Annotated in this window: 93 protein-coding genes (1 of these 93 only partly in view); 44 read left to right on the plus strand and 49 right to left on the minus strand. The window is 43.0% G+C overall.

Translation table 11 applies throughout. The features are described 5' to 3' along the window. The 4 genes from BCU75_RS08580 to BCU75_RS08595 all read right to left on the minus strand — a co-directional run. Positions 1-577 carry the 5' portion of a transporter substrate-binding domain-containing protein gene (locus tag BCU75_RS08580; RefSeq protein WP_076677046.1) on the minus strand. Its footprint begins 233 nt before the window's first position, so only the first 577 of its 810 coding nucleotides appear in the window; its start codon is at positions 575-577; its stop codon lies beyond the left edge, outside the window. Positions 578-589: 12 nt separating this feature from the next. Continuing rightward, positions 590-1,387, minus strand: coding sequence for an amino acid ABC transporter permease (locus BCU75_RS08585; RefSeq protein ID WP_102473546.1), 798 nt, complete (start codon positions 1,385-1,387; stop codon positions 590-592). Then, the gene (locus tag BCU75_RS08590) at positions 1,387-2,133 is read right to left on the minus strand and encodes an amino acid ABC transporter ATP-binding protein (protein WP_017078274.1); all 747 of its coding nucleotides are present in this window, start codon (positions 2,131-2,133) and stop codon (positions 1,387-1,389) included. The genes BCU75_RS08585 and BCU75_RS08590 overlap by 1 nt, the downstream gene beginning before the upstream one ends. A gap of 225 nt (positions 2,134-2,358) precedes the next feature. Then, the gene (locus tag BCU75_RS08595; protein ID WP_102473547.1) at positions 2,359-3,507 is read right to left on the minus strand and encodes an iron-containing alcohol dehydrogenase; all 1,149 of its coding nucleotides are present in this window, start codon (positions 3,505-3,507) and stop codon (positions 2,359-2,361) included. 193 nt (positions 3,508-3,700) lie between these two features. Between BCU75_RS08595 and BCU75_RS08600 the strand changes: the two genes are divergently transcribed. From BCU75_RS08600 to BCU75_RS08635, 9 genes are all read left to right on the plus strand, one after another. Continuing rightward, the gene (locus tag BCU75_RS08600; RefSeq protein ID WP_102473548.1) at positions 3,701-4,585 is read left to right on the plus strand and encodes an AraC family transcriptional regulator; all 885 of its coding nucleotides are present in this window, start codon (positions 3,701-3,703) and stop codon (positions 4,583-4,585) included. A 165-nt stretch (positions 4,586-4,750) separates the two neighbouring features. Then, the gene (locus BCU75_RS08605) at positions 4,751-5,101 is read left to right on the plus strand and encodes a hypothetical protein (protein ID WP_102473549.1); all 351 of its coding nucleotides are present in this window, start codon (positions 4,751-4,753) and stop codon (positions 5,099-5,101) included. Positions 5,102-5,179: 78 nt separating this feature from the next. Further along, on the plus strand, positions 5,180-5,641 hold the full coding sequence (locus tag BCU75_RS08610) for a GNAT family N-acetyltransferase (RefSeq protein WP_241905364.1): 462 nt from the start codon (positions 5,180-5,182) through the stop codon (positions 5,639-5,641). Between the two features lie 577 nt (positions 5,642-6,218). Beyond that, positions 6,219-7,466 carry a RidA family protein gene (locus tag BCU75_RS08615; RefSeq protein WP_102473550.1) on the plus strand — a complete coding sequence of 416 codons (1,248 nt, stop codon included), beginning with the start codon at positions 6,219-6,221 and terminating at the stop codon, positions 7,464-7,466. Between the two features lie 214 nt (positions 7,467-7,680). Continuing rightward, positions 7,681-8,037, plus strand: coding sequence for a hypothetical protein (locus BCU75_RS08620; RefSeq protein ID WP_102473551.1), 357 nt, complete (start codon positions 7,681-7,683; stop codon positions 8,035-8,037). A gap of 94 nt (positions 8,038-8,131) precedes the next feature. Continuing rightward, the gene (locus tag BCU75_RS24375) at positions 8,132-8,281 is read left to right on the plus strand and encodes a hypothetical protein (RefSeq protein WP_198593406.1); all 150 of its coding nucleotides are present in this window, start codon (positions 8,132-8,134) and stop codon (positions 8,279-8,281) included. Positions 8,282-8,400: 119 nt separating this feature from the next. Then, entirely contained in the window at positions 8,401-8,865 is a 465-nt protein-coding gene (locus tag BCU75_RS08625) for an acyltransferase (protein WP_102473552.1), read from the plus strand. A 70-nt stretch (positions 8,866-8,935) separates the two neighbouring features. Further along, complete coding sequence (locus tag BCU75_RS08630; protein WP_102473553.1) at positions 8,936-9,454, plus strand: GNAT family N-acetyltransferase; 519 nt, start codon at positions 8,936-8,938, stop codon at positions 9,452-9,454. A gap of 105 nt (positions 9,455-9,559) precedes the next feature. Beyond that, positions 9,560-10,036 (plus strand): GNAT family N-acetyltransferase, encoded by a 477-nt coding sequence (locus BCU75_RS08635; protein ID WP_102473554.1) that lies wholly within the window; start codon positions 9,560-9,562, stop codon positions 10,034-10,036. Positions 10,037-10,145: 109 nt separating this feature from the next. Here the strand turns inward: BCU75_RS08635 and BCU75_RS08640 are convergent, their stop codons facing one another. Further along, positions 10,146-10,592, minus strand: a complete 447-nt coding sequence (locus tag BCU75_RS08640) for a DUF417 family protein (RefSeq protein ID WP_017108085.1) — start codon at positions 10,590-10,592, stop codon at positions 10,146-10,148. A 281-nt stretch (positions 10,593-10,873) separates the two neighbouring features. On the opposite strand from BCU75_RS08640, the gene BCU75_RS08645 reads away from it, so the two are divergent. After that, positions 10,874-11,236, plus strand: coding sequence for a RidA family protein (locus tag BCU75_RS08645; RefSeq protein WP_017632780.1), 363 nt, complete (start codon positions 10,874-10,876; stop codon positions 11,234-11,236). Positions 11,237-11,388: 152 nt separating this feature from the next. On the opposite strand, the gene BCU75_RS08650 is transcribed toward BCU75_RS08645, so the two are convergent. Beyond that, positions 11,389-12,975: a BCCT family transporter gene (locus BCU75_RS08650; RefSeq protein ID WP_102467253.1), complete on the minus strand. Its 1,587-nt coding sequence runs from the start codon at positions 12,973-12,975 to the stop codon at positions 11,389-11,391. A gap of 451 nt (positions 12,976-13,426) precedes the next feature. On the opposite strand from BCU75_RS08650, the gene BCU75_RS08660 reads away from it, so the two are divergent. Further along, the gene (locus BCU75_RS08660; protein ID WP_102473555.1) at positions 13,427-16,594 is read left to right on the plus strand and encodes a chitinase C-terminal domain-containing protein; all 3,168 of its coding nucleotides are present in this window, start codon (positions 13,427-13,429) and stop codon (positions 16,592-16,594) included. Positions 16,595-16,889: 295 nt separating this feature from the next. Next, a complete protein-coding gene (locus BCU75_RS08665) occupies positions 16,890-18,353 on the plus strand; it encodes a sensor domain-containing diguanylate cyclase (protein ID WP_102473556.1) in 1,464 nt (487 codons plus the stop codon). A gap of 125 nt (positions 18,354-18,478) precedes the next feature. On the opposite strand, the gene BCU75_RS08670 is transcribed toward BCU75_RS08665, so the two are convergent. Beyond that, positions 18,479-18,733 carry a YgjV family protein gene (locus BCU75_RS08670; RefSeq protein ID WP_010430226.1) on the minus strand — a complete coding sequence of 85 codons (255 nt, stop codon included), beginning with the start codon at positions 18,731-18,733 and terminating at the stop codon, positions 18,479-18,481. 268 nt (positions 18,734-19,001) lie between these two features. On the opposite strand from BCU75_RS08670, the gene BCU75_RS08675 reads away from it, so the two are divergent. The 3 genes from BCU75_RS08675 (at position 19,002) to BCU75_RS08685 (ending at position 21,413) form a co-directional block, all read left to right on the plus strand. After that, positions 19,002-19,592, plus strand: coding sequence for a DUF4136 domain-containing protein (locus BCU75_RS08675; RefSeq protein ID WP_102473557.1), 591 nt, complete (start codon positions 19,002-19,004; stop codon positions 19,590-19,592). 178 nt (positions 19,593-19,770) lie between these two features. Next, positions 19,771-20,955 (plus strand): D-alanyl-D-alanine carboxypeptidase family protein, encoded by a 1,185-nt coding sequence (locus BCU75_RS08680; RefSeq protein ID WP_076677016.1) that lies wholly within the window; start codon positions 19,771-19,773, stop codon positions 20,953-20,955. 164 nt (positions 20,956-21,119) lie between these two features. After that, positions 21,120-21,413: a YkgJ family cysteine cluster protein gene (locus BCU75_RS08685; RefSeq protein ID WP_017085602.1), complete on the plus strand. Its 294-nt coding sequence runs from the start codon at positions 21,120-21,122 to the stop codon at positions 21,411-21,413. A gap of 82 nt (positions 21,414-21,495) precedes the next feature. Here BCU75_RS08685 and BCU75_RS08690 read toward each other — a convergent pair whose 3' ends face one another. Then, a complete protein-coding gene (locus tag BCU75_RS08690; protein WP_076677014.1) occupies positions 21,496-22,392 on the minus strand; it encodes a LysR family transcriptional regulator in 897 nt (298 codons plus the stop codon). Positions 22,393-22,496: 104 nt separating this feature from the next. Between BCU75_RS08690 and BCU75_RS08695 the strand changes: the two genes are divergently transcribed. Further along, positions 22,497-22,880, plus strand: a complete 384-nt coding sequence (locus BCU75_RS08695) for a DoxX family protein (RefSeq protein ID WP_102473558.1) — start codon at positions 22,497-22,499, stop codon at positions 22,878-22,880. Positions 22,881-22,975: 95 nt separating this feature from the next. Here BCU75_RS08695 and BCU75_RS08700 read toward each other — a convergent pair whose 3' ends face one another. From BCU75_RS08700 to BCU75_RS08725, 6 genes are all read right to left on the minus strand, one after another. Further along, positions 22,976-24,652: an RluA family pseudouridine synthase gene (locus BCU75_RS08700; RefSeq protein WP_102473559.1), complete on the minus strand. Its 1,677-nt coding sequence runs from the start codon at positions 24,650-24,652 to the stop codon at positions 22,976-22,978. A gap of 150 nt (positions 24,653-24,802) precedes the next feature. Further along, positions 24,803-25,423 (minus strand): glutathione S-transferase family protein, encoded by a 621-nt coding sequence (locus BCU75_RS08705; RefSeq protein ID WP_076677008.1) that lies wholly within the window; start codon positions 25,421-25,423, stop codon positions 24,803-24,805. 34 nt (positions 25,424-25,457) lie between these two features. Beyond that, positions 25,458-26,489, minus strand: a complete 1,032-nt coding sequence (locus tag BCU75_RS08710; protein ID WP_102464989.1) for an NADP-dependent oxidoreductase — start codon at positions 26,487-26,489, stop codon at positions 25,458-25,460. A gap of 138 nt (positions 26,490-26,627) precedes the next feature. Further along, positions 26,628-27,218: a TetR/AcrR family transcriptional regulator gene (locus tag BCU75_RS08715; RefSeq protein ID WP_102473560.1), complete on the minus strand. Its 591-nt coding sequence runs from the start codon at positions 27,216-27,218 to the stop codon at positions 26,628-26,630. A 147-nt stretch (positions 27,219-27,365) separates the two neighbouring features. Next, a complete protein-coding gene (locus tag BCU75_RS08720) occupies positions 27,366-27,839 on the minus strand; it encodes an FKBP-type peptidyl-prolyl cis-trans isomerase (RefSeq protein ID WP_102473561.1) in 474 nt (157 codons plus the stop codon). 42 nt (positions 27,840-27,881) lie between these two features. Next, positions 27,882-28,508 (minus strand): thioredoxin domain-containing protein, encoded by a 627-nt coding sequence (locus BCU75_RS08725; protein ID WP_099165583.1) that lies wholly within the window; start codon positions 28,506-28,508, stop codon positions 27,882-27,884. A 271-nt stretch (positions 28,509-28,779) separates the two neighbouring features. On the opposite strand from BCU75_RS08725, the gene BCU75_RS08735 reads away from it, so the two are divergent. Beyond that, positions 28,780-29,415, plus strand: a complete 636-nt coding sequence (locus tag BCU75_RS08735; RefSeq protein WP_102473562.1) for an OmpA family protein — start codon at positions 28,780-28,782, stop codon at positions 29,413-29,415. 112 nt (positions 29,416-29,527) lie between these two features. Here the strand turns inward: BCU75_RS08735 and BCU75_RS08740 are convergent, their stop codons facing one another. After that, on the minus strand, positions 29,528-29,887 hold the full coding sequence (locus tag BCU75_RS08740; RefSeq protein WP_004731371.1) for a glutaredoxin family protein: 360 nt from the start codon (positions 29,885-29,887) through the stop codon (positions 29,528-29,530). 89 nt (positions 29,888-29,976) lie between these two features. Next, on the minus strand, positions 29,977-31,569 hold the full coding sequence (norR, locus tag BCU75_RS08745) for a nitric oxide reductase transcriptional regulator NorR (protein WP_102473563.1): 1,593 nt from the start codon (positions 31,567-31,569) through the stop codon (positions 29,977-29,979). A gap of 349 nt (positions 31,570-31,918) precedes the next feature. Between norR and hmpA the strand changes: the two genes are divergently transcribed. Continuing rightward, positions 31,919-33,115, plus strand: coding sequence for an NO-inducible flavohemoprotein (gene hmpA, locus BCU75_RS08750; RefSeq protein WP_102464985.1), 1,197 nt, complete (start codon positions 31,919-31,921; stop codon positions 33,113-33,115). 157 nt (positions 33,116-33,272) lie between these two features. Here the strand turns inward: hmpA and BCU75_RS08755 are convergent, their stop codons facing one another. Then, complete coding sequence (locus BCU75_RS08755; RefSeq protein ID WP_198592538.1) at positions 33,273-34,253, minus strand: TDT family transporter; 981 nt, start codon at positions 34,251-34,253, stop codon at positions 33,273-33,275. Between the two features lie 358 nt (positions 34,254-34,611). Beyond that, the gene (clcA, locus tag BCU75_RS08760; RefSeq protein ID WP_102466227.1) at positions 34,612-36,018 is read right to left on the minus strand and encodes a H(+)/Cl(-) exchange transporter ClcA; all 1,407 of its coding nucleotides are present in this window, start codon (positions 36,016-36,018) and stop codon (positions 34,612-34,614) included. A gap of 562 nt (positions 36,019-36,580) precedes the next feature. On the opposite strand from clcA, the gene BCU75_RS08765 reads away from it, so the two are divergent. The 3 genes from BCU75_RS08765 (at position 36,581) to BCU75_RS08775 (ending at position 39,775) form a co-directional block, all read left to right on the plus strand. Continuing rightward, positions 36,581-37,564: a CobW family GTP-binding protein gene (locus BCU75_RS08765; RefSeq protein WP_102473564.1), complete on the plus strand. Its 984-nt coding sequence runs from the start codon at positions 36,581-36,583 to the stop codon at positions 37,562-37,564. Between the two features lie 182 nt (positions 37,565-37,746). After that, positions 37,747-39,033, plus strand: a complete 1,287-nt coding sequence (locus BCU75_RS08770; protein WP_076676988.1) for a DEAD/DEAH box helicase — start codon at positions 37,747-37,749, stop codon at positions 39,031-39,033. Positions 39,034-39,154: 121 nt separating this feature from the next. Further along, on the plus strand, positions 39,155-39,775 hold the full coding sequence (locus BCU75_RS08775; protein ID WP_004731394.1) for a LysE family translocator: 621 nt from the start codon (positions 39,155-39,157) through the stop codon (positions 39,773-39,775). Between the two features lie 203 nt (positions 39,776-39,978). Here BCU75_RS08775 and BCU75_RS08780 read toward each other — a convergent pair whose 3' ends face one another. Beyond that, a complete protein-coding gene (locus BCU75_RS08780) occupies positions 39,979-42,006 on the minus strand; it encodes a PhoX family protein (protein WP_102473565.1) in 2,028 nt (675 codons plus the stop codon). Positions 42,007-42,261: 255 nt separating this feature from the next. Here BCU75_RS08780 and BCU75_RS08785 point away from each other — a divergent pair, with 255 nt between their 5' ends. From BCU75_RS08785 to BCU75_RS08810, 5 genes are all read left to right on the plus strand, one after another. Then, positions 42,262-42,603, plus strand: a complete 342-nt coding sequence (locus BCU75_RS08785) for a YggL family protein (protein WP_102473566.1) — start codon at positions 42,262-42,264, stop codon at positions 42,601-42,603. Between the two features lie 403 nt (positions 42,604-43,006). After that, positions 43,007-43,690: a spondin domain-containing protein gene (locus tag BCU75_RS08795; RefSeq protein WP_102473568.1), complete on the plus strand. Its 684-nt coding sequence runs from the start codon at positions 43,007-43,009 to the stop codon at positions 43,688-43,690. A gap of 9 nt (positions 43,691-43,699) precedes the next feature. Continuing rightward, a complete protein-coding gene (locus BCU75_RS08800) occupies positions 43,700-44,380 on the plus strand; it encodes a spondin domain-containing protein (protein ID WP_102473569.1) in 681 nt (226 codons plus the stop codon). An 81-nt stretch (positions 44,381-44,461) separates the two neighbouring features. Next, on the plus strand, positions 44,462-45,193 hold the full coding sequence (locus BCU75_RS08805; RefSeq protein WP_102473611.1) for a response regulator transcription factor: 732 nt from the start codon (positions 44,462-44,464) through the stop codon (positions 45,191-45,193). Positions 45,194-45,259: 66 nt separating this feature from the next. After that, positions 45,260-46,633 (plus strand): sensor histidine kinase, encoded by a 1,374-nt coding sequence (locus tag BCU75_RS08810; RefSeq protein ID WP_102473570.1) that lies wholly within the window; start codon positions 45,260-45,262, stop codon positions 46,631-46,633. 166 nt (positions 46,634-46,799) lie between these two features. Here BCU75_RS08810 and BCU75_RS08815 read toward each other — a convergent pair whose 3' ends face one another. Further along, positions 46,800-47,264, minus strand: a complete 465-nt coding sequence (locus BCU75_RS08815; protein ID WP_102473571.1) for an exoribonuclease R — start codon at positions 47,262-47,264, stop codon at positions 46,800-46,802. Positions 47,265-47,422: 158 nt separating this feature from the next. Then, a complete protein-coding gene (locus tag BCU75_RS08820) occupies positions 47,423-48,352 on the minus strand; it encodes a DMT family transporter (protein ID WP_076676970.1) in 930 nt (309 codons plus the stop codon). 149 nt (positions 48,353-48,501) lie between these two features. Between BCU75_RS08820 and BCU75_RS08825 the strand changes: the two genes are divergently transcribed. Next, on the plus strand, positions 48,502-48,960 hold the full coding sequence (locus BCU75_RS08825) for an Lrp/AsnC family transcriptional regulator (protein ID WP_054545571.1): 459 nt from the start codon (positions 48,502-48,504) through the stop codon (positions 48,958-48,960). A 202-nt stretch (positions 48,961-49,162) separates the two neighbouring features. Here BCU75_RS08825 and BCU75_RS08830 read toward each other — a convergent pair whose 3' ends face one another. Both BCU75_RS08830 and BCU75_RS08835 read right to left on the minus strand, forming a co-directional pair. Continuing rightward, on the minus strand, positions 49,163-49,405 hold the full coding sequence (locus BCU75_RS08830) for a hypothetical protein (protein ID WP_076676968.1): 243 nt from the start codon (positions 49,403-49,405) through the stop codon (positions 49,163-49,165). 317 nt (positions 49,406-49,722) lie between these two features. Further along, positions 49,723-50,298: a hypothetical protein gene (locus tag BCU75_RS08835; protein WP_102473572.1), complete on the minus strand. Its 576-nt coding sequence runs from the start codon at positions 50,296-50,298 to the stop codon at positions 49,723-49,725. A 96-nt stretch (positions 50,299-50,394) separates the two neighbouring features. On the opposite strand from BCU75_RS08835, the gene BCU75_RS08840 reads away from it, so the two are divergent. Then, on the plus strand, positions 50,395-51,075 hold the full coding sequence (locus BCU75_RS08840) for an SH3 domain-containing protein (protein WP_102473573.1): 681 nt from the start codon (positions 50,395-50,397) through the stop codon (positions 51,073-51,075). Between the two features lie 244 nt (positions 51,076-51,319). Here the strand turns inward: BCU75_RS08840 and BCU75_RS08845 are convergent, their stop codons facing one another. The 6 genes from BCU75_RS08845 to napF all read right to left on the minus strand — a co-directional run bounded on the left by BCU75_RS08845 (position 51,320) and on the right by napF (position 55,962). Then, on the minus strand, positions 51,320-51,457 hold the full coding sequence (locus tag BCU75_RS08845; RefSeq protein ID WP_004731329.1) for a TIGR02808 family protein: 138 nt from the start codon (positions 51,455-51,457) through the stop codon (positions 51,320-51,322). 11 nt (positions 51,458-51,468) lie between these two features. After that, positions 51,469-52,050, minus strand: a complete 582-nt coding sequence (locus BCU75_RS08850; protein WP_004731326.1) for a NapC/NirT family cytochrome c — start codon at positions 52,048-52,050, stop codon at positions 51,469-51,471. A gap of 29 nt (positions 52,051-52,079) precedes the next feature. Further along, positions 52,080-52,541: a nitrate reductase cytochrome c-type subunit gene (locus BCU75_RS08855; RefSeq protein WP_076676962.1), complete on the minus strand. Its 462-nt coding sequence runs from the start codon at positions 52,539-52,541 to the stop codon at positions 52,080-52,082. A 126-nt stretch (positions 52,542-52,667) separates the two neighbouring features. After that, complete coding sequence (gene napA, locus BCU75_RS08860; RefSeq protein WP_102473574.1) at positions 52,668-55,157, minus strand: periplasmic nitrate reductase subunit alpha; 2,490 nt, start codon at positions 55,155-55,157, stop codon at positions 52,668-52,670. After that, the gene (locus tag BCU75_RS08865) at positions 55,154-55,459 is read right to left on the minus strand and encodes a chaperone NapD (RefSeq protein ID WP_019824440.1); all 306 of its coding nucleotides are present in this window, start codon (positions 55,457-55,459) and stop codon (positions 55,154-55,156) included. Before BCU75_RS08865 ends, napA begins: the two co-directional genes overlap by 4 nt. Positions 55,460-55,482: 23 nt before the next feature. After that, a complete protein-coding gene (gene napF / locus BCU75_RS08870; protein WP_102473575.1) occupies positions 55,483-55,962 on the minus strand; it encodes a ferredoxin-type protein NapF in 480 nt (159 codons plus the stop codon). Positions 55,963-56,215: 253 nt separating this feature from the next. Between napF and narQ the strand changes: the two genes are divergently transcribed. Both narQ and BCU75_RS08880 read left to right on the plus strand, forming a co-directional pair. Continuing rightward, a complete protein-coding gene (gene narQ / locus BCU75_RS08875; RefSeq protein ID WP_102473576.1) occupies positions 56,216-57,946 on the plus strand; it encodes a nitrate/nitrite two-component system sensor histidine kinase NarQ in 1,731 nt (576 codons plus the stop codon). Then, positions 57,933-58,565 carry a response regulator gene (locus tag BCU75_RS08880; RefSeq protein WP_102473577.1) on the plus strand — a complete coding sequence of 211 codons (633 nt, stop codon included), beginning with the start codon at positions 57,933-57,935 and terminating at the stop codon, positions 58,563-58,565. Before narQ ends, BCU75_RS08880 begins: the two co-directional genes overlap by 14 nt. A gap of 262 nt (positions 58,566-58,827) precedes the next feature. Here BCU75_RS08880 and dcuC read toward each other — a convergent pair whose 3' ends face one another. The 3 genes from dcuC to BCU75_RS08895 form a co-directional block, all read right to left on the minus strand. After that, the gene (dcuC, locus tag BCU75_RS08885; RefSeq protein WP_016785306.1) at positions 58,828-60,195 is read right to left on the minus strand and encodes an anaerobic C4-dicarboxylate transporter DcuC; all 1,368 of its coding nucleotides are present in this window, start codon (positions 60,193-60,195) and stop codon (positions 58,828-58,830) included. 461 nt (positions 60,196-60,656) lie between these two features. Beyond that, on the minus strand, positions 60,657-61,163 hold the full coding sequence (locus BCU75_RS08890) for a hypothetical protein (protein WP_102473578.1): 507 nt from the start codon (positions 61,161-61,163) through the stop codon (positions 60,657-60,659). Then, on the minus strand, positions 61,156-61,875 hold the full coding sequence (locus BCU75_RS08895; RefSeq protein WP_102473579.1) for a winged helix-turn-helix domain-containing protein: 720 nt from the start codon (positions 61,873-61,875) through the stop codon (positions 61,156-61,158). The genes BCU75_RS08890 and BCU75_RS08895 overlap by 8 nt, the downstream gene beginning before the upstream one ends. 357 nt (positions 61,876-62,232) lie before the next feature. Between BCU75_RS08895 and BCU75_RS08900 the strand changes: the two genes are divergently transcribed. The 4 genes from BCU75_RS08900 (at position 62,233) to BCU75_RS08915 (ending at position 70,280) form a co-directional block, all read left to right on the plus strand. Continuing rightward, positions 62,233-64,470 (plus strand): lipase, encoded by a 2,238-nt coding sequence (locus BCU75_RS08900; RefSeq protein ID WP_102473580.1) that lies wholly within the window; start codon positions 62,233-62,235, stop codon positions 64,468-64,470. Next, positions 64,460-65,653, plus strand: a complete 1,194-nt coding sequence (locus BCU75_RS08905; protein ID WP_102473581.1) for an outer membrane protein transport protein — start codon at positions 64,460-64,462, stop codon at positions 65,651-65,653. The genes BCU75_RS08900 and BCU75_RS08905 overlap by 11 nt, the downstream gene beginning before the upstream one ends. 195 nt (positions 65,654-65,848) lie before the next feature. Continuing rightward, positions 65,849-67,216, plus strand: a complete 1,368-nt coding sequence (locus tag BCU75_RS08910) for an efflux RND transporter periplasmic adaptor subunit (RefSeq protein ID WP_102473582.1) — start codon at positions 65,849-65,851, stop codon at positions 67,214-67,216. Beyond that, positions 67,203-70,280 (plus strand): efflux RND transporter permease subunit, encoded by a 3,078-nt coding sequence (locus BCU75_RS08915; protein WP_102473583.1) that lies wholly within the window; start codon positions 67,203-67,205, stop codon positions 70,278-70,280. The genes BCU75_RS08910 and BCU75_RS08915 overlap by 14 nt, the downstream gene beginning before the upstream one ends. Before the next feature lie 112 nt (positions 70,281-70,392). Here the strand turns inward: BCU75_RS08915 and BCU75_RS08920 are convergent, their stop codons facing one another. The 3 genes from BCU75_RS08920 to BCU75_RS08930 form a co-directional block, all read right to left on the minus strand. Beyond that, a complete protein-coding gene (locus BCU75_RS08920) occupies positions 70,393-71,145 on the minus strand; it encodes a DUF481 domain-containing protein (RefSeq protein ID WP_102473612.1) in 753 nt (250 codons plus the stop codon). A 191-nt stretch (positions 71,146-71,336) separates the two neighbouring features. Beyond that, positions 71,337-72,233 carry a hypothetical protein gene (locus tag BCU75_RS08925; RefSeq protein ID WP_102473584.1) on the minus strand — a complete coding sequence of 299 codons (897 nt, stop codon included), beginning with the start codon at positions 72,231-72,233 and terminating at the stop codon, positions 71,337-71,339. 234 nt (positions 72,234-72,467) lie between these two features. Further along, entirely contained in the window at positions 72,468-73,184 is a 717-nt protein-coding gene (locus BCU75_RS08930) for a GntR family transcriptional regulator (RefSeq protein ID WP_102473585.1), read from the minus strand. A 317-nt stretch (positions 73,185-73,501) separates the two neighbouring features. Between BCU75_RS08930 and mngA the strand changes: the two genes are divergently transcribed. The 4 genes from mngA to manA all read left to right on the plus strand — a co-directional run bounded on the left by mngA (position 73,502) and on the right by manA (position 80,745). Then, positions 73,502-75,436, plus strand: a complete 1,935-nt coding sequence (mngA, locus tag BCU75_RS08935; protein ID WP_102473586.1) for a PTS 2-O-a-mannosyl-D-glycerate transporter subunit IIABC — start codon at positions 73,502-73,504, stop codon at positions 75,434-75,436. 237 nt (positions 75,437-75,673) lie between these two features. Next, positions 75,674-78,343, plus strand: coding sequence for a mannosylglycerate hydrolase (gene mngB / locus BCU75_RS08940; RefSeq protein WP_102473587.1), 2,670 nt, complete (start codon positions 75,674-75,676; stop codon positions 78,341-78,343). A gap of 45 nt (positions 78,344-78,388) precedes the next feature. Continuing rightward, a complete protein-coding gene (locus BCU75_RS08945) occupies positions 78,389-79,555 on the plus strand; it encodes a glycerate kinase (RefSeq protein WP_102473588.1) in 1,167 nt (388 codons plus the stop codon). A gap of 2 nt (positions 79,556-79,557) precedes the next feature. Next, on the plus strand, positions 79,558-80,745 hold the full coding sequence (manA, locus tag BCU75_RS08950; protein WP_102473589.1) for a mannose-6-phosphate isomerase, class I: 1,188 nt from the start codon (positions 79,558-79,560) through the stop codon (positions 80,743-80,745). A 230-nt stretch (positions 80,746-80,975) separates the two neighbouring features. On the opposite strand, the gene BCU75_RS08955 is transcribed toward manA, so the two are convergent. Both BCU75_RS08955 and BCU75_RS08960 read right to left on the minus strand, forming a co-directional pair. After that, entirely contained in the window at positions 80,976-81,266 is a 291-nt protein-coding gene (locus tag BCU75_RS08955; RefSeq protein ID WP_076676927.1) for a putative quinol monooxygenase, read from the minus strand. A gap of 251 nt (positions 81,267-81,517) precedes the next feature. Further along, complete coding sequence (locus tag BCU75_RS08960) at positions 81,518-82,660, minus strand: acyl-CoA desaturase (RefSeq protein WP_102473590.1); 1,143 nt, start codon at positions 82,658-82,660, stop codon at positions 81,518-81,520. 166 nt (positions 82,661-82,826) lie between these two features. Between BCU75_RS08960 and BCU75_RS08965 the strand changes: the two genes are divergently transcribed. Beyond that, positions 82,827-83,372, plus strand: a complete 546-nt coding sequence (locus BCU75_RS08965) for a GNAT family N-acetyltransferase (protein ID WP_076674450.1) — start codon at positions 82,827-82,829, stop codon at positions 83,370-83,372. A 143-nt stretch (positions 83,373-83,515) separates the two neighbouring features. Here the strand turns inward: BCU75_RS08965 and BCU75_RS08970 are convergent, their stop codons facing one another. From BCU75_RS08970 to BCU75_RS09015, 9 genes are all read right to left on the minus strand, one after another. Next, complete coding sequence (locus BCU75_RS08970) at positions 83,516-84,541, minus strand: GGDEF domain-containing protein (protein WP_198593407.1); 1,026 nt, start codon at positions 84,539-84,541, stop codon at positions 83,516-83,518. A 284-nt stretch (positions 84,542-84,825) separates the two neighbouring features. Continuing rightward, positions 84,826-85,761 (minus strand): ribosome biogenesis GTPase YlqF, encoded by a 936-nt coding sequence (gene ylqF, locus BCU75_RS08975; protein ID WP_076674451.1) that lies wholly within the window; start codon positions 85,759-85,761, stop codon positions 84,826-84,828. A 734-nt stretch (positions 85,762-86,495) separates the two neighbouring features. Continuing rightward, complete coding sequence (locus BCU75_RS08985) at positions 86,496-87,179, minus strand: response regulator transcription factor (protein ID WP_076674454.1); 684 nt, start codon at positions 87,177-87,179, stop codon at positions 86,496-86,498. A 94-nt stretch (positions 87,180-87,273) separates the two neighbouring features. Continuing rightward, positions 87,274-88,155, minus strand: coding sequence for a hypothetical protein (locus BCU75_RS08990; RefSeq protein ID WP_076674456.1), 882 nt, complete (start codon positions 88,153-88,155; stop codon positions 87,274-87,276). Next, positions 88,145-90,637, minus strand: a complete 2,493-nt coding sequence (locus tag BCU75_RS08995) for a fimbria/pilus outer membrane usher protein (protein WP_372201505.1) — start codon at positions 90,635-90,637, stop codon at positions 88,145-88,147. The genes BCU75_RS08990 and BCU75_RS08995 overlap by 11 nt, the downstream gene beginning before the upstream one ends. Further along, the gene (locus BCU75_RS09000) at positions 90,621-91,307 is read right to left on the minus strand and encodes a fimbria/pilus periplasmic chaperone (protein WP_102473592.1); all 687 of its coding nucleotides are present in this window, start codon (positions 91,305-91,307) and stop codon (positions 90,621-90,623) included. The genes BCU75_RS08995 and BCU75_RS09000 overlap by 17 nt, the downstream gene beginning before the upstream one ends. 2 nt (positions 91,308-91,309) lie before the next feature. Beyond that, positions 91,310-92,035, minus strand: coding sequence for a molecular chaperone (locus BCU75_RS09005; protein ID WP_076674459.1), 726 nt, complete (start codon positions 92,033-92,035; stop codon positions 91,310-91,312). 89 nt (positions 92,036-92,124) lie between these two features. Then, complete coding sequence (locus BCU75_RS09010; RefSeq protein WP_076674461.1) at positions 92,125-92,622, minus strand: hypothetical protein; 498 nt, start codon at positions 92,620-92,622, stop codon at positions 92,125-92,127. Between the two features lie 77 nt (positions 92,623-92,699). Beyond that, positions 92,700-93,224, minus strand: coding sequence for a hypothetical protein (locus tag BCU75_RS09015; protein ID WP_198593408.1), 525 nt, complete (start codon positions 93,222-93,224; stop codon positions 92,700-92,702). A 1,118-nt stretch (positions 93,225-94,342) separates the two neighbouring features. On the opposite strand from BCU75_RS09015, the gene BCU75_RS09020 reads away from it, so the two are divergent. Both BCU75_RS09020 and BCU75_RS09025 read left to right on the plus strand, forming a co-directional pair. Beyond that, entirely contained in the window at positions 94,343-95,263 is a 921-nt protein-coding gene (locus BCU75_RS09020) for a LysR family transcriptional regulator (RefSeq protein WP_102473593.1), read from the plus strand. A gap of 103 nt (positions 95,264-95,366) precedes the next feature. Beyond that, entirely contained in the window at positions 95,367-96,821 is a 1,455-nt protein-coding gene (locus tag BCU75_RS09025; RefSeq protein WP_102473594.1) for a DUF1214 domain-containing protein, read from the plus strand. Between the two features lie 195 nt (positions 96,822-97,016). On the opposite strand, the gene BCU75_RS09030 is transcribed toward BCU75_RS09025, so the two are convergent. Next, complete coding sequence (locus BCU75_RS09030; RefSeq protein ID WP_102466052.1) at positions 97,017-97,406, minus strand: glycine zipper family protein; 390 nt, start codon at positions 97,404-97,406, stop codon at positions 97,017-97,019. 357 nt (positions 97,407-97,763) lie between these two features. Here BCU75_RS09030 and BCU75_RS09035 point away from each other — a divergent pair, with 357 nt between their 5' ends. Continuing rightward, positions 97,764-98,579, plus strand: a complete 816-nt coding sequence (locus BCU75_RS09035) for a LysR family transcriptional regulator (protein ID WP_241903961.1) — start codon at positions 97,764-97,766, stop codon at positions 98,577-98,579. A gap of 196 nt (positions 98,580-98,775) precedes the next feature. On the opposite strand, the gene ltaE is transcribed toward BCU75_RS09035, so the two are convergent. Together ltaE and BCU75_RS09045 are read right to left on the minus strand one after the other, a co-directional pair. After that, positions 98,776-99,780: a low-specificity L-threonine aldolase gene (gene ltaE, locus BCU75_RS09040; protein WP_102473595.1), complete on the minus strand. Its 1,005-nt coding sequence runs from the start codon at positions 99,778-99,780 to the stop codon at positions 98,776-98,778. A gap of 39 nt (positions 99,781-99,819) precedes the next feature. Beyond that, positions 99,820-100,335 (minus strand): NUDIX hydrolase, encoded by a 516-nt coding sequence (locus BCU75_RS09045; protein WP_102466679.1) that lies wholly within the window; start codon positions 100,333-100,335, stop codon positions 99,820-99,822. Between the two features lie 287 nt (positions 100,336-100,622). Here BCU75_RS09045 and BCU75_RS09050 point away from each other — a divergent pair, with 287 nt between their 5' ends. Then, positions 100,623-102,278: an ATPase RavA domain-containing protein gene (locus BCU75_RS09050; RefSeq protein ID WP_102473596.1), complete on the plus strand. Its 1,656-nt coding sequence runs from the start codon at positions 100,623-100,625 to the stop codon at positions 102,276-102,278. Positions 102,279-102,289: 11 nt separating this feature from the next. Then, complete coding sequence (gene viaA / locus BCU75_RS09055; RefSeq protein ID WP_076674471.1) at positions 102,290-103,735, plus strand: ATPase RavA stimulator ViaA; 1,446 nt, start codon at positions 102,290-102,292, stop codon at positions 103,733-103,735. Positions 103,736-103,952: the final 217 nt, after the last annotated feature.

Consider the following 103,952-nt stretch of genomic DNA (forward strand, 5'->3'; position numbering starts at 1 on the left):
TAGACGCGATAACTGCGTGTGCGTTGCCGTTTAACACTTCTTGGAACGCTTGAGCATCGTCATCGAACTGTAGAACTTTCGCTTTAGGGAAGGTTTCACGAGCTACTTGAACTGTGAATGCACCACGACGAGCGGCAATTTTTACGCGGCGAGAATCAAAATCAGAGATCTGAGTAAAACCTTCAGCTAACTCCTTGTTTGCAGCCAGTTGAACACCAGAGTGAGAATAAGGTTCAGTAAACAGTACGCTTTTAGCTCGCGCTTCAGTAATAGACATACCGCCGATGATCACATCAAATTTCTTTGATAATAGAGAGGGGATGATTCCGTCCCATGCCGTAGGAACAAATTCGACTTTCCAACCTGAATCTTCGGCAAGGCGTTTCGCCACGTCGATTTCAAAGCCAACAAGATCGCCTTGTTTGTTACGCATTGCCCACGGAACAAATGTCGACATGCCGACCCGCAGTGAACCACGTTCGTTGATTTTGTCGAGGTTAGGCGTGTCAGAAGCAAGTGCAGGCAAACTTACGGCAAGCGCAAGCAGGGCTGTAATCGCGGTTTTAAATAGCTTCATGCTGATAAATCCTTATTGTGTTCGCCAGTTAGCTCCGAGCTTATGCTCGAGCCAAGCAGCAACGGCAGAAAGTGAAAGTGTAAGAGCAAGGTAAATAATCGCCACAGAGAACCAAATCTCGAATGGCATCGCGGTTTCAGAAACGATGTTTCTGGCTTCAGTCGTCAGGTCAAAAATAGCCATGACACTCACAATTGAAGAGTTTTTAATAAGAGAGATTACTTCATTCGTCAAAGGTGGCAACGTACGTTGTATTACCTGAGGAAGAATCACATCCCAATAAGTATAGGTCTTTGATAAGCCCAAAGATTGCGCGGCTTCAAATTGCCCTCTCGCAATACCATTTAAACCAGCACGGAATATCTCGGCGGTGTAAGCACCTTGGAACAGCGCCAAGGCTAAAACGGCAGTGCTAAAACGATCCAGCCCCAATACAGGACCAAACACAAAATAGAGCAAATAAATTTGTACTAATAACGGCGTATTACGAATCAACTCAACATAGCTGGTGGCTAAGGTGCGTCCCACAACAGAGTTTGAGTTTCTCAATAGCGCTGTCGTTAAACCAATAATCAGCGTAGCGACCAAAGAAATCAATGAGATATTAATGGTAACCAGTAGCCCTTCAACTAATTCTGCAGGCCACCATTCACCATCTTCATAGAAAGCAATATAGTCCGGTACGCGCTCCCATTGCCAGCTGTAACCCATAGTTTGTGCGCCAGAATCGAGAATCCAAACAACGGCAGCCACCAGTACAATAATTTGTACCAAAGCGGATAGGGCGGGTTTAATAATTCGAATCAACATTAATAAGTCAGGATCTGATTTAGGAACGCTTGAGTACGTTCATGTTGAGGGTTTTCAAAGAGCGCTTGTGGAGTATTAGATTCCACAATTTGTCCTTCATCCATGAAGATAACGCGGTCGGCTACTTGTTTGGCAAAGCCCATTTCGTGAGTCACACAAACCATTGTGATGCCTTCGCTCGCCAGTTCAACCATCACATCGAGCACCTCGTTGATCATCTCCGGATCAAGCGCTGAAGTTGGCTCGTCGAACAACAGTAATTCAGGCTTCATACACAGTGAACGGGCAATGGCCACGCGTTGTTGCTGTCCGCCCGAAAGTTGCACAGGGTATTTATTGGCTTGTTCTGCGATGTGTACGCGCTCGAGATAGTGCATTGCAATCTTCTCAGCTTCTCGTTTGCTTTTTTTAAGCGTACGAATCGGCGACAGAGTCAGGTTTTCGAGCACGGTAAGATGGGGGAATAAATGAAAATGCTGAAACACCATTCCGACTTGGCCAGGTGTGTTGAATTTACTCGGAAGCACTTGTTCTAACACGCAAAGCTCGCCACTTTCGAAAGGTTCTAGCTGATTGATACAACGGATTAAGGTTGATTTACCCGAACCTGATGGCCCGCAAATCACCACTATCTCTCCTTGTTCAATATTTAAATCGATATCCTTTAGGGCATGAAAATCACCATACCACTTGTTAAGTGACTTAAACTTAACCATTTCCTTGAGATTGTTCAAATCGTTGTTCATACCTAGTAAAGAGACAGGTTTACCTTACCAATATAGAAATCTGAATGCACATAAAATTAAGGACTTATGAGAATTTAATAGCGTCTTGTAGGGCAAATTAAAAAGCAGCGCCCAAAATGAACGCTGCTTTGTTTGTACGAAAGAAATAAGTAATGGGTTCAGTCAGATGTGAAAAATCATCTTTGTGTGACCATTGCCTTTGCTTTCTCTCTACTTTAGCAATTCTTAGTGAATAGCAGACTCTAAAATCTCACGCGTTTTCTCTGGCGTGATTGCTTGGTTTTCGCCAAGTTGCAGGTAACCGTGTGATTCAAGTTGAGCAACAACGTTGTCGATTGCTGCCGCTTTCGTTGCTTCGTAACCGTCGAACATGGTTGGAACGTCTAGGCTGTGGTAGAAGGCTTCGATTGCAGCGATTGTACGCTCGGCTAAATCAGTACCCGCTTCTAGGCCAAATACGTTACGACCCATTTGCTCTAGCTTGCCACGCTTCGCTTCGATTTGGTTACGAAGTAGTGAAGGTTGAACAATCGCAAGAGAACGCGCGTGGTCTACGTGCCATAGTGCTGTGAACTCATGGCCAATCATGTGTGTTGCCCAATCTTGAGGAACGCCAGTACCAATCAGACCGTTAAGCGCTTGGTTTGCAGTCCACATTAGGTTTGCACGCCATGCGTCGTTGTCACGCTCGTCGTATTGCTTACCCAGTACAAGTAGGTTCTTAAGCAGTGTTTCTGCGTAACCGTCTTGAACCATCGCGTCTGTTGGCATTGTGATGTATTGCTCACATACGTGAACCCATGCATCAACTAGACCGTTGATCAGTTGGCGCTCTGGCAGAGACTTCATTACGTCTGGGTCCATAACCGCAAATTTAGGCTGTACCGCAGGGTTCATGAATGCCAGTTTCTCTTGAGTCTCTTTACGAGTGATTACCGCACCCATGTTAGATTCAGAACCTGTCGCAGGAAGTGTCAGTACCGCACCAATTGGTGTCGCTTCTGTTACTTGGTGTTTACCCGCTAGGATATCCCAACCGTCGCCGTCGTATTTAGCCGCCGCAGCAACGTACTTAGAACCGTCGATTACTGAACCACCGCCAACAGCGATAATGAACTCTACGTTTTCTTCTTTAACAAGAGCGACGGCTTTATCTAGCGTCTCTTTGGTTGGGTTAGCTTCAACACCAGCGAACTCAATCCAAGCGTGATCCTTTAGAGAAGCGACAACTTGGTCGTAAACACCGTTGCTTTTGATTGAACCGCCACCGTAGATGACTAGTACTTTCTTCGAAGTATCAACCGCTTGGTTGATAGCGTTGATTTGGCCTTGGCCGAAGTGGATAACTGTAGGGTTAACATAAGTGAATTGCATTAGAGATTCCTTGTGTAAAGCTCAATTTGTTATTTTAGTTGATTGCTCAATTTCTATATTTGCATATTAGTACAGTAATCTAGGGTGATGAAGAGCTGATCCTCCAAATAAATTGCCTATTTCTACAAAGTTGATATTCTTTCTCTGCTTTAGCTTAATTACTCTTAGCACTTGGAATGGAAAGTCGCCACTTATGAAAACACTCGCGCAGTTGTTACAGTCTTATGTAGAACACAAAGGTTGGGATGATCTTGAAGGGATCAGAGAAACTGAAATTGGCGGTGTGTGGTTGTATAGAAGCAGTGGCGGGAATCAGCGTCAGCCATTCACTTACCAGTCGGGTATTATCATGCTCGGGCAGGGCAAAAAGAACATCTACATTGGCGACAGACCCGTTACTTACGCTGCTGGTGATTACCTTGTGGTAGGCGTGCCAATGCCATTGGAGTGCGAAGCCTTGCCTGTAAATGGCGAACCATTGCTTGGTTTGTCGATAAGCATCGATTCTCAGCGCTTGCATAGCTTAGTCAAAAAGTTGGAAGACCAAGGCTTTCTAGAGAGCTACTGCAACAAGCACAAGCAGAATTCGAGCGGCTTAGAATCGGCGCCAATGGAAGAGCAAATGCTGGGGAGCTTTACTCGATTGGTCAAAACTCTACATTGTGACATTGAAGCCAACATATTGGGTGATGCCATGGTCAGCGAGATTGTCTACCGCGCATTAACCGGTTCAGAAGGGCGTGTGCTGTTTGATTTAGCTCATCATGACGGACACTATGCACGTGTCGCTAAAGCGCTGTCTAAAGTGCATGAAGAGTATGACCAAACCATCACTGTTCAATCGCTTGCCGATGAAGCTAACATGAGCGTGTCTGCCTTCCACAATGCATTCCGCAATGTCACCTTTGAATCACCTCTTCAATATTTGAAGAAGGTAAGACTCAACAAAGCCAAAGAACTGATTCAGCTAGAAGGCCTTCGCATCAGCGATGCTGCTCGCCGAGTCGGCTACTCGAGCCCATCCCAATTCAGCCGCGAATTTAAGCGCCACTTCAATACTACTCCAAGAGCTGTTTAGCCTTTACTCAATATTTATGTTCCGAAACGTGCGGTATTTCATGTTGTGCGATATCACGTATATCTTTTGGTTGATCGAGAAGTGTTTATTTTATAAATATCTGTTTAGTCGTTGCTTTTCTCTCGTCAGGAAAGCTTAATTTACAGACATTTTCTAGGAGTTCTCTTGCTCGATTTATTGAAGAAAGTAGCATTAATTAATCTAACGGCAGCATTGGTTGTTTTAGCCTTACCTCAGTTTTTTCCTTTCTTTGCCACGACAAGACTCGTCGACTTCATGTTTTTTGTGGTTATCGTCATTTGGGTTCTAGCCAAGTTAATGTGGGAAGGTGGTGTTCATAGTAAGACCACACGTCTTGATGACCCTATAACAGATAAAGTCTACAAAATGGTCGAAGGCCATGATTTTGATAAAGACCAACAAGAACACTACCGAATGAACTACCACACAGGGCTAGTGTTGTTCATCGCTGGTTTACCCGCTTTTATTGCTTGCTTTGTTCTTCAACTTCTTTGAGTTCCAGTAGAACAAATGAGTTGCAATGATACTTAATACTTGGAAAGTTTCGCCAGTAAGATATTGGCTGAGAAGGTAATGATGGAAGAGTATTTGGAACTAGATATGCTCACGTTGGAGTCAATTTCTAAAGCAGCTGGGTTTCCGATCGAAAGAGATGTTTATTTGGCATCACGTGCTGAATCAATTGAGCAGGGGTTGTTGTTTGAGTATCGTCGACAAGACAAATTAATTGGTTATGTAACATTACGTGATTTAGGAGATGGTCAGTGGTTTGTGCCTATGTTTGTGGTGCATCCAAACTATCGAAGTAAGGCGGCATTCCTTTTCTTGTTTCGTTCCATTGCCGATCAACTTAAAAACAACCACTCAACTGTTTTAGTGAGCAATGTCCTACGCCTCAATGAGTTATCGGTGCAGTTTCACAAGCACCTGGGGTTTGAGGTCACTCGTGAAAATCATTTAGGCTACGAATTTACGTTAGATTTAACACCGGAAGTAAAAGATAAGTGGTCTAACTTCTTAGGTATTCAACGCTGAAATTTTGAAATTTGGGGTGGCGTTTAGTGGATTGACTCTCCGGATACCACGAACGAGCACATTCCCTTGTTAAGCAAGATAAGTAAATGTATCTAATGGTAGGTAATATTAGTCTGCTGGTATTCGATTTTCGAATATATTATTAATGTGTTTATATAATATCAGCCCTCTAAAATAATTAGTTAAGCAACCTAAGAGTTTATGCACGTATATAAGATAGTTAGCTCAATAATTAGTCTAGTAAGAGGATTTGAGGACTTTTAATGTGAACAACCTATCAAATCTTTTCTAAACTTAGAAAGTTATCCATCTCTTTATCTGAGTGAGTATTCATGATTGTTGAATATATCAAAAGATAAAGAGAATTTATTACTCGTTTCGCCCTATTATTGCGGATAATTAGTCGTGTTGTGACTAATTATTCTGTAACTCCCTGATTTATGGTTAAGTGATAGCCTGACTGTTATCACGTTTCTCTTCAAATAATTAAATTAAAGTAGCGCTACTTTAATCATTCTTTCAAATACGATTGTTAAATATAAATACGTATGCCTATTTTATTAAAAGGATAATTCCGATGAGTAGCGATATCATTAAAATTTCAAGAAATACTGAAAACGCACCAATTAATTCTGTATCTACACAAACGGTCGCTTTTTCTCATTATAATAACTTTTCAGCGCAATTACCTATTGATCCTAAAACAGGTGAAGTCGTAATCGGTGATATTAAAGACCAAGCAACACAATGCTTAAATAATATTAAAGCTATTGTTGAAAGTATCGATCATGTTATGGATGATGTTGTGAAGATTAATATCTTCGTTAAAAATATTGCTGATGTTGCTGCTATCGATGAAGTTTACAAAAGCTTCTTCCACAACAGCCTTCCGACACGTACCGTCGTGGGTGTCGCTGCGTTGCCGAACAGTGACGCTTTAGTTCAAATGGATGCTCTTATTTCAAACGGCGAAGGCACTAAACCACAAGCACCTTGCGCACTAGTTAAGGTATCAAGAAATACTGATAATGCGCCTCAAAGTGCTGTGTCCACGCAGACTGCGGCTTTTTCTCACTACAACAATCTTTCAGCTCAGTTACCGATAGATGTAACCACAGGTGAGTTGGTTGATGGTGGTATCGAAGCGCAAACGGCCCAATGTCTATCAAACATTAAAGCTATTTTAGAAAGCATCGGACATGTCATGAATGATGTGGTTAAAACGACTATCTACGTAAAAAATATCGCAGATGCGGAAGTGGTAAATGAAGTATGTGCTAAATTCTTCCCAAGCTACGTTCCTGCTCGTACTGTTGTTAACGCAGCTGAATTACCAATGGGTGCTTTAATTCAAATTGATACATCCGTTTCACATGGCGACGGTACACCGCCGCAATTACCAGAAGACACCCGCTTACTGGTTATTGAAACCAATAATACTGTTGCAGCACCATTCATGCCTTATTCGCATACTGTTGCTTTCTCTCACTACAATCATATTTCAGGTCAATTACCTGTAGACCCGAAAACAAATGAAATTGTTGCTGGTGGTGTAAAAGAGCAAGCTGAACAATGTTTAAAAAATATTAAGGCGATAATTGAAAGTGTTGACCATAGCATGGACGATACGGTGAAAATTAATATTCAACTTAAGGATATTTCAGATATTGATGCGGTAAACGAAATCTACACCGCATTCTTTAATGCTGAGCTGCCTGCAAGAACGGTAGTAGGGGTTTCAGACATTCCAATGAATGCTTTAGTGCAAATTGATGCTGTCGTTTCTAATTGTGAAGGCACGCCTCCACAAGACGTGGTTGCTTAAATCAATTGAATCCTTCTCGATAATATCGATCAGATCTCGGCTTTAGTTTCCAAACAGGGAGCAAACTCAACAGGCCGTGATCTGATCCGTTCACCTCATTACTCAAGTCCATCGAAGCGACACACCTAAGCTTATCCCGTAAATATGGTATTTATAAGGTTGAAGTGTTTTAATATGAAAAACAGACGCTTAACGTAATAAAGAAAACCAGCTTATGCAACTTCGAGCCATCTTACTGCTATGCCTTACCCTAATAGGGTGTTCGTCCAATCAAGAGTTGGTACCCGACCCAACAACCATCACGCTATTTTATGGTGATACATCCATCTCTGCAGGTGTTTTAGAGGATAAAACATTTAGTTCGGTGCTAGCCAATAGAAAGGAGAGTGTTACTTTCTCGGGCTCAATATCAAAGCAAAACTCAGGCTACTTTGTAGATATGTTAGTGATTCGAGAAAAGAAAGAGCAGCGTTCAACACGACAACTAAACGCTTCACTTGTTATGAAGCCGGGAGAGTTAGTGGATGTTGGCGGTGTGAATAACGATGTGTTCAGGGTAATCCTAGAGTGACAAAACTAAAGTGTTCAATTAATCTGAATTTTTGCTTTACCTCAACCTAACTTCAAGTCTTAAGCTTCTTTTACTCATTGAAAAGGAGCTTATTATGCAAAATAACTACGTAAAAGAACTTGCTGTCAAAACTTACCAAGAAGAGCTTCAGAAAGAGTACGTAAAATCTAAAGCTCGCCCATTTCATGCCCCTAGTTTTATCAGTGCAGTGTTATTGTCAGTTTTGCTGGTTGGGTTGTTTTAGTAAACAGACTCGTGGAATGTTTGATCCACTGCCAACTCTCAACATCTCTATTTGCTGCACTTTAATGGCTACGGCACAATCGCTTAGGTTGAATGGTGACGCCAATGTAGAGAGGAAGTATGGCAAGTCCTAGAGTTTTAAAGGCGCAGATTATTGATGTTACGTGTGGTGATAATGTCACTATCATCGAACCATCTAATGTGTATGGTTGTGAGCTTAAAGATGATGTGTTCATTGGCCCCTTTGTTGAGATTCAAAAAAACTCGGTGATAGGCGCGAGAAGTAAGATTCAATCTCATACCTTTATTTGCGAGTATGTGACGATCGGAAGTGACTGCTTTGTTGGGCACGGTGTGATGTTCGCGAATGACTTGTTTAAAGATGGCAAACCAGATCCAAACCCAGACAGTTGGGGACGAACTGTTATCGCTGATAACGTTACTATTGGTTCGAATGCGACAGTGTTGTCTGTCAGCATTTGTGAAGGGGTGGTAATCGGCGCGGGCAGTGTGGTGACCAAAGACATCACCAAAAAAGGTATCTATGCAGGCAACCCGGCTAAGAAGTTAAGAGATTTACCTTAGTTTCATAAGACAAGCTGAGCTGTATGAATCATAAGGTGCGACTTTTTAGATAAGCGACAGAGTATTGATTATGGGTGTATTTTTACATTTACTTCAGCCAAGCGATGTCAGTGCTTTATTGGAGTTTGAAGTTGAAAATAGAGAGTGGTTCGAGCAATTTGTTCCTGCGCGGGATGATGGGTTCTATTCTATTGCAGGTGTTACAGAGCAAGTCACGAGCTTTCTAACAGAGTATGACAATGGCGAGATGATTCCTATGTTGATCAAAAACGCTAATAGCACTATTTGTGGGCGAATCAATGTTCGTGATATCGACCAGAACGCTGAAAGTGGAGAACTAGGTTATCGAGTAGGTCACGCATTTGCTTCTAAAGGTATTGCATCCAACGCGGTGAGGAAGTTACTTATCTACTTGGCTGAGAACTCTTCCCTTAAATATGTTGATGCCTATGCGTTAGTGGGTAATGTCGGGTCAAATAAAATCTTATCCAATACAGGCTTTGAGTTAATCGAGCATGTAGAGAACTACGCGGTGTTCAAAGGAGAACATCAAGATGCTAATTATTATCGTAAGGCGTTATCTACTTAAGTAACTGTTTAATATTTATTATTTGTCCTATGATCAATGAGATAATAGATTCAGACGAGATGAGCTCACACCAATTGTGGTGCGAAACAATACAGAGATCAGTTTATGAATATTGTGACAGTCTATAGTGGTAATCAGCAGGTATATGCGAATTTATATCAAGGGTATGCGGCTGAGTTTTCAAAGATCATCGGAGATAAACCCGATGAGTACGGCTTGTTTGATATTTACCCGACACTTGGTGATACCGTGACTGGTTATCTACTCTACATTGACGGTGTTCCTGCTGCATTAACAGCCATTGAAACCAAAACGCCAAACGAGTTTGAGATTTGCGACTTCTATGTGGTGCCTTATTTTCGAAAAAACAAAGTAGGGAAGAAGTTTATCTGTGAACTATTTGAACACCTAAAAGGCAGTTGGGAGATCAAGCAAGTGCTGGGTGCCGAATATGCCGTTAAGTTCTGGAGAGAGGTTGTTAATGACTACACCTCAGGTAACTACGTTGAAGACCAGTATCAGGACGAAAAATGGGGTTTGGTGACTAGACAGTGTTTTAACCATGAAACTCATAAAAAGTAAAAAAGTAACAATACATTAGAAGCTGGCAGCGTCCTTCTAGCCAGCTTCGAGCCTTTTATTTCAAGTTTTAAGGTTAATTCTAGGTTTACGGCCGCTTATAGATTTACGGTTACTTCTGAGGTTTATTACGTTCGATTACGCTAATCGCGATCGCCAAAAATAGAATATCTTTCACTAGGAAGAAGTTAGTGACTAAGATGCCATCTGATACTTTCCAAGCATTTGGCGTTGTAATTAGAAAGCTGAGTGTCACAACAAAGATAGCCGCTGCTGCAATGCCTGAATAGAATGCTACTGTCGGCTTCTTAAATCCAACGATCAGTCCAATCGCGACAATAATCTCCGCGCCACCCACCATGTTAGACACCGCTTGTACTGAGAACAGATTATAAAGCCAGTTCATTGCAGGATGATTTGCGATTAGCGGTTCAATGAGCATCGCTTCGGTTGGCGTAAACTTGTAAATACCAATCCAAGCGAGCACTAATGCTACGCCAATCACACCAAGGTTATATCCCACATTACTCTGTTTTAAATCATAGGTTTGAACATGCATAAAAGTACTCCATTTAATAAAATCCCTGAATATGACCGCAAGACTTTAGATTAAATTTCGCGTTGAGAATAATACTTAATATATTTATCTAGAGATTTAATAGGTGGCGACTGATTGTCTCGATATGAACTGAGAAGCTAGTGATGTCGGTAACCGACGAAATAAGTGGGAGATAGTGCTGTTCAAGAGGTACTGCGAGCTTTCCAATTTTTGTTTTCAATACTCACGATTTGGATTAGATTACGCTGACGTAAATCCTAATTATAAGAAGAGAATCTCCCGTGAAAATCCATAGAATTAACCCGACCAAACGTTGGTCTGATGTAACTGTATTTAATGGCATCGCAAGTTTTGTTGAAGTACCAGAGACGGATACATCTGCAGGAATTAAGAGCCAAGTTCAGCAAATTTTTGATCAAGCTGAAGAAATGATGAGCTTGGTCGACAGCGATAAATCTCGCGTATTGTCGGTGACGATTTATCTAACAGATTTCGCCAACTTTGATGCACTGAATGAAGTGTGGGACTCGTGGTTCCCTGAAGGCAGCGCACCAAGCCGTGCATGTGTAAAAGCTGAACTGGCAAACCCAGAGCTGTTGGTTGAGATGTCGTTTATGGTTGCTGCGGGTGAGAAGTTTCAATAAGCCGAAATATCTTTAGAAGTAAGCATTAGTCGATATAAACGCTAATCAGCTAATCAATTAGGCAGCGAACAGATAAAACAAAGCCACTCAGGTGAATCACTTGAGTGGCTTTTTCGTTTTACACGCTAACCGATACTAAATCGGATTAGGTATTAAACAAGACCTTGATCTCTTGCCATCTGTTTTGCGATCTTCGGTGCGTGCCATAAACACGGTAACAAGATGAACGATACAGGAACGGCTGTGATCACAATGAACGACTGTAGGGCAGAGATGCCGCCAGAGCCCATTGAGATAAGTGCAATGGCTACCGCACCCATGATGATACCCCAAAAGGTACGTACTGCTGCGTTCGGCTCTGTTGTGCCTGTCATTACTACGCTGATTGTGTAGGTCATTGAGTCACCTGTCGTCACGATGAACGTGGTCGTCAGGATAAGGAACAGAATCGCAATCAACGTAGGGAACGGTAGTTGCGCTGTAATTGCTAGAAGAACAGCTGGAAGGTTAAAGCCTTCAAACGCACTAGAAATCACGCCTGGGTTCTCTAATTCAAATGCTAAACCACTACCACCAACGATGCTGAACCAAAAACATGTTACTAGTGGTGCAACGATGCTGATAGAAACGATCATTTGGCGAATGGTACGGCCACGTGAGATACGAGCAATAAAGATCGCCATCATCGGGCCATAGCCTAAGAACCAACCCCAGAAGAATACCGTCCAGCCACCTAGCCACGCTGTGTCTTGTCGGTAAAGCGCCATAGGGATGAAGTTATCGACCATTTCACCTATGCCTTGTAGGTAGCCATCAATGATGAAGCTCGTTGGACCGACTAGCAGGATGTAGCCGATTAGGCACACAGACAAGATGATGTTGTAACGGCTAACCAGTTGGATGCCCTTGTTTACGCCACTTAATGCAGACAGCGTGTACATTGCGATAGCAAATACGATAACAACACTTTGAGTCGCAAAGCTGTCTGAAATACCAAACAGTTCGCTCAGAGCGTAGCTGATTTGTAGTCCAAGGAAGCCAATAGGGCCGATAGTACCCGCGGCTACAGCGACGATGCTGCATGCGTCGACTACGTTACCAATCCAGCTATTAATTGCTTTGTCGCCAAGCACTGGGTAAAGCAGAGTACGAGGCTTAAGAGGAAGGCCTTTGTCGTAATGCAGGTGCATTAACACGATAGAAGATAAACCGCCTAAGATTGCCCATGCAAGGAAACCCCAGTGCATGAAAGATTGTGATAGGGCGTTGAACGCCATCGCTTGCGGATCTGCGTTGCCATAAAGAGGCGGAGCTGAAACAAAGTGAGCAATAGGCTCTGCCGCTGCCCAGAACACACCACCGCCGGCAAGCAGCGTACATAGGACGATAGACATCCATTTAAAGGTGGTCATTTCAGGGAAAGCAAGCGTTCCTAAACGAACGTGGCCTGTGCGCCCTAGTGCAAGCACTAAGCCGATAATGAAGTTGAGTAGTAGTAGGACTTGCCAGAAAGCACCGAACCACTTAGTTGAGTAACTAAAGCCGATGTTAACAAGTTCGGACAACACGGAGGTGTTGGTGAAAGCGAGGACGACAAAGAGGGTTAAAAAACTCCCACTAAGCCAAAATACTGGGTTTCCGAGTTCCAGTTTTTCACCCAAAGATTGAGCTTTATTGAAATCGATAGAAGTAGCTTCTGCGTTGATGTTTTCGTTGGCGACTTGCGTCAAGTTGGACATTATTTCTTCGCTATATTTGGCTCTTTCAAGCCTATGTATTTCTCCCACACTTACATAGAAGTGTGAGGTTCGTCAAAAAAGCCGCAGATACTAACACATTTGTTATCAAAAGGTGGGCGAATTCCAAAAAGAAAGCCAAATCGACTGTAAATCTCTACTTTTTGGTTAGTTTTGATGCGAATTTCTTTATCGAATCCAAATCACATTTCTGATTTTTGAGACATTATTTTTTAGCTTTCCGAAATAAATTAATATTAGTTGTTGGTGCAAAATAAGTGTCGACTCATTGCATGCTATAAACAAATTAATGCGAGTCATTTTATAAATAGAGAATATTTTAGGTGTTAAATTTGCGTTGTTACCTACAGTTGTTTTGCGAAGAGATTTAAGTGGTGAGTAAAGTCCCATTTAAATTAAACATCTTGAAACAACAACTTAAGGGATAGCTAACATGCACCTAAACCAAGGAAGAGTGGCTAAGAAGGTTTTTACACTCAGTACTCTCACCGCGTCATGCTTAATGGCGTTCAATAGCTATGCGGCTGTGGATTGCTCAACGTTAGAAACGTGGGACTCTGCCACTGTATATACCGGTGGTGATCAGGTTTCACATGACGGCAGCGCGTACTCAGCAAACTACTGGAATCAAAATAACAACCCGAGCCAATTTGAAGGCGATTACGCACAATGGAAGAAAGTCGATGTGTGTAGCGGCAATGGAGGCGGTGGGACACCAAATGAAGCACCAACGGCTTCGTTAACAGCGCCAACGGCATCAGATGTGATTGTTGAGGGTGATAACGTCGTATTAAGTGCAACAGCACTGGACGCTGATGGCAGTGTTGCTTCAGTAGAATTCTTTGTTGATGGTGCTTCGGTTGCGGTTGTGAAAGCGGCACCATTTGAAGCGGCTTGGGCTGCAACGTCTGGTAACCATCAGATTTCAGTTGTTGCAACGGACAATGAAGGCGCAGCAAGTGTTACAAGTGCGGTTTCTGTTTCTGTTGATTCAACACAGCCAGGTAATGAAGCGCCGACAGTTTCAGTAGCCCTTTCAGCAACATCTGTGGATGTTGGTGGTGTCGTCACCTTTACAGCAACGGCAGCAGACAGCGATGGCACTGTCGATAAGGTTGATTTCTACGTAGCGGGTGCCCTTGTGGGTACAGCAGCGACAAGCCCATACACATTAGATTACACAACGACTCAAGCCGGCTCTTTAGCGGTTTACGCGAAAGCAACAGACAACCAAGGTGCGACTGCAGATTCTGCGTTGGCATCTTTGACAGTGAACGGTGCTCCAACAGTGAGTACATGTCGCCCTGATGGCTTGTATCAAACGCAAGGTGTCGATGTTCCTTACTGTACGATTTACGATGATGAAGGCCGTGAGAAAATGGGCGCGGACCACCCACGTCGTGTCATTGGTTACTTCACTAGCTGGCGCGCAGGGGACGACCCACAAGCTGCTTACCTAGTAAATGACATCCCTTGGGAACAACTCACACACATTAACTACGCTTTCGTGAGCATCGGTTCAGATGGCAAAGTAAATGTGGGTGATGTAAACGATCCTGAGAACGCAGCGGTGGGTAAAGAATGGCCGGGCGTGGAAGTCGATCCTGAATTAGGCTTCAAAGGTCACTTCGGTGCATTAGCGACAGCTAAGAAAAAACACGATGTTAAGACTTTAATCTCAATCGGTGGTTGGGCAGAAACGGGTGGTCACTTTGTCACTGACGGTAGCCGAGTTGCTGATGGTGGTTTCTACACAATGACGACCAACGCCGACGGTTCTATTAACCATCAAGGTATCGAAACATTCGCCACTTCCGCGGTGGAAATGCTGCGTAAATACCAATTCGATGGTTTAGATATCGATTATGAATACCCAACCTCTATGGCTGGCGCAGGTAACCCATATGACAAAGACTTCATGGAGCCGCGTCGCCAATACCTATGGGCTTCTTATCAAGTGTTGATGAAAGTGTTGCGTGAGAAGCTTGATGCAGCCTCTGCGCAAGACGGTAATCATTACATGTTAACGATCGCAGCACCTTCTTCTGGTTACTTGTTGCGCGGCATGGAAACATTCGATGTGACTAAGTATCTCGATTACGTGAACATCATGTCTTATGACCTTCACGGTGCGTGGAACGATCACGTAGGTCACAACGCTGCGTTGTTTGATACAGGTAAAGATTCAGAGTTAGCACAGTGGAACGTTTACGGTACTGCAGCTTACGGCGGTATCGGTTATCTGAATACCGATTGGGCTTACCATTACTTCCGTGGTTCTATGCCCGCAGGTCGTATTAACATTGGTGTGCCTTATTACACACGTGGTTGGCAAGGTGTAACCGGTGGCGAGAATGGTCTTTGGGGCCGAGCTGCACTTCCAAACCAAGCTGAATGTTCAGCAGGTACGGGTGAAGGTGAGAAGAACAATTGTGGTCATGGTGCAATTGGTATCGACAATATGTGGCACGATACCGATCCGAAGGGCAACGAAATGGGCGCTGGCTCTAACCCAATGTGGCACGCTAAGAACTTAGAGAAGGGTATTTGGGGTTCTTACGCTGAGGCTTACAAACTTGATCCGGCAAACGATCCATCTGATGTTCTAGCTGGTACTTACACTCGTAACTATGACAGCGTGGCGGTTGCTCCTTGGTTGTGGAATGCAGAGAAGGGCGTATTCCTTTCAACGGAAGATAAACAGTCTATTGATGTGAAAGCAGACTACGTTATCGACAAAGAGATCGGCGGCATCATGTTCTGGGAACTAGCAGGAGATTATAACTGTTATGTACTCGATGCGAGTGGTAATCGAACGTCTATCGATACGACCGAACAAGCGTGTAATAGCGGTAACGGTGAGTTCCACATGGGTAACACCATGACGAAAGCTATCTACGATAAGTTTAAGTCTGCGACTCCATATGGTAACAAGGTTGCGACGAGCGCTGTCCCTACAGAAGCGTTAGATATTACGGTATTGGTTGGTGGCTTCAAAGTCGGTGACCAAAACTACCCAATCAATCCTAAGATCACGTTTACAAACAACACAGGTCAAGCGCTTCCGGGCGGTACCGAGTTCCAGTTCGATATCCCAGTGTCAGCACCTGATAACGCAAAAGATCAATCGGGTGGTGGTTTAACTGTGATTGCTTCGGGTCATACTCGTGCGGATAACATTGGTGGATTAGATGGAACCATGCACCGAGTGGCGTTTACTTTGCCTACATGGGAAGAGCTTCCTGCTGGTGGTGTGTATGAGCTAGATATGGTGTATTACTTGCCAATCTCAGGCCCTGCTAACTATGCAGTAAGCGTGAACGGTATCGATTATGCCTTTAGCTTTGAGCAACCAGACCTACCATTAGGTGATATCAGTTCAGGTGGCGGTAACCCTGGCGATGGTGGCACAAACCCAGGTACATGCGATACAGCCGGTTTAGCGGTTTACCCAGACTTACCTCAGAAAGATTGGGCGGGTAACCCAAGCCATGCAAACACTGGTGACCAAGTGGTTCATAACGGTAGTATTTACCAAGCGAACTGGTGGACAAGTTCTGAACCGGGCAGCGATGGTAGCTGGACTCAGGTTTGTTCTTAATTTGGTGCTAAGTAACCCATTTATAGACAATAGAACGCAGTGATAGTCAGTAGATACGAATGCTTTTAAGTCTATTTATCAGGGTTTTAGTGTAATTTAAGTAATCAACTTCAACGTAAAATTAAAACGCCGAACTGAATTCAGTTCGGCGTTTTTGCTATAAGTCACAGATTGCGTATAGAAACCCTCAAAAATATCGACACTCGTTCAGTAAAAAATAAAACCATGATATAAAACAGTCTGTATATAAGTGAAGTCACAGCGTTACCTAAAATTATAAATCTATGAGGTAATCTTGAAAGTCAGACGTAAATACATTCTTAGTTTTTCCATTGCGCTCGCTATGGTGTCGATGATTCTTTCTGCCTTTCAATTTAACCGAACTGAAAGGTCATTGTTGGAATCCAACCAGCTTTTTTTTCGAACGATTGTGAATGCGAGCTACGATATTGTCGATACCACAGTTAATGAGGCGATAAATACATACCTCAAAGGAATTACGGATACCGTTGCTTCTCATGTATGGCACGCCACACCGGAGCAAGAAATTGAACAGGTAAGCCAGATCGCAAGTGAACTGCACATTGGACAATCAGGTTATATCTATTTGATGTCGCCGCAAGGCGTTCACCTCTACCATCCTTTCTTGCAAGGTAAGAAGCGCGGACATCTTACACATATCCAAAAACAGCTCAGTATCGATTCTGGTATGATCGAATACTTTCACGCTAACCCTCATGAATTAAACCGCAGAGCCAAAGTCTCTTATTCGATGAGGCTGCCGAGTGGCAATACATTGGTCGCGACGACTTATAAAGAAGAGTTGATGTATTTGGTCGATCTTGAAGTCTTAAAAGATAAGCTGAGGAAGTACGCATTCGGTGATAGCGGATATGTGTACATCATTGATCTTCAGGGTAACTTAGTGCTTCATCCTGATGACGAACACAAGTCATTGAAAGCCTTGATAGGTTACTCGTCCGAACTGCTTATTGATCGAATCGCAACCCAACCAGCAGGTCATTTTAGCTATTCGGTTTCGAGTGACGATGGTATGACCAACAAAAACGTTTTCTATAAATTTTACCCCTATCTGAATTGGGTCATTTCCGCAGGTATCTTAGAGCAAGAGCTCAATAAAAATCATAGTTTGTTGTTCATTAGTTTGATGACTTTGGTTGTGAGCCTATTGAGCATCATCATTGTGTTGGTGCTTTACCTGCGGCATCGTCATCTTAAAATCTTGGATGTTGCGAGCCTCGATTACCTCACGGGTCTTCCTAGCCGGCGGAGTTTTATCGAGCAGTTAAAGCTGAAAATTGCTCAAAGGTCTCCTTATTCGCTAACAAATGTCGGTGTCATTTTGCTTGATATTGACCATTTCAAACGGGTGAATGATCAATATGGTCACGCTCAAGGCGATAGGGTTATCTGTGAAGTTGCAAAATCACTCAAGAGATTTGTTAATCGTCGTCGCTTGATTGCACGCTATGGCGGTGAAGAATTTGTTCTGGTGACGTTTGATTGTGATGAACGGGAGTTATTCGAATTGTCTGAGGCACTAAGACTAAGTGTTGAGCAACTGCAAGGTTTGGTATCACCTGTTACAATGAGTGCTGGTTGTTGTCACGCTCGAGCGCTAACTGATATTGAAACGGCTATCGAGAAAGCTGACAAAGCACTTTATCAAGCAAAAGAGAGCGGACGTAACAATACTCAGACGTATCGAAACAATGAGTATCGCGTTGCTTACATGTGATCAGTTGACAGAATCGATGTCTTCAAAGGCTGGAATCATGCTCTTGAGATAACAGATACAAAAAAGCCCAAATAGATCGCTCTATTTGGGCTTTTTCAGAAATATTTGAAATGCTAATCGCTAATTTAAGCTTTCGCTGCTTTCATCGCTTCCGTTTTTTTTTCCTTTTGCATTTTTGCAAGGAAGTAGATGTTTACACAAGCGATGAAACCGTTGGTCGCGACAACTGGCCATGCGTCAATCATAACGCCGTATGCTGTAAAGAGAGTACAGCCAATAAAGTTAAGGACACGCAGACGAACGATATCTTTCATTGTTAATGAAATTGCGACCATAATAGATGCCGCGTAACCTAAAATTTCAACCATATTGAATTCCATTGTTTGACCCTCTTAAATTTGCCGATACTTTGTCGGTACCAATTCTTCTCTTCATGAGATGATTGAGGAAGCTCCGTGCCTCGAATGGTCTGGTTATGTTTAACGAGGTAGACTATACCAACTCTGTTTTTGTGATTAAACCCCCAAAACGGGCAGAAGTGAAGGTTAGCGATTACGCAAACGTTTAATGACCTTTCTATTAACATAATTACTATTTATGTTGGGAGGTTAATTGATATTTATTCTTATATAGGTAGGGAAGCCGCGAATGATAAAACGATCCATTTGTGCAACAAAAAGCATAAAAAAAGCAGCATTATTGGCTTTGATAGCGATTGGACTAACAGCATGTACTACACAAGAAATACCGCCAACACACAATTATGGTGTGGTCACCAGTGGTGATTTTGATTTCATGAATCACGGAGTGATGACGTATTCATGGCATCCGGAATCAGAGCAGGTTTACCTTTCTCAAAAATATGATGAGACCGTAGTGACCGATCTGGTGCGTGACGTGATTGAAGATCAACTCGCTTCGAAAGGTTATCAACTGAATCAAAATGGTGCGGTTGGTGATGTTGTTGTCGGTTTTGGATTGGCCGAAGAATCAGAGTTAAATGATGACTCGATTTTTGATGCGATTAAGCTTTCAACGGGGGTGCCATTTTATGATGGTGACGGAAAGGTCGCCGAGAAAGGCTCTTTGTATATTGCGTTTTTTGTACCTAACTCTGCAGTCGTACAATGGCAAGCATTAGCCCAGTCTGGTATCCAACCTGATTTAGAGCCAAGCGAGAGCAAACAGCGCATTACTGGCTTTGTTGAAATGTTATTTGGACGCATGCCTGAGCGATAGAATAAGGCGTTGGATGCATTCGTTGAGTCAATATTAGTTGTTGAAAATATGGTCAGATCGCAGATTATACTTTTTTATTTGTAACGAATGGTACAAATACGTAAAGCAACGTAAAGTTCGCGCTTCTTTTGCTAGCATTTGTCTATACTGAACAAAACGTTAACTTAGGTTTGATTCAATGAAACTGTTCTCCAAATACTCTCTCCCTCTATTAAGTATATTCATTGTAAGTAACGCAGCGATGGTAAGTAATGCAGCTATCGCAGCACCTTCTATAGTACCAAGCCCACCTAGCCTAGGTGCAAAAGGGTATGTGTTAATTGATTTTAATTCTGGTGACGTGCTGGTAGAGAAAAACGCGCATACTAAGTTAAACCCAGCGAGTTTGACCAAACTGATGACCAGCTATGTGGCTGGACAAGAGATGAAGCGAGGTAATATCTCTGCTGACGATCAGGTACGAATCAGCGAAAACGCGTGGGCGAAGAACTTCCCAGACTCTTCAAAAATGTTCATTGAAGTGAACACCGATGTTGCAATGATGGATTTATACCGTGGCTTGATCATTCAATCAGGCAACGATGCGAGTGTTGCGATTGCGGAACACGTTGCGGGCTCACAAGATGCATTTGTGGATCTTATGAACTCTTGGGCTACGTCGCTGAAATTAGAAAACACCCATTTTGCGAACGCACACGGTTTAGATGCTGACGATCTCTATTCGACTCCTTACGATATTGCATTACTTGGTCGTGCAATTATTCGAGACCTCCCAGATGTATATGGCTTATACAGCGAGCGTTCGTTCAGTTACAACGGAATAACACAACACAACCGCAATGGCTTACTGCGTGATAGAAGCTTGACGGTTGATGGCATGAAAACGGGCTACACTTCTGGCGCTGGTTACAGTTTGGCGAGTTCAGCGACACAAGGTGAGATGAGACTTATCGCGGTTGTGATGGGCGCATCAAGTGTTAAGAGTCGTGAGTCAGACAGTAAACAGTTATTGAGCTATGGCTTCCGTTTCTTTGATACGCTAAACCCACATCAAGGTGGCGATCAAGTAGCTGAAGAGAAGGTATGGTTTGGTGCTCAAGATACATTGAAGTTGGGTGTTGCAGAAGACACGTTTATTACACTGCCTAAGTCAGACAGTAAGAAGCTAACGGCATCGATTGAACTTGATTCTGAGTTGAAGGCGCCGATTGCTGAAGGTCAAACATTAGGTGTCGTTCATTACACAGTCAATGGTGAAGATGTACAAACTCAGCCATTGATTGCGCTAGAGGCTGTTGAACAAGGTGGGATATTTAAACGTCTGATGGACTACGTTAAGTTGTTCTTCGCGAGTCTATTCTAAATAGAGTCTTTATCGAGCTAAAAAACAATCTAATGGGTGTTGTGAGTGAATCATAGCGCCCATTGTTGTTTCTACATATATGAAAACACCGTCATCTGCTTTCTTTATTAGCCGTAGCGGGCGGTTTCGATTACTATACGCAAAATTTAGCAGTGTAGTCACTTATGACCATAGAGATAAAGAACGTAACCGAACCTGAAGTAACTTGTGCCAATTGTCAGGCATGCTGTTGTCGTTTAGAGGTTATGATCATCACAGATACTGGCGTTCCTGAAGAGCATATTGCTTATGACGAGTGGGGCGGCGAAACCATGCTGAGATTAGACGACGGTTGGTGCTCTGCGGTAGATAGAGAAACACTGATGTGTACTATTTATGAAAACCGACCTTGGATCTGCCGTGAGTTCGAAATGGGCTCTTTTGAATGCGTCGAGCAACGTACAGATGTGATGGGCTAAGTACCATCTTAATGTTTGATTAGTCGTTTATAGAGGCTTGATAACTGATTGATTGATTGATTGATTGATTTTTGGTTGAGCTCTAACTGTTTGTAGAACTTAAACACTCCGCAATAAAATCGATAAATACTCGAATTCGTTGGGGCAAATAATCACTTGCATGGTACACCGCGTACATAGGCAAGTAGTCATTGCTCCAATCTTCTAAAAACTGCGTTAACTCTCTAGTCTCTACAAATTCTTTGCCCATCCAATCCGGTAAAGCAACCACACCTAAACCCTGTCTAGCCATTTTAAGCAACATTTCTGGACTGTCTGACGTGAAAATTTGGTTTACTTTCATACTGGTGCATTGGCGATCTTTGTCTGTGAAACGCCATTCGTTTGCTGGGTTCATCAAAGAATAAGTTAAGCACTTATGCTGGTTAAGATCCTGAGGATGTTCAGGTTTTCCGTGATTTTTTAAGTAATCGGGCGATGCAAAGTACTGAACTTTATTGTTGAAAAGAAAGCGAGCTTTTAACCCTGAGTCTTTCAGCTGTGATGCGCGGATGGCAACATCAATATTGTGCTCATTGAGATTAACGATGCGGTCGTCAACGCTGAGATTAATCCGTATGCCCGGGTGTTGTTCAATGAAAGCTTGAAGCGGCTCACTGAGTAACATCGATGAAAAGGCACTTGGCGCAGATATCTTGAGCTCGCCTTCTACGGATTCTGTCTCACGCTTGAGCTTGCTTTCTATGGCAGACATCTCTTCGAGCAAACGGGTGCAATATTCTAGGTAGTCTTTCCCTGCATGAGTGAGGGATATCTTGCGGCTGTTTCGTTGAAACAGAGTCATCCCTAAGTCACTTTCCAACCATGCGATCTTCTTACTAACCGAACCCTGTGTCATGTTTAACTTATTGGCAGTTGCGGTAAAGCTGTTCAGCTGCGCAGTTTCCACAAAGATACGAATACATTCAATCTTATCCATCTTACTCACCTTGTGTTTATCTATTCCAATCTGGAATCTAAGCTATCATGAAACTAGCATTTATCACCTTAATTATGAATGATTAAATAGAATCGCTGAAATTAATGATTCTTATAGAGGTAGACAAAATGAGTACAGTAATAAGCATTTTGATGGTGATGTTCTTTGTGTTAGCGAGTTCAATTAAGACGCTTGGTTGGCAAAAGAAAGTGTTTGAAATTCAGCTTGGTTTCTTTAAAAGCTATGGCTTGAATAGAACGGTGATGTTGCTGGTTGGGTTAGTCGAGTTTACTGGGGCTGCTCTTTTGATTTTAGCTTTATGTGGTGTTTCATCAGAGCATACTCAATTGATGGGTGGTGCAATATTGGGAGCGACATCTATAGGGGCGCTTTATTTCCACTTACGCTTTGATACTTGGAAGGACGGTATTCCCGCGATGGTCACTTTGTTGTGTTCAAGCTTTTTAGTCTTAGATTTCTGGTACTAGTGTTTGGTTTTGGTTTGTCCGGTCGAGGGGTGAAAGCTTACTTGCAGGATATTTGAGAAGGGTAGGGCTCGAAAGCCCCACGGCTAAAGATAGGATTAAAACTCTGACGGCACTTCAAACTCGATCCACTCGCCAGTTGTTGGGTGAATCAACTTCAGGTAGCCAGCATGTAGGTGCAAGCGTTCGCGTTTGTATCCGTATAAGTCGTCACCACGAATTGGTACTCCAAGCCCTAATGGATGAGCACAATGCACACGTAGCTGATGGGTGCGCCCTGTTTTCGGATACAGATGAACCTTGGTTTTGCCATTGTTGGTGCTGACCGCTTCCCAATGAGTTTCAGCGTTACGTCCATGTTCATGGCAAACCAATTGTCTTGGTCTGTCTGTTATGTCGCCGCGCAAGGGCAGGCTGATATCGCCAGATTTGCCGTCGATTTCACCATCTAACAGAGCTGTATATCGTTTCTCTACGGTTCTATCTATGAATTGCTTCTGGATGTGTTTGTTTGACTCCGCCGTGAGCGCCAAGATCAACAAGCCTGACGTCGACATATCTAACCTATGGATAATTAAAGGGCCTGTTGCATCGGGGTAGCGCGCTTTAATGCGTGTATAAACCGAGTCTTCGATAAACTTACCGGGAACTGAGAGAAACTCCTCGGGTTTATTCACCACCACGATCTGGTCATCTTCGTAGACAATATCAAACGACTTACCAACCGCAGGGTTCACGATAAGCGGGTTATCTTCTAATTCGATGCCGTTTAGCTGGTGGTCGAGGATCTCGAAGCTTTTGCTTTGGCAAACAGGGTATAGGTTTGCGTGTTGGCGAATGACAGCCGTTGGAGGCAATCCCCACCAAAACTCAGACAATGCTAACGGTTTAAATCCGTGTTCAAACGCAAAGTTAAGCAACTTGGGTAGGCAGCAGTTACCAGAGCCTTCAAGAGCGTCTTTGCCATCTAACAGTTCTAGCAGGTTCTTTGATTCGAGAGCTTGGTTGATAAAGCGATAATGAGACAAACGTTGTGCTTCTAATTCGCCCGAAATCGCTTGGTAGTCTTGCTTGCGGTTTTTTAGTTCATTCTCGATGGCATCAACTTGCGACTGGCGTTCTGCGATCTTTTGTTTCCACTCGATACGGAGCGCTTTTAGGTCGCGCTTCTCTTGGCTGCTTTGGTTACCTAATTGCTTGAGTAGGTTCGCTGCTGAGTCTAGATTCCCCAATGCCTTTTCTTGATTGGCTTGCTCTCTGAGTTTGTTACGCTGAGCTTTGTTCGCGGCCATTGTAAACTGAAAGGCTTCGATAGCTTGTGCTGATTCTGCTTTCAGCGATTCAAGAGCAGATTCTAATGCGTCTAGGTTGTGTGATTGTTGTAATTTTTCAATATTATCCGCTAGTCGCGATTGGCGAGCGAGGTTTGCACTGTTTTGAGATTGAAATTTTTCTGAATTGAATGTTGGTGGGACGAAGTTGATATTTTTTAACTGAGAGGTCAGTGATGGTTCTAACTGTAAGCCAGAAAACGCTGATAGGAAGCCTAACTCTTGCGAGGTTGGATTCTGAACAAGCAGCACAGCATAGAGATTACCTTGCGAGGTTTCATTCATACCACAGTCGATGAGCGACTGTTGAAGCTGCAACATAGCTAATTCACACATGGGGTGCGGAGTATAGTAATACGGAAACGTAAAACGAGTCGGTAGCGATAATTTTGCGTTCGCGTCGGCTAGGTGCAGAGGTGTGTATTGAGCGAGGTTTGCTGGCATTAAGATCAAACTCTGTGGCTGTTCAGTTAGAGTTCGATATTGTTGTCGAAATAAAGACAAATGAGAAGCCAAAGCCGAAGATAAATCGGCTTTGGCTTCATTTAGTTTCTTGTGTTTACCCTAGGGAGCAAGTGTTTGAGTGAAACTCGATCAGTTCGAGTGTTCTAGCTCTACTTGCTCTGCTTTTTGGTAAGCAGGGTGGTTAGCCAAAAGCTTACCGTATTTAGCGATGTTCGGGTAAAGCGCAGTTGCGCCAAAGTTACCCACGATTTCTACGATGAACGACATCATAAAATCGGCACCTGTTAGTGTGTCTGCAACCAAGTAGGTTTTACCTTCAAGTGCATTATTCACGTAAGTTAAGATCTTTTGATTTTCGTCGTCAGCGTAACCTCCTAGAAAGTTAGTCTCACAGCCGTCTTTCATCACAAAGATCTTAAGTAGCATCGGTAAAATACCTGAGCTCTCAGCAAAATGTAGCCACTGTGAATACTCGACGTAGTCTGCTGTTCCACGTACGGGAGCAAACTTGCCCTGACCATACTTATCGATCAGGTATTCCGTGATGGCGCCAGATTCAGTGATCACCACGCCATCGTCTTCAATGACTGGAGACTTACCAAGAGGGTGAACGGACTTCAATTCTGGTGGTGCTAGAAACGTGACACTGTCTCGTTGGTATGGTTTGATTTGATAATCAACACCAAGCTCTTCCAATAACCAGATGATGCGCTTCGAACGTGATTTATTTAGGTGATGTAAAGTAATCATTATTCTGCCTATTTTACGGTTTCAGCCGATTGAGTTATTTAGGTTCGTTAGTTTTGATAACAAGCTTGCCGAAGTTCTGACCTTCTAATAGGCCCATGAAAGCTTGTGGTGCTTCGTCTAAACCTTCAACTAGGTGCTCACGGTACTGCATTTTTCCTTGAGACAACCATTCCGTCATTTGAACAGCAAACTCATTGTAACGGTGTGCGTAGTCATCAAAGATAATGAAGCCTTGCATCTTAATACGCTTGACCAGCAGTGTACCCATAAGGCTAGACATGCGATCTGGGCCTTCAGGAAGTGATGTTGCATTGTACTGAGAGATAAGGCCACACACAGGAATACGAGCACCTGTGTTAAGCAAAGGCATTACCGCGTCGAATACCTTGCCACCAACGTTTTCAAAGTAAACATCGATACCGTTGTTACACGCTTTAGCCAGTTGCTCTGCAAAGTCATCCGCTTTGTGGTCGATACATTCATCAAAACCAAGCACTTCTTTCGCGTACTGACACTTCTCTTGACCGCCTGCAACGCCAATTACACGACAGCCTTTTAGCTTGCCGATTTGTCCAACGGTTGCGCCTACTGCACCTGTTGCCGCCGCAACGACTAGAGTGTCGCCTTGTTTAGGTTGGCCTATATCAAGCAAGCCCATGTAAGCCGTAAAGCCAGGCATACCCATGATGCCAAGTGCGTAAGAAGGGTGAGTTGGTTCTTTGCCTAGTTTGATTAGACCTTCACCGTTAGATACACCAAGATCTTGCCAACCTGTGTAAGCCAGAACCCATTCGCCAACTTCGTAATCAGCGTGGTTTGATTCTTCAACCTGACAAACAGTTGCACCCACCATGACTTCATCGATAGCGACTGGATCAGCGTAAGATTTCGCATCACTCATTCGGCCACGCATGTATGGGTCGAGAGAGAGGTAAACTGAGCGAAGTAACATCTCGCCGTCTTTGATTGTTGGTGCAGCTACGTTTTCTAAACGGAAGTTTTCTTTAGTCGGTGCGCCAACTGGGCGAGAAGCCAATACGATGCGGCGATTGTCTTGTTGAGTCATTGGATATCCTTAATTTTATAGTATGTTCATTCAGAATTAGACCAGTCGTCTAGTCTGGTTGTCTAAAAATCCCGCCGTCATCAAATTGATAAGAGGGCGGGTTATCTGTCGTTAATAAAAACTAAACACAGTACGTGGTTAGTTTTTACCTTTTAAAGTCTGTTGGGTTAGGTTTAAAGCTGATTCTAAACTGCGTGAGCTCTGGCTTAATTTGCTCAATAAGCTTGCGCCCAACCACATAGAATATAGATTTTGAGCGGTTTCTCGGCTGTCTTCAACCTTAATGGAGCCATCTTCAATACCACCAGCAACACAGTGTTGTATCGTAGAGGTTACTTTTTCAGCCCCTTTTAGTAAGGCTTGACGCATAGGATCAGAAAGATCAGAAACTTCAGCGCTGAGCTTAACTACTAAGCATTTATGAGCGTTACAGGTACCGTTTTCAATCTGTGACCATCGAGTGAAATAACTGATAATTCTCTGGTAATGATTGCCTTCACCATGAACCAAAATAGTTTCAACTCTGCTGATGTAGGTCTCAAAATAGTGTTGGATCAGAGCCTCGCCAAATTGCTCTTTCGATTTAAAGTAGTGGTAAAACGATCCTTTCGGCACGTCCGCTTCTTTAAGCAATTGCGATAGACCAACGCCGTTAAAGCCGTTGTTCACTATTAATTGGTAGCCAACATCTAAAACATGCAGGCGTGTGTCATTTGTTTTTTCGTTCATGGGCAGTACTATAATTTAAATTAGACCAGTCGTCTAGTGGTTGGTTTTTGAGGGTATATTCGGTTGTGGCTAAAGTGGATCAAAACGTTCAGATAGAAAAAAGCCCCAACATAGCGCGTATGTTGGGGCTTAAATCGGTCACTTCGATTATTTGATAGAGATTAACTCAACATCAAAAATCAAAGTTGCTGATGGTGGGATAGGGCCTGAACCACCTTTACCGTAAGCCAATTGGCTCGGGATAAACAGGCGAACTTTTTGGCCTTCAACCATGTAAGTCAAACCTTCTTGCCAGCCTTTGATCACTTGTTTAAGAGCAAATGAAATCGGCTCGCCACGCTCAACAGAGCTGTCGAAAACAGTGCCATCTAGCAAAGTTCCATGGTAGTGAACCGTTACTTTGCTGTTCTTAGTTGGGTGCTCTGTACCAGTACCTTCTTCAAGAACTAGGTATTGAAGACCACTTTCAGTCGTAACAACCCCTTCTTTAGTGCCGTTTTCGATAAGGAACTGTTGGCCTTGCTCGAAGTTTTCGTCACCAGACTTATGATTCATCCAAGTACGGTAGATCATGAAACCAGCCAAGATGAAGACAATGACCGGGATGATAAATTTAGACATAGTAAAACCTATTTATTGTTGATTCTTTATAGAGAAAAGCCGTTACGGCTGAGTCAAAAGGTAGTTGATTGTTTTTGCGATACCTTGAACATCTTGGTGGCCTGCAGTTAGGACTTGGTACTTACCATTGATGATAAAAGTCGGTACTGAGTTGATTTGGCCTTTTACAGAAATCTCTTCTGCTTTCTTAACGTAGTCAAACAGAGCTACTTGTTGTTCTTTGTTCAGTTGGTATGGGCTAACCAGACCACGAGAAGTGAACGCTGTCTCTAGTGCTTGTTGACGCTGTTCTGGCGTTGCATCAGCACCCATTTGAACGGCACCAAATAGGTCGTCCATGAACGCGTGATCAGGTGTCGCGTCGAGTTGCATCACTGCTGTGTAGTAGATCATTGCACTAATTTGAGCACTTTCATTGAACGTTACGTGCATCTTACCAATAGTTTGATCTGTTAGAGATTCAATCTCTGGAATTGCACTTTCCATTTGACGGCAGTGACCACAGTTTAGAGAGAAGATTTCAGTGATCGGAGACAGGTTAAATTCAGTTAGAGCAGTAGGAAGTGCTTCGTATTGAACGCCTTTCTGTGGCTCGTCTGTTTCACTACAACCCGCAATAATAAGTACGGCAGCGAGTGCTGTGATGAATTTAGTAAATGGTTTAAACATAATGTTTGCTCTAACGTTGAGAAGTCGTGAGATTCTAACTATTTAGTACGAATTGGAAAACAATTATAAGGTAAATAAATGCAAACAGTTGGAACCAGCGGGTGATGACAGGCTAGTTGACGGTTAACTGTGATCAAAAGCACTTTTTTTGGGTGTGCTTTCTTTTCGTATAAAGTTTTTGTCTAAAGTTTTTCCCTCAGTGCCGATATAGACATTAGTGAATGGTTTATCTGCATGAGTGGTTGGTGAAGTAATGAGATATTTAGCGATAATGTTAAGCATAGCTTTGGTAGGGTGTGAAACGACGTTACCAACGGGTATGTTAGGTGACGATCTGCTAGAAACTGCACCGCAAACCGATTACGACCTTATGCATCCTGAATGGGGTGTGGTTCAAACGACATCTGTGGCGAGCAATCGCAGTTATTCAGTCCAGAGCAGCACTTATCAACAAAAAACCATCACTACCAACTATGGGCGTGGTGTCTCGACTAATGACCCGCTGGAAGTTTTTTTAAGACAAAACCGTATCGATTTCGAAGTCTTGCCTGGCAACCATGTAATGGTAAAGCTTGAGCAACATGTGAACTTTAAGACAGGCTCTGCATTCCCTGAACCCGCTTACAACCATTGGTTAGATACGTTGGGCAGTTATCTTTCTCAGCGTCAAGATATCGATGTTGTGATTGAAGGTCATACCGACAATACAGGTTCTGATCAAATCAATGATCCTCTATCAGAGCAGCGTGCAAAAGAAGTGAAAGCTCGATTAGAGAGTAACTATGTATCTAGTCGCTCTATCTATACTCGAGGCTTCGGTGAATACGTTCCGGCTTGTAACAATGCTTCAGCCCAAGGTAAAGCATGTAATCGCCGGGTTGAATTGATGCTGATTGTGTCGAAGTAGTCATTTGAGCTTTCTTCCCTAAATTGAAAGCGACGAGTTCCAAATAACAGACATAAAAAATCCCTCATATTTGAGGGATTTTTTGTATCTGACTTTCGTTTCGCAGGTTAGCTTATGCGAATTGCTTTTCTAAGTAAGTAACGATATCTGAAGATTCGTACATCCACTCAGTTTTGCCGTCTTTTTCGATACGTAGACAAGGTACTTTCACACGACCGCCACCAGCTTCAAGCTCTGCACGGTGTTGATCATTGTTTTTTGCATCACGAAGCTCAAACTGAACCGATTGACGTTTCATCGCGCGACGTACTTTTACACAAAATGGGCACGCTTCGAATTGGTATAACGTGTGCGTTTTTGCTTGCTCATTCACTTTGCTTTGCTCTTCTTGAGAACGTTTCACACCACGTGGGCTGAAAACAAAATTCAATAGCAAGATAACACGACCTAAAAACCAACGAATAAACTTCATAACTCTCTCTACATATTTAAAATTAGCGTTACAATTTGCAGCATTATATACACAAGTTTCGCTAGATGCTCGCAACAAACCGCTAATATCTATTTTGTCCGTTCGATCGTGTGAGACTTAGCCACATTTAACCCTAAACGCTTAGACAGTCGAGTTAAATTTGCGCGGTCTGTTTTCAGAACTCGTCCTGCTTGCGCCCAGTTAAAATTGGCATCTTCTAATACTTCAGTAATGATACTGCGCTGAAAATCATCCGTAGCGCCACGTAAACCTGCAGAAAGGTCGATTGTTGGCGTTGATAGTGGTGTGTTTTTTATTTGAGTCGTTGCAATAGGCTGATCTTGATCGAGTGGGCCACAATCTTCTTTAGTGATTGTCACGAGGTTCTTGTTAGTGCTGCGAGCCAGTGCCTTCAATGCTGAACGGCTGATCACGTGTTCAAGCTCACGAACGTTACCTGGCCAACCGTAACGGTTTAGGAATACCAGAACATCAGAACGGAACTTAACTTGGTTGATACCAAGCTTACGACGCGCTTGTTCTAAGAAAAAACCGGCCAATAGGCTGATGTCGTCACCGCGATCTTTGAGTGCTGGCACTGCGATAGGGTACACACTGAGTCGGTGATACAAGTCGGCTCTGAATCGACCGTCTTCAACTTCTTGCTTTAAATCTCGGTTCGTTGCAGCCAGAACACGAACATCAATGGTTTGAATGTTGTCTTGACCCACAGGTTGGATTTCGTTGTTTTGCAGTGCTCGTAGCAGCTTACTTTGCGCAGCCAAAGGCAATTCGCCAATTTCATCTAAGAACAGTGTGCCGCCATCGGCTAGAGCAAACTTACCTAAGCGGTTTTTGTCTGCGCCAGTAAACGCGCCACGAACGTGACCAAATAGTTCACTCTCTACTAAGTTCTCAGGAATTGCAGCACAGTTTACATAAACTAGTGGTTTACGCTTACGCTGCGATTGGTGGTGCAGGGTACGAGCAACGAGCTCTTTACCAACACCAGTATCACCATGGATCAGGATATTAAATTCAGACGGCGCTACAACCGCGATGTCGTTCTTAAGCGCCATCATGGTATCGCTTTTACCAATCAGTTCCCCGCCGTCACGTTCCCACGCTTCAACATTCAACTCTTCGAGCAATTGCTTTGACTGTTTTGCTTGATGCTCAAGCTGCGAGAAAGTCATTGCCATCTGCATCGTGGAAGCCGCAATAGCAGCGAGAACTTCTAGGTTACGCGCGGGAATATTCGCGAAGACATCAGGTTTTAAGCTGTCTAGGGTTAGCACTCCTAACAATTTGTCACCAAACAGCAGAGGCAAACCCATGCAAGCGTGCATCGGTAAATCACCGTCGTGGTCGATCAGTAAACCATCGAAAGGATCAGGCAATGAGCTATCAGCATCAAAACGAATAGGTGAACGAGATGCGCAGATCTCATCAAAACGTGGATGCTCTGAAATAATGAAACGACGACCAAATGTATCTCTACTGAGCCCTTGCATAGCGATGGGTACTAACGTGTCACCTTGGAGGCTCAAAAGCGCGACACAATCACATGTGATTGTTTTACGAATGGCATCGATTAGGCGATTGAAACGGTCTTGATCGTTCACACCGCTGGCGAGACCAATGGTCATTTCCATGAGAGTGGATGCTGAGATATCTTGCATAAAGGGCTCATACTGTTTGTATTTTCATACATGGTAGAGTCTTTATGACACAAAAAAAAGGTCTTTTTGACTAAATTTCGAATTGAGTTTTTGAAAGGGTGCCAGACACAGCAAGCTCTCGCATGTTGGCATCGTTTGTGCAATGTGTCCATTGCGTGTTGTTTATATGACTGAATAACTGACCTATCATTGATTTGAATCAATTAATGCGAATTTATCAGTCCACGTAATTCTCATAAAAATAGTAGCCAAAGAGCTCATTGAGAAAGAATTGGTATAAAGTCATCTTTAAATAAAATTAGTCAATTTGACATGAAAGGTCAAAAGGCTAAGTGTTCGGAGTAAATCAATGCTAAACAATCTACATATCAACATCATCAAATCGACGATTCCTCTTTTAGAAAGCGCAGGCCCTGCTTTAACTCAACACTTCTATCAACGTATGTTCACGCATAACCCTGAATTGAAAGATATCTTCAACATGACTCACCAGAGAACAGGCCGCCAAGGCGTGGCACTGTTTGAAGCTATCGCGGCTTATGCTAAAAACATTGAAAACCTAGCAGCGTTAACCACAGCGGTTGAACGTATTGCACAGAAACACACAAGCTTTAATATTCAACCAGAGCACTACCAGATTGTTGGTTTACACCTGATTGAAACACTACGTGAATTAGCTGCTGACGCGTTTACTCCAGAAGTGGAAGAAGCATGGACAGCCGCTTACCTATTCTTGGCGCAAGTATTCATCGATCGTGAAGCTGAACTTTACCTACAACGTAAGCAAGCTGTTGGTGGTTGGGAAGCGGCTCGTGCGTTTGTAATCGCAGACAAGATCGAAGAATCCGCACTCGTAACAAGCTTCATCTTACAGCCAAAAGATGGCGGTGAAGTTTTGGATTACACACCAGGTCAATACATCGGTATCGAAGTGAAACCTGAAGGTTCTCAATACAGCGAAATTCGTCAATACTCACTATCCGATAAGCCAAACGGCAAGCAATACCGCATTTCTGTTAAACGTGAAGGACAAGGCCAAGAGACACAAGGCGTGGTATCTAATCACCTACACGACACGGTTGCTGTTGGCGATGAAGTTAGCCTATACGCACCAGCGGGTGACTTTATGTATCAAGAGCGCAGCAAGCCTGTAACGCTTATCTCTGCAGGCGTTGGTGTTACGCCAATGCAATCAATGCTTGAATTCTTAAACAATGAACAGAAAAGTGAATCTGTACTTTACCTTCACGCATGTGAAAACGTAGGTCAGCACTCTTTCACGACTCGTGTTAAAGATATTGTTGCCGACAAAGGTTGGGAAGCGAAAACGTGGTACATGAACAAAGATGAATCTGCATGTGAAAACACACACCAAGGTCAAATGGATTTAGCGTCTATCTCTGACACTAAAGGCTTTGAAGAGAGTGATTTCTATATCTGTGGTCCAGTTGGCTTTATGAAGAACATAGTGGAACAATTAGACGCACTTGAAATTGATCGTTCACGTGTTCACTACGAAGTATTTGGCCCTCACGCTGATTTCTAATAGTACTCGGCAGTTCTATTAACACTCGCCTGAATTATTAATACCTTGCTCATTCAAAGGCCTCACATTGTGAGGCCTTTTTTGGTTTGGTTATCCTGTCTGACATATAGAATATTGGAGAATTCGGTCGAGCAACCTAGGTTCTTCTAGCTTCGGTCTAAGAACGTTTGATCTTTTTAGACATGTAGTCAGAATCAAAAAATTCTGGCCAGTACATCTTCACATAACCGCCTGCTACCCAAATCACTAGGATGGTCGCGATGGTTAACTCAAAAAAGCCGAACTTATGTAGCCAATACCATTGTGGGTATTCCGCGCCGAAAAACGTGGTTAGACGATGCATAGCAATAGCGCTGATCACGGATGGGAAAGTGACGGCAGCAATCGAAGGTTGGAATTTCAGACGCATCAGGCGGATGTAACACAAGTAGATCAGCAGTGTCATAGTGATCGCAATGCCAGCTAAAGCGCCTGTTAGAATCGGGTCCGGGTTATCGAAGTTAACCAAGTAAGCGGCTAAAGACAGGTTCACAGGTGCTGCCATTATGGCTAAGGTTGGTCTTGCTCGGCGTGGTAGGTTTCCTTCGAACACCAAGCGGTACAACACCACTGGCAGCATAAGAAAATAGATACCAATACAAGTGGCCGCAAGTGTTTCTGAAAAGACAGTGTGTCCGAACTGTGTACCTGCTAAGGAACTGCTGATTAACCCTACCGGATACAGAAACCAACTCGGCACGATATTCGACATTTTGAAGTTGATGATCTGGAAACTAAAGAACAATACCATCATGGTAAAATGCAACAATAACGCGCAAAACCAGACTGGGTATGCAATGACTGGAGAGATCTCGGCCAAATAGTCGCATAGAATCAATAACGCCATGCTCATTGGTGCCATCAAGCTTCCACTTAACGGGTGGCGTATATCACTTAAGAAGGTATTAAAGCTCGTTAGATAACGGAGTAAAACGGGCAGCAATAATAGTGCACCGAATGAAGCGAGGTAGGGACGAATGATTTCACCGATGCCCGGGATATATAAAGCCCAAGCTTGTCCTAATCCAATAACGCCAAGTGCTAAAGACGCCTGAGATGGCGGCACATTTTTTACTTGGGTTAATCTTCTCCAGTTCAACGACTTTCTCCAACTAATTATTTATAGAATGCGGGTTATTTATAGAATGTGAGCTGTCTATATAATGATTGAGTTAATTATAGAATTTTTGCTCTAGAGTGAGCGCTCAGCTGTGCCCTCAATAGATGTTAAGGACACTCAAATAATTTTGAGTGGATGATAGCAAGTTTAACGTTTGCTTTTTTGATTTTGATACGGAATCGGGACATAAAGCACGAGGAAAGTGTGCTTTATTTATTTGAGTAATTTATGAATACCGAGCTTTGTTTGCTTAATGTATTAGTGATAGCTGACTGTATTAGTGGAACTTAACGAGTGACGCTTAAGTCCCACATTTGATTTATGGTTCTCAATATAGTTAACGTACTTCTTCTTGTTGAGGGAGATCTTGCTGTCTTAGTTTCTCGTTTTTGAGTGTACGATTGAGTAACTGACTGTAAATGGGCTGACCCCCTAACATCTGAGCAATGATTACTGCGCCCAAGCAGGTGATGATCAACGGTAGGATGAGGTAGTAGTTATTGGTCATTTCAATAACCAATAATATGCCTGTAATGGGTGCTCGAACAGTGGCGGCAAATAAGGCGCCCATGCCAGCAATCGCAAACATACCCGGATCTATATTCAGTTCAGGGAAGAATGCAGCTGCGATAAGCCCAAATGCATAACCAAAGAGCGTTCCCAGTGCGAGCATCGGTGCAAAGATACCGCCAGGTGCGCCAGAACCAAAACAAAGTAGCGTAGTGAGCACACGCCCTAAGAAGATTAGTAACAACACGTTCGCGCTGTAGTTGCCATTAGTGATATTCGGGATGATACCAATACCACCGCCAGTCAACTCCGGTATATAAAGAAGCAATAAGCCAAAGCAACCACCCAGCAGAGTTCCTGTCATTAAGTATCGTTTGCGGTCATTCTTGTGTATTGCTACAAACAGATCTTGTGAAAGTGTAATCAGCTTATTGAAAATCACACCAAACAGGCCGAACAACACGCCTAGCAATAAGAACAACCATAGTGCATTCAGTTCAGGCGGTTGGTATTGAGGCATTGTGATAACGGCAGATTGACCATTGATTGAACGAAACACAATGTTGGCTGAAACCGCAGAGATGATAACCGCTTTGATTGAAATGAGTGAGTAACGAAACTGTGGTCTCATCTCCTCGACCACAAACATGATCCCAGCCAGAGGTGCGTTGAATGCGGCTGCTAAGCCACCTGCGGCACCGGAAGCCAATAGTGAGTGACGAGTGTCATCATCTTTAACTCGAAATATATCTGTGACCATACGGCCGATGCTGCCGCCCATTTGAACGGTTGGACCTTCACGACCTAGCACCATACCTGAGCCTAGTGCGCCCATACCGCCAAAGAACTTTACTGGTAACACTCTCCACCATCGAACAGGGCGCATACCGTCCATCGCGCCTTCAATTTCTGGAATACCTGAGCCTGCGGCTTCTGGAGCAAAGCGGTGCACAAGGAAATACCCAATAAAAGCAAATGCAGCGCTGATTATAAAAGCCGCTAACCAAAGAGGAACAAAATTGGTAATTTCATCTTTCAACCAGTCGGTACGAGTTTCTGAAATGAAATGAACAGCGACTTCGAAATAAGTGCCAACAACACCCGCAAGCACACCGACGATACAAGAAAGGAAGAGAACGGAAGCTGGAGTCTTATCCCTTGAGAGAAATTGATTAATAGCATCCCTTGGCATTTTAGCTAAAAGGGACTGCTTAATTTTCTCTCTTCTGGTCATTGAGGTAAGGTTCCTGAGTTAGTTACGTGGAGCACGTATCAATTATACGCGACCTCTACATATCCTATAGCAATAAAGATGAAAAGTTGAATTCCATTTATGAAATGTGCGTGTTCCATAAATGGAACGAACGGTTAATAGTGGAATCACCGTCACAATTTTGATCGATTCTCTCGCGGTAGCTTGAATATCCCCAAAAATGAACCATAGTTAAATCGTAAAGCAACATAACAGACCGCAAGGAGAAGTGAGGTTTTACACACAATTTGGATGGATTCAGAACAAAGTTTTAGTTCCTCGTTAAATGTTCAGGTCGATATTTAAGGCTTCCTGATTCGCGAACTCACGATTGAGTAACGAGGGTGAGGCGTACTGACAAAGTACGCCTTTAGTTCGTTTGGAGCATCCAATTTCCGCATGGTACCTCTCTTGCTTATTTCTACTCTTATCTCTTCTGAACATATTTTCGCCATACCTCTATTAAGCAATCTCAGTATAAACAATCGATTGGGGTCAACTTTTCGGTGATTGAGTATATACTCCCTTAAAAAGGAGAACTGATATGACCAAAAAAGTTCCTACAAACATCATTACGGGTTTCTTGGGTGTTGGCAAAACGACAGCTATTTTGAACCTGCTTAAAAATAAACCTGAGAATGAAAACTGGGCTGTTCTGGTTAATGAGTTCGGGGAAATAGGCATTGACGGCGCATTGATGACGGATCAAGGCGCTTTGATTAAAGAAGTGCCGGGTGGCTGCATGTGTTGTACTGCGGGCGTTCCTATGTCGGTGGGCATTAATGCTTTACTGCGTCAAAAGCCAGACCGTTTATTGATTGAGCCGACAGGGCTTGGTCATCCTAAACAGGTTATTGCGACACTAACTTCAGAACAATACACACCTTATGTTGATTTAAAAGCGACGCTTGGCTTGGTTGACCCACGAAATCTATCCAATGAAAAGTATACGTCGAATCAGAATTTCAACGATCAACTCGATAGTGCAGATGTGATTCTTGGTACTAAGGTAGACCTTGTTCATCCTGAAGACATCGATGTGTTTAATGACTGGGTGATGGCTCAAACGCCAGCCAAAGTATTCCACAAGCTAATCCATGACGGTGAAGTTCCACTGGAAGTGTTGGACATTGAAAGAGTACATGGCAGTGCTTCATCTCATATTGAAGCACACCATCACGATCACGCTGAACAAGAGCCTCAATTCCAACTGCCTCCCGGTGAAGCTTTTATCCGTAAAGAGAATAAAGGGCAGGGTTATTTCAGCTGTGGTTGGTTGTTTGGCGCAGAGCATAAGTTTGATTTTGATGCGCTGTTTTCAATGCTGTCGGATCTTACGGCTGAGCGTGTAAAAGCGGTGGTGAATACTGACCAAGGTTGTTACGCATTTAATGTGGCGAACCAAGTTGTATCTGTTAACGAAATTACGCTCGATGGTTTTGAATCTCGACTTGAAGTGATTGATTCACAACTCATGCCTTGGGGAGATCTAGAGCAAATTCTACTCAGGTTGTGTGGCATCAAATAGCGCTATTTTTACTGTTTGAACCAATGATCTCGGTGTTTACTTCGTTGAAGGTGGAGTAAACACCGGATTAAATGAGAAAGTTTGCGTTATATCACGATAAATGTGAGATAAATCACTCTAATTACTTTATAGTGCTCGGCTGAAATAAGAATGTAGGCTGTCTGCTTAAGGAACCCGTAACAATGTCATTTTCCTCTCAAGGTTTTGCTCCTGAATTAGTCAAAGCGTTGACTGAGTGTGGTTATGAAAAACTCACTCCAATTCAACAAAAAGCGATTCCAATGGCTCGTAAAGGCCATGATATTTTTGCTACTGCTCAAACCGGTACGGGTAAAACAGCGGCATTTTCATTGCCTGTTATTCAACACCTTTTGAACAGCGGTAAAAAGGCGTCTAGAGGAACGGCTCGTGGCCTTATTCTTGCTCCAACTCGTGAGCTTGCTGCGCAGATCGCTCAAAATATTAAAGACTACGTTAAATACACTGAACTAAGCGTTTCTGCAGTTTACGGTGGTAACAAGATGTCTTCACAGGTTCGTCAATTAGAATTGGGTGTTGATATTCTGGTTGCGACTCCGGGCCGATTGGAAGAGCACTTAGAAGCGGGTAACGTGTCTATTGCTAACCTAGAATTCCTAGTATTCGATGAAGCTGACCGTATCCTTGATATGGGCTTCATCAATGCCGTTCGTAAGATCATGCTAGATGTAGAAACATCGCCGCAAATCATGATGTTCTCGGCAACGACTTCTACTCAGTTAAACCAACTGTCTGTTGATATTCTACGTAAACCAAAACGTATTAGTGTTGAGCGTGAAAACTCAACGGCTGCTACTGTTGGCCACGTGGTTTACCCTGTGGATCAAGAACGTAAAACAGAGCTGCTTTCTGAACTGATTGGCCGTAAAAACTGGCGCCAAGTACTTGTGTTTGTGAACTACAAAGAAACAGCGAATGACGTCGTTAAAGAGCTTAAGCTAGACGGCATTAAAGCGGTACTTTGTCACGGTGATAAAGCGCAAAGCGCTCGTCGTCGTGCGTTGGATGACTTCAAAGAAGGCCGAGCGCGCGTAATGGTTGCAACCGACGTTGCGGCTCGTGGTCTTGATATCGAAGACTTACCACACGTAATTAACTACGACATGCCTTTCCTAGCGGAAGATTACGTTCACCGTATTGGCCGTACCGGTCGTGCTGGTAAACAAGGTCATGCGATTTCTTTCGTTAACCGCGAAGAAGAGTTGACTGTTGTTCAAGTTGAAACACTGATTCAACAACGTATTCGTCGTGTTGAACAGCCGGGTTATGAGCCGAAGAAGCGTGACGCTTATATTGAGAAGTTGAACACGAAATCGGCTTATAAAAATCGTCAAGGTCGTAAAAACAACGCGAACGAAGAGCAACAAGATCAAGCAAGCGCCGAACGTCGTTTGACTATGATGAAGCGAATTAAAAGCCGTCGTAAGTAATTACGGTTGGTGATTAAAAAGAGCCACTGTTATGTGGCTCTTTTTAGTTATACGTAAGAAACTTTTAGTCAAGCATAAGAAACAGAACCATCAAATAGAAATAAGTCGATAAGGTAACAATATGGATAGCGCACTACTTTGGGCTTTTATTCCCACGTTTTTCTTTGTCTCAATCACGCCCGGTATGTGTATGACCTTGGCTTTGACGCTAGGAATGAGTGTTGGATACAAGCGTACATTATGGATGATGATCGGTGAACTGGCTGGTGTTGCTGTGGTTTCTATTGCAGCGGTACTGGGCATCGCTTCTATCATGTTGAACTACCCTTGGCTATTTACGGGCTTCAAATTTGTTGGTGCAGCTTACTTGTTCTATCTAGGCGTTCAGATGTGGCGCTCAAGAGGCAAGCTGGCGATCAGTACTGATAATCAAACAACCAAAGTTAGTAATGATTGGGATTTGGTGGTTCAAGGCTTCGTGACGGCAATCGCTAACCCGAAAGGTTGGGCGTTCATGATTTCATTACTGCCTCCTTTCATTAACAGTAATAAAGACCTAGCACCGCAGTTGTTGATTCTTGTTTCTATTATTCTCGTTTCTGAGTTTGTTTGTATGACTTTGTACGCCACTGGCGGTAAGAGCCTAAAACATATGCTGGGCAAAGCCGATAACGTTAAGTTGATGAACCGTATTGCAGGTACGTTAATGATGGGTGTTGGTGTGTGGTTGTTCGTGAGTTAATTCTGGTTAACCGATAACGAGCAAAGATCCCCGATTTAGTCGTTCCTCTTTATCGAGGATGACGAGGCTTAATAAACCGACGAATGAATAGAGTATAAAAAGAGCGATAGGGTATTTGGCCTTATCGCTCTTTTTGTTTTTACTTAGCTAGCGAACAGAAACTAGATAATTGCAAGGTTGCAGATCTTAGCTAGATTTGCGTATTAAACCGCGATTTCACCACCGTCTTCACGACGAATGACAACCGTAGATGCTCTTGGACGAACATTGCCTTGAGTCTGTGCGGTTGCATCTTCTGACGATGGCCAGTTTGCAGGGTGTTGAATGTTCACAAACAGTGATTTGTAATCAGGGCTAATGGTAAAGCCTGTTACTTCACAACCGTTTGGACCAACAAAGAAGCGTTTTAGCTGAGCTTGGTTGTTTGCATCAACCCCCACGCTGTTTCCTTTATCATCCGTTAACTGAGACGGAACCACCGCTAGCATTTGGTCATTTGTGTAGCCAGTGACTTCATCTGCGCCGTTATCAGTCTGAATCCACAAGATGCCACGAGCATCAAACGCTAGGCCGTCAGGGCTGGCGAACTGGTTCATGTCTGTTAGACCTGAACGGTTAATCGATTTGTCTTCTACTGCTGGAGAGCCAAATACGAAGATATCCCAATCGAACTCGCCTGCCGTTTTGCCTTCATCCCAACGAATAACATGACCAAACTTGTTATTAACACGAGGGTTCGCGGAGTTCGCTTCTTTACGCTTGTTGTTATTAGTTAGCGTTAGGTAAGCCGTACCTGTCATTGGGTCAACAGAGCACCATTCAGGGCGATCCATTGGCGTTGCGCCTACAAGGTCGGCTGCGCCTGCGGTATTAATGATAAGTGCTGCTTGAGAATCAAATGAATCACCTAGCTTGCCGCCATTTGTGGTCTTACTGCTCAGAGTCAGTGGTAACCAAGTACCTGAACTATCATCATTGAACTTAGCCACATACAACGTGCCTTTGTCCATGTACTTGTCACCCGCACTTAAGCGGTTGCTTGGTTCTGCGTCACGTGGATCCCATTTTTCTTCAGAAACGAATTTGTACAGGTATTCAAAACGAGAGTCGTGGCCAGAGTAGAACACGATTGGTTCGCCCTCGGTTAACTTACCAAACGTACAGCCTTCATGACGGAAGCAACCTAGCGCAGAACGTTTCTTAGCGCGAGAGTTTGCTGTGTACGGGTCGATTTCAACAATGTATCCGTGCCCGTGTGCTTCGTTACGGTAATCATCTATCGGAGAATCAGCGTTGGGGGTTACATCAAAGCGTGCGAATTCGTCGAGGCGTTCTTGTTTATTACCAGAAAGCGTGTCCCAGCCGTAACGTGTTTTGTCGGTTGCAATACCAATACGTTCTTGTGCTGGCGTTGTCTCGCCTTTGTTCACAAAGTAACCCGGCCAGTTCTCTTCGCAAGTTAGGTAAGTCCCCCATGGCGTGTAGCCATTACCACAGTTGTTCAGTGTGCCTCTTGCTTGGCTGCCGTCTTGTGAAAATTTGGTCTTGGTAAATTCACTGTGAGCAACAGGGCCAGACAGGTCCATTACTGTCGCGCCTGTGTAGCGGCGGTTAAGTGGATCATTATCAACCATTATCCATTGGTTGCCTTCAAGCTTGATACGAACCACACTCACGCCGTGCGCGTTGATCTCTTTACGTACTTCGTCAAGGCTAGGGCGATCGCCTTCGTTGTTTGTTGGGCCGTTGGTGTGTAGTGCTTTTTGGTCGATGTATTCGTGGTTGATCACCAACAAGCCATCATTGCTGTTGCCATTAAGCGGGAAGAAATGCATGCCATCGTGGTGCATACCTAATGCGTTGGCTTGATCTTGTGCGTTGTTGGTGCCGTCTTTTAACCAAGCATTGCCTTGCTTGTTAAGCGGAGTCCCCCAAGGAACTAATACCTGTGCTATGTAGCCTTTTGGAACAACGGCACTGTCTGTCAATGAGCCTTTAACCGATTCGAATGCAAGTGTTGCCGTGCTTTTCTGTGCGCCCTTTGCCTGCATTGTCGCAGCGTTAGCCGTGCTGTGACCCGCTAAACCAAACGCCCCAAAGGCAGTCATTGCACTGATGCCTAAACCGCCTTTCAGAATGTTTCTTCTTGAAAGGTTTGCATCTAGAACCTCTTCGAATGACTTGTTGTTACTCTTGTTAAAACGAGTGCTATCAAATGTTTCCTTGCTCATTTTGGACTGCTTCCTGTTGGCTGACTTTATTATTCGTTATTTATGACTTACCCACGTATTAATGAATTGGTTAATAACTTGGGCTAATGTGTGACCAATCGTGAAGCAGTTAAGTGACAGATTTTTATAGTTTTGATTAAGGTTTTGTTTCTGTAGCACAATTTTTGCTGTTAAGCCCCTCGCGTAATACAAAACTCTTGGGAATTGACGAGGAACTGTGTATAAATGCTTTATCAAACGAAAAGAGAGACAGTTATGAAATTAGATAAAATCGAAAACAAAAATCGCCGCCTACGCAAGAAGTTATACCTAGGTGAATTCGCTATTCTAGGTTTTGAAGTAAGCTGTACAACTTCGATTGCTAATTTTGACCAATACGATGTGTTTATCGATGAATTTATCGATTTTATCGACAGCATCGGCCTGTGCTTTGGTGGCGGTGGTTTAGAGCTGTTCGAAGGTTTCTTATGTTCTATTGAGCGTTACCGTTCGGTAACAGAAGCAGAGCAACTGCAAGTTGCACAATGGCTTGAAGCTCGCGCAGAAGTAAGCAAAGTTGAAGTAAGCGAATTTGTTGACGCAAACTACGCATTCTAAATTGGTGGTGTATGGTTCGCTCAGTTGAAAGTGAGTAGAGCTTTCCTGAGAGAACTTTGATACACCAAATGAAAGGCCTGGTCGATATGTCGATCGGGCCTTTTTGCGTTTGCTCTACGCTATTCTCCATCCATTATTTCTTTTGTACCTCTCACTTCTAAAACGCGAGTTCTGTAGGCAAACCAGCTTCTTGGGCCTGTCTTTCTGGATAGCAAGAAGTTTAGAGAGTAAGAAGTTTAAATAAACTTGTGAGAGTTTTATGAGAATTCAATGAAGTTGCTGATAGATTTGATCGCCATTCTTAGAGTCAACAACACCACAGTTCGTTCTGGCAATTGTAACGGTATATCGCTGTTATTCGTTTTGTTGGCAACGATAGGACTCAATAAAGGATGGAATCAAAATGAACAAACGTACTCAAATCAGCTTAGTGATCAGCTCGGCTATGTTGACCCTCGGAGCTGCTCAAGTTCAGGCTGCAGCGCTTGAGGTGACCGTTACCAACGCAACGAAAGGGATCTACTTCACACCAATCTTAGCTGCAGCGCATGACGCTAATCTGTTTATGTTTAGAACCGGTGAAACTGCTTCAGCAGAATTGGAATCGATGGCAGAAGGTGGTGACATTTCTGGTCTTTCAAGTCTCATAGCTAACGCGGGTGGCGTGGTTGTTGAGGATCCTGCGATCGGAATTCTCAACCCAGGAGTTGCGACCACATTTGATATTGATACTGGTGATTTAGCTTACTTGTCACTAGGTGCAATGTTGCTACCTACCAATGATGGTTTTGTAGGCTTAGACAGTTGGAAAATTCCGACTCAAGCTGGTACTTATAAAGCGACACTTAATGGTTATGACGCAGGCACTGAAGCTAATGATGAATTAGCTGGAAGCATGCCTAATCCACCTTTTATTACCTTTGGTGCAGGTGGTACGGGAGTTGAAACTGCAGTGTCAAACGCCAAGGTTCATATTCATCCTGGCAATATTGGTGATAGTGACGCGGCTGGCGGCATCAGTGACCTCGATAGCAGTAGTCATCGTTGGTTAAACCCTGTTGCAACTATCACCATCGTTGTGAAGTAAGGGGGATGTATGAAAGCTAGAATTCTATTTATCGCTGCTTCTGTTGCTGTCTTAGCGGGTTGTCCGGACGATGACGACGATTACTATCGCTATGATGTGAGTGTTACTAACCTCACACCAAACCAACCCATGTCGCCACTCGCGGTATTGACTCACAATAATAGTTTCAATCTGTTTGAAGTCGGACAAAGTGCCTCTGTCGATCTTGAATACTTAGCGGAAGGTGGCAGCAATGCTCAATTGTTGTCACTAAGCGACAGTGACGCCAACGTTTATCAAGGCATCTCAGGCAATGGCCTGATTCTGTCAGGAGAAAAGGATACGATTTCTATCCGCGTTGACCCTAACCAAGAAGGTTATCTCTCAGTTGCTTCTATGTTGGTGAACACCAATGATGCGTTCGTGGGGGAATCTGGTTTATCGCTCAAATCATTGGCGGTGGGAGACACTTTCGTCATGAACATGAATGTGTGGGATTCTGGAACTGAGCTCAATGATGAGCTTGCAGCAACTATTCCAGGCCCGGCAGGTGGTGGTGAGGGTTTCAATGCTACTCGAGACGACACTGATGTGGTGAGTTTCCACTCTGGTGTCATCAGCCAAGATGATGGCCTTACGACGTCTGCTTTAAGTGCAAACCATCGTTTCCTTAACCCAGGAGCAAGAATCACCATTACTCGAACGGAGTAACAGGGTTAGAGTGCAATGAAAGAATTCCTGCTCTGTTCCGGTCAATTGAAAGGTGGGCAGACTCAGAATAGAGCAGGGATCATGAATAGTGCTGCGGTAAATTTGATGGCGAACATATTGTTGGTCGAAGATGATGACGATTTGGCTGAATTGGTGCAAATGCACCTTAAGTTCCAAGGACATGATGTAATAAGAACCAATGCAATTGGAAAGGCTCAGGATCTCTATAAAGATGGTCAGTTTGATTTGATCGTACTTGATCGTGGCTTACCTGACGGTGATGGGCTCGATTTTTGTCGACTGTTGCGTCAGCAGGAAGATTGGACACCGGTACTAATGCTAACAGCAAGGGATGCTGAGCTAGATAAGGTGTCAGGTTTAGAAGCCGGCGTTGATGACTACATAACGAAACCTTTCAGCGTTCTTGAATTTCAAGCAAGAGTGAGGAACGTACTTCGCCGTTTGAGCCATGTTGAATCAGTGACCCAAGAGGTTGTGACAACAGAATCAATTATGAATTTTGGTGGGCTCATTATCCAACCTGAACGCCATCAGGTTTCACTCAATAACCAGGATGTACCGCTTACTGCAACCGAATTTACCTTACTTCACTTTCTAGCGACCCGCCCGGGACGAGTATATAGCAAAGACGATCTGCTAGACCACGTATGGAATACTCATCATTCTGGCTATCATCATACTGTGTGTAGCACAGTCAACCGTCTAAGAACCAAGCTTGCCATGCCCGATAGCGATGACGATTTTATTAAAACCGTTTGGGGTGTTGGCTATAAGTTTGAGTCAAAAGCTTAGGTCTATGTGTCGCGTCTTAAGTTGACTAAAAAGCCAGTAAGACCTACGAGCCATCGAGGAGAGAACATGAGCTTCAAATCGCGTTTAGTACTGTTCACAAGTTTGTGGTTTCTATTAGTGAGTGTGGTCATCGCCTACACCTATCATTGGCAAAAAGAGACCATAGAACAAAGAACCAAACAAAGCTTACACAAAGAGCTTGCGGTTCATATGCGCGATGATAATCCTCTCATGATTGGTACTGACTACAACCCCAAAGCGCTCAAATCTATATTCCATACCTTGATGTTGATAGGACCAGATTTCGACATCTATTTTCTTGATAGTCAGGGTAATATCACCACACATGCAGCGCCGGAAGGCACTCAACTAGCAAGCCAAATCGATTTAGCGCCTATTCAACAGTTTTTAAATGAAGAGGCTTATCCTATCTTGGGAGAGGACCCGATTAACCCCGGGTTACCTAAAGTTTTTTCTGTTGCGGCGATTGAAGAGGTTGGTTCTACTGTCGGTTATTTGTATGTGGTTATTGGAAGTAATCGCCATACTGTGATTACTAATTCCCAGGTTGATACACCATATATCGCGCTAGCAGGGCTTGTGCTGGTTTCTATCTTGGGCTTTGCAATTGGTGCGTATCTGTTAGTGAAACGCAGCTTGTTGAACCCAATAGAGGCGGTAACCAATAAATTGCAGCAACAAGCTGAACAAGACTTTAGGTTAGAACCTAATTTCACACACCAAGTACCAGAACTGGTGCCTATTGCCCGTTCTTATCAATTGATGGCGAAACACATTCAACAACAATTCTTGCAGCTTGAATACCAATCCTCGCATCGCAGGCAAAGCTTGTTACAGCTCAGTCACGATTTGAAAACACCGCTTTCCAGTGTGCTTGGTTATTTAGAAACGTGGAAGATTCAGAATCCAGACTCGGATCCGCTGATCGATGTTGCTTACCGTAATGGTAACAAGTTGTCTGAACAACTCCATTCTCTGCTAGATAGCGCCAAGAATGATAACCCTGTGCCTACTTATCAGTATGCTTCGATTGATATCAATGTGTTGATGAACGAATGCTTAGAAACGATACAAAGCCAGTATCGCCACAAGAATGTAGAGTTGAAAGTCAATATACCTAATGGCGTTAGGGCTGTGGGTGATGGTGATTTACTTGAGAGGCTAATCTTGAACCTGCTAGATAATGCATTGAGGCATAGCCCGAGCGGAACAATGGTGTCGTTAAATGTAGGTTTAGAATCGGATTCAAAACGGGTGAAGGTCGTTATCCATAATGAGGTTGAACTAGAAGCACCTAATGGTTCGTTAGGTATTGGCACCAAAATCGCTCAGTCGATACTGATGCTACATCATAGTGTTTTAGAAACAACAAAAGCAGAAAACTCATTTCAACAAAGCTTCTACTTGCCTTCGGTATAGCCTTGTCTGATTTCGGTTTAGTTGCTTTCGGTTTAGTTCTAGTTACCTTCGATATCGTTTACTCGCTGTCGCTCTAGGGTATAGGGTATAGGCGAGTTGTTCCTTGAGTAACGAACAACTCGTTGAGAAGCTTTTAAATTGAGAAGATTTTAAGTTGAGGGGGGCTTCATGCGCCTTTCTTGTCTTCGCTGCCTTCATTTATTTCAGCATAGAAGTGTAGTAACTCTGTGAGCTCTTTTACCCAACCAAATGCTTCTGTCGGAGCTTTCGACAAAATCTTCTCGACTTTGTCACAGTGAGTTTCAAGGCTTATTGCTTGCTCAAGATTGAACGACATTGCATAGAAGTGCCAAAGCAATAGTCGAGTCATGCGCTCGATATTTTGTTGCGAGTTGTCAGACTCACTAAATGCAAGGTTTACTTCACTCAGCGCGATGGCTGTCATTCGCAACATCGCATCAAACTTTGCTGATTGCATACGCTCTTCATTAGTCACTTCTTCTTGCTCGAACGTAAACAGTTCCGTCATTGCATCTTCAGGGACAAGGCGATGAATCATTCTTAAACTAAATTCTTCTAGTTCTTCGCGAGGCATGTTGTTTAAGCAAGTTAAAGTGTAATCGCGTTGCATGGTGTTCTCTTGGATCTGCAAAAAGGTCGGACAGTTTAATGGAGAAGTGAGCTTAGAAAAAGAAGATTTTAGATAAGCCTACGTTTGTAAGCTTATCTGTGTACTAGGAGCCCTAAAAGTAATGCTTAGAGGAATTGTATGTAAGTTTGAACGCAATATCATGTTTTGCTATGGCTTGGCGGTTGATACTGCATAGATTGGTCGTTTCTCATGAAAATGTTGCTCGCGACCAAGCTACCGATGCAAATTGACCCAAGCGCTAACCAAGTCATCGTGTCCGGAACCTCGTTGAACAGTGGGATCGCCAACAATGTTGCAACAGCAGGTGTTGCACTGCCAAAAGCGGCAGAGCGCTCTGCTCCTAGTGTATTTACAGCATAGAGGTAAGTGAATGCCGCTATTAAGCCTGCGCCGACGCCTTGCACCGCTGAATGCACGGCAAGCTCTGTGACCGGCCATTGAGCAATTGGCGTATCCATTAAATGGCTAGGGAGAGTTCCTGTCAGGATAAGGATCAGCAATAGCAAAGTGGAACAGAATGAAATAAACCCTGCACTCACGAGCGCATTAAGGTTGGCGACACGCGCTGAGATAGTAAAAGTCGCCCACATCAAGCTGCCACACAAAAACAACAAGTGACCTTTGGTGTATTCAAAGTTGAAGCTGCTTAAGCTATTTCCTAGAAACAACAATATCCCGAGTAAAACAAGACCTAAACCAACGACACGATGACGACTGAGTGGTTGCTTAAAAAAGAACACTGCAATTCCTGTTACGAACAAAGGGAGAGTACCAGGCACTAAAGCACTGCCATGTGAGACCGGAACAAACTGCATGGCTGTCCCTGCAACGAGTAAATAAGGCAACCCGCACCCCACAAACATACCGGCCAAGTATCGATTCGGGACAGCAGCGATCGTGCTGCGTGCTTTCCACATCAAAGGCAATAGCACCAATGTCGGTATGAGGAATCGGGTCAGTGCGATGTCTGCAGGTGTTAAGTCTGAGTTTGCGCCGCCTTTAAGAGAAAGAAAAAAGCTCGCCCAGATGAGCAGAGTGACAATAATAGATAGATAACCAAGCTTCATAGTAAACAAGGAAAGTGGATGATGACTCATTATGGGGTACTTGGTGTGCCACAGGTTGGCAAATTTTGTTCTAAATTGAATTGCGGTTGATGATTTCTGCTAATGTTTGTCTAATTGTTAGCGAATTGAACCAATGAACGGTATTTACTATGGACAGGATTGATAGACATCTTCTTGAGTTGCTTCAGAAAGACGGCAGGCTAACCACGGCTGAGTTGGCTGATGAGGTTGGTTTATCGGCTTCGCCGTGCGCGAGGCGTATCAAAAGATTGGAAGAAAAAGGGATTATTGATGGCTACCGTGTGAGCTTGTCCCGAGAACAGGTCGGCATCGCAATGAGTGTGTTTGTTGAAGTGAGCCTAAACAACCACCAAGAAGTATCGATCGACAAGTTTGAAGGGGCGATTGTCGAGATGGAAGAAGTCATCAGCTGTCACGTTGTGTCTGGTGCTTATGACTATCTTTTAGAAGTTGTCAGTCCAAATCTTATGGCTTATGAAGCATTTACAAGAAAGCTACAGCGGCTCTCTAACGTAAAAGATATACATACTCATCTTGCGATTAGGCAAGTGAAAGGCAATGCGCCGCTTCCCGTTTATACTGACTAACTGTTATACCGACTAACTGTTTATACTGACTAAGCAGTGGGTAGGGGATGCGCCTTTGGATGAAATGAGCTGAAAACGAAATGACCTTCGTTGTTAAGCTAAGGTGTCGCTGCTCTTAAAGGCTATTGTCAAATAGAAAATGTACAGCAATAAAAAACGGAGCGCCTCGTGAAAGGCACTCCGTATGTGATAGGTGCAAAACTTAGTGATATTTAAAGTTAGAGATTGAACAATCTCCAGTCAGAGCGTTAATTCTGAATGAAAATGCATGTGAATGATAATCCACACCGTCATTCCAAATCGTCTCTCCAAATATCTTACATAGCTCTAGCTCACTTACTGAACCGAACTCTTCCATGTGTTTAGCTACAGATAAAAGTTTGCCTCTTATCTCTGCAGTCCATTCCGTGTTACTCAAGCAGTTGAAAGCCATAGTTTTTTGCATATTACCTAGCCAAAATGTTTCTTGTTATTAAGTTATATGAAGAATCATGATAACAATTTTCTGGCGTTTGTAAATCTATTTTGTGATGAATATCTCACATACTCGCTTGCATTGGTCGGAAATTGAACTTTGTTGTTGATAGTTCACACATTGGTTTTACAACTTATTGATAAAGCTTTGACTAACAAGTTATCTGATTATTTTGGCTTGTGGGAAGCATATTTATCGGAAAAATCCTGTCGATAAAACGATAAAACGATAAAACGATAAAACGATAAAGCGTTAAAGCGTTAAAGCGTTAAAACGTAACAATGTATTCAGTGTGGTACGTCGTTTGTTGGTTGGCCTATGTTGCGTGCTTCATCAATCATCGTGGCTTCTTTGCGATATTTTGAAGACAGCTGACGAAACTTTTCACTGAGTGTATGGAGATCTTGCGAGAGTGATTGTGAACTTTGTACATGCACCTGCGCAATTTCTGTCTGTCGCGATAGCTTCGCATTGGCGCAATGTCTAGCGACGGATTGCCAAGAATGCGTTAGAGACTCAGCCCCATCTAGCTCGGTAGACACAACGTATGCCTGTTTCAACAGAACCTCAGAGACATCATAAGCGGTATTCATATGACTATTGAGCTGTACATTAAACCTTTGTTCGTACTTTGCCCAAAGCTCAATGATCTGCGTTTTGGTGAAATGTTTGGATAGCAGCGTTTGTGACTCATAGGTTGAGAGAACTTGGTTGAATTCTTTAGTGTATTGGTTGTACCGTTCTTCAAATGTGAGCTGGCGATCCAACAATATTTGCCAGTTTTCACTGTCACAATGGTTTGCTAGCGCAACATTAGCACTCAAAGGTACACTCACAATGATAACCTTCACCCAAAAACTCATGACTTTCCTCTAGTTACAGTATTCTCTATAGAGAGTATAGATGAGCAGCAGCATGAGTTGATGTACACTTGAACGATACCTAGAACGGAAGAGTTGGTGGATTTAATGAAAAAGGCGCTGATCGCTTTACTTGTATTGTTAATCTTGGGCGGAGGAGGAGCGGCGTACTACTTCTTAGTCATGAACAAAGAACCAATTCCACCAGAGAAAATGGAAGAGCCGGTTGTAGAAGTTGCTAAGCAATCAGAATCGGACCTCGTACCTACGATGGATCTTCAGCCTGAACCAGAACAGACGGAATTTTACGTTTTGGATAGAAAGCTTGAGGTGGTAGAGCAACCTGAAATTGATGGCTTGATAATAGATTACCTCTACAAGGGTGAAAAGATTGAAGTGCTGGAGAAACAAGGCGACTGGGTTCGTATCTCTGATTATATTGTTCTCAAAGAAGGTGGTCCGCAAACGGCAGAATGGGTCTCGATGTCGGGTCTGTCTAATGATGAAGTTATTATCTCGGAGCAAGAAAGCAAAGAGATATTAGATTCTTATTTGGTTAAATCTGATGACCTCAAGGTTCATCAAGAGAAGTTCCGTAATACGGTGGCTAAGTTGATCTCTGAAGGGGAATGTGACCCAAGCGACTTTGAAGAATTAGGCGGTTGGGTTAAATCTGTTAAGTACAGCAATCGAGATGTCTATTTTATTTACTGTGGTGGCTTATCTCTTGAAAACAAAATTTATCTTGATGTAAATACAAATGAAATATTCACTAAGTAAAAATTACCCCATTTTCATTGTTGGGTGTATTAACAATCATTAGAGTTACCGTCCATAAGTGAAAATTTTGAAAGCCTACTTAGACAGTCAGTGTCGGCTAGGTTAGGGGTTGTTTTAGAACTCTAATCGCGTAGAGATAAAGTGTCAGATAATAAAAAAGCCACTGAATTCAGTGGCTTTTTTGCGTCAACCCATATCAGAACGGATCAAAAATAACTGGTAAAAGTTGATGCGATATCGATTTCTAATCGATTTCTTTGTCTTTAGTCATAGATAAAAGCCAAAGAGATACGGCTGCAACACCTGCAAAGCCACCAAGAATGATAACTGGCATAGCACTGTAACCTAGGATGTGCCAAATTACGCTTTCTAAAGTACTCATTCAATCGCTCCTTATTGCCAGCCTTCAACGCCGTGCATATCTGGTAGTTTATGTGCGATACCTTTGTGGCAATCTACACACGTTTTTTCACCAGAAGCTAGCGCAGTCGAGTGTTGTTTCGCACTACGAGGGCTCTGCTCTGAGAAGTCCATGTAATCGAACTGGTGACAGTTACGACACTCAAGTGAGTCATTACCTTTCATACGTTTCCATTCACGTTCTGCAAGGTGAGCACGACGTGCTTTAAACTTCTCTTCAGTGTTAATGGTTTTCGCAATAAAGTGCGCGTACAACTCTTTAGATGCCTGAACCTTACGAACAATTTTATCTGTCCACTCGTGAGGCACGTGACAATCTGAACAGATAGCACGAACGCCTGAGCGGTTAGAGTAGTGAATTGTTTCTTGGATTTCAGCAACAATAGGAGCATGACAACCAGAACAGAACTCTTCCGTGTTGGTTGCTTGCATACCTGTGTTAAATGCACCCCAGAACAAAAGACCGCCTGCGAACCCCAAGAAAAGTACAACGCCTACCGCTGCTTTACTTGGTGTCGCGAGTCTTTTCCAAAACGCTTTAAGTAATTTTATCATATATAGCCTCTCTTACCGTCTGGCTACGATTAACGCAGTGAATCTACAGGTTTGAACTCGTTCTCAACTAGTGGCTTAGCATTAGCTTGAGGTACGTGACACTGTAGACAGAAATAACGACGAGGTGATACGTCTGCAAGTACCGCATCTTCACGGTTCATGTAGTGAGTTACACTCACTTTAGTCGCACCCATTTCTTTTGCGTTTTTCCAGCTGTGGCAAGAAAGACACTTGTTAGCGTTAAGAGAAACTTCATAGCTACGAATAGTATGAGGTACTAGAGGTGGTTGGTACACGTAGTCACTATCAAGTACTTGGTCACGAGGGAACTTTTTGAAGTCATCCGCTGCGCGAGTTGCTTCAAGTTCACTTGCACCACGTAGAGATTCTACGCCACCAATGCCGCCTGGGTTATCCAGTTCAGCTTGAGCTTGAACTGCACCAGCTAGCAAAAGACCAGCTGATAGTAGGGCAGTAATCAGTTTTTTCATGGTTAATTTCTCCGCCTAAAGGCTAATTCTTTGAGTGGACTACTTCTTTCAAAAAGTGTTGAAAAAAGTAGTCGCAATATTAAATACGTCAGATCTTGTATCTAAGTTCTATAGAAAGACGAGCTCCTAAGAAACCTTAGTGATCTTAACTGGACACTTCTTGTAATCGGTCTGTTTAGACAGAGGATCCGTTGCATCCAAGATCAACTTGTTGATCAGAATTCTTGCATCAAAGAATGGTACGAATACCAAGCCTTGTGGTGGACGGTTACGACCACGAGTTTCAACACGAACGCGTACTTCACCACGTTTGTTTTCGATAAGAACTTCATCACCACGGCGAAGACCACGAGCCTTAGCATCAGCAGGGTGGATGTAACAAAGTGCATCCGGTACTGCTTTGTAAAGTTCTGGTACACGACGGGTCATAGTACCTGTGTGCCAGTGCTCAAGAACACGACCTGTACATAGCCACATATCGTATTCATCGTTTGGTACTTCTGGTGGCGCTTCGTATGGAGCGTTGATGATCAGTGCTTTACCATCTGGCTTACCGTAGAAGTCCCAATCAGAACCTTTCTTAGCGTATGGATCTGAACCTTCTTTAAAGCGCCATAGTGTTTCTTTACCGTCAACAACAGGCCAACGTAGACCACGTACTTTGTGGTAAGTATCGTATGGTGCTAAATCGTGACCATGGCCGCGACCAAAGGTTGCGTATTCTTCGAATAGACCTTTTTGTACGTAGAAACCTTGAGCTTGTGCATCGTCGTTAAGCTCTTGAGCTTCAGACAGTGGGAATGCGTCAACGTTGCCGTTTTTGTAAAGCACGTCGTACATTGTTTTACCGCGGTACTCAGGTGCTTTAGCAAGAAGTTCTTCGCCCCAAACTTCTTCAACAGTGAAGCGTTTAGAGAACTCCATGATTTGCCATAAATCAGACTTAGCATCACCAACCGTTTTAACTTGTTGGTACCATGCTTGTGTACGACGCTCTGCGTTACCGTAAGCACCTTCTTTTTCGATCCACATTGCTGTTGGAAGGATAAGGTCAGCTGCTTGAGCTGTTGCCGTTGGGTAAGGGTCAGAACATACAATGAAGTTGTCTGGGTTGCGGTAACCTGGCAGACGTTCAGTGTTGATGTTTGGACCAGCTTGCATGTTGTTGTTACACATTACCCAGTACGCATTGATCTTGCCGTCTTTAAGCATACGGTCTTGAACAACAGCATGAGCACCTGGCTTCGCTGGGATAGTGCCTTCTGGAAGTTTCCAGATCTCTTCTGAAATCTTACGGTGTTTAGGGTTAGCAACCACCATGTCTGCAGGAAGACGGTGAGAGAACGTACCAACTTCACGAGCTGTACCACACGCAGATGGTTGGCCAGTAAGTGAGAATGGGCTGTTACCTGGAGTAGAAATCTTACCTGTTAGCAGGTGGATGTTGTACACAAGGCTGTTCATCCAAACGCCACGAGTATGTTGGTTCATACCCATAGTCCAAAGTGACATTACTTTAGTGTTTGGATCTGCATATTGTTTAGCAAGTTTGATCAGGTCATCTTGAGAGACACCTGACATTTCAGACGCTTTTTCAACGGTGTATTCAGCAACCGAAGCTTTGTACTCTTCAAAAGTGATTGCAGTCATTGCACCTGAGTTAGGGTTTGCTGCTGCTTTCTGTAGAGGATCGTCATCACGAAGACCGTAACCGATGTCTGTCGTTGCTTGCTTGAAGTTCGTGTGCTTATTCACGAAGTCCCAGTTAACCGCATCGTTTTGAATGATGTAGTTAGCAATGAAGTTAGCGATCGCTAGATCTGATTGAGGTTCGAAGATGTAACCCGTGTCTGCAAGCTCAAAAGAACGATGGTAGTAAGTAGACAGTACGTTTACTTTAACGTGTGGGTGGCTTAGACGACGGTCTGTAATACGAGTCCATAATACTGGGTGCATTTCTGCCATGTTTGAACCCCACAGAACGAATGCGTCTGCGTGTTCAAAGTCATCGTAACAACCCATTGGCTCATCGATACCGAAAGTACGCATGAATGCGCCTACCGCTGAAGCCATACAGTGACGAGCGTTTGGATCGATGTTATTTGAACGGAAACCCGCTTTCATCAACTTAACGGCTGCGTAGCCTTCCATTACTGTCCACTGACCTGAACCGAACATACCAACACCTGTTGGACCGTTCTTCTTCAGAGCCGCTTTCCATTTCTCAGCCATTACGTCGAAAGCTGTGTCCCAAGAGACTGGTGTGAACTCACCATCTTTATGGAACTCACCATCTTTCATACGAAGAAGAGGAGTTTCAAGACGGTCTTTGCCGTACATGATTTTTGAAAGGAAGTAGCCTTTAATACAGTTAAGGCCTTTGTTTACAGGTGCTTCTGGGTCGCCTTGAGTCGCAACCACTTTACCGTTCTGTGTACCAACTAGTACCGAACAGCCCGTACCACAAAAACGACAAGGCGCTTTATCCCACGTGATTTTTGTTTGATCAGAGCTAGCAATCAGGTTGGTTGCTGTTGCTGGCAGAGTCACACCTGCAACGGCTGCCGCTGATGCAGCTGCGTTTGCTTTCACAAACGCGCGTCTTGTCATTTTCATACTTCACCCTCAAGTTGAGAATTGTTGCTTCCAGTTTCTAAATCCGTTTCGTCGAGCCCAGTTTCGATTTGGTGGTAAACCAAAGCTGTGCCTAAAACGTTCGTAATATTATTAATTTCTTCGATGGTGTCCGTTACAAAACCTTGGTTTTCGGTTTCTAGGACTACTATGATTTTGCCTTCAGGGCTGCTGCCGTAAATCTCTGCGTTATCGAATTGCTCGATTTGTGCTTTGATCTCGTCTAGATGCTCTGGGCTCACATGCACGACTAAACTTGATATATGCACTTCGTTTAGTGCCATAAATTGCTCTCGTTATTTTTGTTTTATGCATTACTCACAAGAATAGCTGAAGTAGGGCAAACTGCTATGCAAGCTCCACAACCGCTACACTCATCTAACTCGATTTTTGGTAGAGCAACACTGCCTGCTCTAAGTTGAAATTGAATGGCCATAGGTTCACACATGTCACCACAGCTTCGGCATTCAACATTTTGTTGCGCTAAGCATTTATCAGAGATACTTGCTTTTGCTCGCCAAGGTGTTTCTTCCTTGGGTTTAAAAATTGGTTCAGGACAAACGTCAGCACATTGATAACAAAAAGTGCATTCGTCTTTTGAAAAGTCGACAGTAGGAAACCCACCATCGCCTACAATGATTATCTTAGTCTCACAATTTTCGATACATTTACCGCAGCGAGTGCAGTCATCTGTAAAGCTTTCTAGGTTGTTAATCCAAGGCAATCGAATCTGGCTTGAATCTACTTTTCGCCTAGAAAATAGGCGTCGTCTCGATAGGTCTACCACTAAATGCCTACTAATGTTGCTAAGATGTTGTAATTGTAGATCATTGTTTTGTTAATATCTTGTCATTTATCCTCACAAGTAGTGTAGTTTTAGAAATATTTGTATAAATACCCCTTAAGGGCTAAATAGGATCCTATATTGTCTTAGATCAATAAATTACGAAGCGTTTGGTCACATATTGAATGGAGCTCTGTTTTTTGATGTGTGACAATAGGTTTCGGACAGCCACTTATATACCTTCAGGATTTTGATTTTGCTTATTAAACCTGTTTCATCTGTAACAAGTACAATAGCTAAATCATTGCTATCCATACTGCTTCTTTCGGTTGCCACTACTGGTTTTGCCATCTTCACATTAGCGTCAAGTCTCAACGACGCAGAGGCGGTTAACGTGGCAGGCTCAATGCGTATGCAAAGCTATCGTTTAGCGCATGATATTCAAATAGAATCAGTTGATTATGATTCTCATATTCGTGAATTCGAAAGTTCTCTTTATTCTCCATCAATGACCAACTTGGTCAGTTGGGATGTTCCGGCAGACATCACCGAAGATTACTATTTAATTATTGGTCGTTGGCACGAGTTGAAACAGGTATTAAGTAGCGAAGATCGAAAGCACTATCTCGTATTGGTTGAAAACTTCGTTGCTGAAATTGATGGCTTCGTTTTTAAGCTGCAAGAGTTCTCTGAAGATAAACTGATAAAGTTGGCCTGGGCTGGTGGTATTGGCTTAGGTGGAATTCTCGTCATATCTCTTTTTGTTGTTCACTTTGTCCGTAAACAAGTTGTTAAGCCGTTGCATGCTCTCGTCGGAGCCAGTCAGCGAATCAAAAACAGTGACTTTGAGGTAGAGCTGAAGGTCACCAATAACAACGAACTGGGTATCTTGACTAAGACATTTAACTCGATGGCGAAAGACTTGGGCGCGCTTTATCGAAACCTTGAAGATGTTGTAGATGCCAAAACAGTAGAGCTACAGAATGCCAACCAATCGCTTCAGGCGCTATATCACTCTTCACAAGAGCTGACCGTAACTCGTATCGCCCCAGAGAATTTCCGATCAATCCTGCAGCACTTAGTGAGCTTAGAAGGTATCGAATCGTTAAGGCTAGAGATTGTAGACAACTCAGGTCGTTCACTGATTATGGATGAAGGGTATGACTCGAACTTAGATTATGAAAAGTTTGAAATGAAGCTGGATGATAATGAGCTTATCTTGGGCTATCTATATTGTTCGTATCATCATGGTCATTCAACTAAGACATTGATTGAGAGTTTTATCCAACTCTTATCGCGAGCTATCTATTATAATCGTGCGCAAAAGAAAGCTGAGCAGCTTATTATTATGGAAGAACGTGCGACAATTGCGCGTGAACTGCATGATTCACTGGCTCAATCACTGTCGTATTTGAAAATCCAAGTCACACTGTTGAAGCGCGTGATTGGCAAGTTGCCAGAACAACAACACCGAGAGCAGTCAGAACAAATAGCGTCGGAAATCGGTAACGGTTTGGCTGATGCTTACACTCAATTACGAGAGCTACTCACTACATTCAGGTTGACCATAAAAGAGGGCAACTTTGGAGACGCTTTGAGCACCATGCTCGAAGAACTCAGCGAAAGAACAGAAGCGAAGATTAACCTAACCAATAATCTTTCATCGATTGAGCTTGATGCACATAGTCAGGTTCACTTGCTTCAATTGATTCGTGAAGCAACAATAAACGCAATAAAACACGCCAATGCCGACTTGATAGATGTATGCTGTATCGATGAGGAAGGTGAAGTGTTAGTCGTAATTAGAGATAATGGAGATGGCTTTGACCCAAGTAGTTCGAAGATGAACCACTACGGGATGAGCATTATGCAGGAGCGCGCGGCAAGACTGAATGGCGACTTAACGATTGAAGCGGCTCAAGGTGAAGGCTGTACAGTCATATTGAAATATAAAAGTTTGAAGGAAGTTAAAGTTGACGATTTGTAAAGTAATGCTGGTTGATGATCATCCATTGATGCGCAGAGGTATAAGCCAATTACTGAGCTTTGAAGATGAATTCGAAGTGATTGCAGAAGCAAGTAACGGTACTGAAGCGGTCGCTCTTGCCCACGAAGAAGAACCTGATCTGATCCTTTTGGATCTTAATATGAAAGGCATGTCTGGTCTCGACACGCTGAAGGCACTTCGTACTGATGGCTCAAGCGCTAACATCGTTATTCTAACGGTTTCTGACAGCCCAGCAGATATTGAAGCAATTGTAAAAGCGGGTGCTGATGGCTATTTGTTGAAAGACACTGAACCCGATGAACTCATCGAGCTGTTAAAGCAAGCACACAGCGGTGATAAAGCTTATAGCAGTGTTGTTTCTCGTTACTTGAATGATGCGGACAGTCGCAATGATATCTTCGACCAACTGACTGAGCGTGAAATGCAAATCCTTCAAGAAGTCGCTAAAGGGTACCGTAATAAGCAGATCGCTGATCATCTGTTTATTTCTGAATCGACAGTTAAGGTACATATGAAAAGCTTACTGAAAAAGCTGCAGGTGCCTTCACGTACTGCTGCAACGGTTCTGTATCTAGAACGCTATGGTGAAATGAAGTAGGGCTTGTTTCCTTTGAAATACAACTATTTCAAGCCTGACTGCCTAGTTTCGATGCTTAATTAAAATTGTAATAGCTTTTTTTGAAATCAGAACGCGAAGTTAAATAGAGAAAAAGAGACACAAAAAAGGCGTTGAACTTATAAGTTCAGCGCCTTTTGTTTAAGCATTCGATATTGGTGTTCGTATGGCTAAGGTAGTGGTGCTAGGACCCGTCTTAATGTCTTAGTACTCCTAGAACAACTGTTATTGCGAACTTTGGGTTTTACGCCGCCATTGGAACCAATACAAGCGTACCGAAGATAACCGTGATAAGACCACAGATTACCGGTACAGAAGTACGTTTTACTACTTCAAATGGGCTGATTTTACCCATACCAGAAGTCGCTACAATTACACCAGAGACTGGAGAAATTGTACGGCCTAAGTTAGATGCTTGAAGCATTGGAATAATTAGGAACGCTGGGTTCAAACCCATTTTCGCAGCCAGTGATGGAGCTAACTCTACGAATGCATAGAAAGGTGCGTTACCTGAACCAGTCGCGATAGCAGCTGCAACCGTTAGACCCGTTAGGATAAGCATTAATGCGATACCGCCAGCGCCAGCTGATTCAGCAAGACCGATTAGGTTATCAATCGCGCCGATAGACATTAGGCCTTGAGCAAATACGCCCGCCGCAACCAATAGCATTACCACGCCTTTGAATGCTTCAGCCATACCTTGGTAGCAAGAATCTAAATCTTCTAATGTTTTTTCACCGTCGAACTTCTTCACAACGTAATCGATGATAGCGCCCACAAAGATAGAACCGACTACGATGGTGTAGATATCAAGTGAAAGACCTGGAATCGTGCGGCCGTTAAATAAGAATACACCGATGATAGGTAGGAATGGCAGTGCAGCGTAGAAAGCGGGTGCTGTTGTTTCAATGTCAGAAACGTCTACTTTTTCCATTGGTGTGTTTTCTTTCTTATCCAGATACTTGTTCCAGAAGAAAGCGGCCGCAGCCATCACGATGATTGCGCAGATAGAAACAGGCAGTACCGTTTGAACAGCGAACACGTCAAGAGACATACCTGATTTCTCTGCTGCGATAACCACGTCACCTGAGGTTGGTGAAAGAATGATTGCTGCAGGTGATGCACAAACAGCGACCGCTGCCGGGCGTGAAATACCCATTGCCGTCATCATTGGGAATAGGGTAGCCATCAATAGCACACCAAGGCCTGTTGCAGAACTTACTGCTAGAGACATTAGACACGCTACGATGTAAGCCGCAACAAGAAGTACATATGGAGACTTGATAGCAGCGAGTGGTTTAGAAAATTGCTTTACTACCACGTTGTTCGCGCCAATGTGCGTCATGTAAGAAGCAAAACCACACAGAAGCATGATTTGCATGCCTAGGCCGCCTCCACGGTACTGAAGCATGTACTTAACGAATTCTAGTGAATCGGTAACCATGTTACCTGTTGAAGCGACCTTAGCCGGTAAGACTGTGTGGCCAATAAGGCCAGTAATAAGAAGTAGGGCAAGGCCAGCAGTTAGTAATACGCCTGCCGCTTTATAGCCTTTCACAATAAAGTAACCAACAGCGATAGTAATCACTAATCCGATCAAGAGCTCTAACATAGAAATCTCCACAAAGTTTAAAAAATATAAGAAAGTGTTTCAGAATATGACAATGAATGTACAGAAAACTGCACTGTGGCACGAGGCATAGTTGAGGTTGATATGATCTAAGACAAACATTTTTTTTGATGTTAATTGTGGTTGTAAATCGTGATTAACTACTGTTGTTTGGATGTTAATAAACAAATTTTCTAGCTCGTCAGAATATAACTTGGATCACCTTTGATTGTTATAGTTGCATATGGTGGGGTTGTTTTATAAATAGCGAACGTTTTTTACACGTTGGGAGGAAACTTGTAACGAAGTGGGTATTTATCGGAGTAAAGAGGTGAGAATCTTAGATTTGACGATTACTTACGTTTAACGTCGACTTATGTTTAACGCTTACTGATTTCCCTAAGTAAGCGTTAAAACACAAGCTGGCACTAAAATATAATTAAAGTTAAAAATGGCGAGTGAATTTAGTTTATATCAACGTCAGGAATATCATTTGAATACGTTGGCAGCTCAGAACAGACTAACTTCTTACAAAAATGAATCATCCCATAGCGCGTCACGAGTAAAAATTCCTCATTGTTGAGTGGAATGTAAGGCATTGCGTCAGACGACAGTGTTGAGCCTTCACTTATCATGACCTTTTCGTAAAACGACAACTCGCGATTCGGAATGATTTGTTGGTGTTGGTTTTCGTCCAGTGAAATATCGTGTTGGGTGACTGAGTAAGACCCCGAAGACGTAAACCCGACTTGCTTGGTCGACACGTACAATAGGTCATAACTGTCATTTTTCTTAAACTCGATATTAATTGAAGACTGGTTATGAATAATATTATTTGACGGATTAATAACCGATGCTGTATTCGCTAAATAATGACCTTCAAGGTGTGATTTAGGAATAAAGGTAGAAAGCCAGCCGACTAACACGCCAAGTAGCATCACAGCAATTACTGTCTTCGTTTTGTTATTCACAAGTCACTCCTTTAAATCCTGCTGGAAAGCTCAGAGATTTTCCTGAATTATCGATGATGATTTTTCGTCCCTTATATTCATAAAGCGTCACGTTGAATAACTCATTAAAAGTGAATTCGTCGGATTCGATTTTACAAGAGATAAAATGCTGGCCCACGAGATCTTCGCCTAGGCTATTTCTATCTAAATAAGAAAACAAATAATGGGATAAACCTGCAGCCACTACAAATAATGCAACCAGCGCTACTACACGGTTTGTTTTTTTCGTCGCGGCCGTTTTCTCGGTTGTTGAATTTTCTGTCGCTATGCTATCTGTCGCTGTGTTGTCTTCAGGTTGTTTTGTTTCTTGTTTTGGTTGCGATTGAATTTTACGCAGTGCGTGCTCTTTTCCTTGTGTCACTTGCCCTGCAAATCGGTAGCCTTTACCGCGCTCAGTGACGATGATCATCCCGCTCTTATCTTCTAACGCTTTTCGGCAAATCGAGATGGTCTGCATTAGGCTGCCATCTTCAACGTAGATACCTTTAGACACCCACACTTGTTCGATCAGAACTTGGCGAGTGATTACTTCATTGGGTCTCGAGATAAAAAACTTAAGCAGCTCTGATTCATTAGAACCTATTGGGTAGGTACGGCCCGTCTTAAAGTGATGGATTTCACTCTCTTCTAAATTGACCTGTATATCATCATTGATAATAAATTCAGCAGACATCTGGGTTCTCATTGTTATAAGCGTTCTAACCTAAATATAACAAATCTTACAACAAACATAAACTTACTGATTTCATCGTCTTTGATATTTAAGTAACTGAATTTATGTTGATTATTATCCTAATTAGATTTCCTTATATACCTTTTTGAGGTTGTTTAATGCGGTTTCAGGTGCTTGCCGTTAGTAGCTATTGGATCATTAACGGATGACGCTGATTTAGTGGGTGTGGGTTAATTGCTCAAATTTCTTACGTAGTTTTATCAACGTGTCATTCCAACTCTGTGTTGCCTTGCTCTCTACGAATAAAAGTCGAGCTTACCTCCGACTCAATCGGCAACTCAAATAACGATAAATCGCATGACCACACCAGTTAAATGCGAAAGCTACGAAGGAGCTGTTTTGAAAGATTTCAATAAGCCATATATATGTGGACTAATTACGCTTGCCTTACTCGGCTGTCAGTCTGAAGACTCGACTCAAGAAGCCGTTTCGGTATTGGTTCCCTACAACGTTAATGAATTACCAAAACCGAATGATGGTTATGGGTATGACGACGATGGGACAATATCGGGAGTCGGTGAAGACGTTGCCGCAATGTCATCGACCAATGATGCTTATTATCAGGACTACAACAATTCATACGCAGCCCTAGACGGCTGGGGCCTTTGTGCAGAACCGATTTTAATTCCGCTACAAAGCGTAAATTCTGACAAACGTTACCCACTCAATAACGAAACCCTAGCCGGGAATGTTGTATTAATTGATGGAGTAACAGGTGAGGAAGTTGGCACTCAAATATCAGCCGATGGTTCCAACATTAAAATTCAATGTGAATCAGGATTAGTCGAGAATCGTACTTATTCGATTGTAGTAACGGATGGGGTAAAAACTGAATTTGATGAGCCTTTAAAAGCAGATGCTAGCTTTGACGAGTTGATCTATTCAGACGTTAAATTAGATAGCGAAAAAGAACAAGTTCTTCAAGGGCAAATATTAAGCGCTATTGACTCCTATTATGCGTTGTATCCAGAGAAGGGTATTCCTGTATATGCTGCTCAATTTAAAACTCAGAGTTCATATCCGTCACTAGACGCAATGAGGGATAACCACGTAAAGTTTAATACTAGATTCTTAGATGGTTATGAAACAGTTCGCGAGTTTAATGGGGATTACAATCAGTATTCTAAGAAGTTAAGAATACCGTCGTATTTACCTTTTACTCAGGCTCGAGAATCCGAGTGCCTTGTTGATGAGTTTGATCCGAAAGAAAACTGCCCTCCTTTATATGAATGGATTACTAATAAAGATGGTGGTTTCCCAACAGCCGAGATGCCAGAGTCTAAAGTAGTCGAATTCCTCGATATAACTGCTGACATCTATCTACCTGATTTTGCCGATACACCTAGACCGAAAGATACATCGATCGGGTTCCCAACTGCGATATTTATCCATGGTGTTACTGCGGAGCGCGGCACTGCTTCTTTGATGGCTGCGGAATATACGAAAAAAGGCTATGCCGTTGTTGCGATCGATATGCCATATCACGGGGAGAGAATGCGTTATGACTCAAGTCCGGAACATGTGGAAATCAGCGCGAGAGCAAACAAAGCGTTTTTCATCAACATAGATTCGCCTTTAGCACTGCGCTCTAACCTACAGCAATCAGTGTCTGACTTTTTGGGGCTTCGTTACGCGTTGAACCAAGAGCGTTGGGTGAAAAAAGATGATGTTCATTTAATTGGACAATCCCTAGGCGGAATCATGTCGGTGATGGTCAGTGAATTTAGTCAGGTAAGTCCTGATTTTCATACCAACTCTGATTTTGCATTTAATACGGTGAACTTTGTTGTTCCGGGGCAGGGGTTAACCAACTTGGTTCTGTCCTCTCAAACCCTAGGGCCTGAAATGTCGGAAGGTGTTAAGAAGTCTCCAGATGTTCAGAGAGGCATTGCTGAAACTGTCATACCAGATACATGTACAGCAGAAGCAACGAATCAACAATGTATTGAAGCACTTAGAGAGTTTGTCGAACTTTCATCTGATAACGCGTTGCTTGTTAATCAGCTAGAGAACGACATCTTCGATTTGGTTGTGACAGACCTTAAACAAGGGGTTCAAGCCACAATTGATAGTGCTGACCCTGCTAGCTTTATCTCTCGTCAAGTAGCGGCTGAGCAACCGACTCTTTTGTTAGCTGCAGTTGGAGATTGCGGAGAAACCTGTGATGTTGGTGTTGATTATGTGCCAGATAGTGTAATTCCGAATACTGATCCAGATAACATTCGTACAGGTACTGAACCACTTATTACAGCTCTTGGACTAGACCCAATAACAGGCACTTCAGAAAATACAAATGTTAAGCGTGGAGCCGTAAGAACCACAACTGGTGGTCACGGTACGTATTTGTTTCCTTATGAAGGCCCCGTTGATGAAAATGGCTTACCGGGCACGCCGGGTGAAAACATGTCAGACGTGCGTGAAGCGGTGGACACTCAGCAAGTTGCCGTTGCTTCGATGGTAATGAGTGATGGTTCAGTCGTCGTCATCAACAACGAAGATCACATCGAAACAGAGGTGCCTCAAGATGAAGAATAAACTTTTATTGGGCACTGCCGCTGCTCTTGTTCCTTGCCTGACTAACGCAGCAGGTTTTCAACTTAACGCGCAGTCTGCAACAGGGTTAGGTCGTGCATTCGCGGGTGATGCTGTGATGGCTGATAGCGCGGCAATTGTTGCTAAGAACAGCGCTGCGATGGCTTACATTGAGCAACCAACACTCTCAGTTGGCGCTATTTATATCGATAGTGGTATTGATGTGTCTAGTGTTAGTTACACGCCAATGATTGGTGATACTAAAACATTAGATGACCAATCATTGGACGCAGGGACACTAGTTCCGAACATTCATTATGTTCGTCCTATCGAAGGTTCTAAGTTTACTTTGGGTGCGACGGTTCACTCCAATTTCGGTACTGACGTTGAATTTGATAACTCGTTCGAAGCCGATGAGTTCGGTGGCAAAACAGCGCTTTCAAGTATCAACGTTGGCTTTGCTGTGGCTTATGAGTTGTCTGAAAAAATTAACTTAGGTGCTGGGCTAGATGTTATCTACGGTGAGGGTGAGATATACCGTCAAAACTTGTTAAACGTAGATGCAGACGGTTTCGGTCTGGGTGCAAATGTTGGTGCGACTTACCAAGTCAACGAACATAACAAGTTCGGTATTAGTTACCGTTACAGCCCAGATATCGAAGTAGAAGGTGATATTACCAAAGGTGGTGTCCCTGCCGACAAGATGAACGTACCTCTACCAGACACTCTAGAGTTTTCCGGTTGGCACCAGCTCAACGAACAGTGGGCTTTTCACTATAGCCTGCAGTGGGTGAATTGGTCTGAGTTTGATTCATTAACGTCTGACTCTTACGACGACTCCATTAAAGAGTATCAATGGAAAGATGCAGGACATGTTTCTGTAGGTGGTACATACACCATGTCAAAAGATATCGTTTTACGAGCGGGTTACATGTACGACATTTCCCCGACTGACGAACTCACATCGCTCTCTATTCCTGATGTTAACCGTCACTGGCTTACAATCGGAGGGACGTATAACTTCACCGAAGCCAGTTCTGTGGACGTTGGAGTCGGATTTATCATCGGAGAATCACAAGATATTGACGAAAACCTGACGACGATTCCAGGAACGAGTTCCAATATAACAGCTGATGTGACTGCCGATGCTCTCTTGCTTGGTGTTCAATATCAGCATCGTTTTTAACTTTTACTTTGGAGTTCAGAACGTAAAAAATTAGGAATCATATAAAAAATTGCAGGGCTCGACAGTGAGTTGAGCCCTTTTCTCATTATTAGCTGTTTTAGCATTATTTAAATAGCTGGAAGCTCATTAAGTAAGAAATAGCTGCTTAGAAAAACGTTTTAATTCTGACGAATTCAACGGTTATGGTTATTAAAAATGAAATTTACAAAGCTTAGTAAAACAATCTGTTTGGTACTGTTTGCCTTACATATCTCTCCATCGTTTGCCCAAGACTCAAACTTGATTCCTGTGACTATCGAAAAAGCGCACAAACAAGCATTCACATCTTCAATCAACGAGGTTGGCAAAATCAGGGCAACGGATTCTGCAGCATTGACATTTAGTGCCTCCGACAAAATTCTCAACATCCATTTCAAAGATGGAGATTCAGTTAAAAAAGGCGAACTGATCGCTCAACTGGACAATACCAAAGCAAAAGCCGATTTAGATAAAGCAAGAAGCTCTCTAGCGCTAGCAAAATCGAAATTAAAGCGAGTACAAGAATTATTAAAGAAACAGCCCGACTCTATGTCTCAACAAGATGTTGAAGAACTGGGAGAGCAGGCGAATTTAGCTGCGGCTGATTTCCGTCAGAAAGAAGCGTTGATGAATGACTATTTATTGGTAGCACCATTTGATGGGCAGTTAACTAATTTTACCCACTCAGTAGGCAGTAAAATTGACAGCGCAACTGCGTTGGTGAGCTTGATTAAGCTCGACCCTGTCGAAGTTCAGTATTCCATTGGACAATCGGATTTAGGCAACGCAAAACTTGGGCAGAACGTTTCCATCCAAGTTGATGCTTTTGTCGATGAAGCCTTTTCTGGCGTAGTGGATTACATTGCCCCCGCGGTGGACGAGAGTTCAGGCCGTGTAGAAGTACACGCCCATGTAACCAATCCTGATCATCGCCTGGTTCCGGGTATGTTTGCCAAAGTGAGCCAAATGACGAGCGAAGACACCACGCAAATGGTGGTTTCTCAAAATTCCGTTCAAGCAAAAAATGCACAGCGCTTTGTATGGGTAGTGAATGGCGAAAAAATCGAGCAGCGCATTGTTGAATTAGGCGTGAACACTAACGATGGATATGTTGTTGTAGAAAATGGATTGAAACTGGGTGATAAGGTCGTAGTGACGGGGCAGCAGAATCTCAAGAAAGCGTCTTTAGTTAAGGTAATGAACCCGAATGCTGAACAGAAAACAGTTGAGCTAATAACGGAACCAACAGACAAAGAGAGCACTCAACAGATCGCCGATCTTAAAGTAGAAAAGACAGTAACACCGGTGGATGAACCACATCCGATAGAGCCCTCGGTTGATTGGACGGACGCATCGAAAGGTGTAGACGAAGCGATTAACGAAAACACTGAGAAAGCAGAGACAAACGCGACTGTTGATCAATCATCGAGCGAAACTCTAAGTCAGGAGAATCTAAGCCAGGAAACTTTAAGCAAGGAAATTCAAAGTAAGGAAAACCAGAGCAAGGAAGTCGTAACTAAGGAGAATCTGAATGAAGCTTCCTGAGATCTGTATCAAGCACCCTGTGTTTGCGTCTGTTCTGAGTATCACCATTGTTTTGCTTGGACTTTTGTCATTTCAAAAGCTCTCAATCCAATACTTTCCTGAACATAAAACGCCTTCAGCAACGGTCACTGCCGCGATTAATGGTGCCAGTGCTGAGTTCATGTCGCGTAATGTGGCTGACAAACTGATTACCGCTGCAACCGGTCTCGATAGCGTGAAAACCATGACGACAGACTGTCAGGAAGGAACGTGTAATTTGAAAATTATTTTCGAAGACGAGATTGATGACGTTGAATACACGAGCTTGATGAACAACCTGCGCAGTAGTGTTGAAGCGATTGGTGATTTTCCGCCGAGCATGACGGATAAACCAACGGTGACGGATGACTCATCTGATACCAGTATGCCGAGTAACATCATCACGTTTGTGAATACTGGCAAGATGTCGAAGCAAGATATGTACGACTACATTAGCCAGCAAGTCGTGCCTCAGTTTAAGCACATACAAGGTGTGGGGGGGATTTGGGGACCGTATGGTGGTAGTGACAAAGCAGTGCGTGTTTGGTTGCAACCGGATCGCATGATGGCGTTAAATATGAGTGCATCCGATGTGGTTGGGACATTGAGCTCATACAACGCAACGTTTACGGCTGGTACTATCAAGGGGCAGGTAAGAGATTTCTCAATCAACCCAGTTAACCAAGTGACGAGTGTTGATGACGTGCGAGACTTGGTGGTTCGTGTCGATAACGGCAAGATCATTCGCATTGGCGACATTGCAGAAGTTAAAATGGGTGAAGAGAGCCTTACGCCGAGTATTCTTCGTGTAGACGACAACCTAGCGATGTCGATTCAGGTGCTGCCGCTGAAAAGTGAAAATCCGGTAACGGTCGCCAATAAAGTTAAGAAACAAATTGATGTGATTCAGCCTCAGCTGCCAGAAGGCATTGAGATGAAGATGGTCTACAACCAAGCTGATTTCATTAAAACCGCAATTGACGAAGGCTTCATGACTTTAGTTGAAGCGATTGTTCTGGTTTCAGCGGTTGTGGTTCTGTTCCTTGGTTCTGTTCGTGTGGCTTCGATTCCGATCATTACCATCCCAGTGTGTGTGATAGGTGTATTTGCAGTCATGCATCTACTTGGGTTTAGTATCAACGTGCTGACTATCTTAGCCATCATTCTTGCGATTGGTTTGGTGGTTGATGACGCGATTGTTGTAGCTGAAAACTGTTACCGGCATATCGAAGAGGGCGAAACCCCTTTTAATGCTGCAATCAAAGGGTGTCGAGAGATCGTCTTTCCTGTGATAGCGATGACACTGACTTTAGCGGTCGTGTATCTACCTATTGGTCTGATGTCAGGTTTAACCGCCGACCTATTTAGACAATTTGCTTTCACGCTAGCGGCAGCAGTGATCATCTCAGGGTTTGTGGCTTTAACGCTCTCACCCATGATGTGTGCTTACTTAATGAAGCCAGTTACAAAGCCAGCAAAGTGGTACAAAAAAGTTGATGCGAAGCTGAATGTTCTGTCTGACTTGTACACCAAAGAGCTGGGTAAATGGTTTGAGCGTAAAACACTGATGAGTAGTATTGCTTTGGTGTTGATTGCTCTGTCCGTTTTGGCGGTTTGGACAATGCCTCAAGTGCTGCTTCCAACCGAAGACACCGGCTTCGTCGAGGTGACCTCAACGCCACCAACAGGGGTGGGCCGTCAGTATCACCTAGATAACAACGAGCAACTTAACAGTGTGTTCAAAGGTGATAATTCAGTAGAAGCGAATTTATCTTACATCGAAGGGACACCGACCAATCACGTTCTGTTAAAACCATGGGGTGAGCGCAACCAGTCAGCTGATGAGTTGGTGAACGAATTTATCGCAAAAGCGCAAAGCTCGGTATCTGCATATGGCATGTCTTTCAAAGTTCGCTCGGCTGATAACTTGAACATTGCCACCAATATGATCCTAGAGTTAACGACGGTTAACCGTGATACCACCGTATTGTCGGAAACTGCGAATGAGGTGGTTGAGGCGCTTGAGAATTATGAGGGCGTGACCAACATTAAAAATTCGATGTTGCGTGACCAATTGCGTTATGACTTGTCGATTGACCGCAATGCTATCGTATTGTCTGGTGTGGATTACAGCAACGTAACTAACGCGCTATCGACCTTTCTCGGATCTGTGAAAGCGGCAGATTTGCAAGCGGATGATGGTTATACATACCCCATTCAAGTTCAAGTAAATCGAAAAGATCTTGGTGACTTCAAAGTTCTCGATAAGCTGTATGTGGATTCACAGTCGGGGCAAAGACTTCCTTTGTCTCAGTTTGTATCAATTAAACAAGTGACATCGGAATCAAACTTCAAGACGTTCATGGGTAAAGACAGCGCTGAAATTACCGCAGACTTAATGCCTGGATTTACGGCTAGTGACGTCAAAGCTTACATTGATGAGACGGTTCCGAGCCTATTGAAACCAGCACAGAGTTACGAATTCAACGGCATAGTGAAAGATCTGGTTGATTCAACGGCAGGAGCGCAAGTGTTGTTTGTATTAGCGTTGGTGTTCATCTTTTTGATTTTAGCCGCGCAGTTTGAAAGCTTTGTCGACCCGATGATCATCTTACTGACGGTTCCACTGTGTATTGTGGGCGCGATTTTGACGCTATCGGTATTCGGACAAAGCCTTAATATCTACTCGAAGATAGGGTTGTTGACCTTGGTTGGCCTAGTGACTAAACATGGTATTTTGCTGGTGGAGTTTGCTAACGAGAAGCGCAAATCGGGTGCGAGTGCAAAAGAAGCGGCGATCAACAGTGCACGTTCAAGGTTACGTCCAATCTTGATGACTTCACTGACGATGATCCTCGGTTCATTGCCATTGGCATTGGCGGATGGCCCAGGTTCATTAGGTCGAATCAATATTGGTTTGGTATTGGTCGGAGGTTTGACAGCCGGAACCTTCTTCTCACTGTTCTTAGTGCCAGTGGCTTACGTCGGGATGGCGAATCTAAAACAGATGGACATATTAGCTCGGTTGAGAACGAAAGCAGCATAGCGATATGCTTTAAAGTCTAAGTCTAAGTCTAAGCTAGATACTTCAAGGCCCTCGTTGTGAGGGCCTTTTGCTATGAGGTTTCTAGATTAAGCGAAAAGAGCGTTACGGGCATTTAGAAATCGTAGTTTAGATTCATTGAACTGTAGATTTCAGCGTTACTTTGGTCTGATGCAACGGTGGTGTTGTAGATGTATTCGGTATCAAAAGTTAGAGCTAAATTGCCCATCAAAATGTTCTTTAGGTATCCTTTCAGGTTGTAATTGGTGTTCTCTTCACCGTAAGCCATGTTAGCGGTTGCCCCCATAGAAAAGGTTTCTGTTAGGGTTAATGATCCATCAATATTGGCATTGACTATGAGTTCATAGTTCTCTTTGTTTGGGAACTCTTCATCAGAGGATAGTCGTTTACTTATTCGATAACCCGGGCCCGCAGAGCCCTGAAGCTTGATTCTTTCAGTATCATAAAAGTGACGACCTAAACCTGTCGCGGTAATGAACTGCTTACGATAAGTACCAAAGTGATCGTGCTCAAAACGTGTTGTTGCGACCAAATAGGTGACTTCGTTTAAGTCGTAGCTGATGCCATAGTTGGTGGTATAGCGATTGGTACCATCCTCATCATTTTCGGCATCGGTATAATACGTATCGAACTGAACTCGTTGTCCCCAGTTTTCTTTCTTGTAGCCAACGGATATTCCAGAGTTGATAGATAACGATGAACTGGTGTTTTGAGAATAGATGAATCCAAGCTTAGTTAGGGTTGTAAAGGGCGACTCTTCAGTTTCTTCTTTTAACTCAGAATCTTCGCTTAATACGACTTCGTCCTTGATCTCCACTTCTCTTGGCTCTTCTGCAAATACGGGTATTGAAAAAGCGATCAAAACTAAAGGTAACCGTGCTAGGTATTGGGTGTATAAAACTGTGTTTGTTAATAGGTGCGTTGTTTGTGAGATATCGTGTGTCGGCATAATGGTTTGGTATACAGAGTGATTTAACACGACGAACGCAAGGTTAGTCGTGAAAAGTAGTCAATGGTTGAATCGAAAATTAGACTGATTTAAGACGCGATAGGTAAAGGTGAAAAGATCGTTTTGATCGCTGAGAACCCGTTACCTCTATGAGGGTTGAAATCTTCGATGTGGACAAAGAATTCAAGTATCTCAGAGGGTTTATCATCTTCGATTAATAAAAACTCGAGTAACCCTTGTTCAACATGGCATGAAACTATGGTCTCGCTTGATTGGTCTGATGCAACTTGTTCAACATTGATCACGACGCTCGTCTCGGGCAAGACATTGAAAGTATCTAGCGCACATTTGAGAATACAGCTGCTGATATACTCTCTGTATATAGCATTGCTTTCTGGAAGAGGCATCCTCTCAAGCTTCACTTCGCCTTGGCACAATACCTTTTTGTCTTTAGGGATCACGTTGTGTTTATTAACCTGAATATTGACTTCTAACAGATGCCCATTCTTATAGGTATTAGAGCTATGGTTTATCAGCTTGGTGTCGACCACCGTGGCGCTCATTGGGTTTTGTTGTGCTTCTGAAAGGGCAGAAAGCTTGGCTTCGCTGTCGTTGTTTAAAACACCTTTTGATAACTGATTGCCCTTGGCCCAGTAGCTGTAGCTTTGAACCCAATGTACAAATTCTGTCTTGTATTGTTCGATGTCTTTCTCGGTTGCACGCTCGATATTGTTGGTTAGGGTGTACAACTTCGACTTGTTGCCCAGTAGCATATCTAGCCAGTTAGGCTTGTATTCATCTAATGCTTCCATGGCTTTGACTTTATGATCGAATCGAACCGTTGGCATTGCCGGTGCAGGCTGCATCGCAATCGACTCCCAATTCACCTTTGGCGTTGGAATCGTATGCACGGATTGGATTAAGTGTAGGTGCTGATTGAACAAGCTCACTTCTCTTACCGCGTCCTCAAGTTGTTTAGTATTCATCTACATTCCTGTCGACTGTTGTTCTTGTCATAGGGCGTCTATTTTATGGTCAAAGCGCGTCAACGGTATTTAAATGAATGTGAATGATCTTTCGTGAGGTTGTTTGATATTGGTTTAGGAATATTTGGGGGAGGAAGTAAGATATTTATGTCAGGAAAGAGAGTTATGGAAACACAGAGAACATGCGCTCTCTGTGTCGGTCATTTTACTATTATAGAAACTTGCTGATGAGCATTATCTTTGGCGTCTAGCGACCAAAGTAAATCGGTAATCGTTAGATGTGAAGTAGTTTCGGCTGTATTCAAATACCGTATTATTGGCGAGATAACCACGAGTGCGCTTTTCAATAATCGGTTGAGCAGGGTCGATATCCAACTGTTTAGCCACGTCTTCAGGTGGAAGAATCGGAACCAGTTCTTGCTCACTTCTATCAATCACCATGCCTTTGGTATTTTCAATAAAGTCGTATTTTGATGTTTGCATCACTTGATAAGTAAGATCCGGGAATAGGGCAACTGGCAACCAGGTCTCTTCAACCGTGATTGGGTTGTTGTCTATGAAACGAACACGCTTTACGTAGAAAACCAATTCGCCTTCTTTGATATCTAGATGTTCAGACATCACCAAAGAGCAGGGTTTCATCTCAAAGGCCAAAACCTCGCTGTGCGTTACCACATCCAAATGCGCCCACTTTTCTTGAAAGCTCGACTGTTTGTAAATGTCGTAATTGATTTTGTTCTCTTTAACGTAAGTGCCGCTGCCTTGAACGCTTTCAAGCTCATCGTTTTCGATCAGTAGCTTGAGTGCTTGTCTTACGGTGACACGGCTGACAGAAAAGACTTCGCGTAACTGCGCTTCTGTTGGAAGTGCTTCTCCAACTTTATATTCACCAGAACTGATCTTTTCTCTTATTGCATCGGCGATTTGGCGATACATCGGGAGTCTTGCCATTTTTGCCTCATTTGTGCGCTAGGACAACTAGACTTTGATTAACAACCTGTACCTTAAATACGTAAATTTGCTCTATATAAGCCTTGCTTTAAAGGTTAGTGTCAGCATCGTATCGGTATTTTGTAGTACATATAATACAAATTAAACGATACATAACAAGCTTTCTTAAAGGATTTGCCAATGCAGTTTGAATACAAATTAGATACAAATATGTATTGATGAGATCGTGATCACGGATTAAATGTCTTGAAGTTGTATTATTCTTCTCGTCGACAGGGACGACTGTCGTACTAATCCGTGACTATGGGACAAAGGTTATGAAACTTACTACTCTAACGAATAAGTCGCTCGTAAATCTGCAAACTACGTTTAGCAGTCGAGAAGAAGCGATTTACGCACTTGCTGACCAACTGGATCAGCAAGGCAAACTGCATAACAAGCAAGAGTATCTTGATGCAGTATTTGCTCGTGAAGAGCAAGGCCCGACAGCGCTTGGTGAAGGCCTAGCTGTACCGCACGGCAAGACTGACGCGGTTAAAGAAGCTGGCTTCGCTGTAGCAACGCTTAAAGAAGACATGAAATGGAAAGGCTTGGATGAAGACGAATATGTCAATCTTATCTTCCTAATTGCGATTCCAAATGCAGAAGCGGGTTCTACCCACATGCATCTGCTGACTGCACTGACAACTACATTGGTTGACGATGATGTTCGCGAAGCGGTACTAAAAGCGACAACGGCTGAAGAAATCTTTGCGCTTCTTGATAGCGACAATCAACAAGAAGAAAAACAAGACAACTTAGATACAAATGCACCGACAATTGTATGTGTGACTGCTTGCCCTGCAGGTATTGCTCATACCTATATGGCAGCTGAGTACCTTGAAAAAGCAGGCAAAAAGCTTGGCTACAAGGTTTATGTTGAAAAGCAGGGCGCAAACGGTATTGAAGATCGCTTAACTGCAGAACAACTTAATAATGCTGTGGCGTGTGTATTTGCTGCTGAAGTAGCGATTAAAGAATCTGAGCGCTTTGATGGCATTCCTCGTATTGAAACGCCAGTTGCAGAACCCATTAAGCACGGTGAACGCATTCTTAATGAAGCGATTGAAGAGTCGAAAAAAGGTAACGGAGCAGAACGTAAAGTTGCTACTGATGACAAGCCGAAGAAACTTCCGTTGAAAACTGAGCTTAAACAAGCACTGCTTTCTGGTATTTCTTACGCGGTTCCTCTTATTGTTGCTGGTGGTACTGTTCTTGCGGTTGCTGTTCTTATCGCGCAAATTTTTGACCTGCAAGAGCTCTACGCAACAAAAGATTCTTGGCTATGGATGTATCGCAAACTAGGTGGCGGCCTTTTAGGTACATTGATGGTACCAGTATTAGCGGCTTACACAGCGTACTCATTAGCAGACAAACCGGCACTTGGTCCTGGTTTTGCCGCGGGTATTGCAGCAAACATCATTGGCTCTGGCTTCCTAGGCGGTGTTGTTGGTGGTTTGATTGCTGGTTACGTGATGCGTTGGGTGAAAGAGCATGTTCGCTTAGGCCCTGCGTTTAACGGCTTCCTCACTTTCTACCTTTACCCTGTAATCGGTACTTTGGTGGCAGGTAGCTTGATGCTGTTTGTTATAGGTAAACCTGTAGCGTTCCTAAACCAAGGTCTGACGGATTGGCTGAACGGTATGTCAGGCACTAACGCTCTGCTTCTAGGTGCGATTCTTGGTCTGTTTGTATCATTCGACTTAGGTGGTCCTGTAAACAAAGCCGCTTACGCATTCTGTTTAGGTGCAATGGCGAATGGTGTTTATGGGCCATACGCAATCTTTGGCTCAGTAAAAATGGTATCGGCGTTCACTGTAACTGCGTCAACCATGATTGCTCCACGCCTATTCAAAGATTTTGAGATTGAAACGGGTAAATCTACATGGCTACTTGGCCTTGCGGGTATTACCGAAGGTGCAATCCCAATGGCGATTGAAGATCCAATCCGTGTAATCGGCTCATTCTTACTAGGATCAGTGGTTACAGGTGCGATGGTCGGCGCGGCAGGTATTGGTCTATCGACTCCGGGTGCAGGTATCTTCTCTATCTTCTTGTTACACGATTCTGGTTTGGGCGCATTCTCTGCTGCTGCAATCTGGTTCGGTGCTGCGATTGTCGGCACAGTGATTTCAACAGTTACTCTTCTGATGTGGCGTGGTCACGCTGTAAAAAAGGGTAAGTTTGAAGCAAGTACTGCAACACAGAACTAACTAAATTTTGAGCTCACTTCTAGCTCGCAATTAAAACACCATATAAAAAATAACGAACAACTTGGCTGTCCTAAATATCTGTGCTCCTAACGGTTTTATTCACACAGATTCTGGGCGTGGTTTTCTGCACCCTCAATTTAGTGGCAGCCAATTTTAACCCCTTGAAAAAATTTAATTTAGTCGTATTTGAGTTCGAACTTTAGTTTTACTCGAAGCGATACATTTAGGTAAATGATTATGACTACATCACGCGTACACATTACTCCTCACATGCACTGGGATCGTGAATGGTATTTCACAACAGAAGAGTCTCGCATTCTTCTTGTGAACAACATGGAAGAAATCATGAACCGTCTGGAGAGCGATCCAGAATACAAATATTACGTTCTAGATGGTCAAACAGCCGTTCTAGAAGATTACTTCGCGATCAAACCAGAGAACACAGAACGCGTAAAAGCATTGGTCGAAGCGGGCAAGCTGATTATTGGCCCTTGGTATTCTCAAACCGACACAATGCAAGTTTCTGGTGAGTCGATTGTACGTAACATGATGTATGGCATTCGTGACTGCATGAAGTTTGGCGATGCTATGAAGATTGGTTACCTACCAGACTCATTCAGCATGAGCTCACAGCTGCCAATGATCTACAACGGCTTCGACATCACACGTGCAATGTTCTGGCGTGGTTGTTCAGAGCGTCATGGCACCAACAAAACAGAATTCTTATGGCAATCAAACGACGGCAGTGAAGTAACGGCACAAGTGCTTCCGCTAGGTTACGCAATTGGCAAATACCTTCCACAAGACGAAGAAGGCCTGCGTGCTCGTTTAGATAAGTACTTCCCAGTGCTAGAAAAACCATCGGTAACGAAAGACATCCTATTGCCGAACGGCCACGACCAAATGCCGATTCAAAAAGACATCTTTGAAGTAATGGACAAACTTCGCGAAATCTACCCAGATCGCGAATTCTCAATGAGTCGCTTTGAAGAAGTGTTCGAGAAAGTAGAAGCGGCACGCGATCAACTCGACACAATCAAAGGCGAGTTCAACGACGGCAAATACATGCGTGTTCACCGTACGATCTCTTCTACGCGTATGGACATCAAATTGATCCACGCAGAAATCGAAAACAAGATTGTAAATATCTTAGAACCCCTAGCGTCTATCGCTTGGACATTAGGCTTTGAATACCACCACGGTTTGATTGAGAAAATGTGGAAAGAGAGCATGAAGAACCACGCTCATGACTCGATTGGTTGCTGCTGTTCAGACAAGGTTCACGCTGAAATCCTAAACCGTTACATCCTTGCGGACGATATGGCGACAAATCTGATTCATTTCTACAAGCGTAAGATTGTCGACCATATGCCAGATCGCGAAGGTTGCGACAAACTAGCGATGTTTAACCTTTCTCCATACGAGCGCGAAGAAGTGGTTAACACGACTATCACTATCCGTGCGCAAGAGTTCTCTATCTTTGATGAAAACGAAAACCCAGTTGAGTACTTCATCCAAGGTAAGCGTCAAATTGACCCAGGTAAAGTAGACCGTCAAATCGTTCACTACGGCAACTACGACCCGTTCATGGAGTTTGATATTCAGATCAAACGCACTGTGCCGGCAATGGGCTTCACTACGTTACACATCCAAGGTAACGAGAAGGGCGCAGTAAAAGTCGCGGAACAAAAAGATTACTTGCTAGAAAACGAATACTACCGAATTAACGTAAATGACAACGGTACTCTGACTATTTTCGACAAAGAGACAGAGCAAGTATTCGACCAAGTGCTTCGTTTAGAAGACGGTTCTGATGACGGCGATGAGTACGATTACTCACCATCTCGTCAAGAGTGGCTGTTGTACTCCGACGAATTCCCGGTAGAAACCTCGATTGACCACCAAGGCTTCCAATCGGTAGCGAACATCGCTTTCCGCATGAATGTTCCTGTAAACCTTGCAGAGCGTGAAGAGCGCACGGGTCAAAACGGTTTTGTCGAAGCGCAATGCCAAGTGGTATTGAAGCAAGGTTCTCGCCGCATCGAAGTACGCATGGAACTAGACAACCAAGCCGACGACCACCGTGTACGTGTGCTAGTACCAACGCCATTTGTTTCTGAAACTGTGGTTGCAGATAACCAGTTCGGTTGTATCACTCGCCTAACCAACGACCCTGCAATGGCGGTTTGGGAAGAAGAGAAGTGGAAAGAAGCGCCGGTTCCTGTGTATCAGTTAATGAACTTTGCAGCGCTAGAAAACGGCAAAGCAGGCGTGGCGATCATGTCGAATGGACTGCGTGAATTTGAGGTGATTGCATCTCAAGGTGACGAAAACAGAGATACTTTCGCACTGACACTATTCCGCGGTATCGGCGTGTTAGGTAAAGAAGAACTATTGCTTCGTCCGGGTCGTCCTTCAGGTATCAAGATCCCGACCCCTGATTCACAAGTGCGCGGCAAGCTAGTGTGTGAATTCACGCTGTGTGGCTTCTCTGGCAACCATATTGACGCGAACGTCATGGCGCAAGCACGTGACAATGTCACTCAAATCGAATGCTACAACAAGATCCCTTACAACGCGATGAAGCTAAACGTAGGCGAGCAAAACCTACCGATGAGTTTTAGTCTTCTGTCTAAGCAACAATCAGGCGCGGTACTGAGTGTGCTGAAGAAAGCGGAAGATGAAGATGCGTTGATAATGCGTGTCTACAACCCGGCAGAAACAGGTTCAGTGTCAGATTCAATTTCGTTCACTCAAGCGGTTTCAAGCTGGAAAGAAACAAGCATGGACGAGCGCGTTCGCGAAGGTAATGTAGCAACTGAAGCCTTTGGTGACTTGTCTTTTAGCGACTTGTCTTTTGGTGAACTAGCATCTTGCCAAGCGAAAACATTCCAAATCAAATTCTAATTTCAATAACCCGCTCACCTTGGTGGGCGGGAATGGTGAACGACAATGAAAATTGTAATTGCCCCCGATTCATTTAAAGAATCACTCAACGCTCATCAAGTTGCGTCTTGCATTGAGCGTGGATTTGCTGACGTCTTCCCTCATGCAGAGTTTGTGAAAATGCCCCTCGCCGATGGAGGAGAAGGCACAGTAGACGTGTTGCTAGAGGCGCTCAATGGTAAGAAACAACGGCTGCAAACGACGGATCCAATTGGGCGTGAATGCACGGCTTACTGGGCTTCACTTGAGCAACAGGTTGATGGCAAAAGCGTAAATACTGCCTTGGTGGAGTTTGCTCAAGCATCGGGTTTAGATCGATTAACCGTAGAAGAAAGAGCACCTCTCACAGCATCGTCTTACGGCACAGGGTTGCTGATTAGAGATGCACTAGATAAAGGTGTGGAACAAATCATCATTGGTTTGGGCGGCAGTGCCACTAATGATGCAGGTGCTGGCATTTTCCAAGCCTTGGGAGGAAAGTTGTTAGACAAGCAAGGCAACGAGTTATCTGGTGGTGGCGCCGAGTTAAGCCAATTAGCAAACATCGATCTTGATGGACTGCACCCTAGATGCAAAGAAGTGACGTTCGTGGTCGCATGTGATGTGAATAATCCACTATGTGGCGAAAGCGGAGCCAGTGCCGTGTTTGGACCACAGAAGGGAGCATCGAAAGCTCAAGTTGAACAACTTGATATTGCGATCGGACACTTTGCCGATATCGCTCAAGCGCGCACGGGCATTAATCATCGAGACACTGCTGGTTTTGGTGCGGCTGGTGGCACGCCCTTAGGACTAAGCCTCGTATTCGATATCCAAATTAAAGCGGGTATTGAGATGGTATTAGATGCCTTGGATGCAGATAAGGTTCTAGAAGGTGCTTCACTGGTCGTGACCGGAGAGGGGCAGATGGATAACCAAACCCTGCAAGGTAAAACACCTTTCGGTATCGCTCAGAGAGCTCAAAAGCTGAGTATTCCAACCATTGGAATTGCGGGCTCTTTGGGGCAAGACGTTGAAAAGCTTTACGGCTCAATGTCTAGCTTATTTGGAACCGTACGTTCACCTCAGCCTTTAGACCAAGTTTTATCAGAAGCGAGCCAAAACCTGACTCGTACTGCCCGTAATATCGCAGCCACGCTCAAGCTTGGTTGCCAGATTTTTAATGAGAAGTAATTATGTCTCTATTTAAACTCGACAACGTTATTCAAAACTACGCATGGGGAAGCAAAGACTCCATCAACCAACTGTTTGGTATAGTGAACCCAAACCAAGAACCCCAAGCAGAAATTTGGATGGGTGCTCATCCAAATGGTTGCTCAAAGGTAGGTGATACCGGAGAGTCGCTTTCTCACATGATTGATGAAAATAAAATCGACGTCTTAGGCGGGTACACGGCGACACGTTTCGGTGAATTACCTTTTCTGTTTAAAGTGTTGGCAGCTGAAACACCGTTGTCGATTCAGGTTCACCCGAACAAGCGTAAATCTGAATTAGGTTTTGAGCGAGAGAATGCACTTGGCATCCCTTTGAATGCGTCTAATCGAAACTACAAAGATCCAAACCACAAGCCTGAACTTGTTTATGCGTTAACCTTCTACAAAGCGATGAATGGCTTTCGTCCTATCGACGATATTATTGCCTTGTTCGAAGAAGCGGAGATTCCTTCGTTAGCGATTGAGCTTAATGTACTTAAAGCCAATGCCGACAGTGATTCTCTGAAGTCTTTCTTTAGCGCAATTATGTCGCTTGAAGGTGACCGAAAAGCTTCTGCGCTTAATGAGCTTTATGCTGCACATGCGCGACCAGCCAAAACGGTTATGGGGCGAGAAGCTCTGCAATACAGCATTGAATTCAAACAGCATTATCCAGATGATATTGGCTTATTTGCGCCATTGATGCTTAACACGGTTGAACTGGCGCCAGGTGAAGCGATGTTCCTGTTCGCAGAAACCCCACATGCTTATATTCAAGGCACAGGCTTAGAGATCATGGCAAACTCAGACAACGTGTTGCGTGCTGGCCTCACACCAAAGTACATAGATGTTCCTGAGCTAATCGACAACACGATCTTTGAGCCGATTAAGCCAGAAGATATTCGTCTTAAGCCTGTATTGAAAGAGGGCAAGATGAGCTATCCGATTCCAGTGGATGATTTTGGCTTTGACATATTATCTGCGACTGATGAGAGCAAGTCACAGTATCTACGTAGTGCGGAGATCTTGTTCTGTGTAGAAGGAGAGGCGACTGTCACTTCAGAAGGACGGTCAGTTTCTCTTAAGCCCGGAGAATCGGTCTTTGTAAGTAGTAATTCAAGTGTTTACCAATATCAAGGGAATGGCATTTTGGCTCGTGCTTTTAACTAGTGCCCCCGTGCTAGCGATCAGCAAAAGAAATGTCAGAGTGCCACTGTAAAGTGTTACTCAATATTGGATTGATGGTTGTTACCTATCTGTTTTTGACAGCATTAATTATTGACCATACCCGCTACTCTGGCGGGTTTTTTCATTATTGGAATGAGCAGATATAAGCTTGTAGAAACGAAAAACCCTGCGATCAGAGCAGGGTTTTTATTGAATCAGTTCTGAGTGACTGGTTAAGCAATGTGCGTCATTTTATTAAGCACAAAGGTTTCAATACAACCTTCAGTCGCAGCAACGTACTCAGCGATGTGTTGGCTCGCTAAGTGTTTCTCTAGATGAGCTTCAGACTCCCAGTTCTCATGAAAAACGAAGTGAGCAGGGTTACTGTTATCTTGGTGCAGGTCGTAATTAATACAGCCGTCTTCAACACGGGTTTTGTCGATCAATTTAATCATCTCTGATTTAACAAGCTCAATCTTATCTTCTTTAGTGACGATCGTTGCGATAATAGTCAGTTTGCTCATGTTCAATTCCTTAACTCTTAACTCTTAACTCTAAACTCTGTAAGTTAAAGTAATATAAGTATAAATTTAGGTTGAAGAAAGAGTTCTGGAATCCAATAACTATGGTTGTTAGCATCCACAATTCGAGTTTGAGAGCATCAAGCTGGTGGCGTATAGGTTACGGACATAAAAATGCCCTTATCGGAAGATAAAGGCATTTGAATAAGAATCAAATAGTGTTGTTATTGGGGTGTTAAGCGTATTGCTTTACTTTAAGCATATTGCTCCACTGTCATCGCCCAGTTTTTCTTCTGCTGTTCAAAATTCATTTTGATTTGTTGGTAACGAACCTTAAGTACTGAGTGTTCGTACTTTTTCACAACGTCTTCGCGTTTACTTTCAATTAGCTGCTTTTTGACTTCGTAGTATTCGTTCATGTTTGATACAAGCGCATCGAATTCTTGTTGAAGCTTGTCTGCGATTTGTTGCTTGTCAGCACGGTGCATGATTTTTTGCTGCGTGCGCTTTAATAACATTGATGCTTCGGCTTTTTCAATACGAGCTTGTGGTGTTTTCTTAAGCTTGCTTGCTAAGCCCATTAAAGAAGCACTCTTAATCAACCATTTTGTTGGATCGTATTGCCACCAGTAGATGCCGTTACGGTAATCGTTCTCAAAGATGTGGTGGAAGTTGTGGTAGCCTTCCCCAAAAGTGAGTACCGCTAGCACACCGTTGTCACGCGCTGTGTTTTTGTCGGTAAAAGGTTGGCTACCCCAGATGTGAGCAAGAGAGTTAATGAAGAATGTGGTGTGGTGGTTGAGGACCAAACGAACTGCACCCACAATTAACAACATGCCAAGCACGTCACCGTAAATTACACCTAATGCGATTGGAACACCGAAGTTCATCAGCAATGCCAATAAAATGTAGTACTTGTGCTGCCACATAACAATCTTATCTTTCTTCAGGTCGCGACAATTTTCATAATCTGTGTACATTGCAGTATTGTAATTGCGAATCATCCAGCCGATGTGCGAATACCAAAAGCCACGCTTTGCTGAGTATGGGTCTTTGTCGTTGTTGTCGACATGCTTGTGGTGCACACGGTGATCAGAAGACCAGTGTAGCGCGCTGTTTTGTAGAGCAAATGCGCCACCTAATGCAAATAGAAATCTTAGGCTTGAATGCGCTTCAAATGCTTTGTGTGACCATAAGCGGTGATAACCCGTCGTGATAGACAGGTTGCAGAACGTAAAACAGATCGCTAGCCATATCCAGTGCTCCATACCATAGCCAAAAAAGTAGCCATAAACGGGAGCCGCAACAACAGCAAGCAGCATGCTAAAAGAGAACACAAAAATATTGAGCCAGATTAATGGCGGCTTTTTTGTTGATGGTTTATCGGCACTATTCATTAGTAAATTTCCATTGAGCTTACATCTGTTCGCTAGAATATCAGCGTACACGTGTAAGTCAATATTGAAAGTGTAAACGTGTATTAGTATGTTTTGCTTAAATATTGTATAAAGGTAGTGTGAAATGTAGTAGCAAGTCATAAATGGAAGTACTAAGGGCTAATAAATGGAAATTAAGGTAGCTGAATATAAAGATTATGAGCGGATTGCCCAATTACACGCGGATAGCTGGAAGCTATATTACCGTGGCATTCTTGCTGATGATTACTTAGAAAATGATGTTTTGGAGGACAGATCTGTTATTTGGCAGACTCGTTTGATTAATCCTCCTTTCAACCAACATGTTTTATTGCTTGAAGAGGGTGGTTTACTGGTTGGTTTCGTCTGCGCGTTTGGTAATCACAACTTTGAACGTGGAACGTTCATTGATGCGTTACATGTAGACAGCAATTATCGTGGTCGAGGTGTAGGTAAACGTCTCTTGTCTGAACTCACTAAATGGTTACAGCAATATTATGCTGATTCGGGGCTTTACCTAGAGGTGATGTCTGAGAACCACCAAGCCATTGCTTTTTATCAGGCGATTGGTGGCAAAGAAGAACTAGAGCAAGTTTGGAACGCACCATGTGGCAGCCAAGTGAATGAAAAGGTGATTTCTTGGAGTTCTCCCGTTGAACTTGAACAGAAAACAGCGAGCGTTGTGTATTCTTAGACGTTTTTACTGAAGTCACTTTAAAGCCGAAGAACGTAGATAAAAGCCCCTAGCATTCAATTGTTTGGGGCTTTTTTGATTAGAGTCGTGGTCGTTTTCGTGAATAACTTAAAATAACTTTGAATCGCAAAATAGCTGAAACACTAGTCACTCCATGTGATCTTATTTCTACCGCTCTTCTTCGAAATGTAGAGTGCTTGATCGGCATCATCGATGAGTTGCTCGACAGAACCAAGAGCCTGTGACGCATGTTTCACACCGATTGAAATCGTTACCTCTAGCCTAAAGTGAGAAGGGGATTTTAAAAGGGAATCGACCAATGATTGGATTGAAGCCTCAGTTTCCCCTTGGACCATCACTAAAAACTCTTCACCGCCATATCGAAAGCAGTTACTGCTGGTCGGTAGCCTTTTTTGAATCTCATCGGCCAGTTCTTTGATCACCATATCGCCCATTTGGTGGCCGTAGGTGTCGTTAATCGATTTGAAATGATCAATATCTATCATGAGCGATGTAATGGATAGCTGACGATCTATGCTTGGTTCTATCACCTGATGAAGATAAAGACGGTTATAGCAACCCGTTAGCGCATCTTGATAAGAAAGAGCTTCAAACATATTAGATTGCTTGCGAAGTTGTATTGCTTGTTTACGAAGTTGTTCGGATTGAGTGAAGCGTTTGTGCACTTCGAAATCCCTTCTTAAGCAAGAAGCTGCAATAAGAATATAAGCTGAAGCGTATACGGAAATGGTTTCTATTTCGTGACTAGGCTCTGCTTGATAAAGCTGAGGGGCAAGGCCAATGAGATAAGCCAAAAAGATAAACGAAAGCGTAGATATGCTGTACTTAACAGACAGTCTTGAAAACGTGCCGATGTAGATCATTACTAGAATGATGCCACCTTGGTAATCGAAATTGTTCAGCTCGATAGCGAGTCGTCCAACATAGAGTAAGAAAATTGAGCAAACAATAAGGAAGGAGCTTTCTACGAGCTCTAAAACGGTGGGTTTATTTGTAATGCAGTATCTGGCGACTGCCATCATTATTAAAAACAGTATAATTCGGCAAATGATAGGCGTTAGGCACTCTGTGCCAAAATGGATGTAGTCGGTAACAATGAAAGCAAAGAATATTGAGATCGGAATGTAGATGAAATTTATGTACGGCAAATAAATTTCATTATCGAAATAGGTTTTAAATCTTTGATTCTTGAACCCAGAGTAAGAACGCATTGAGAAATTAGCCGAGATGGATACACAATAATTTGCGTAGTATGTCACAGTCTTTGGGATTGTAAATGACCGTTTCTATAGATTTGTCAGTATGTTAGCTAGATCAACAAACTGCTCGAGAATATATTCACGCTCTATTATCGATAGAACGTGAATATTTTAGAGGCTGGTGCAAGAGTAATTAACAGAAATTATTGGAGATTAATAAAAACTAATAGCGATTAGCGCTTGTTCTTCAAGTAACGCTTACGGCGTTCTTCTTTCTTCTTAATCTGCAGCTCAGCTTTCAGTGCAGCAGCTTCTTCAACTTCGACCAACTCTTTGGTGATCATCTCTGGTAGTTCTAGCGTTACTTTACCTAAAGTACCATTACGAAGTTCGTGAAGTAGTATTTCCGAACATTTGTGAATGTCTATATGACCACCGGCACGAAGTGCACCGCGTTTACGACCAATCGCTTCCATCAATTCGATGTCTGACTCTGGTAGCTCTTCAATTTGGTAGCGTTCTTGCAAAAGATGAGGATACTGTTTAGCTAAATATTCTACCGTATAGAATGCCACTTCATCGTATTCCATTGCTGTATCTTTTACAGCACCTGTCGCGGCTAGGCGAAAGCCACTGTGCGGGTTTTCTACTTTAGGCCATAGAATCCCTGGAGTGTCTGAAAGGATCACGCCATTTTGTAGGTTGATACGTTGTTGGCGACGAGTTACTGCAGGTTGGTTACCCGTTACCGCAATCGTACGTCCAGCTAAGCAGTTGATGATGGTCGATTTACCCACGTTCGGGATACCCATAATCATTGTGCGAATGTTCTTGCCCATCTGTTCACGGTGCGGTGCTAATTTACGTACTAGCTCCATAACGTGGTTAACTTCTTCTTTAGCGCTGGTGGTAATCGCAATTGCTTTAACGCCTTGCTCTTTCTCGAAGTGCTCAATCCAACGCTCAGTGAGCTCAGGATCCGCAAGGTCGCGCTTGTTCAGTACTTTTACACAAGGCTTATCGCCGCGCAGTGAAGAGATCATTGGGTTTTCACTACTGAACGGGATACGAGCGTCCAGTACTTCGATGATCACATCAACCTGTGGGATAACTTCTTCGATTTCTTTGCGGGCTTTATGCATGTGACCCGGAAACCATTGAATAGACATAGAGATAAACCTTGATAAATATATTTGCTGCACATTGTAAGGGTTGGATGATACGTGTAAAGGTATATCTATCCCCACCTTCAATGAGTGCTGTGAGTTTGCTTGAAGTATAGGCGACTTGGTGATGCTTATTTAGTTGATGATTGACCCAATGGAGGTGGGAGGTGCTAATGTTGTTAAGCATAAGAAGTCGCTCTATATCTCTAACCTTGATCATTGGGCTTTCTGAGTTGTGCTCGTCTCATTTCTGCGTAAGCGCCTTGTCTATCTTCGTTTTGGTAAGCTTTCATCTGGTCATAGAGGTAAATTGAATATTGATCAGAAAGTATTATGCAATCAATGCGGCTTGTTTCAGCTGTGGGGCTACGACAGAAAACGTAGCTTGATGACTTCACTTTACCTAGTTCAAGATCGGCAAAATCAAAGGCATGTAGACTAGGGGAAAGAGTAAGTAGCAGTAAATCGAAGGATTGGTAAGTCGCGGGATTTTCAGAAGCGATGTTTCTGTGAGCTAACAGATTCGACTCATGTTTTAGAGGGCAGGATGTTTTTACATTTGGACAAATGTGATTAAACCACAGATGACACGACTTAAACCGCGTTTATTTGCCTGACAGTAATTCTATTAGGGACTGAATAATATCAAGCCACCTCTTTGAAGGCTTACACTATAATGCGAACAATTGTGGAAAAGACCAGTAGTTCGTTTTTTGTATTTATGTTCATAATCTTAACTATATGTCTGGTTGTATAATAGTCTCTAAACTATTGATAAAATTTGCTTTTCTTATCGCTTCTTTTCGATTAGTGACATTTATTTTTTTATATATGTTGTATACGTGCGTTTTTACCGTACTTTCTGAAATAAATAGTTCACTTGATATCTCTAAATTTGAATCTCCTCTAACAACTCGTTTAAATATTTGAGCCTCTCTTTTCGTAAGGTTAGAGAGTATTACCTGAGACTTGAAAGTAAAAGAGCGCGCATTGGATAAAATATGTGACATTAACTTCCTAGGTAGCCATAGGTCGTCATCACATACCGTTTTTAAACAACGTGTAAGGTGTTCAATAGGCGCATCTTGATAAATTATCCCTTTTATATTAAACAAGTTGAATAGTTGCATTACAGTAATACTCTTTCCGGTAATGTCTGAAGGAACGTCATAGATTACCCATTTATGTGACTCTATTTTTGATAAGATGATGTTGATATCTTCGATCTTTGCCAAGAGTAAGTAGCTAATGATAACGACATCGAAAGTTTTATGATTACGTGAGCGCTCAATGCTTAAAATAGATTCTCTGCTAAAAGAAAAATCACTGTATTTCTCTATTTCTCGTTGAATAAACTGGTTGTTAATACCGTTGTCACCTACCAGGAGTATGTGCTTTAAATTATTTTTATTTTCATACATAATTTACTCCTCAACTGAAAGATCATATTTGATTGTATGATGTTAGATTTTATATAATTGAGTTGCATATCTCATTTTTTATATAATTGCATACTTATGGTTGTTGCGAAAGTCGGGGTTCAATAGAAATTTGTAATGTATCGTCATATTGTCCCCCTGGTTTGTTCTCTGTTTTTCCTATGACAAAACTCAAAGGAATGGGTTGACCAATCGTCGCCGAAAGACGTTGAATTCTTGCATCAAGTTGCTCAAGGTTTACTCTGTCGCTATCGAGGGAAAGTTGGTATGGAATATCCCATTTGGCCTCATTAGATTCATGACGTAGCATCCCTTGATGGGATGATTCCAACACGATGGTATACGCTGTATTGCTTTGAACCCATAGGTTAGGCGCCGAACGAATAACCTTGTTTGAATATAATGTCCCTAGATCAAGGTCATAATGTTGTTGGGTTAACCCATAAAAATGAATTTTTGCAGCTGGCGGGACGTTAACAGATACAGGGAGTGAGCTAGGGCTAATTTCTATTTGTTTGCTATCTGAAGTATAAGATGGCGAGACTTCTAATAACCCTCGATAAGTTCCTGACGCTAACCATTGTTTGCTCGGGAAACGCATTTGTATCGTTGCCGAAGGTTGACTGTCGGTTAATGATAAGTGCCATTGATTAGCCACTGGCATACCGATCTGCCCACTCCACTCAAAGTTGAGTTTGTCTTGGTTTGATCCTTTTAACGATCGACTGGTATCGTTAAGTTGTAGAATTAAGCTTAATTTGCAGGGTTCGCCAATTATATTCGCATCTATACGGTAAGTATTTATTGTTGCGAACGTTCCTGCGCTGAAAATGTCATATTGCGATTTAGATGAGACGGGTTGAATAGTCAATGCGCTAGCTTCACACGCCAATGCCGAAGGTACATGGCTTATGGCGATGAGGAACAAGGCTCCCCAAAGAACTTGTTTATTCCACATACACATCTCCTAGTCTTATCAAGTTGTCACTGCGTTCACTGAGGGTAATGATGACTGACTCTTGTTCTTTAGTGTCGAGTACCAACTGGTACTTACCTGGCTTTAATCCAGAGATTGCAAATATGCCGTTGCGATTGGTAAAGAAGTCAATCGGTAACTGTTTTGTTTTGCCAAGGTAATGTGCTACACCAGCGACAAGTGAAATCGGACTGTTACTTTGACGATCGAATAGCTTGCCAATAACGGTTAATACGGCATCCGATCCGATCTGTAGTTGGTATCCCCGTTTATAACCAGGCTTGATCCAAAAAGCACCATCACCTAAGTCATAACCTGGTGGTAAGTTATCAACCTCGTAACCGATTACTTGGCCATTATAAGCAACAAGGTCAGGAACCATGGCACTTGCATCTCCTTTAAGGTAAACGCGTGCGTACTCACCATCTTTTGTTGGATCGACAGCTACATCATTCTCTTTCAAGCTTTTGTGTTTGCTGACAATCGCAAATGCTTCGCGCACCGGTCTGCCGACGGTCACAGATGAACCTGCAAAAGCAAGGGCACTACTTATAGTCACATCAGTACTATGGTTTCGTGTTTCACCACTAATGTCTTCAAGCCGCGAAGCGTGGGTCGCGTTTAATTCATAACGGTTGGCCGTGTAGTTAATACCTGCATCCATATCGGCATCCGTTTCTTCGTTAGTACTGACACTTGCAAACGCCGATATTCCCCCTGTATTACCAATGTTATTCTGATAACTGTAATCTAAGGCGGCTTCATTGAGCTCTGTGGTGTAACGACCGACAACACGAGTTTGTCGACTAAGAGGCCAGCTTATGGTGACTGTAGTGCTGATATCATCATCTTCACTTGCGTTATGCCGATAGTTAACGCGTGCACTCCAGGTGGCGGGAGTATCAAACAGTCCGTCTGATAAACTTGGGCTGATTAACCAATAATCGTTCTCTTTGTCTATTCCTGAGCGGTAATTGAGCGTCATCGCAGCGCGTAAAGACTGACCAAGGTAAATGGAGCTGAATGCAGATACATAATGGGTGGTTAAGTTGATATCGATGTCGGAAGCATCAAACCCTGAAACCCCAGTAAAATTGTTGGCCAGGTATTCATAACTGACACTTAGTTGTGGGGACAGTGTGTTCGTATTGGAAAACTCTGCATCGAATGCCAATCGGTAAGCGTCGCCAGTACCAAATGTAGGGTGTTCGCTACGCGATGCATTGAGTTCAGTGACGCCCCATGTAGAAGCGAACAACGCAGTGGCACCATATTGGTAAAGATCTTCACGGGTTTGAAAGTTCGTACCCAACGTCAACCAAGGAGCAATACCTACATCTACATAACCATGTAAAATACGCTCATCGGTTAGGTATTCTAGTTGTCCATTTTGTAATTCAGAAGGCGCTCCATACATGATGCTATATTCAAACTCACCGCTATTGAGCAAGTCGTTACCGGTTGCAATAGAAAACTCGATGCGTTCTTCATTCCCTGAGCGGTCGGTAATGACGAGTACAACATCATTGCTACCTTGCGCTAGAGGGATATCACTAAGGTTATAGCTACCAGCACCTAGGGTTAATCTTTGGACTGCAATCCCATCTATATAGACATCGACATTTGAAGCTCTTTGAAGTGTGAATGATTGATTGGCTCGTGGTCGTGCGTTTCTGGTTGGAATGAGTGTAAAATCTCGAGTCAAGCCAATACCAAGTATGTCGGTGCTGTCCTGAAAAGATTGACCACTGTTGTACATATCGCCGAGCACAAGTCGTGTGCCTTGTTCTGCAAAGTCAATATTAAGACGAGATCCTTCTCTTATGTATCGTGAATCTTGTGATGAGCTGTTTTCTAAATAGGATTCATACTCAAAGTTTAGAAAACCAATGTTAAGTGCTGAGTCGAACTGACTACGATAAAGCGCCTGTCTTGACGAATTCTGATCGACATATTGGCTCTCATTTGCTGAAAGGGCAAAGTTAACGTATCCACTAAACAAACTTGGCTCAGCATAGTTATAAAAATCATCTGCGCCGTTCATAGACAGTTGCTGGGTTAAGCTAAATTCAGGCGGTACCGTCACGATACATTCTAATGAAGAGAAATCGAAACTAAGACCTAACCCTACGCTCTCAAAATGGCGCTGAGACAGCATCTTATCGTCTGTCGTGTCATTGAGTTTCCCAATACCTTCTTGAATTACGACGGACGAAAGGAGAGAGAGCGTGCTTTCCTTCGGTAACAAGATTTCGTTGTTTGCGGTAATGATAATGTCCGCTTCCCCCAGTATGGTGTCACTTATCCTTAACAAAGAGGTGAGTTGAATATCGCGCCCTGTCGGATTTAAGACCATTTCCTGTCCCCAAGCGGCAGGGCTTAAGGCGGCACAGTAAAAAAGCACTAATACCAAGACATGAAAAACTTGCCACATCTTGTGATAGGTTTCAGTTTTCATGCCCATGGTAAGTGCCCACTGGTAAGTAATTTAAAGAAGAAGGCAAAGTAATAATGGAGCGCGGTGGAATAAACTGCTCACCTAAAGCCTCATGTACTTTTTGGCTCTGAGATTCGAGCCCTGCAAAATGAAGTAACGATGTATAGGTAAATCGTGACCCTGAATTAGTGAGTGTTAGTTTACCTTGTTCATCTATGTGTAATTTCACGTCAGGCACTAAAGAGGATGAGTGAATGTGCAGCAACGCATTGTAGTGAACTTGTAAATTGATACCTGTTGTTAAACCTATGGGTTTGTCGATTCTCGCGTTGTTCTGGCCAATATTCACGGTACTGAAGCGAACGAAGTAACTCTGGGAGGTTTCGAGTGATCGGTTTCCCAACCACTGTATCCGGAATACTTGGCGTCCACCGGGTGCCAACATTGCGGCTGGTGGAAACACAAACATCTCTTCACTCGATAGATCCGATGTTTGGAACGTGCCATCAGATGAGAATTTCAAACGACGAACGTTAGCTTCAAGTGGGAGAGCTTGTGTTGAATTGTTAGTCACAACCAATTGCGATGTTGCTCGGTGATCTGTGTTGAGCTCGATGACGGTTGGAAACAGTGTTATGCCAAACGTTTGTGCACACAGAAAGCAATAAATGAGCGCTCCCAAGATATAGCGTCTCATTGCTATTGATCCTGCTCTATTTCAATCGATAGGGTGTTCACGTTGTAATCTTTAAGTGGCTGCATTTCGAAAAAACGAGTGGAATAGGGAAGAACTAAAGTCCCAGGAATACGTTTAGCGATTTCTACGCCTTTTAAATATGTTGAGTTTTTACCATCAGATACCTTCCAGGTTGTATTGGTTAATCGACCATAACTATTGCCACTGTTGAGTACTTCAAGGACCCATTTGTTCTTTTTGTCATTGGGTTCGATACTTTTAATTTCTAGTTGAGAGGCTGTGTTCTGAGGTTTCACGTTGATAAGCGTATTAAACTGAAGTAAAAGACTCACTTGTCCTTGGTTACTACTCGCTCTTTGAACTTTTACTTGCTTAACAGCAATGCGATACGCTTTAGATTCTGTGATGGAAGGATCGCCTAAATATCGCACCATAATGGATTGTGATCGTCCAGGCTCTATTATTGCTGTCACCGGTATCACTAATAGCTCATCATCTGCCGGAGTGGTGGTCTCTTTTCCATATTTGTCCATTGTCATAAATACTGGAGACAGTTCAACCGTGAGTGGTTCGGTAGAAGAATTCTCAACCCTCATCGTCATTTGAGCTCTTTTTCCAAGCGGTGTCATTTCCATAGACATCGGTTCGACTTTGAACGCATGAGCGGACAAACAAGTGAATGACAATAGGAAAAGAACGGTCCATTTATGCATGATCCATTTATACATAGCGAAGAGCTCCAAATTAAACTCATGTCGTTGAGATTGAGATTGAGATTAAGTCGGAGGCCAAATAATAGCCCCCAACTTATTAACCTCTAATTTGAGGTGATGTTTACGGTTAATGTATCTGAGTAGCCACCTGCCCATGGGGAGGTTTCTGTCGTCACAATATCAATAGATGCGGCAACACCAGTCGCCAATACTCCGGAACCACCATAAGAGTTACTGACTGAAACGTCATTTAGACCTGGGCCCCCTGGTGCATTAAGCGTGAAAGAAGCTAAGCCCGAAGGGTTGAATGTTGCATCATATGTAAGAGCGTAGTCTTCGCTATCGTCTGACTCTAGACCACCTTCAGCACTTGTCAGTGTTACAGTTGCACCATCGACGTCATTACACTTCATGTTAAGACCACTAACAGAAAGGTTTTGAATTTGAGATACGTTACCAAAGTCCATCAGTTGCGTTGAAAGACCAGTAACTTCACATACAGGTGAAACAAAACCAACTAACTGGACATCACCAGGAGCGGCTTGGACTTGAGCACCAAAAATAGCAGTGACTGTTGCTGCGTAGAGTGTTAGCTTTTTCATTAGAAATTCCTTTATCTTAAATGATTGGCTCGAATACTGCTGAGCGTATGTTGTTCTGCAGATACATTGCAGAGTTTTTACTTTGTCACGCTATGAATCGAAGGGTAAACTTCGATCTCAATAACGTCTTGATAATAACCTGCGAAACGCAAGCTATTTTCGAGTGCTACCCTAAGGCTCCCATGTTGAGCAAAAGGAATAACACCTGAACTGTTGATCATTACAGGTGAAATAAGTTGGCTGCTGTGCCTACTTTCATAAAGACGAATTTCGTCTATTTGCAATGACAAATTGTAACTTTCAATAATATCAACCCCTTGGTGTTGATATTTTAAGCCTCCATATTTTGAGTTGATCGTTATACCCAATGGACGGTTACAATACATATTAAAAGGTAATGACTGCACATCACGGTGTTCCGTGAAATTCATAATGTTGCCAGAAAAGAAGTTTATTTCGCATTGATCTTTGATCTGACCGCTAATTCCTAACGTTAAGTTGTTAGCACTGGCATAGAATGAAAGTGACTGACTGAAAATTAACCCGGAGACGATGAAGTTATGAAGAATCCAAAATACTCTAATCATAATTTCACCTCTCACTGATTGAATGTAACTTGTTGCTTAACTTTCAAAACTATAAGTGCTAAAAAAAATGGTGAAGTAGTAAAAAAAGTTTATTATTCAAGAGAAGTATGAAATTTGGTATGAGTTTAGCCCGAGAGGTGGAAACCATATTTTTAGTAATAACATAATATTCAATCAGATAGGGAGTATCTAACTGAAGATCAGTTCGGAATGGTATTTTTATTGTGTTGCTAAAAGTGGTTTTGTATACTACGGACCCGAAAAATGTCGTTTCGATGATAGTATTATCCCTGTTGTTATTAGGTGATGAGTATTAATAACCAAAGTTCAAATTAGAACGATAAATACATAATTTAGTTTTTTGGGTGCAATAAGTAATGGAGAGTTGTTAACAATAAATTGAAGGTGTTTTGTTGTAACTTAATGAAATGTATTATAATAAATTAAGATTAAAGCTTGTATACACTAGCTGAGTTAGTCTGATGCTAAATCATTACCGAGAAAGAAAATATCCCAGTTTAACTTTGACCTTTAACATCGAGTAGTATTTTTACTCGTTACAAAATCGATAGGGTTTGAATTTTAAGGAACTGTTTTGATTAAACAAAAATTAATTCGTCGAATGCATCTATATAGGTCATATTGAGAACTCGTTTTTTTGCAATTCAATATGGTGATTTCGGCCCGACAATTAATCTCAGAAAACTATTTATTAATCTCATCAAACTACTGTTTTTTCAATGTAACTCTGGTTAATGCTTCTCCTGAGAAAAAGGATAGACGGATTCTTTTAGGGCAAGCTCAGGTTTCAAGTTGCTTACTATTTGTTTCTAGCGCCTTTTCTAGCGCAACTAGAAATGTAGAAATATCTTGAGCACTCGTTTTCTACAACGGCAAGAATGCCGATGAACATATATCTCTATCAACTATTTTAACTCAGTCGATAATCTGTCACGATGTAGAGCTTATGTCCCAAAATTGGAGAACTGATCTGAGGTGATAAACCTTTTGAAAATCAGATCGCTATAGGGTCACTGTCTTTGTACGTTAAGGTCAGTATATACTGTCAGTACCAAATCAAGTACGCACGTTACAAAGTGTGCTTTAGTTGAATTTACCTGTGGAGAGACTTGATGGATCGCGGTTTTCGAAATCTAGACCTTAACCTTTTAAAGACTTTGGTTGTGCTCTATCAAGAGAGAAATACTCGCCTTGCCGCAGAGCGTTTGTTTACCACTCAACCGTCAGTCAGCCGTGCCCTAACTAATTTGAGAGAGCACTTTCAGCAAGAGCTGTTTATTCGCAATCAATACGGGTTAACGCCAACTCCAGAAGGCGACAAAATCTGTCGTGAGGTAAACCAAGCCTTGCAAGTTCTTGAACAAAGTGTCGCATTACACACATTCTCCCCAGAGAGAGCTGAAGGTAAACTTAGTATTAGCTTGAACCACTTTATGGCTGAACGCTATGCCAGCACCCTATATCGAAATATCTCCCGTTTAGCGCCAAACTTACAGTTGGAGATAGAGTCTTGGAACCAAGCTAGCCTATCCAAGTTGGTGCAAGGGGAGCTAGATTTTGGCGTCAATTTCTACGGTATTGACGCGCCGAAAGAGTTAGTTAGTAACTCATTGGGTAGAGAAGCATTCTCTTTGTATATGCGAAAAGGTCACCCATATCTCGATAACGTTCGCTTAGAAGCGCTGTCCGATTACCCCTTAGCCTCAGTGCTTATCTCCAATTGGAACCAGAAAGAATCGCGAGTTGAAAAGATCTTACGCAAAGCAAAGGTTCCAGTTACTGTGGCGCTGCGTTCGGAAAATGTACACGCGATAATTAGGTCGTTGGCAGACAGCAACTTAATTTTCCCCGCTATTTCTGGCTTGTTGGATGAAAACAATCAACCCAATATTGTTAGCATACCTATACAAGAAATATTGGATGTGCCTGCCGTGGAGTTCGATCGCAGCTTGTTCTATCATCAGAAAAACCGAAGTTCAGAATTTCACCTATGGGTTATGACTCAATTAGAAGAGGTGTTTGCTACTGAATAACCAGATATACATTTTTCGTATTTCTCAGGTCAAAATTAGGAATTAGATCGTATATCTAAGAGTCATTAGAGTGTTGTGTATTCCCTGAACATTAGGACACAACATGAAACTGATTTTTATTGCCTCTGTGCTTTCACTCTCTGTCACTACCGTATTTGCGGGTGACAACAATGATCTTACTTTTACCAGCTCCCACGGTTATCAATTTGTCAACAATGTACCTTCTGCTGAAACCTCGCAGAAGATGTATCAAGATCAGAATATTCAATATGCAGCTATGGTTTATCAATGGTCAATGCCTGCTATGGGTTTGAAGGGGTGGGAAAATGCTAATCATGACATGGGCAATAGTGCGAACAGTGCGCAAATCTCTTCTTATCAAGGTGACGGGGCTCGCGGTATTTTGACTCCCAACCAAGTAGTGGAGTATCTAATTGCTTTTCATAATGCCGATGTTCATGGTCCTGTGGTGTGGGAAGTCCCAGCAGGTATGACAGCAGGCTATGTGGGTGATCAATGGCAACGCCCTATTATCGATGTTGGCGTTGCCGGGCCAGAGCAAGGCCAAGGTGTGAAACTGCTTATCCTAGGTCCAGGTCAACAAGAACCTGAACACGATGGCTCTTATACTGTCGTTGAGTCACCAACCAACGTTATCTGGCTCGGGACGCGGAATATGGAGCGTGACCCAATTAAGCATAAGCAAATCACGGAATCCTTCAAAGCCTATCCATTTAACCAACAGGAACTTAGAGATCGCCCAATCGTATCAAAGCAGGGCGATGCGTTTATCCAAGCTCAGCCACGCGGTATGACGTTTTGGGAAAATCTAAATGAGATCGTTCAGCGGGAAGTCATGCACGAACGTGATGTGTTCTTCTACGCCATGTTGAAAGATCTTGGCATTGAGAAAGGCAAGCCGTTTAATCCAACCAAAGAACAGAAAGCTATTCTGATTGCTGGCGAAGAGTTAGGTTATTTACAGGCAATTAACAACACCTACAAAAAGAATTTTGAGGGAGCGAATTACTTTGGCGATAAGAACTGGTTTGTCGCTCTGGTAAACGATTCAACTCAACAACAAGAGACTCATGGTGAGCTTCGTGAGCGTGCGGCTTGGTTCCATGAGGCGATTGGTTCGACCAAAGCGATGAAGATGTATAAACCGGGCCCTGGTCAGATGTACTTAGGTGCTTATGAGGATGCGAACGGTATCGGATTTGATGGCAGCAACAATTATCATCTCAATGTACCAGCTGATGTGCCTGCGGATCTTTTTTGGGCGGTGACTATTTATGATTCTAAGTATCGTAACCTAATTGCTAACAGTACGGGTCAAGCAGAGATCAACTCTTCAAACAAGTTAACTTATAACGAAGATGGCAGTGTTGATGTGTTTATTGGTCCTCAATGCGAGAAGAGTAAAGGGTGTGTGTCCTCTAATTGGGTTCAAACTGAGCCTGGTCAAACATGGTTTACCTATTTCCGTTTATATACTCCGAATGAGCGCTATTTCTCAGGAGACTGGTCTCTAGATAATATTCAGCTAGTTCAATAGTAAATTAAAGCCTTAGCTTTTTGGCTGGGTAGAAAGGGCACTAGTTAGGGAATCATTCTCGATGAACGAGATTAATTAGAGTGGTTGATTAGAAAATACGAACGAGAAGTTATAAAACTGTGCGTTGTGCCAATAGCGTCTTAATTTTTAGTCGTGGTAGATTTGTAGATCTATTGGTATACGCACAGTTTTATATTAGTTCAAAACTGTGTATCCTCGATTAGACATGCAGTTTCTCAGAACTGTTTGTTTTTCTTTTTCGTAGTTTTGTTGGTTTTTTCTTCGGTCACGACTTCCTCCAACAACACCAGCTGCCAAACCTACCGCCGCTCCTTTTTTTGCGCCATCGGAGCCTGAACCACCAGCGATTGCTTTACCAGCAGAGCCAATAGCAGCGCCTTTAATTGCACCACCGACAGCTCCACGTGAACCACTGTCTTTCTTAGTTTGGTTTGCTAGCTCTTCACATTTGTGCATATCGTAAATATATTCTTTTTCTTCAATGCCATCTTTATCGATAATAAGTTGTGCTTGCAGAGGTGTAGTAAACAACAGTGTGAGTATAATTGGTGCATATTTAATCATGACTTTAAACCTATTGATGGGTGTTTTACATTAGTAAGAATAAGTCTATCAATCTTTATTGTTCCATGTGGAATATGGGTTATTCCACATGGTGTTATTCTATTTACCTTGCAAGTAATTGTTTGGTTTAAATGAAAATAATTTGAAATGCTATTTTATTAATGTAATGGGGAACAGTTAATTATTAACTATTTAAATGCATGACCATTTATTTAATTGAATTGGTTTTGTTGGATTAAATAAGTTTTCTTTATGTGTCCTAGAACTGAGATGTAATAAATTTTACATAGGTTACCGGTTGCAATCTATGGATCAGGGCTTTCTTTAAAACGTTCTAATCGAGAACGAAGAGGTTAAATGAATAATGATATAAATGAGTTAAACGCTTTACGCGTTTTTCTAACCTTAATGCAGACAGGTTCGACAAGTCGAGCTGCTATGAAACTAGGTCGATCTCAGTCATACATTTCTAAGGTGTTGGCTCAACTACGTGAAACTCTTGATGACCCGTTGTTTATTCGAAGTTCTGAGGGTATGGTTCCGACCTCTTACGCTTTAGCCGTTGAACCTAAACTTAAGACCGCACTAGAATCTGTGTTTTTAGCGCTAGAACCTGAACATTTTGACCCACAAAAACTAACGAAAGTGTCTTTACATATTATAGAGCCATATTTGGTTCAAAAAGGCAGCGCAATCATCAAAGCCATTCGCCAAGAAACAGATGCTGTTATTGATATACGTACATGGGGAGAACATAGCGAATCACTTATTTTACAAGAAGACGTTGATTTGGGAATCCATATACTCAATGACAAACCACAAAGTTTTTATCAAAAACGATTACATCAAGGCTCTGCGAGTTTCAAAGGTAATATTGGTAGTAGAGAATATGTGAAGTATGTTGTAGCTGGAGTTAATGAACATGAAAATCTATTCAATAAGTTGGATCCAACAATAAAACCTAAGTTGTATATTGATAACTATCAACTTATGTCTCAACTTATGGATGATTTCTATACACTTAGATACAACAAAGTGAGCGATGAATTAACTCACACCGATATAAGTGTAGATATCGCGCTAATAGTGAAATCTTCACGAAGGCACTCTGCAAAAATTGAGTGGCTTTGCGAGTTAGTGGAGCCAATTATCAACCAGGGCCCCGTAATTTAAATTTCAAGATAAGTTTAAGACCTCTGATATCAGCGGTGTAAATAACTGGAGAGTAGGCCGTTAATACAAGGGTTAGGGATTGGTAAGTAATGTTCTGACTCATTCAAAAACGTAGCAATAAAGCTTCCCTTTGAGGGAAGCTTAAGTATTAAATTGCTTATTGCTTATTGCTTATTGCTTATTGCTTATTGCTTATTTATAGGGATTTTTCTAGAGCAATTAAGAACGCAGAAATATCTTCAGCGCTAATGTCGCGGTGAGTAACAAAACGAACAGGGTTACCTGGAGACATCGTAATGCCTTGTTCATCTAACTCACCTGCGATGCGGTTAATATCGACAGAATCATCTAACTTAGCAAACACAATGTTCGTTTGAATGAAGTCAGGGTTAACAGAGAAGCCTGCTAGCTTGTTTAGACCAATCGCTAGATTTTTTGCGTTATCGTGGTCTACTTTTAGTTGAGCCACGTTCTCCGTAAGCGCCATTTTACCCGCAGCGGCAAGAATGCCTGCTTGACGCATGCCGCCACCGACCATTTTACGAAGTCGACGTGCTTTGGCTATGTAGGCTTTACTACCAAGAAGCAACGAGCCGATCGGAGCTCCTAACCCTTTTGATAAACAGATTGTCATAGAATCGAAGTGTTGGGCGATCTCTTTAACGTGTACGTCCAGCGCGACTGCCGCGTTATAGACACGCGCGCCATCTAGGTGCATTTGCAGGCCGTGTTGGTTGACGAACTCACGAGCTTCGGCTAGGTAAGACATTGGCAGTACTTTGCCATTAATCGTGTTTTCTAAACTAAGCAGCTTGGTACGTGCAAAGTGGCTGTCGTCTGGCTTAATAGCAGCAGCAAGCTTTTTAAAATCTAACGTGCCGTCTGGGTTGTTCTCGATTGGCTGAGGTTGAATCGAGCCAAGTACCGCGGCGCCGCCAGCTTCGTACTTGTAGTTGTGCGCTTGTTGGCCACAAAGGTATTCGTCACCACGCTCACAGTGTGCCATTAAACCAAGTAAGTTGGCTTGTGTACCTGAAGAAGTGAACATCGCTGCTTCAAAGCCGGTCTCATTCGCTGCCCATTGCTCTAGTGCGTTTACGGTTGGGTCATCGCCATAAACATCATCACCCACTTCGGCATTTGCCATTGCATCACGCATAGCTTGTGAGGGTTTAGTTACGGTATCAGAACGAAAGTCCATGTTTCTCTCCTAGAGTACTTGAGGTAGTCATATAATTGGCTATAGATAGCCGCATAGTTGGGCTTTGCTTAAACAAGCGATAGTTTTTGTATCGGTGATTTGATCGTGTCGTATTTTGTCGTGCAGTTCTTCTAAGCTCAGCTCTATCACTTCTATGACTTCATCTTCGTCGCATTCAAAGCGGGTAGTGAGGCTTAAGTCTTTGGCGACGAACAAATGCTGAATTTCATCACAGAATCCAGCTAAAGGTGTGACTTGCCCTAAGCTCTGAAAATAAGTTGCACTGTAACCGGTTTCTTCTTCCAGCTCGCGCTGGGCACATTGAAGAGGTGTCTCATCAATTTCCATCGTGCCTGCAGGTAGCTCTAAAAGCCATTTCTTAAGAGAAGGACGAAACTGATTAATAAGGATGATTTTTCCGGACGAAGTGATAGGAAGAATAACGGCGGCGCCAGGGTGGTGTATTGTTGTATGTTTTACCACGACGTTCGTAGGGAGCGTCACGTTCTCTTCGATGAGAGAAATACTTTTCCATTGATGGATAACTTTACTCATGCAGTCTGACTACAATCCTTGTCGATTTGTCACAATAATGAAGACGTGTACCACCTTAACGTCTATGGTGTCGAAAATAAAAGAAAAATTAGGTTGGCTATAGATTTAACTTTACGCTGTCAGTGACCTTACATTCATATTTGGAATCTATGATTACACTAAAATTACGACCGTAAGCATCTGATATAAATGCAACTCAATAATAAAATACACTTGTAACAGAATGCTAACAAATGTATAAAAACATATCTACACTCTCAACTGTTCAAAGATTTTCGGAGTAACGCATGACCCCTTCTATTTCCTCACATGCTGACAAGGCGCTACTCTCTGAAAGAATCAATAAATTGGCGCATGCTCTCTCTGATGGCGTCTATGAAAGAGAAGACACAATTAAGCTTTGTTTATTGGCCGCTCTGGCCGGAGAAAGTGTGTTCCTATTAGGCCCTCCGGGTATTGCAAAAAGCCTTATCGCTAAACGCCTCATTCAAGCTTTTGACAACAGTAGTTATTTCGAATATTTGATGACTCGTTTCTCTACGCCAGAGGAAGTGTTTGGTCCGTTAAGTATTCAAGAATTAAAAGATAATGGTCGTTACGTAAGATTAACGGAAGGCTATTTACCAACTGCTCAAGTTGTCTTTCTTGATGAAATCTGGAAAGCAGGTCCTGCGATCCTAAACACGCTGCTTACTGTGGTTAACGAGAAAACATTCAAAAATGGCAGCGAAATTGAACGTGTGCCTATGCGTTTGCTGGTTTCTGCATCAAACGAACTTCCCGATGAAGACAGCGGCCTAGAAGCTCTTTATGACCGAATGTTGGTCCGTGTGTTTGTAAATCGTATTCAAAACAAACAGAACTTCAAATCGATGCTGACGACCGGTACCTCTCAAGAAGCGGTGATTCCTAAAGGTTTGGCGATTACTGATATTGAATACCACCAATGGCAGAAAGAACTCGATAAGCTTGAACTGACGGACAACTCGTTTAACAAGCTCTTTGAACTGAAGACCATGCTTGAAGAGACCGTTAAAAAGCAAGGTTCATCTTCTGAATCGGAGCTGTATGTTTCTGATAGACGCTGGAAGAAAGCGGTTAAACTTTTGAAAGCGAGCGCATTCTTTAGTGGCCGTGATAGCGTGAATCCATTGGACATTATGCTTCTTCAAGATTGTTTGTGGCATAGCCCGGAATCACGCGATGTAGTTCGTAGTGTCGTGAAAGATTTTGCATTGAACAGAGCGTTTGATCAGCAAGAGTCGAAAGCTCAAATTGAAATGTCTCGAGAAGAACTAGAAGAGATTCAGGACGATGTTGAATCAACGTTGTCTGTGTCGTTATCTATGGAGTCCACCAGTGGCTTGCTGCGTAAAGACGTTTACCAAAATGATATCAAGAACGCGAAAATGTACAGCGTCGGCAGTGCATACAACCTAGTTAAACTGGTGATGTTGCAAAGCAACATGTCGGTGTCTGAATCTGAGAAAGGCGATAGCCGTTGGGTGTACGTAGCCAAAGACGATTTTGATCGAGTTCTTAAAGAAGGGCATGGCGACATTTACGGTTACGTTAACGAAAATAAAAATCTATGCCGTTTAAAACTCGATTTGGATGCATCGAATCAACTAGTTATCAAAGATATTGCGAATCGCTCGGTATTAGTGAGCGTGGTTACAACAGACGGTTTGGATAAAGAACTGTATAGCAAATGGTTGAGTGGCGCAGAGAAAGCGCTAGAGCAATTAACCGAAGCTGAATTCAAGTTAAAACGCGTACGCACTGAATTCCATGATGCGTTACCTCATAACTATATCGACCCTGATCTGCCGAAAGCGATGGAATCAAGCTTGCAAGCAGTAACGCAAGAGCTTGAAACGACGAAAGTGAAGAGTAGTAAGATAACGCAACGCATTAAGTTCATGAGTCAGTACTTCGAGTAAGGGGAGAGCATATGTTAGGGGCAGACGGCTTAAACCTCGCTTTAATGGTGGCTGATTCAGGCATCATTGATACCGCGATGAATGATCTCATTGCTCGTTCTCAAGTTATGATGGCTGCTGAGAACAAAGGTGTGAAAACATCTGTGAAAAACCACTTGGTAAAATGGCGCGGTAAAGTGAAAAAACGCGTCACTAAAGTGTGCGAAACTGATCGATTCCAAGAGGAAATTGCGCTTTATCAAGAAGTCATTTACTGGGATGAATCGCAGTTCTTTGACGAGATCGATAGTGTTATCAAAAAGCTGGAGTGGCACTCAGCGTTTTATCTACAAGCAAGACGTTTGATGGAAAACAACAAAGGCGTTTATAACGCGATGTTTCCACATTACTTTTGCGATCAATGGTATCAGTCACTGTCAGACGCCATTAAACAAGCTCAAGTAATCGAGCTTGAAACAAGCAAAGAAAAAGTCTTAGCTGATCTTTATCAACGCATGGAAACCATGAAAAACATGGATAAAGTGACGGAGTCGGGCGATGAAGGCAGTGTAGGGCGTTTGTGGGACATGGCATCTGCCAAGTTAAGCAAAACTGATCTCACCATTATGAAGCGCCATGCGGAGTTCTTGAACAAGCACAAGGGCCTTCAAGAGATAGCAGAGAAGTTAGGCCGTATGGCTGGCGAGGAAGATGATCCCTCGTTACATAAAGCCCCTGTAGAAGAACTGCAGATGGTTGAAGAAAAAAGTGATGAGGCGGTCGACGATATTGTTGGGATACATGAAAGTGATGACCTGAACAAAATGCTGCCTAACGAGACTATGTTCCTAGCTTACCCTGAACTTGAGGTTATCTTTTACAAACACTTGGCCGACAAGCGTTTACTTAGCTATCGCTCGCAAGGTAAATCACGCACATTACGTAAAGTAAAAGCGCAAAAGCCGGATAGCAAAAACGTTGATATTGAAAAAGGTCCGTTCATCGTCTGTGTGGACGCTTCTGGCTCTATGAGTGGTTTCCCAGAGCAATCAGCCAAAGCGATGGCTTATGCGTTGATGCAAATCGCTCTTGCGGAAGAGAGAGACTGTTACGTGATTCTGTTCTCTTCTGAGCAGATCACTTATGAGTTAACAAGGCAAGATGGCCTACGTGAAGCGAGCGACTTCTTAAGTTACTCATTCCACGGCGGTACGGATTTAGAACCTGTACTCATGAAGTCGATTGACTTGATGACGGGTGATAAATATAAGAATGCCGATTTAATCGTACTTTCTGACTTTATCGCACCGAAGCAATCAGATGAAATGATTGCTCAAGTTGAAAAGTTAAAAGAGCACAAAAATCGTTTCCATGCGGTTAGCCTTTCTAAGTATGGTAACCCTCAACTTATGACCATGTTTGATCACTGCTGGGCTTATCACCCGAGCCTTGTCGGTCGTTTCATGAAGAAGTGGTAACGCCCTAATACCTTTATTTAATCCATTTTGCTGCGTGTTTTTTGATTGAAGAGATCGAACATGCAGCAATTTGATTTAAATGTCAGCAAACGGAATTTAAATTCACTTTTTTGTTTGACTATCTCTCCTCGATCCGTAAAGTAGGCACCCGAACACAGCGGTGCGGCTTACTTGAGTGCCTAAAGTGTTGAATCAAAAAGGCGCCTTGGCAGAGTGG

The sequence above is a fragment of the Vibrio splendidus genome, from assembly GCF_002873455.1.
In the GTDB taxonomy this organism is placed as follows: domain Bacteria; phylum Pseudomonadota; class Gammaproteobacteria; order Enterobacterales; family Vibrionaceae; genus Vibrio; species Vibrio splendidus_J.

Bases quoted from the DNA above. Each gene is read 5' to 3' on its own strand.
- BCU75_RS08585 (WP_102473546.1), bottom strand. From the start codon at position 1,387: ATGTTGATTCGAATTATTAAACCCGCCCTATCCGCTTTGGTACAAATT.
- BCU75_RS08590 (WP_017078274.1), bottom strand. From the start codon at position 2,133: ATGAACAACGATTTGAACAATCTCAAGGAAATGGTTAAGTTTAAGTCA.
- BCU75_RS08595 (WP_102473547.1), bottom strand. From the start codon at position 3,507: ATGCAATTCACTTATGTTAACCCTACAGTTATCCACTTCGGCCAAGGC.
- BCU75_RS08600 (WP_102473548.1), top strand. From the start codon at position 3,701: ATGAAAACACTCGCGCAGTTGTTACAGTCTTATGTAGAACACAAAGGT.
- BCU75_RS08610 (WP_241905364.1), top strand. From the start codon at position 5,180: ATGATGGAAGAGTATTTGGAACTAGATATGCTCACGTTGGAGTCAATT.
- BCU75_RS08615 (WP_102473550.1), top strand. From the start codon at position 6,219: ATGAGTAGCGATATCATTAAAATTTCAAGAAATACTGAAAACGCACCA.
- BCU75_RS08620 (WP_102473551.1), top strand. From the start codon at position 7,681: ATGCAACTTCGAGCCATCTTACTGCTATGCCTTACCCTAATAGGGTGT.
- BCU75_RS24375 (WP_198593406.1), top strand. From the start codon at position 8,132: ATGCAAAATAACTACGTAAAAGAACTTGCTGTCAAAACTTACCAAGAA.
- BCU75_RS08625 (WP_102473552.1), top strand. From the start codon at position 8,401: ATGGCAAGTCCTAGAGTTTTAAAGGCGCAGATTATTGATGTTACGTGT.
- BCU75_RS08630 (WP_102473553.1), top strand. From the start codon at position 8,936: ATGGGTGTATTTTTACATTTACTTCAGCCAAGCGATGTCAGTGCTTTA.
- BCU75_RS08635 (WP_102473554.1), top strand. From the start codon at position 9,560: ATGAATATTGTGACAGTCTATAGTGGTAATCAGCAGGTATATGCGAAT.
- BCU75_RS08640 (WP_017108085.1), bottom strand. From the start codon at position 10,592: ATGCATGTTCAAACCTATGATTTAAAACAGAGTAATGTGGGATATAAC.
- BCU75_RS08650 (WP_102467253.1), bottom strand. From the start codon at position 12,975: ATGTCCAACTTGACGCAAGTCGCCAACGAAAACATCAACGCAGAAGCT.
- BCU75_RS08660 (WP_102473555.1), top strand. From the start codon at position 13,427: ATGCACCTAAACCAAGGAAGAGTGGCTAAGAAGGTTTTTACACTCAGT.
- BCU75_RS08670 (WP_010430226.1), bottom strand. From the start codon at position 18,733: ATGGAATTCAATATGGTTGAAATTTTAGGTTACGCGGCATCTATTATG.
- BCU75_RS08675 (WP_102473557.1), top strand. From the start codon at position 19,002: ATGATAAAACGATCCATTTGTGCAACAAAAAGCATAAAAAAAGCAGCA.
- BCU75_RS08680 (WP_076677016.1), top strand. From the start codon at position 19,771: ATGAAACTGTTCTCCAAATACTCTCTCCCTCTATTAAGTATATTCATT.
- BCU75_RS08685 (WP_017085602.1), top strand. From the start codon at position 21,120: ATGACCATAGAGATAAAGAACGTAACCGAACCTGAAGTAACTTGTGCC.
- BCU75_RS08690 (WP_076677014.1), bottom strand. From the start codon at position 22,392: ATGGATAAGATTGAATGTATTCGTATCTTTGTGGAAACTGCGCAGCTG.
- BCU75_RS08695 (WP_102473558.1), top strand. From the start codon at position 22,497: ATGATTCTTATAGAGGTAGACAAAATGAGTACAGTAATAAGCATTTTG.
- BCU75_RS08700 (WP_102473559.1), bottom strand. From the start codon at position 24,652: ATGCCAGCAAACCTCGCTCAATACACACCTCTGCACCTAGCCGACGCG.
- BCU75_RS08705 (WP_076677008.1), bottom strand. From the start codon at position 25,423: ATGATTACTTTACATCACCTAAATAAATCACGTTCGAAGCGCATCATC.
- BCU75_RS08710 (WP_102464989.1), bottom strand. From the start codon at position 26,489: ATGACTCAACAAGACAATCGCCGCATCGTATTGGCTTCTCGCCCAGTT.
- BCU75_RS08715 (WP_102473560.1), bottom strand. From the start codon at position 27,218: ATGAACGAAAAAACAAATGACACACGCCTGCATGTTTTAGATGTTGGC.
- BCU75_RS08720 (WP_102473561.1), bottom strand. From the start codon at position 27,839: ATGTCTAAATTTATCATCCCGGTCATTGTCTTCATCTTGGCTGGTTTC.
- BCU75_RS08725 (WP_099165583.1), bottom strand. From the start codon at position 28,508: ATGTTTAAACCATTTACTAAATTCATCACAGCACTCGCTGCCGTACTT.
- BCU75_RS08735 (WP_102473562.1), top strand. From the start codon at position 28,780: ATGTTAAGCATAGCTTTGGTAGGGTGTGAAACGACGTTACCAACGGGT.
- BCU75_RS08740 (WP_004731371.1), bottom strand. From the start codon at position 29,887: ATGAAGTTTATTCGTTGGTTTTTAGGTCGTGTTATCTTGCTATTGAAT.
- norR (WP_102473563.1), bottom strand. From the start codon at position 31,569: ATGCAAGATATCTCAGCATCCACTCTCATGGAAATGACCATTGGTCTC.
- hmpA (WP_102464985.1), top strand. From the start codon at position 31,919: ATGCTAAACAATCTACATATCAACATCATCAAATCGACGATTCCTCTT.
- clcA (WP_102466227.1), bottom strand. From the start codon at position 36,018: ATGACCAGAAGAGAGAAAATTAAGCAGTCCCTTTTAGCTAAAATGCCA.
- BCU75_RS08765 (WP_102473564.1), top strand. From the start codon at position 36,581: ATGACCAAAAAAGTTCCTACAAACATCATTACGGGTTTCTTGGGTGTT.
- BCU75_RS08770 (WP_076676988.1), top strand. From the start codon at position 37,747: ATGTCATTTTCCTCTCAAGGTTTTGCTCCTGAATTAGTCAAAGCGTTG.
- BCU75_RS08775 (WP_004731394.1), top strand. From the start codon at position 39,155: ATGGATAGCGCACTACTTTGGGCTTTTATTCCCACGTTTTTCTTTGTC.
- BCU75_RS08780 (WP_102473565.1), bottom strand. From the start codon at position 42,006: ATGAGCAAGGAAACATTTGATAGCACTCGTTTTAACAAGAGTAACAAC.
- BCU75_RS08785 (WP_102473566.1), top strand. From the start codon at position 42,262: ATGAAATTAGATAAAATCGAAAACAAAAATCGCCGCCTACGCAAGAAG.
- BCU75_RS08795 (WP_102473568.1), top strand. From the start codon at position 43,007: ATGAACAAACGTACTCAAATCAGCTTAGTGATCAGCTCGGCTATGTTG.
- BCU75_RS08800 (WP_102473569.1), top strand. From the start codon at position 43,700: ATGAAAGCTAGAATTCTATTTATCGCTGCTTCTGTTGCTGTCTTAGCG.
- BCU75_RS08805 (WP_102473611.1), top strand. From the start codon at position 44,462: ATGAATAGTGCTGCGGTAAATTTGATGGCGAACATATTGTTGGTCGAA.
- BCU75_RS08810 (WP_102473570.1), top strand. From the start codon at position 45,260: ATGAGCTTCAAATCGCGTTTAGTACTGTTCACAAGTTTGTGGTTTCTA.
- BCU75_RS08815 (WP_102473571.1), bottom strand. From the start codon at position 47,264: ATGCAACGCGATTACACTTTAACTTGCTTAAACAACATGCCTCGCGAA.
- BCU75_RS08820 (WP_076676970.1), bottom strand. From the start codon at position 48,352: ATGAAGCTTGGTTATCTATCTATTATTGTCACTCTGCTCATCTGGGCG.
- BCU75_RS08825 (WP_054545571.1), top strand. From the start codon at position 48,502: ATGGACAGGATTGATAGACATCTTCTTGAGTTGCTTCAGAAAGACGGC.
- BCU75_RS08830 (WP_076676968.1), bottom strand. From the start codon at position 49,405: ATGCAAAAAACTATGGCTTTCAACTGCTTGAGTAACACGGAATGGACT.
- BCU75_RS08835 (WP_102473572.1), bottom strand. From the start codon at position 50,298: ATGAGTTTTTGGGTGAAGGTTATCATTGTGAGTGTACCTTTGAGTGCT.
- BCU75_RS08845 (WP_004731329.1), bottom strand. From the start codon at position 51,457: ATGAGTACTTTAGAAAGCGTAATTTGGCACATCCTAGGTTACAGTGCT.
- BCU75_RS08850 (WP_004731326.1), bottom strand. From the start codon at position 52,050: ATGATAAAATTACTTAAAGCGTTTTGGAAAAGACTCGCGACACCAAGT.
- BCU75_RS08855 (WP_076676962.1), bottom strand. From the start codon at position 52,541: ATGAAAAAACTGATTACTGCCCTACTATCAGCTGGTCTTTTGCTAGCT.
- napA (WP_102473574.1), bottom strand. From the start codon at position 55,157: ATGAAAATGACAAGACGCGCGTTTGTGAAAGCAAACGCAGCTGCATCA.
- BCU75_RS08865 (WP_019824440.1), bottom strand. From the start codon at position 55,459: ATGGCACTAAACGAAGTGCATATATCAAGTTTAGTCGTGCATGTGAGC.
- dcuC (WP_016785306.1), bottom strand. From the start codon at position 60,195: ATGTTAGAGCTCTTGATCGGATTAGTGATTACTATCGCTGTTGGTTAC.
- BCU75_RS08895 (WP_102473579.1), bottom strand. From the start codon at position 61,875: ATGTCTGCTGAATTTATTATCAATGATGATATACAGGTCAATTTAGAA.
- BCU75_RS08900 (WP_102473580.1), top strand. From the start codon at position 62,233: ATGACCACACCAGTTAAATGCGAAAGCTACGAAGGAGCTGTTTTGAAA.
- BCU75_RS08905 (WP_102473581.1), top strand. From the start codon at position 64,460: ATGAAGAATAAACTTTTATTGGGCACTGCCGCTGCTCTTGTTCCTTGC.
- BCU75_RS08910 (WP_102473582.1), top strand. From the start codon at position 65,849: ATGAAATTTACAAAGCTTAGTAAAACAATCTGTTTGGTACTGTTTGCC.
- BCU75_RS08915 (WP_102473583.1), top strand. From the start codon at position 67,203: ATGAAGCTTCCTGAGATCTGTATCAAGCACCCTGTGTTTGCGTCTGTT.
- BCU75_RS08925 (WP_102473584.1), bottom strand. From the start codon at position 72,233: ATGAATACTAAACAACTTGAGGACGCGGTAAGAGAAGTGAGCTTGTTC.
- BCU75_RS08930 (WP_102473585.1), bottom strand. From the start codon at position 73,184: ATGGCAAGACTCCCGATGTATCGCCAAATCGCCGATGCAATAAGAGAA.
- mngA (WP_102473586.1), top strand. From the start codon at position 73,502: ATGAAACTTACTACTCTAACGAATAAGTCGCTCGTAAATCTGCAAACT.
- mngB (WP_102473587.1), top strand. From the start codon at position 75,674: ATGACTACATCACGCGTACACATTACTCCTCACATGCACTGGGATCGT.
- BCU75_RS08945 (WP_102473588.1), top strand. From the start codon at position 78,389: ATGAAAATTGTAATTGCCCCCGATTCATTTAAAGAATCACTCAACGCT.
- manA (WP_102473589.1), top strand. From the start codon at position 79,558: ATGTCTCTATTTAAACTCGACAACGTTATTCAAAACTACGCATGGGGA.
- BCU75_RS08955 (WP_076676927.1), bottom strand. From the start codon at position 81,266: ATGAGCAAACTGACTATTATCGCAACGATCGTCACTAAAGAAGATAAG.
- BCU75_RS08960 (WP_102473590.1), bottom strand. From the start codon at position 82,660: ATGAATAGTGCCGATAAACCATCAACAAAAAAGCCGCCATTAATCTGG.
- BCU75_RS08965 (WP_076674450.1), top strand. From the start codon at position 82,827: ATGGAAATTAAGGTAGCTGAATATAAAGATTATGAGCGGATTGCCCAA.
- ylqF (WP_076674451.1), bottom strand. From the start codon at position 85,761: ATGTCTATTCAATGGTTTCCGGGTCACATGCATAAAGCCCGCAAAGAA.
- BCU75_RS08985 (WP_076674454.1), bottom strand. From the start codon at position 87,179: ATGTATGAAAATAAAAATAATTTAAAGCACATACTCCTGGTAGGTGAC.
- BCU75_RS08990 (WP_076674456.1), bottom strand. From the start codon at position 88,155: ATGTGGAATAAACAAGTTCTTTGGGGAGCCTTGTTCCTCATCGCCATA.
- BCU75_RS08995 (WP_372201505.1), bottom strand. From the start codon at position 90,637: ATGGGCATGAAAACTGAAACCTATCACAAGATGTGGCAAGTTTTTCAT.
- BCU75_RS09000 (WP_102473592.1), bottom strand. From the start codon at position 91,307: ATGAGACGCTATATCTTGGGAGCGCTCATTTATTGCTTTCTGTGTGCA.
- BCU75_RS09005 (WP_076674459.1), bottom strand. From the start codon at position 92,035: ATGTATAAATGGATCATGCATAAATGGACCGTTCTTTTCCTATTGTCA.
- BCU75_RS09010 (WP_076674461.1), bottom strand. From the start codon at position 92,622: ATGAAAAAGCTAACACTCTACGCAGCAACAGTCACTGCTATTTTTGGT.
- BCU75_RS09020 (WP_102473593.1), top strand. From the start codon at position 94,343: ATGGATCGCGGTTTTCGAAATCTAGACCTTAACCTTTTAAAGACTTTG.
- BCU75_RS09025 (WP_102473594.1), top strand. From the start codon at position 95,367: ATGAAACTGATTTTTATTGCCTCTGTGCTTTCACTCTCTGTCACTACC.
- BCU75_RS09030 (WP_102466052.1), bottom strand. From the start codon at position 97,406: ATGATTAAATATGCACCAATTATACTCACACTGTTGTTTACTACACCT.
- BCU75_RS09035 (WP_241903961.1), top strand. From the start codon at position 97,764: ATGAATAATGATATAAATGAGTTAAACGCTTTACGCGTTTTTCTAACC.
- ltaE (WP_102473595.1), bottom strand. From the start codon at position 99,780: ATGGACTTTCGTTCTGATACCGTAACTAAACCCTCACAAGCTATGCGT.
- BCU75_RS09045 (WP_102466679.1), bottom strand. From the start codon at position 100,335: ATGAGTAAAGTTATCCATCAATGGAAAAGTATTTCTCTCATCGAAGAG.
- BCU75_RS09050 (WP_102473596.1), top strand. From the start codon at position 100,623: ATGACCCCTTCTATTTCCTCACATGCTGACAAGGCGCTACTCTCTGAA.
- viaA (WP_076674471.1), top strand. From the start codon at position 102,290: ATGTTAGGGGCAGACGGCTTAAACCTCGCTTTAATGGTGGCTGATTCA.